102 protein-coding genes and 2 tRNA genes (1 of these 104 running past the window's edge) are annotated in these 115,343 nt (G+C 56.8%); 42 read left to right on the forward strand and 62 right to left on the reverse strand.

Annotated features, from left to right (window positions below; all coding sequences use genetic code 11):
• Window positions 1-356 precede the first annotated feature (356 nt).
• The 3 genes from katG to ACR0DE_RS19540 form a co-directional block, all read right to left on the reverse strand.
• Window positions 357-2,558 carry a catalase/peroxidase HPI gene (katG, locus tag ACR0DE_RS19530; protein WP_480754887.1) on the reverse strand — a complete coding sequence of 734 codons (2,202 nt, stop codon included), beginning with the start codon at window positions 2,556-2,558 and terminating at the stop codon, window positions 357-359.
• Window positions 2,559-2,981: 423 nt separating this feature from the next.
• Entirely contained in the window at window positions 2,982-3,965 is a 984-nt protein-coding gene (locus ACR0DE_RS19535) for a glycosyltransferase family 2 protein (RefSeq protein ID WP_480754889.1), read from the reverse strand.
• 46 nt (window positions 3,966-4,011) lie between these two features.
• Window positions 4,012-4,869, reverse strand: coding sequence for an SDR family oxidoreductase (locus ACR0DE_RS19540; RefSeq protein ID WP_480754891.1), 858 nt, complete (start codon window positions 4,867-4,869; stop codon window positions 4,012-4,014).
• 88 nt (window positions 4,870-4,957) lie between these two features.
• On the opposite strand from ACR0DE_RS19540, the gene ACR0DE_RS19545 reads away from it, so the two are divergent.
• Window positions 4,958-5,590 (forward strand): class I SAM-dependent DNA methyltransferase, encoded by a 633-nt coding sequence (locus ACR0DE_RS19545; RefSeq protein WP_480754893.1) that lies wholly within the window; start codon window positions 4,958-4,960, stop codon window positions 5,588-5,590.
• 66 nt (window positions 5,591-5,656) lie between these two features.
• Here ACR0DE_RS19545 and ACR0DE_RS19550 read toward each other — a convergent pair whose 3' ends face one another.
• On the reverse strand, window positions 5,657-6,643 hold the full coding sequence (locus ACR0DE_RS19550; RefSeq protein ID WP_170426230.1) for a sterol desaturase family protein: 987 nt from the start codon (window positions 6,641-6,643) through the stop codon (window positions 5,657-5,659).
• 24 nt (window positions 6,644-6,667) lie between these two features.
• A complete protein-coding gene (locus tag ACR0DE_RS19555; protein ID WP_170426232.1) occupies window positions 6,668-7,423 on the reverse strand; it encodes a class II aldolase and adducin N-terminal domain-containing protein in 756 nt (251 codons plus the stop codon).
• A gap of 117 nt (window positions 7,424-7,540) precedes the next feature.
• Between ACR0DE_RS19555 and ACR0DE_RS19560 the strand changes: the two genes are divergently transcribed.
• From ACR0DE_RS19560 to ACR0DE_RS19585, 6 genes are all read left to right on the forward strand, one after another.
• On the forward strand, window positions 7,541-8,416 hold the full coding sequence (locus tag ACR0DE_RS19560; RefSeq protein WP_170734101.1) for a LysR substrate-binding domain-containing protein: 876 nt from the start codon (window positions 7,541-7,543) through the stop codon (window positions 8,414-8,416).
• 157 nt (window positions 8,417-8,573) lie between these two features.
• On the forward strand, window positions 8,574-10,376 hold the full coding sequence (gene ade, locus ACR0DE_RS19565) for an adenine deaminase (protein ID WP_480754896.1): 1,803 nt from the start codon (window positions 8,574-8,576) through the stop codon (window positions 10,374-10,376).
• A complete protein-coding gene (locus ACR0DE_RS19570) occupies window positions 10,373-11,836 on the forward strand; it encodes an AMP nucleosidase (RefSeq protein WP_480754898.1) in 1,464 nt (487 codons plus the stop codon). Before ade ends, ACR0DE_RS19570 begins: the two co-directional genes overlap by 4 nt.
• 130 nt (window positions 11,837-11,966) lie before the next feature.
• A complete protein-coding gene (locus ACR0DE_RS19575) occupies window positions 11,967-12,254 on the forward strand; it encodes an HU family DNA-binding protein (RefSeq protein WP_010442901.1) in 288 nt (95 codons plus the stop codon).
• Between the two features lie 174 nt (window positions 12,255-12,428).
• Window positions 12,429-13,976: a hypothetical protein gene (locus ACR0DE_RS19580; RefSeq protein ID WP_480754900.1), complete on the forward strand. Its 1,548-nt coding sequence runs from the start codon at window positions 12,429-12,431 to the stop codon at window positions 13,974-13,976.
• A 182-nt stretch (window positions 13,977-14,158) separates the two neighbouring features.
• Window positions 14,159-15,046, forward strand: a complete 888-nt coding sequence (locus tag ACR0DE_RS19585; RefSeq protein WP_170399146.1) for a DMT family transporter — start codon at window positions 14,159-14,161, stop codon at window positions 15,044-15,046.
• Here the strand turns inward: ACR0DE_RS19585 and ACR0DE_RS19590 are convergent.
• Window positions 15,022-15,543, reverse strand: a complete 522-nt coding sequence (locus ACR0DE_RS19590; protein WP_170399148.1) for a glutathione peroxidase — start codon at window positions 15,541-15,543, stop codon at window positions 15,022-15,024. The genes ACR0DE_RS19585 and ACR0DE_RS19590 overlap by 25 nt on opposite strands.
• A 143-nt stretch (window positions 15,544-15,686) precedes the next feature.
• Between ACR0DE_RS19590 and msrB the strand changes: the two genes are divergently transcribed.
• Both msrB and msrA (ACR0DE_RS19600) read left to right on the forward strand, forming a co-directional pair.
• Entirely contained in the window at window positions 15,687-16,133 is a 447-nt protein-coding gene (msrB, locus tag ACR0DE_RS19595; protein ID WP_480754902.1) for a peptide-methionine (R)-S-oxide reductase MsrB, read from the forward strand.
• Window positions 16,133-16,645 (forward strand): peptide-methionine (S)-S-oxide reductase MsrA, encoded by a 513-nt coding sequence (msrA, locus tag ACR0DE_RS19600; protein ID WP_170408742.1) that lies wholly within the window; start codon window positions 16,133-16,135, stop codon window positions 16,643-16,645. The genes msrB and msrA (ACR0DE_RS19600) overlap by 1 nt, the downstream gene beginning before the upstream one ends.
• Window positions 16,646-16,671: 26 nt before the next feature.
• On the opposite strand, the gene ACR0DE_RS19605 is transcribed toward msrA (ACR0DE_RS19600), so the two are convergent.
• The 7 genes from ACR0DE_RS19605 to ACR0DE_RS19635 form a co-directional block, all read right to left on the reverse strand.
• Window positions 16,672-18,675: a hydantoinase/oxoprolinase family protein gene (locus ACR0DE_RS19605; protein ID WP_480755008.1), complete on the reverse strand. Its 2,004-nt coding sequence runs from the start codon at window positions 18,673-18,675 to the stop codon at window positions 16,672-16,674.
• Window positions 18,676-18,737: 62 nt separating this feature from the next.
• The gene (queG, locus tag ACR0DE_RS19610) at window positions 18,738-19,775 is read right to left on the reverse strand and encodes a tRNA epoxyqueuosine(34) reductase QueG (protein ID WP_170426247.1); all 1,038 of its coding nucleotides are present in this window, start codon (window positions 19,773-19,775) and stop codon (window positions 18,738-18,740) included.
• 76 nt (window positions 19,776-19,851) lie between these two features.
• On the reverse strand, window positions 19,852-20,517 hold the full coding sequence (gene fzlA / locus ACR0DE_RS19615) for an FtsZ-binding protein FzlA (RefSeq protein WP_170399162.1): 666 nt from the start codon (window positions 20,515-20,517) through the stop codon (window positions 19,852-19,854).
• 60 nt (window positions 20,518-20,577) lie between these two features.
• Window positions 20,578-21,318: a monofunctional biosynthetic peptidoglycan transglycosylase gene (mtgA, locus tag ACR0DE_RS19620; RefSeq protein WP_480754905.1), complete on the reverse strand. Its 741-nt coding sequence runs from the start codon at window positions 21,316-21,318 to the stop codon at window positions 20,578-20,580.
• A 38-nt stretch (window positions 21,319-21,356) separates the two neighbouring features.
• Window positions 21,357-22,307 carry a Hint domain-containing protein gene (locus ACR0DE_RS19625; protein WP_480754909.1) on the reverse strand — a complete coding sequence of 317 codons (951 nt, stop codon included), beginning with the start codon at window positions 22,305-22,307 and terminating at the stop codon, window positions 21,357-21,359.
• A gap of 185 nt (window positions 22,308-22,492) precedes the next feature.
• Window positions 22,493-27,025 (reverse strand): glutamate synthase large subunit, encoded by a 4,533-nt coding sequence (gltB, locus tag ACR0DE_RS19630; protein ID WP_480754914.1) that lies wholly within the window; start codon window positions 27,023-27,025, stop codon window positions 22,493-22,495.
• A gap of 109 nt (window positions 27,026-27,134) precedes the next feature.
• Entirely contained in the window at window positions 27,135-28,568 is a 1,434-nt protein-coding gene (locus tag ACR0DE_RS19635; protein WP_480754917.1) for an NAD(P)-dependent oxidoreductase, read from the reverse strand.
• A 228-nt stretch (window positions 28,569-28,796) separates the two neighbouring features.
• On the opposite strand from ACR0DE_RS19635, the gene ACR0DE_RS19640 reads away from it, so the two are divergent.
• Window positions 28,797-29,600 carry an undecaprenyl-diphosphate phosphatase gene (locus ACR0DE_RS19640; RefSeq protein ID WP_480707530.1) on the forward strand — a complete coding sequence of 268 codons (804 nt, stop codon included), beginning with the start codon at window positions 28,797-28,799 and terminating at the stop codon, window positions 29,598-29,600.
• Here ACR0DE_RS19640 and ACR0DE_RS19645 read toward each other — a convergent pair whose 3' ends face one another.
• Window positions 29,601-30,584 carry a complex I NDUFA9 subunit family protein gene (locus ACR0DE_RS19645; protein WP_170515229.1) on the reverse strand — a complete coding sequence of 328 codons (984 nt, stop codon included), beginning with the start codon at window positions 30,582-30,584 and terminating at the stop codon, window positions 29,601-29,603.
• A 198-nt stretch (window positions 30,585-30,782) separates the two neighbouring features.
• On the opposite strand from ACR0DE_RS19645, the gene ACR0DE_RS19650 reads away from it, so the two are divergent.
• Window positions 30,783-30,869, forward strand: a tRNA-Leu gene (locus ACR0DE_RS19650).
• 310 nt (window positions 30,870-31,179) lie between these two features.
• Entirely contained in the window at window positions 31,180-32,541 is a 1,362-nt protein-coding gene (hmgA, locus tag ACR0DE_RS19655) for a homogentisate 1,2-dioxygenase (RefSeq protein WP_480754920.1), read from the forward strand.
• 88 nt (window positions 32,542-32,629) lie between these two features.
• Here the strand turns inward: hmgA and ACR0DE_RS19660 are convergent.
• Window positions 32,630-32,706, reverse strand: a tRNA-Arg gene (locus tag ACR0DE_RS19660).
• A 114-nt stretch (window positions 32,707-32,820) separates the two neighbouring features.
• On the opposite strand from ACR0DE_RS19660, the gene ACR0DE_RS19665 reads away from it, so the two are divergent.
• Together ACR0DE_RS19665 and ACR0DE_RS19670 are read left to right on the forward strand one after the other, a co-directional pair.
• Window positions 32,821-33,846, forward strand: coding sequence for a LacI family DNA-binding transcriptional regulator (locus ACR0DE_RS19665; RefSeq protein WP_223117273.1), 1,026 nt, complete (start codon window positions 32,821-32,823; stop codon window positions 33,844-33,846).
• A 6-nt stretch (window positions 33,847-33,852) separates the two neighbouring features.
• Window positions 33,853-35,067 carry a winged helix-turn-helix domain-containing protein gene (locus ACR0DE_RS19670; RefSeq protein ID WP_480754921.1) on the forward strand — a complete coding sequence of 405 codons (1,215 nt, stop codon included), beginning with the start codon at window positions 33,853-33,855 and terminating at the stop codon, window positions 35,065-35,067.
• Here ACR0DE_RS19670 and ACR0DE_RS19675 read toward each other — a convergent pair.
• Window positions 35,060-36,025: a helix-turn-helix transcriptional regulator gene (locus ACR0DE_RS19675; RefSeq protein ID WP_480439470.1), complete on the reverse strand. Its 966-nt coding sequence runs from the start codon at window positions 36,023-36,025 to the stop codon at window positions 35,060-35,062. The genes ACR0DE_RS19670 and ACR0DE_RS19675 overlap by 8 nt on opposite strands.
• 112 nt (window positions 36,026-36,137) lie before the next feature.
• A complete protein-coding gene (hpaR, locus tag ACR0DE_RS19680) occupies window positions 36,138-36,572 on the reverse strand; it encodes a homoprotocatechuate degradation operon regulator HpaR (protein ID WP_170426263.1) in 435 nt (144 codons plus the stop codon).
• A gap of 127 nt (window positions 36,573-36,699) precedes the next feature.
• On the opposite strand from hpaR, the gene ACR0DE_RS19685 reads away from it, so the two are divergent.
• Window positions 36,700-38,109 carry a pyridoxal phosphate-dependent decarboxylase family protein gene (locus ACR0DE_RS19685; RefSeq protein WP_480754924.1) on the forward strand — a complete coding sequence of 470 codons (1,410 nt, stop codon included), beginning with the start codon at window positions 36,700-36,702 and terminating at the stop codon, window positions 38,107-38,109.
• Here the strand turns inward: ACR0DE_RS19685 and ACR0DE_RS19690 are convergent.
• Entirely contained in the window at window positions 38,106-39,248 is a 1,143-nt protein-coding gene (locus tag ACR0DE_RS19690; protein ID WP_480754926.1) for a DUF3095 domain-containing protein, read from the reverse strand. The genes ACR0DE_RS19685 and ACR0DE_RS19690 overlap by 4 nt on opposite strands.
• A 145-nt stretch (window positions 39,249-39,393) precedes the next feature.
• On the opposite strand from ACR0DE_RS19690, the gene ACR0DE_RS19695 reads away from it, so the two are divergent.
• From ACR0DE_RS19695 to ACR0DE_RS19705, 3 genes are all read left to right on the forward strand, one after another.
• Window positions 39,394-40,566 carry an MFS transporter gene (locus ACR0DE_RS19695; protein ID WP_480754928.1) on the forward strand — a complete coding sequence of 391 codons (1,173 nt, stop codon included), beginning with the start codon at window positions 39,394-39,396 and terminating at the stop codon, window positions 40,564-40,566.
• 15 nt (window positions 40,567-40,581) lie between these two features.
• Entirely contained in the window at window positions 40,582-41,616 is a 1,035-nt protein-coding gene (locus ACR0DE_RS19700; protein WP_480754930.1) for a glycosyltransferase family 4 protein, read from the forward strand.
• Between the two features lie 113 nt (window positions 41,617-41,729).
• On the forward strand, window positions 41,730-42,752 hold the full coding sequence (locus tag ACR0DE_RS19705) for an aspartate-semialdehyde dehydrogenase (protein ID WP_480754932.1): 1,023 nt from the start codon (window positions 41,730-41,732) through the stop codon (window positions 42,750-42,752).
• A gap of 143 nt (window positions 42,753-42,895) precedes the next feature.
• Here ACR0DE_RS19705 and ACR0DE_RS19710 read toward each other — a convergent pair whose 3' ends face one another.
• The 4 genes from ACR0DE_RS19710 to ACR0DE_RS19725 all read right to left on the reverse strand — a co-directional run bounded on the left by ACR0DE_RS19710 (window position 42,896) and on the right by ACR0DE_RS19725 (window position 45,092).
• Entirely contained in the window at window positions 42,896-43,588 is a 693-nt protein-coding gene (locus tag ACR0DE_RS19710) for a M48 family metalloprotease (protein ID WP_480754934.1), read from the reverse strand.
• 38 nt (window positions 43,589-43,626) lie between these two features.
• The gene (locus ACR0DE_RS19715; RefSeq protein WP_480754937.1) at window positions 43,627-43,884 is read right to left on the reverse strand and encodes a hypothetical protein; all 258 of its coding nucleotides are present in this window, start codon (window positions 43,882-43,884) and stop codon (window positions 43,627-43,629) included.
• A gap of 105 nt (window positions 43,885-43,989) precedes the next feature.
• Window positions 43,990-44,526, reverse strand: coding sequence for an SRPBCC family protein (locus tag ACR0DE_RS19720; RefSeq protein ID WP_170819244.1), 537 nt, complete (start codon window positions 44,524-44,526; stop codon window positions 43,990-43,992).
• A gap of 86 nt (window positions 44,527-44,612) precedes the next feature.
• On the reverse strand, window positions 44,613-45,092 hold the full coding sequence (locus ACR0DE_RS19725; RefSeq protein ID WP_170399250.1) for a phosphoribosyl-AMP cyclohydrolase: 480 nt from the start codon (window positions 45,090-45,092) through the stop codon (window positions 44,613-44,615).
• A gap of 213 nt (window positions 45,093-45,305) precedes the next feature.
• Between ACR0DE_RS19725 and ACR0DE_RS19730 the strand changes: the two genes are divergently transcribed.
• The 3 genes from ACR0DE_RS19730 (at window position 45,306) to ACR0DE_RS19740 (ending at window position 47,875) form a co-directional block, all read left to right on the forward strand.
• Window positions 45,306-45,695 carry a hypothetical protein gene (locus ACR0DE_RS19730; protein WP_170399254.1) on the forward strand — a complete coding sequence of 130 codons (390 nt, stop codon included), beginning with the start codon at window positions 45,306-45,308 and terminating at the stop codon, window positions 45,693-45,695.
• Between the two features lie 63 nt (window positions 45,696-45,758).
• The gene (locus ACR0DE_RS19735; protein WP_480755012.1) at window positions 45,759-47,141 is read left to right on the forward strand and encodes a leucyl aminopeptidase family protein; all 1,383 of its coding nucleotides are present in this window, start codon (window positions 45,759-45,761) and stop codon (window positions 47,139-47,141) included.
• Window positions 47,138-47,875 (forward strand): C40 family peptidase, encoded by a 738-nt coding sequence (locus ACR0DE_RS19740; protein WP_480754939.1) that lies wholly within the window; start codon window positions 47,138-47,140, stop codon window positions 47,873-47,875. The genes ACR0DE_RS19735 and ACR0DE_RS19740 overlap by 4 nt, the downstream gene beginning before the upstream one ends.
• Here ACR0DE_RS19740 and ACR0DE_RS19745 read toward each other — a convergent pair.
• The 14 genes from ACR0DE_RS19745 to ACR0DE_RS19810 all read right to left on the reverse strand — a co-directional run bounded on the left by ACR0DE_RS19745 (window position 47,872) and on the right by ACR0DE_RS19810 (window position 62,144).
• Window positions 47,872-48,222: a DUF2794 domain-containing protein gene (locus ACR0DE_RS19745; RefSeq protein WP_170399260.1), complete on the reverse strand. Its 351-nt coding sequence runs from the start codon at window positions 48,220-48,222 to the stop codon at window positions 47,872-47,874. The two genes, ACR0DE_RS19740 and ACR0DE_RS19745, sit on opposite strands and share 4 nt — an antisense overlap.
• A 78-nt stretch (window positions 48,223-48,300) precedes the next feature.
• Entirely contained in the window at window positions 48,301-49,965 is a 1,665-nt protein-coding gene (locus ACR0DE_RS19750; protein WP_170613512.1) for an ABC transporter permease, read from the reverse strand.
• Window positions 49,966-50,071: 106 nt separating this feature from the next.
• Window positions 50,072-51,289 carry a phenylacetate--CoA ligase family protein gene (locus tag ACR0DE_RS19755; protein WP_480754941.1) on the reverse strand — a complete coding sequence of 406 codons (1,218 nt, stop codon included), beginning with the start codon at window positions 51,287-51,289 and terminating at the stop codon, window positions 50,072-50,074.
• 19 nt (window positions 51,290-51,308) lie between these two features.
• Entirely contained in the window at window positions 51,309-52,142 is an 834-nt protein-coding gene (locus tag ACR0DE_RS19760) for an ABC transporter ATP-binding protein (protein WP_170399269.1), read from the reverse strand.
• A gap of 72 nt (window positions 52,143-52,214) precedes the next feature.
• A complete protein-coding gene (locus ACR0DE_RS19765; protein ID WP_170627002.1) occupies window positions 52,215-53,498 on the reverse strand; it encodes an ABC transporter substrate-binding protein in 1,284 nt (427 codons plus the stop codon).
• A 73-nt stretch (window positions 53,499-53,571) separates the two neighbouring features.
• Window positions 53,572-54,648, reverse strand: a complete 1,077-nt coding sequence (locus tag ACR0DE_RS19770; RefSeq protein ID WP_170408765.1) for a branched-chain amino acid ABC transporter permease — start codon at window positions 54,646-54,648, stop codon at window positions 53,572-53,574.
• Between the two features lie 3 nt (window positions 54,649-54,651).
• The gene (locus ACR0DE_RS19775; protein WP_170408766.1) at window positions 54,652-54,909 is read right to left on the reverse strand and encodes a hypothetical protein; all 258 of its coding nucleotides are present in this window, start codon (window positions 54,907-54,909) and stop codon (window positions 54,652-54,654) included.
• Between the two features lie 3 nt (window positions 54,910-54,912).
• Window positions 54,913-55,899, reverse strand: coding sequence for a branched-chain amino acid ABC transporter permease (locus ACR0DE_RS19780; RefSeq protein ID WP_170408767.1), 987 nt, complete (start codon window positions 55,897-55,899; stop codon window positions 54,913-54,915).
• 29 nt (window positions 55,900-55,928) lie between these two features.
• A complete protein-coding gene (locus tag ACR0DE_RS19785) occupies window positions 55,929-56,747 on the reverse strand; it encodes an ABC transporter ATP-binding protein (protein WP_170399285.1) in 819 nt (272 codons plus the stop codon).
• Between the two features lie 75 nt (window positions 56,748-56,822).
• A complete protein-coding gene (locus ACR0DE_RS19790; RefSeq protein WP_480755014.1) occupies window positions 56,823-58,766 on the reverse strand; it encodes an AMP-binding protein in 1,944 nt (647 codons plus the stop codon).
• Between the two features lie 332 nt (window positions 58,767-59,098).
• Window positions 59,099-59,641 carry a hypothetical protein gene (locus tag ACR0DE_RS19795; RefSeq protein WP_480754944.1) on the reverse strand — a complete coding sequence of 181 codons (543 nt, stop codon included), beginning with the start codon at window positions 59,639-59,641 and terminating at the stop codon, window positions 59,099-59,101.
• A gap of 28 nt (window positions 59,642-59,669) precedes the next feature.
• On the reverse strand, window positions 59,670-60,068 hold the full coding sequence (gene mutT / locus ACR0DE_RS19800; RefSeq protein ID WP_170334201.1) for an 8-oxo-dGTP diphosphatase MutT: 399 nt from the start codon (window positions 60,066-60,068) through the stop codon (window positions 59,670-59,672).
• Complete coding sequence (gene argJ / locus ACR0DE_RS19805; RefSeq protein ID WP_480754945.1) at window positions 60,065-61,291, reverse strand: bifunctional glutamate N-acetyltransferase/amino-acid acetyltransferase ArgJ; 1,227 nt, start codon at window positions 61,289-61,291, stop codon at window positions 60,065-60,067. Before argJ ends, mutT begins: the two co-directional genes overlap by 4 nt.
• A gap of 4 nt (window positions 61,292-61,295) precedes the next feature.
• Complete coding sequence (locus ACR0DE_RS19810; protein WP_170399297.1) at window positions 61,296-62,144, reverse strand: peptidylprolyl isomerase; 849 nt, start codon at window positions 62,142-62,144, stop codon at window positions 61,296-61,298.
• Between the two features lie 176 nt (window positions 62,145-62,320).
• Here ACR0DE_RS19810 and secA point away from each other — a divergent pair, with 176 nt between their 5' ends.
• The 3 genes from secA to ACR0DE_RS19825 all read left to right on the forward strand — a co-directional run bounded on the left by secA (window position 62,321) and on the right by ACR0DE_RS19825 (window position 67,638).
• On the forward strand, window positions 62,321-65,038 hold the full coding sequence (gene secA / locus ACR0DE_RS19815; RefSeq protein WP_170664223.1) for a preprotein translocase subunit SecA: 2,718 nt from the start codon (window positions 62,321-62,323) through the stop codon (window positions 65,036-65,038).
• 100 nt (window positions 65,039-65,138) lie between these two features.
• A complete protein-coding gene (locus tag ACR0DE_RS19820) occupies window positions 65,139-66,056 on the forward strand; it encodes a hypothetical protein (RefSeq protein ID WP_255611988.1) in 918 nt (305 codons plus the stop codon).
• 25 nt (window positions 66,057-66,081) lie between these two features.
• The gene (locus ACR0DE_RS19825) at window positions 66,082-67,638 is read left to right on the forward strand and encodes a phosphate ABC transporter substrate-binding/OmpA family protein (protein WP_480754948.1); all 1,557 of its coding nucleotides are present in this window, start codon (window positions 66,082-66,084) and stop codon (window positions 67,636-67,638) included.
• A 3-nt stretch (window positions 67,639-67,641) separates the two neighbouring features.
• Here ACR0DE_RS19825 and radC read toward each other — a convergent pair whose 3' ends face one another.
• The 3 genes from radC to dnaK form a co-directional block, all read right to left on the reverse strand.
• On the reverse strand, window positions 67,642-68,397 hold the full coding sequence (gene radC, locus ACR0DE_RS19830) for a RadC family protein (RefSeq protein WP_170399305.1): 756 nt from the start codon (window positions 68,395-68,397) through the stop codon (window positions 67,642-67,644).
• 159 nt (window positions 68,398-68,556) lie between these two features.
• Window positions 68,557-69,708, reverse strand: coding sequence for a molecular chaperone DnaJ (dnaJ, locus tag ACR0DE_RS19835; RefSeq protein ID WP_170399308.1), 1,152 nt, complete (start codon window positions 69,706-69,708; stop codon window positions 68,557-68,559).
• 74 nt (window positions 69,709-69,782) lie between these two features.
• Entirely contained in the window at window positions 69,783-71,690 is a 1,908-nt protein-coding gene (gene dnaK / locus ACR0DE_RS19840; RefSeq protein ID WP_170399312.1) for a molecular chaperone DnaK, read from the reverse strand.
• 212 nt (window positions 71,691-71,902) lie between these two features.
• Between dnaK and ACR0DE_RS19845 the strand changes: the two genes are divergently transcribed.
• Window positions 71,903-72,505, forward strand: a complete 603-nt coding sequence (locus ACR0DE_RS19845; protein WP_480754950.1) for an alpha-ketoglutarate-dependent dioxygenase AlkB family protein — start codon at window positions 71,903-71,905, stop codon at window positions 72,503-72,505.
• 55 nt (window positions 72,506-72,560) lie between these two features.
• On the opposite strand, the gene ACR0DE_RS19850 is transcribed toward ACR0DE_RS19845, so the two are convergent.
• On the reverse strand, window positions 72,561-73,388 hold the full coding sequence (locus ACR0DE_RS19850; protein ID WP_170567266.1) for an ABC transporter permease: 828 nt from the start codon (window positions 73,386-73,388) through the stop codon (window positions 72,561-72,563).
• Between the two features lie 122 nt (window positions 73,389-73,510).
• Here ACR0DE_RS19850 and cysQ point away from each other — a divergent pair, with 122 nt between their 5' ends.
• The 7 genes from cysQ (at window position 73,511) to ACR0DE_RS19885 (ending at window position 81,402) form a co-directional block, all read left to right on the forward strand.
• A complete protein-coding gene (cysQ, locus tag ACR0DE_RS19855; RefSeq protein WP_480754953.1) occupies window positions 73,511-74,308 on the forward strand; it encodes a 3'(2'),5'-bisphosphate nucleotidase CysQ in 798 nt (265 codons plus the stop codon).
• A complete protein-coding gene (locus tag ACR0DE_RS19860; RefSeq protein WP_480571673.1) occupies window positions 74,308-75,108 on the forward strand; it encodes a 3-deoxy-manno-octulosonate cytidylyltransferase family protein in 801 nt (266 codons plus the stop codon). The genes cysQ and ACR0DE_RS19860 overlap by 1 nt, the downstream gene beginning before the upstream one ends.
• Window positions 75,105-76,088: a UDP-glucose 4-epimerase GalE gene (gene galE / locus ACR0DE_RS19865; RefSeq protein WP_480615999.1), complete on the forward strand. Its 984-nt coding sequence runs from the start codon at window positions 75,105-75,107 to the stop codon at window positions 76,086-76,088. Before ACR0DE_RS19860 ends, galE begins: the two co-directional genes overlap by 4 nt.
• Complete coding sequence (locus ACR0DE_RS19870; RefSeq protein ID WP_480754956.1) at window positions 76,058-77,131, forward strand: glycosyltransferase family 2 protein; 1,074 nt, start codon at window positions 76,058-76,060, stop codon at window positions 77,129-77,131. Before galE ends, ACR0DE_RS19870 begins: the two co-directional genes overlap by 31 nt.
• A gap of 147 nt (window positions 77,132-77,278) precedes the next feature.
• Window positions 77,279-78,265: a glycosyltransferase family 2 protein gene (locus tag ACR0DE_RS19875; RefSeq protein WP_170408823.1), complete on the forward strand. Its 987-nt coding sequence runs from the start codon at window positions 77,279-77,281 to the stop codon at window positions 78,263-78,265.
• Window positions 78,262-79,962 (forward strand): DUF5927 domain-containing protein, encoded by a 1,701-nt coding sequence (locus ACR0DE_RS19880; RefSeq protein ID WP_480754958.1) that lies wholly within the window; start codon window positions 78,262-78,264, stop codon window positions 79,960-79,962. Before ACR0DE_RS19875 ends, ACR0DE_RS19880 begins: the two co-directional genes overlap by 4 nt.
• Before the next feature lie 6 nt (window positions 79,963-79,968).
• Window positions 79,969-81,402: a nodulation protein NodH gene (locus ACR0DE_RS19885; RefSeq protein WP_480754960.1), complete on the forward strand. Its 1,434-nt coding sequence runs from the start codon at window positions 79,969-79,971 to the stop codon at window positions 81,400-81,402.
• Between the two features lie 7 nt (window positions 81,403-81,409).
• Here ACR0DE_RS19885 and ACR0DE_RS19890 read toward each other — a convergent pair whose 3' ends face one another.
• From ACR0DE_RS19890 to hslO, 8 genes are all read right to left on the reverse strand, one after another.
• Window positions 81,410-81,928 (reverse strand): L,D-transpeptidase family protein, encoded by a 519-nt coding sequence (locus tag ACR0DE_RS19890; protein ID WP_170399336.1) that lies wholly within the window; start codon window positions 81,926-81,928, stop codon window positions 81,410-81,412.
• Window positions 81,929-81,990: 62 nt separating this feature from the next.
• Window positions 81,991-82,776 carry an ion transporter gene (locus ACR0DE_RS19895; protein WP_170664229.1) on the reverse strand — a complete coding sequence of 262 codons (786 nt, stop codon included), beginning with the start codon at window positions 82,774-82,776 and terminating at the stop codon, window positions 81,991-81,993.
• 22 nt (window positions 82,777-82,798) lie between these two features.
• On the reverse strand, window positions 82,799-84,022 hold the full coding sequence (locus tag ACR0DE_RS19900; protein ID WP_480754963.1) for a class I SAM-dependent RNA methyltransferase: 1,224 nt from the start codon (window positions 84,020-84,022) through the stop codon (window positions 82,799-82,801).
• Window positions 84,023-84,061: 39 nt separating this feature from the next.
• The gene (locus ACR0DE_RS19905) at window positions 84,062-85,894 is read right to left on the reverse strand and encodes an ABC transporter ATP-binding protein (RefSeq protein ID WP_480754965.1); all 1,833 of its coding nucleotides are present in this window, start codon (window positions 85,892-85,894) and stop codon (window positions 84,062-84,064) included.
• Complete coding sequence (locus ACR0DE_RS19910) at window positions 85,891-87,729, reverse strand: ABC transporter ATP-binding protein (protein ID WP_480754967.1); 1,839 nt, start codon at window positions 87,727-87,729, stop codon at window positions 85,891-85,893. Before ACR0DE_RS19910 ends, ACR0DE_RS19905 begins: the two co-directional genes overlap by 4 nt.
• 194 nt (window positions 87,730-87,923) lie before the next feature.
• A complete protein-coding gene (locus tag ACR0DE_RS19915) occupies window positions 87,924-89,078 on the reverse strand; it encodes a CCA tRNA nucleotidyltransferase (RefSeq protein WP_480754969.1) in 1,155 nt (384 codons plus the stop codon).
• A complete protein-coding gene (locus tag ACR0DE_RS19920) occupies window positions 89,075-89,674 on the reverse strand; it encodes a CoA pyrophosphatase (protein WP_170399354.1) in 600 nt (199 codons plus the stop codon). Before ACR0DE_RS19920 ends, ACR0DE_RS19915 begins: the two co-directional genes overlap by 4 nt.
• Complete coding sequence (gene hslO, locus ACR0DE_RS19925) at window positions 89,664-90,650, reverse strand: Hsp33 family molecular chaperone HslO (protein ID WP_170399357.1); 987 nt, start codon at window positions 90,648-90,650, stop codon at window positions 89,664-89,666. The genes ACR0DE_RS19920 and hslO overlap by 11 nt, the downstream gene beginning before the upstream one ends.
• Before the next feature lie 76 nt (window positions 90,651-90,726).
• On the opposite strand from hslO, the gene ACR0DE_RS19930 reads away from it, so the two are divergent.
• Window positions 90,727-91,170, forward strand: a complete 444-nt coding sequence (locus ACR0DE_RS19930; RefSeq protein WP_480754972.1) for an NUDIX hydrolase — start codon at window positions 90,727-90,729, stop codon at window positions 91,168-91,170.
• Here the strand turns inward: ACR0DE_RS19930 and ACR0DE_RS19935 are convergent.
• Complete coding sequence (locus ACR0DE_RS19935) at window positions 91,167-92,441, reverse strand: SpoIIE family protein phosphatase (RefSeq protein ID WP_170466766.1); 1,275 nt, start codon at window positions 92,439-92,441, stop codon at window positions 91,167-91,169. The genes ACR0DE_RS19930 and ACR0DE_RS19935 overlap by 4 nt on opposite strands.
• 142 nt (window positions 92,442-92,583) lie before the next feature.
• Here ACR0DE_RS19935 and ACR0DE_RS19940 point away from each other — a divergent pair, with 142 nt between their 5' ends.
• Window positions 92,584-92,913 carry an Hpt domain-containing protein gene (locus ACR0DE_RS19940; RefSeq protein WP_480754974.1) on the forward strand — a complete coding sequence of 110 codons (330 nt, stop codon included), beginning with the start codon at window positions 92,584-92,586 and terminating at the stop codon, window positions 92,911-92,913.
• Here the strand turns inward: ACR0DE_RS19940 and ilvA are convergent.
• On the reverse strand, window positions 92,910-94,136 hold the full coding sequence (ilvA, locus tag ACR0DE_RS19945) for a threonine ammonia-lyase IlvA (protein WP_170399362.1): 1,227 nt from the start codon (window positions 94,134-94,136) through the stop codon (window positions 92,910-92,912). The genes ACR0DE_RS19940 and ilvA overlap by 4 nt on opposite strands.
• Before the next feature lie 57 nt (window positions 94,137-94,193).
• Window positions 94,194-94,961 (reverse strand): hypothetical protein, encoded by a 768-nt coding sequence (locus tag ACR0DE_RS19950; RefSeq protein ID WP_480754976.1) that lies wholly within the window; start codon window positions 94,959-94,961, stop codon window positions 94,194-94,196.
• A gap of 138 nt (window positions 94,962-95,099) precedes the next feature.
• Between ACR0DE_RS19950 and ACR0DE_RS19955 the strand changes: the two genes are divergently transcribed.
• The 3 genes from ACR0DE_RS19955 to msrA (ACR0DE_RS19965) all read left to right on the forward strand — a co-directional run bounded on the left by ACR0DE_RS19955 (window position 95,100) and on the right by msrA (ACR0DE_RS19965) (window position 97,506).
• Entirely contained in the window at window positions 95,100-96,326 is a 1,227-nt protein-coding gene (locus ACR0DE_RS19955) for an argininosuccinate synthase (RefSeq protein WP_170802774.1), read from the forward strand.
• Between the two features lie 135 nt (window positions 96,327-96,461).
• On the forward strand, window positions 96,462-96,743 hold the full coding sequence (locus ACR0DE_RS19960; RefSeq protein WP_480737772.1) for an SCP2 sterol-binding domain-containing protein: 282 nt from the start codon (window positions 96,462-96,464) through the stop codon (window positions 96,741-96,743).
• A 91-nt stretch (window positions 96,744-96,834) separates the two neighbouring features.
• A complete protein-coding gene (msrA, locus tag ACR0DE_RS19965) occupies window positions 96,835-97,506 on the forward strand; it encodes a peptide-methionine (S)-S-oxide reductase MsrA (protein WP_170399396.1) in 672 nt (223 codons plus the stop codon).
• Here msrA (ACR0DE_RS19965) and ACR0DE_RS19970 read toward each other — a convergent pair.
• Complete coding sequence (locus ACR0DE_RS19970) at window positions 97,503-98,375, reverse strand: ribokinase (RefSeq protein WP_170598499.1); 873 nt, start codon at window positions 98,373-98,375, stop codon at window positions 97,503-97,505. The genes msrA (ACR0DE_RS19965) and ACR0DE_RS19970 overlap by 4 nt on opposite strands.
• Window positions 98,376-98,378: 3 nt before the next feature.
• On the reverse strand, window positions 98,379-100,634 hold the full coding sequence (locus tag ACR0DE_RS19975; RefSeq protein WP_480437672.1) for an NADP-dependent malic enzyme: 2,256 nt from the start codon (window positions 100,632-100,634) through the stop codon (window positions 98,379-98,381).
• Between the two features lie 161 nt (window positions 100,635-100,795).
• Between ACR0DE_RS19975 and mutS the strand changes: the two genes are divergently transcribed.
• Window positions 100,796-103,408, forward strand: coding sequence for a DNA mismatch repair protein MutS (gene mutS / locus ACR0DE_RS19980; protein ID WP_480755016.1), 2,613 nt, complete (start codon window positions 100,796-100,798; stop codon window positions 103,406-103,408).
• A 31-nt stretch (window positions 103,409-103,439) separates the two neighbouring features.
• On the opposite strand, the gene ACR0DE_RS19985 is transcribed toward mutS, so the two are convergent.
• Entirely contained in the window at window positions 103,440-104,003 is a 564-nt protein-coding gene (locus ACR0DE_RS19985) for a nucleotide exchange factor GrpE (RefSeq protein ID WP_170399405.1), read from the reverse strand.
• Window positions 104,004-104,013: 10 nt separating this feature from the next.
• Entirely contained in the window at window positions 104,014-105,078 is a 1,065-nt protein-coding gene (gene hrcA, locus ACR0DE_RS19990; protein WP_170515497.1) for a heat-inducible transcriptional repressor HrcA, read from the reverse strand.
• Window positions 105,079-105,190: 112 nt separating this feature from the next.
• Between hrcA and rph the strand changes: the two genes are divergently transcribed.
• Genes rph through ACR0DE_RS20010 form a run of 4 tightly spaced genes read left to right on the forward strand, consistent with a single transcriptional unit; the run spans window position 105,191 to window position 108,016 of the window.
• Window positions 105,191-105,904, forward strand: coding sequence for a ribonuclease PH (gene rph / locus ACR0DE_RS19995; RefSeq protein ID WP_170399411.1), 714 nt, complete (start codon window positions 105,191-105,193; stop codon window positions 105,902-105,904).
• Window positions 105,901-106,515 (forward strand): RdgB/HAM1 family non-canonical purine NTP pyrophosphatase, encoded by a 615-nt coding sequence (gene rdgB, locus ACR0DE_RS20000; protein WP_480754980.1) that lies wholly within the window; start codon window positions 105,901-105,903, stop codon window positions 106,513-106,515. Before rph ends, rdgB begins: the two co-directional genes overlap by 4 nt.
• On the forward strand, window positions 106,505-107,659 hold the full coding sequence (gene hemW / locus ACR0DE_RS20005; protein ID WP_480592856.1) for a radical SAM family heme chaperone HemW: 1,155 nt from the start codon (window positions 106,505-106,507) through the stop codon (window positions 107,657-107,659). Before rdgB ends, hemW begins: the two co-directional genes overlap by 11 nt.
• A gap of 3 nt (window positions 107,660-107,662) precedes the next feature.
• The gene (locus ACR0DE_RS20010) at window positions 107,663-108,016 is read left to right on the forward strand and encodes a YbaN family protein (RefSeq protein WP_170408799.1); all 354 of its coding nucleotides are present in this window, start codon (window positions 107,663-107,665) and stop codon (window positions 108,014-108,016) included.
• Here ACR0DE_RS20010 and ACR0DE_RS20015 read toward each other — a convergent pair.
• The 7 genes from ACR0DE_RS20015 to hemJ form a co-directional block, all read right to left on the reverse strand.
• Complete coding sequence (locus ACR0DE_RS20015) at window positions 108,006-108,899, reverse strand: ParB/RepB/Spo0J family partition protein (RefSeq protein WP_170399423.1); 894 nt, start codon at window positions 108,897-108,899, stop codon at window positions 108,006-108,008. The two genes, ACR0DE_RS20010 and ACR0DE_RS20015, sit on opposite strands and share 11 nt — an antisense overlap.
• 20 nt (window positions 108,900-108,919) lie before the next feature.
• Window positions 108,920-109,723: an AAA family ATPase gene (locus ACR0DE_RS20020; RefSeq protein ID WP_170408801.1), complete on the reverse strand. Its 804-nt coding sequence runs from the start codon at window positions 109,721-109,723 to the stop codon at window positions 108,920-108,922.
• Window positions 109,716-110,339 (reverse strand): 16S rRNA (guanine(527)-N(7))-methyltransferase RsmG, encoded by a 624-nt coding sequence (gene rsmG / locus ACR0DE_RS20025; protein WP_170408802.1) that lies wholly within the window; start codon window positions 110,337-110,339, stop codon window positions 109,716-109,718. Before rsmG ends, ACR0DE_RS20020 begins: the two co-directional genes overlap by 8 nt.
• A complete protein-coding gene (gene mnmG, locus ACR0DE_RS20030; RefSeq protein ID WP_480754984.1) occupies window positions 110,336-112,204 on the reverse strand; it encodes a tRNA uridine-5-carboxymethylaminomethyl(34) synthesis enzyme MnmG in 1,869 nt (622 codons plus the stop codon). Before mnmG ends, rsmG begins: the two co-directional genes overlap by 4 nt.
• Before the next feature lie 12 nt (window positions 112,205-112,216).
• The gene (mnmE, locus tag ACR0DE_RS20035; protein ID WP_480754986.1) at window positions 112,217-113,503 is read right to left on the reverse strand and encodes a tRNA uridine-5-carboxymethylaminomethyl(34) synthesis GTPase MnmE; all 1,287 of its coding nucleotides are present in this window, start codon (window positions 113,501-113,503) and stop codon (window positions 112,217-112,219) included.
• A 31-nt stretch (window positions 113,504-113,534) separates the two neighbouring features.
• A complete protein-coding gene (gene rho, locus ACR0DE_RS20040) occupies window positions 113,535-114,806 on the reverse strand; it encodes a transcription termination factor Rho (RefSeq protein ID WP_170399438.1) in 1,272 nt (423 codons plus the stop codon).
• 126 nt (window positions 114,807-114,932) lie between these two features.
• On the reverse strand, window positions 114,933-115,343 hold the 3' portion of the coding sequence (gene hemJ / locus ACR0DE_RS20045) for a protoporphyrinogen oxidase HemJ (RefSeq protein ID WP_170408805.1). 39 nt of this gene lie beyond the right edge of the window; the window shows 411 of its 450 coding nt (coding positions 40-450); its start codon lies off the right edge, out of view; the stop codon is at window positions 114,933-114,935.

The raw sequence follows: 115,343 nt of genomic DNA on the forward strand, positions 1-115,343 counted from the left end.
CCCAATCAAAAACCTCAGATGCCCCCAGTCTCTCCCGAGCGTCTCCGCAGCTTCCACCGCGTCCCAGCACCTCAGCAGCGCCGGTGAAGGGGTATTTACGGATTAGGTCTGGGACCTGCAACCCCCAATTTGAAAAAACTTCAAATTTCCGACCACCTTCTTCTTCACCTTAATAAAAACAACAGGTTAGCTTAACAAATCCTCCCGAGTACTCACAAAAAAGAGGTTTATAGAAAGAGAAAGAACAGTCTCTCGGCGGAATCGTACCCAATGCTTGGTACGCGCCCTGAGTCAGGCGCATGAAAACGCCGCCCGACTCTCCTCGGGCGGCGCAATTTACTGCGTTGGTTATAGGGTTACTTCAGATCAAAACGATCCGCGTTCATCACCTTGTTCCAGGCCGAGACGAAATCGCAGACAAATTTGCCACCTGCGTCGTCCTGACCATAGACCTCCGCCAGTGCCCGCAACTGCGAGTTCGACCCAAAGACCAAATCCACGCGGGTACCTGTCCACTTCACGTCACCACTTGCGCGGTCGCGGCCTTCATAGACGCCGTCACCGGATGGTTTCCATTCGGTGCCCATATCCAGCAGGTTCACGAAGAAATCGGTGCTGAGCGTGCCGACCCGTTCGGTCAGCACACCATGAGAAGTTCCGTCAAAGTTTGTGCCCAGCACACGCATCCCACCCACAAGCGCAGTCATCTCCGGTGCCGACAGCGTCAGCAGTTGCGCTTTGTCCACTAGCAGGGCCTCGGCCGGAACCGAGTATTCCTTGTGCAGGTAGTTGCGGAAACCGTCCGCAATCGGTTCCATCACCGCGAAAGACTCGACATCCGTCTGCTCTTGCGAAGCATCGGTGCGGCCGGGGCTAAAGGGAACATCAACGTCATGACCTGCGGCCTTGGCTGCCTTTTCGATGGCAGCACCACCACCCAAGACAATGAGATCGGCCAATGAGACCTTCTTGCCACCAGACTGTGCGTCATTGAACGCTTTCTGAACGCCTTCCAGCGCATCCAGCGCCTTGGACAGTTTCAACGGTTCGTTAACCTCCCAATCCTTCTGCGGGGCCAGACGAACGCGCGCACCGTTGGCACCGCCACGCATATCCGATCCCCGGAAGGTCGAGGCCGAAGCCCATGCGGTCGACACCAGATCTGAGATAGACAATCCCGTCGCGAGTATCTTGGCTTTCAGTTCGGCTACATCAGCGTCGTCAATAAGCGCGTGATCGACGGCCGGGACGTTGTCTTGCCAAATAAGCTCTTCGCTGGGAGCCTCGGCTCCAAGATAACGCGCACGCGGACCCATGTCGCGGTGGGTCAGTTTGAACCACGCGCGGGCAAAGGCATCGGCAAATTCGTCCGGGTTTTCGTGGAAGCGCTTCGAGATCGGGCCATAGATCGGATCCATGCGCATCGCCATGTCGGCGGTGGTCATCATAGTCTTGACCTTTTTCGATGGATCACCCGCTGCCGGGGCCATGTCCTCTTCCTTGACCCCAACAGGTTCCCAGATCCACGCGCCCGCTGGGCTCTTGGTCAGGTTCCAGTCGTAGCCAAACAGCAGGTCGAAGTAACCGTTGTCCCACTTGGTCGGGTTTGCGGTCCAGGCACCCTCGATGCCGCTGGTGGTGGTATCATCACCCTTGCCGCTGCCAAAATCGTTGATCCAGCCAAAGCCCATCGCCTCCATCGGGGCGGCCTCGGGTTCGGGACCGACAAGAACGGGATCACCGGCGCCGTGGGCCTTACCAAAGGTGTGGCCACCCGCAACCAAAGCAACGGTTTCTTCGTCATTCATCGCCATACGGCCAAAGGTGTCGCGAATATCGCGACCTGAAGCCAAGGCATCTGGCTGACCATCTGGACCTTCGGGATTCACATAGATCAGACCCATCTGAACAGCTGCCAACGGGTTTTCCAGATCACGTTCGCCCGAATAGCGGCTGTGCGGGTTCTCAGTTGGGGCCAGCCATTCGGTCTCGGCACCCCAATAAATGTCTTCTTCGGGTGCCCAGATGTCTTCACGACCACCGGAGAATCCAAATGTTGTACCGCCCATGGATTCGATCGCGCAGTTGCCCGCCAATATATAAAGGTCAGCCCACGAGATCTGGTTGCCGTACTTCTGCTTGATCGGCCAAAGCAGACGGCGCGCCTTGTCCAGGTTGCCATTATCCGGCCAGCTGTTCAGCGGAGCGAACCGCTGATTGCCGGTCGATGCGCCGCCGCGGCCATCTGCCGTGCGGTAGGTGCCCGCTGCGTGCCAGGCCATACGAATGAACAAACCGCCATAGTGCCCATAATCTGCGGGCCACCAATCTTGCGAATCCGTCATCAGCGCATAAAGGTCTTCCTTCAGTGCCTTCAGGTCGAGCTTCTTGAACTCTTCGGCATAGTCGAATATCTCGCCCATCGGGTTCGATGCAGGGCTATGCTGATGCAGAATCGACAGGTTCAGTTGGTTCGGCCACCAGTCCCGGTTGGACCGGGCCTCGGCGCCATGCATTACCGGGCATTTGCCCATGTTGGGGGTATCACTTCCGTCCATATCGATCTCCAGTCCTGGCTAGATGCGTGCGTCGCGCGGTTAACTTTGAAACGAGAAACAGGGGTCTTGAGTGTTTTTGCGCTCGTCCTTGGCATGGGCGTTACGCGGGATCGCGCAGATCGGCCCTGCCTTCATTGTAGGAAATAGCATTAACGACTCGTTCTTTCTGTTTGGATGTAGATTTAGCAAATCCAAGCCATTCACATAAGTTTTGTTTTTTGATGATATTGATAATCCAGAGCTATCACTTGAACATCTACGCGCAGCCGGACCCTGAAGCGCATGATTACGACTGCACCACCAAGCTTCACCGTGCCTCGCAAGTCGGGCGCGAGAGAGAGTGGACGCAAATAAGCTTACGATGATGGCCGCGCATGAAACGACTGAACTGAGTTAGCGCAAAACGGATTGACCGGCCCAGATTCAGTGGCCACTGACCTTCTTATAAAGGGCCGATTTATAGCCGAAGGGAATTCCCAATACCCCGACAAGCCACCCAACCGTTCGGGCGATCTGGATCAATCGCCGATCTGGTTGGAACGGAAACAGAAGGATTGCCCCTAACAGCGCCAACAAGCGAAAGGGGGTGCTCAGAAACCCCAAGATCGCCTTTGTTGGCTTCTGATCAAGCTTACGGCGCATATGGGTGTTGGACTGGTCCCTTCCACGGGCGGTCTGATACCAGAATGACAACCTTTCGGGAGGAATGGTCTCGTACACAAAAGCGTCGGGCACCCAGCCGACCGGTAAGCCTGCAGCAACGGTCTCGGCATAAAACTTTGCGTCCGTCCCGCCGGTCATCCGCATGGTTTCATCGAACCAAAGGCCGGTTTCGCTGAACAGGCGTGTCTCGCCCAGCCAGTTGTTTGTCACGATGGTCACGCCACCGGTACCGTTCAACGTGGCTTTCTTTGCAGCCGCGTTTTCCTTGTCGAGGTAACGATTGCTGATATTGCGCAACATCAGCCGCTGAATCGCGGTCTCCTGCCCCGTTGGCCCCGCCGCACGAAGCGGAGCGCCCATTAGCACGGCAGAGCTGTTGCGATACCCGGCGACCAACCGTTCAAGCCAATCGACCGCCACCACCTCGTCATCATCGACAAAACAGAGCAGATCCGAGCCATTCTCCAACGCTTCGCGCGCGGCTCGGTTGCGTCCGAACGGGATGCCGAGTTCGGTCTCAAGGACATAGTTCAGACTTGCTCCATTAGGCAGCTTCTCCCCTACTGCCTGCACGGTACCTTCGCTGAGCGCTGCGCTGTCGTTTTCCACCACCAAACATCGCACCGAGCAGTCGGGCGGCAGCTTCATCTCTCCCCAGCTTCGAATCAAAGCGGCCAGCATCTCGGGCCGCTGCCGGGTCAGGGTCGAAACGGTAATGTTCAGCGGGACAGAGCGGTCTTTCATCGAAATCCCATACAATCCGTGCCGGTTTCTTGGCAAGGCGCGGTGATCAAGTGGCATCCTTCTGATGCTGCATCAGTGCTTCCAACCCTACACGGTAGTTCGGATAGAGCAATGAGACGCCCAGTTCATCCTTGATCCGATCATTCCGAACGCGCTTGTTCTCATTATAGAAACTGCGCGCCATCGGAGTCAGATCAGCCTCATCAAACGGAACGGCAGGCGGCATCGGTAGACCTTGCAGCTCGGCTGCAAAGCCGATCACGTCTTGCGGCGGCACCGGTTCATCATCACAGACATTGTAGATCGCACCCGGATTGGGTTTGGCCATCGACGCGATCAAAACCTGTGCAATGTCGTCAACATGAATGCGCGAAAACACCTGGCCCGGCTTGATGATCCGCCGCAACCCACCGCGTTTCAGCTTTGAAAACGGCCCGCGACCCGGCCCGTAAATCCCTGCCAGTCGGAAGATATGCAAGGGCAGGCCCGGAATGCCGCCCCATTGCTCCTCGGCACGCACGCGCCAACGGCCACGTTCAGCCGTCGGTGTGGCGGGCGTCGTCTCATCCACCCAGCCTCCCTGGTGATCCCCGTAAACGGCTGTGGTCGACAGGTAGCCGACCCATTTGAACTGTCCGATCCGCGCGGCGATCTCATCCTTCAATTCCGCCAGCACCGGATCACCATCGGCTGTGGGTGCTGTAGAGACAAGCAGATGCGTCACCCCATCCAGATCAGGCCGATCCCCCGGCCAGACCCAAGGCTCGGCGCCCGAGTCGCGGATTGTCTCAAGTTGCTGGGAATCACGCGTGGTTCCGATGACCCGCCATGTGGTTGGATCCAGTTGCCTCGATATCGCTCGGGCAGAATAGCCGTGGCCGAAGGAGAATAGTGTCTGTGTCATGGTCCCTTTGATGATCTGCCCGGCACGTGGATGCAAGCGCCGGATGGACGCACTTGATTCGAATCCTCTGATGCGCATTCATTGAGAAATGACCAAAAAGACACCTGACTTGCACGCAGCCTACTCCCTGAAATCGCCCGAGGAGAACAAGCGCCTTTATGCGGAATGGGCAGGGGAATATGACGACAGTTTCGCAGCGCTTGAGGATTATCAACTCCACAACCACACGGCACGCGCCTTTGTGGGCGCAGGCGGACAAGGCCCGGTATTGGATGTAGGCGCGGGCACGGGGTTATGCGGAACTATTCTGGCCGGGTTGGGCGTGGGTCCGATCGACGCCACCGATATCAGCGCCGAAATGCTGGACGAGGCGATGCGCAAGGATATCTATCGCGACGCGATCGAAGCCGATCTCAATCAGGGCCTGCCGGTTCCACGCGGCAGCTATGCCGGTGTCGTCTCGTCCGGAACGTTCACCCATGGCCATCTTGGGCCAGAAGATTTGCCAGCGCTCTTGCGTGTCGCACGCCATGGTGCGCAGTTCGCCCTCTCGATCAACGCAAAACACTTTGAGGCGCTCGGATTCGCCGATACCTTCCGCCGCCTCGAGGCGGATCAGATCAGAGACTTATCGTTAACGCAGGTTCGGATTTATGGCGATCTTGCTGCCGGCCCTAACAAAGATGACGTCGCTTTGATCGCGTTGTTTGAGAAAACCTGACCAAAGCTCTGCGTAGGTCATATACGGACCTATGCAGAACTCGGCGGGGCAGAACGCCCTCGTGATCTAAGTATACATCTGCTTCTTGAAAGCCCGTGTCCGCGTTGTCGCCTCGGCTGAACCATCGTGATAAGTGCCGAACCACTTGTCGAACGGAATCTCGGATGTGCCGTAGTTACACTCGAAATACCGGTGATGAAGCTGGTGGAAGAAGTCCCCTGCCCGCGCGGCATCCGTTTCACCAGCCTTCAGCTTTTCGAAACCCGAGTGAGACAGTACCGGGCTGATCTGCTGGAAGTAGGCGTGAAACAGCAGATGCAGCGGATGCGAGGGTACAATCAGATGGATGAAGTAGGTGGTGAAATAGAGAAGGTTTTCATACCAGTGGTTCGATATTCCCGACCATGGTCCGATATTGACGTTACGATGGTGCACAGCATGAACGTGCTTGTAGAGTTTCGGGTGATGTTCCAATCGGTGCACCCAGTAGAAATGAAGCCCTGACCACATCGGGATGAAAAGCATCCAGATCACGAACCAAACGGGGGCCGCGGCCCAGGTTATCACTGGCGCATAGCCATTCGCCATCGCCCAGTAGATCAGCCACTGATAGACCGTCGCCACAGTCATCGCACTTCCCAGCGTCCACCAGATGTTATCCAAAACCTGATTTCGAAAGGTAAACGACCCATTGTCACGTGTCAGATCACGCCGGTCGAATTTCTTGTACATGCCCTGCCCTTTGCGCATGTAAAGCCACCAATGCAGACCTCCTGCTATCATGATCTGAGGCACCATGTTCAGCAGCCAGATACGGAACATCCAGCCGGGCGCGAAACTCTGCATGGTCTCTAATGGAGGTAAAAACACGAAATAGGCGGCAAAAGCCATCACCATGCAAAGCGTCAGCGACGTAAGGGGAAGCCAAGCCCCTTTGTACCAGTTCAGGATAGCCGCAGGACGCGGCGGCCAGTTGAACAAAGGGTTCAAACCGACGGGCCCTTCGGGGCGGTAATTCCATCGGGCGGCTTCTGCATCATGTATATCGGTCATGGCTGAAACTCCTAACAGTGCGCTTCAGGTTGCGTAATCCGAGCCTTCGGCATCCAGAACAGATTTGATTTCGCGTAAATGTGCTTCGGCCTGACCGGGATATTCATCAAGCTCTTGCGCGGTTTTCTCAGCAATCTCATCGGACAGAACGCGCAAAGGTTGCCCGGTTTGAAGAGCACGAATGTACGTTTCTGCGGCGCGTTCAAAATAATAGAGTCTGTTAAAGGCATCTGCCGGACTGTCGCCGATCACCAAAACCCCGTGGTTGCCCATGATCATGACTTTCTTTTTCGGGTCCGACAGCATCGCGGCACAGCGCTCACCTTCGCTTTCAAAAGCCAGACCTCCGAATTCTTCATCGATTACGTAGCGATTGAAGAAAGTTGCGGTGTTCTGATCGATCGGCGGCAAGCTGCTGTCTGCCAGCGAGGCAAGAACCGTCGCAAAAATCGAATGCACGTGCATCACGCAGCGCGCATGCGGGCAATGGCGGTGGATCGATCCGTGGAGCCCCCAAGCCGTCGGATCCGGTGCGCCGGGCTGGTCCATGACATCTTTGTCATTGGCATCAAGCAGCAGCAGATTTGACGCCTTGATACGCGCGAAATGCATCTGATTGGCATTCATCAGGAACTGCGTGCCGTCTTCGTTCACCGCAAGGCTGAAATGGTTCGCCACCCCTTCATGCATGTTCAACCGTTCGGTCCAGCGGAATGCGGCGGCCATGTCCACGCGTTCGGACCAATGATCGATGTTGGGACGCAGGTTTGTAACGCTCATGCCGGGCTCCTTCGCTTGTCAATTGACTTCTGGGAAATCGTGCCTTCACCGCAAACGTTTGACCAACGAAAAAAACATGCCTAGTTCATTAGTAAAACTACTGGCAGAGTTATGAGCATGCAGAAATCACTTCCACCGCTCGGCTGGCTACGCACATTTGAAGCGGCGGCCCGTCATTTGTCATTCACGGGGGCGGCGCGGGATTTGAACATGACGCAAAGCGCAGTCAGCCAGCAAATCAAATCACTAGAGGGCTATTTGGGTCAGCCATTATTCCTACGTCGTCCGCGTGCATTGGAGCTGACCGAAGCTGGTATCACCTATCTGCCGGTCGTGCGTGAAGCCTTTCGAACTCTGGTAAGGGGGACACAAGCCGTCACGGGCGCACAACAAAACGCGGTTCAGGTCCAGAGCAATATCACATTTGCCGTCAACTGGCTGGCTCCGCGCCTACCCCGGTTTCGGGAACTGCATCCGGATGTACATCTGAATATCTTCACCGAACTGTGGGAGCCTCGCGAAATGGCCGAAGGCGCGGCGGTGGAAATCCGCTATTCGCTGCGCCCAGCCGATACGGTGCGAACGGAATTGCTACGGACAGATCACTACTATCCTGTCTGTGCCCCCGACTTCCCGGTGACGCTGGAAACTCTGCAGGAACAGCCCCTGTTCGACTGTTCAAATTTGTTGTCGAATTGGGAGAGCTGGATCACAGATCAGGGCCTAACTTGGGGGAAACCTAAGGTAACCTATTCGACGACCTATCTGGTCAGCCTGTCGGTTGCGATGGCCGGAGGAGGCTTGTGTTTAGCCCACGACATGATCGCAAAACGGTTGATTGAAGAAGGCCGCCTGATCGCGCCGTTCAACCATCGCGCTACTATGCCCGAGGCCTATTATCTATTGCTATCGCCCCAAGCCGAGGAAACGCCGGGCGCGTTGGCGTTTGTCGACTGGCTGCGCGCGGAGATTGAAGCCGATCGCCACAACTAATCGCGGGTCGCTCCCGCCCATCTTTGATGCCCTTTGGGCATCTCCTCTGGTTGGGCGTGGCAGCGCTGGCGCGCTGCGGATGGCAGGTTTTGTGATGATTCCATGATACCTTAATAGTGGGGGTTGCACCTTGCGCCGCATTCGGGAAAGTTGGGCCATGGAATACACTCCCTTCCCAAGTTGGCCCGATACCGCCCCTCGTCTCATTGCTGTTGCTGCTGGCCGCGAGGCTGCCGATTTGGTGATCCGTGGCGGCGTCTGGGTCAATGTGCATAGCCGCGAAACCCTGCCTGACCATGACGTGGCGATCGCTGCGGGGCGCGTTGCTTTTGTGGGGCCGGACGCCGCGCATTGTATCGGTCCTGAGACTCAGATCATCGAGGCGCACGGTCGCTATTTGGTGCCGGGGTTATGCGACGCACATATGCATATCGAATCTGGTATGTTGACCCCGGCAGAATTTGCCCGCGCAGTCACTCCGCATGGGACGACTTCGATGTTCACCGACCCGCATGAGATCGCCAATGTGATGGGGTTGGAAGGCGTACGCCTGATGCATGACGAAGCGCTGATGCAGCCGGTGAACATCTTCACCCAGATGCCGTCCTGTGCACCCTCAGCACCGGGGCTTGAGACCACAGGGTATGAGATCACCGCCGAGGATGTGGTTGAGGCGATGTCTTGGCCCGGTATCATCGGACTGGGCGAGATGATGAACTTTCCCGGAGTCATTCATGGCGATCCGAAGATGTTGGCAGAGATCGCGGCCACACAACGCGCCGGTAAAACAGTTGGCGGGCACTATGCTTCGCCAGATTTAGGGCCTGAATTTGCCGCTTACGTCGCTGGTGGCCCTGCGGATGATCATGAAGGCACCTGCGAGGCCGACGCCATCGCACGTGTCCGTCAGGGAATGCGGTCAATGATGCGGTTGGGGTCGGCTTGGTATGATGTCGAAAGCCAGATTACTGCGGTGACTGAAAAAGGGCTGGACCCGCGCAACTTCATCTTGTGCACCGACGACTGCCATTCGGGAACGCTGGTAAATGACGGACACATGAACCGCGTAGTGCGACATGCGATTGCCTGTGGTTGCGATCCTCTGATTGCGCTGCAAATGGCGACGATCAACACGGCGACCCATTTTGGGTTGGAACGCGAGATCGGCTCGATTACACCCGGGCGGCGCGCTGACATTATCCTGAGTTCTGATCTGGTAGAGCTTCCGATCGAAACCGTGGTCGCGCGCGGTCAGATTGTGGCTGAAAACGGGACGGTAACGGTCGAATGCCCGCATCTGAACTGGCCCGCTAAGGCGCGAAATACCGTACACCTAGGGCATGCGTTGACCTCGACAGACTTTGAAATCGCAGCCCCTGCCGGAGCGAACCGTGTCATGGCCAACGTGATCGGGGTGGTTGAAAATCAGGCCCCAACGCAAGCGTTGAAATCCGAGCTGCCGATTATCGAAGGGCTTGTTGAAGGCGAAGGCGATGTGTGCCAAATCGCATTGGTCGAACGGCATCGCGCCACGGGGGGTGTGACCAACGCCTTTGTCTCGGGCTTTGGGTATCAAGGCAAAATGGCCATGGCCTCGACCGTTGCGCATGACAGCCACCATATGATTGTTGTCGGCACCGACCGTGAACAGATCGCACTGGCCGCGAACCGGCTGGCCGAAGTGGGCGGAGGCATCACAATCTTTCGCGATGGCGAGGAACTGGCCTTGGTGGAACTGCCGATCGCAGGCCTGATGTCCGACAACCCAGCGACTGACGTTGCCGCCAAAGCAGAACAAATGGTCGAGGCGATGAAGACCTGCGGCTGTCAGCTTAACAACGCCTATATGCAGCACTCTCTGCTGGCCCTGGTTGTGATTCCTGAACTGCGGATCTCGGACCTTGGGCTGGTGGATGTACGTACATTCGAAAAGATCGACCTTCTGGAACCCCTTGCATGACTACTATCCGAACACCTGACGTTCCCAACCCCGAGAAATTTAGCGATCCGCTTGCAGCTGTCGCACGTTTAGAAGAGCTCTATGAACAGGCGACAAAATTCCTGTGCGATAGGTTTGCAAATGCACTTAAGAACGGCGCTCCTACCGAGAGGTTTCGGGCGTTCTACCCCGAAATCCGGATCAGGACCTCGTCTTACGCGCAGGTCGACAGCCGGCTGAGCTTCGGTCACGTGTCCGAGCCGGGCACACACGCCACGACAGTGACGCGCCCCGATCTGTTCCGGTCCTACCTTACCCAGCAAATCGCGCTATTGATCAAGAACCACGATCAGCCGGTCACAATCGGAGCTTCGGAAACGCCGATCCCGGTCCATTTCGCTGTCGCCAATAACCCGGATCTGGTTGTCCCGCATCAGGGTGCAGCTGGGTTCACTCTGCGCGATGCGTTCGATGTACCGGACCTGAATACAACAAACGACGATATCGTGAATGGCGTGCACGAGCTGGAAAACGAAGCGGGACCCCTTGCGCTCTTCACAGCCCAGCGGGTGGACTATTCGCTTGCACGACTGTCGCATTATACGGCGACTGACCCCGGCCATTTCCAAAACCACGTGCTGTTCACCAACTATCAGTTCTATGTTTCGGAATTTGAGAGCTACGCACGGGCGCAACTCGCTGATCCCGACAGCGGCTATACCAGCTTTGTCTCGACCGGGAATGTTGAGATCACGGACGCCGAAGCCGTACTGGAACAGCCCCTTAAACTGCCGCAAATGCCAACCTACCACCTGAAACGCGCGGATGGGTCTGGGATCACGCTGGTCAATATCGGCGTCGGGCCATCGAATGCCAAAACGGCCACCGACCACATTGCGGTTCTGCGCCCGCACACCTGGTTGATGGTCGGCCACTGCGCCGGTCTGCGCAACACGCAGGCGCTTGGGGATTTCGTACTGGCACATGCCTACCTGCGCGAGGACAAAGTGCTGGACGACGACCTGCCCGTCTGGGTGCCGATCCCCCCGCTGGCCGAAGTCCAGGTCGCGCTGGAACAGGCTGTGGCCGAGGTAACCGAGTTGGAAGGCTACGAGCTGAAACGTATCATGCGAACAGGTACAGTCGCCTCGGTCGATAACCGCAATTGGGAGCTTCGCGATCAGTCCGGCCCGGTGCAACGGCTCAGCCAGTCCCGTGCGATTGCGCTGGATATGGAAAGTGCAACAATCGCAGCCAACGGTTATCGGTTCCGGGTTCCTTACGGCACCTTGCTGTGCGTCTCGGATAAGCCCTTGCATGGTGAATTAAAGCTTCCCGGCATGGCGTCGGCGTTCTATACCACTCAGGTCAGTCGTCATTTGGCGATCGGAATCCGGGCGATGGAGCACTTGCGCGGCATGCCGCTGGAACGGTTACACAGCCGGAAATTGCGTTCGTTTGACGAAACGGCCTTTCTCTGAAGCAAAAAAGCAACGAATTTCCCCTATTTTTGGGGTTTTTAGTGCTACTATTCGTTGTGTTCAGCCACAATATCCCGTTACAGTTACGCGGTGAGGCCCTATAGATCGGGCACGTTAAGGAGACCAAGAAATGGCAAAGCCTATGACAAAGACTCAGCTGGTGGCTGCTCTCGCTGAGGAAATGGGAACTGACAAGAAATCTGCAAATGCCGCGCTGGAGGCCATGACCGGCCTGATCACTCGCGAAGTTTCGGCCGGTGGTGCCGTCACCCTGCCCGGCGTTGGCAAAATCTACTGCCGCGAGCGCCCCGAGCGCATGGTGCGCAACCCCGCCACCGGCGAGCAGTTCAAGAAAGAAGCCGACAAAGTGGTCAAAATGACCATCGCGAAAGCTCTGAAAGACAGCGTCAACGGCTAATTCGCCGAAGACAGATCGCAAGATCGAAGGGGTCGCCACCGGGCGGCCCTTTTTTTGTCTGAATAAGTTATGTAAGCATCTGATTAATATCGAGTTTTTGCCGCTATCGCCATAGTTGTGTCATATTCCTCATCCACTCGCTTAATGGGAAGTATTATTGAGGAATCTCGATTTATGGCACGATATCAAACCACTGAATTCGATACAGAAAATCAATTCGACTGGGCAAGCATCCAATACACGATTGAAGACGATGTTGTCGTTGCAACGCGGACGACTTTTGATGCCGGATACGAGGTCTTCGGGACTTACGAAGACGGCGTTTTGCGTCAGGAATTTTATGTCGGAACAGATGAGGCACTGGGCTTTGATAATCGGTTCATTGACTATGACGCCAATGGAATAATGACCGAACGCGGAACGGTTTACCCAGACAGTATCCGCGTGACCGAGACCTTTCAAAATGGTGTTCCGAATGAGATTCTCATCCAAGATGGGTTTTTCGGAGACGGTGCAAGATCCTGGAACCAGATCGTTCTACGCTATGATGCGTCGGGCAATATCATAGGCCGCACGATAACAAACGATAATGGTACCCGGACGGTTGAAGCCTTCGCGCCCGGTCATTTCAGTACTGTTCAGGACTTTCTACAAACCAAATCCTGGGATCGGATCGACACGTTCTTCGATGTCAACGGAGAGACAACCGGACGGACGACCACCTATGACAATGGAATTATCAGACAGGAAACGTGGACAGACGGACAGCGTAGCAACGTAACGCAGACAGACGGAAGCGACATAAAGTCGTGGGAAACCATCAGCACCTCATTTGATGGCAGTGGAAAGAAATCTGAAAAGACAACGACATATGACAATGGAGTCGTGAAACATGAGATCTGGTCAAATGGCCAGCGCGTCAGCATCAGCCAGACTGATGAGCTGGATGCGAAATCCTGGGATTCGATCACGACCACCTATCAGGACGGACAAATCTCAGAACGTCGGCTGGAGAAAGATAATGGGGACGTAACCGTTACACTTTATGCGGATGGAAACCGTTCTGACGTGCTGCAACTGGACGGGGACGACAGTGCTTCTTGGGCATTGAAGGTCACCAGCTATCCAGACGCAGGCGGGAAAGAGATTTCTTTGTATGAAAAGGTCGAGGACATCCCTGAATCCTTGTTCCAATACTTCCCGGAACTGACCGCGCCTGACCCGCTTGAAGAGTTCGTGCTGGATTTCAATGACGGAACCCGCATCAATGACAGTGATCAGGTGCTGAATGGTGCATTTATTGCAAGTGTTAGCAAAGGGCAGAGCAACACTGATGGTATTCTAACCCCATACGAATACGGTGGCTCAAACCCCGACCCCGACCTGGAGGCGTTCAATTCCTGGGGGGCAACTGTCGGCTTCTCGAAAAGCGATGGCGAAGAATTCAACTTCAACAGCGTTTCCTTGGCCAATGCTTCCAGATCGGACACCACGTATATTCCTGAATCGAACTGGGCAAACCAAGTCACTATCAATGCCTATAATGGCGATGAGCTGGTGCACTCCGCAGAGGTCGATCTGACATTCGATCACGTCACACACGAGTTTGACTGGCGCGATATTGATCACGTCGAGTTCGTTGCATCGGGAGGTGAAATTACCAATGACCATGTCGAGAACGCGGGTTGGTTCTCGATGGACGATCTTAGCTTTTTCGCCTGAATCAAGCGACAAGCTGAATCATAATGATGAGCAGCGCTTTTCTACAAAAAGCTCTGCTCATTCTCATTGCGCGCAAGCTCATTGATGCCAACTATCGGGCGACCCCGCTATTCGACGCAATGGGTCCTTGCAGCTCATGTTAAAATCAGGAACAGTCGCCCGAATTTCATCAGGAGGCCGTAATGGACCTGCGCGCCATCGCCATGGGGCTTGTTTTCGCCCTCATCTGGTCTTCGGCCTTCAGCTCGGCGCGGATCATCGTTGCCGATGCCTCGCCTTTGTTCTCGTTGGCGCTGCGATTTCTGATTTCGGGACTAATTGGCGTGGCGATCGCACGCGCCATGGGGCAAAGCTGGCGCCTGACTCGCAACCAATGGCGCGCCACTATTCTGTTCGGAATCTGCCAAAATGCCCTTTATTTGGGTCTAAACTTCTATGCGATGCAGACAGTCGAGGCTTCGGTCGCGGCGATCATCGCCTCGACTATGCCCCTGCTGGTAGCCCTAGCCGGCTGGCTGCTATTGGGTGAGCGGATACGCCCGCTGGGCATCGTCGGCTTGCTGGCAGGTTTTGTCGGTGTCGCGCTAATCATGGGTAGCCGGATTAACGCTGGTGTCGATCTGTTCGGGGTTCTGCTCTGCGGAATCGGGGCGCTGGCGCTGACCTTTGCCACCTTGGCTGTTCGGGGGGCGACTTCGGGCGGTAACTTCATGATGGTGGTTGGGCTGCAGATGCTTATCGGATCGGCGGTGCTGTTTCTCGCCGCCCCGGTGTTCGAGTCTATTCATATCCACGCCACACTGCCTTTTATGCTGGCTTTTACCTACACCACGCTATTCCCGGGCCTTCTGGCAACTTTCATCTGGTTCCTGCTACTGGATCGCATCGGCCCGATCCGTGCAGCAACGTTCCATTTCCTCAACCCGGTATTCGGCGTGACCATCGCCGCCATTTTACTGGGTGAGAAGTTGGGCCCATTGGATGCGGTGGGGGTTCTGATCACAACGCTGGGAATTCTTGCCGTACAGCTGTCGCGCGAACCCGGTCAGCGCAGTAACGCCTCGACCTGATCTATCAATTTAGGCGCATTTGGCTTGGTGCTTGACCCATAGGTGGCAACGACCTCACCCTCGGGGCCAATAAGCACTTTGTTAAAGTTCCATTTCGGGACAAAGCCAGTCTGCGCAGCAACAGCTCGGTAAAACGGATGGGCATCCGAACCTTTCACTGGAGTGATATCCGTCATCGGAAGCGTAAGGTCATAATTTAGTTCGCAAAAATTCTTGACCTCTTTCGACGACGCCAGCTCTTGTTTGAACGAATTCGACGGGACCGCCAGTACCACCAGCCCGCGTTCTTCATATGTTTCGTGCAGCTCCTGCAACGCTGCGTATTGTCCGGTAAAGCCGCAAAGCGACGCCGTGTTGACCACAAGCACGGGCTGTCCGCGCCAGTCTTCCAGTGATAATGTCCCGCCATCGATTGATGAAAATTCGCCCGTCAGTGGTGCCGCCTGAAGGGCTTTGCCCAACAAGATCAGAGCAGTCAACAGAGCCATACGGAACATCACTTCACCTCCTGTTATAAATCATACGCGCTGTGCATTCGTTTGGATCAACTGCACAGACCCGCGAGCGCGCTGTAATATGGTTTTGATTCCAGCGCATCTATGCCCAAATAGGACATCATCATTCAAACACCGGAGGATCCATGTCCCGTTATACCAAAGACCCCGAGGTCATTGCGGCCCTCTCACCTGAAGAATTTCACGTCACCCAGCGCAGCGGCACCGAACGCCCGGGCACTGGCAAGCTGTTGAACAACAAGGAACCGGGCATCTACGTGGATATCGTCTCGGGCGAGCCGTTGTTCGCCTCGACCCACAAATACGAATCCGGCTGCGGCTGGCCCAGTTTCACCAAGCCAATCATACATGAACATGTCGAAGAGTTTCGCGACACCGCTCATGGCATGATCCGGACCGAGGTCCGCTCGAAACACGGCGACAGCCACCTGGGCCACGTGTTTCCCGATGGCCCCCGCGAACATGGCGGGCTACGCTATTGCATCAATTCCGCCTCGCTGCGGTTCATTCATCGCGACGAGATGGAGGCCGAAGGGTATGGCGAATTTCTGATCCATGTGGAGGATATCTGATGACCGATGAACGCGCCGTTCTGGCCGGAGGCTGCTTTTGGGGCATGCAGGACCTGATCCGCAAACTGCCCGGCGTCTCGCGCACCCGCGTCGGGTACACCGGCGGCGATGTGCCAAACGCAACTTATCGCAACCACGGCACCCATGCTGAAGGGATCGAAATCTGGTTCGACCCGACCCAGATCACCTATCGCGATCTGCTAGAGTTCTTTTTCCAGATCCACGACCCGACCACCCTGAATCGTCAGGGCAATGACCGCGGAATGAGTTATCGCTCGGCGATCTACTATGTGGACGATGCCCAGAAACAGGTGGCCGAAGATACAATTGCCGATGTCAACGCCAGTGGCATTTGGCCCGGCAATGTGGTGACCGAAGTCGAACCCGTCGGCGATTTCTGGGAAGCCGAGCCCGAGCATCAAGATTACCTAGAGCGCATCCCCAACGGATACACCTGCCATTTCCCGCGCCCGGACTGGGTGCTGCCAAAACGCTCCAGTGCGGCAGAATGATATGCGCGGTATAGCCCCTTGCGGGGCTATCCGACCGCCACCCGAGGTCGTCCACTGGCCTCGACCGTGATCAACGCTTCGACGAATACCTCTTGCGCTTCAATCTTGGCGGTGCGGATATCGCGGTCGACTGTCACGCGTATATCCTCGGCACCTGCTTGGCGCACCGCGCCCTCAGCCTCGTTGCGCAGCACCTCTTCAAGCAGCTGCAGAGCGGAATTCGAGTCCGAGAAATCCTGCGGCCCCTCTTCCAGATGTACCCGATAGCGGCCTTCGGCCGGGGACGTAACTGAACCGGCCCGCCGAAGGGTCAGCCGCCCGACAACCGCACCGATGGCATTTGCAACACCGGCATGCTCTGGCAGGACCATCTTGCAATGCAACCGCTCTCCGACTGCCGGGTAATAGCTGGGGGCCGAAGCCCCAAGACCCACTACATCCACATTCAGCGCGGTATCCAATGCCAACAACCCACGGTGTTTCGCCAACCCGCGCTGCGTCAGAACATGCCGGGCCAGATCTCTTGCAGGCTGGTCAAACCCATGGCTTTCCTCGGCAAAAGCAGTCTCTAATAAGGTCAATGAGGTTTGTTCCGTCAACTGATCGACAATGAGCTGAGCCAGCGCTTCAGGCGATACTGCCAGCCTGTCCCCTGATCCAACCCGCTTACGCGCCATCAGTTCCAGCGCCTTGAGCGCTGCCGAGCAGTCCCAATCCGCAAGCCGCCCCAGAGCATGGCTGGCATCCGAAGGGGTGACACCCGAGACCTGTACGATCCCGCGATCCACCAAACGACCCAGTGCCCCATGCTCCATCCGGGTTTGCAACAGACTGCTGAGCGGCACAACACGATCCTCCAACCGGTCCAGTAACACTGATTCACGCGGCCCGACCCCATCGGCGGGGATACCCGGCACACGACGGGCAAACCTCGTGTCATGTTCACCTACAGTCGTCGCCCGCAATTGCTCATCCAATGCCGCATGTACCACATCCGGGGCCTCAGCTGCGATCAGCGACACCGGCAGCACCCGACGCGGCCCAAGGAAGACACCGCCGCCTAGGCCTTCGGTCACCACATGCACCTGACTGTCACCGCCCAAACCATGAGTCCGCATCGCAACCGCTTCAACCATGGTCCTGAAACCGCCAACCTGCGCGCCTGCGGGGTCGATGGCAGGTTTGCCATCTCTGATCAGCGCGACGTCGGTCGTGGTCCCGCCGATATCGGACACCAGCGCGTTCTCAACATCGGTCAGCCAGCGCGCGCCAACGATAGAGGCCGCAGGGCCACTTAGGATCGTTTCAATCGGACGCTCCCGCGCCTGCTCGGCGCTCATCAAAGCGCCATCCCCGCGCACAACCATCATTGGGGCGGTGATGCCCTGCGCGCGCAACTGATCCTGCGCGCGCCCGATCAAGCGGTCGATCATCCCGATCAATCGTGCATTCAGCACGGCGGTCACCGCACGCTTTGGCCCATTCAGCTTGGCCGACAGGTGATGAGAGCACGTGACCGGCGCTCCCGTACGCTCGGAAATCACGCGCGCCACTTCCAGTTCATGCGCCGGATTCCTGGTCGCGAACTGTGCCGCAACCGCATAGCCGGAAATGCCTGAATGTGAGTCTAAAAAGGCCTCTAGCCCTGCAACATCCAATTCGGCGACCTGACCCCCGGCATGGTTGTGCCCCCCGGCCAGAACCAAAGCCGGATCGCCCTTCAACGCCTCTCTTAGACCGTGTTTCTCAAGGTCGCTTTCCCGAAACCCGACATAGATCAACGCCACGCGCCCGCCCTGGCCTTCGACCAACGCATTGGTGGCCAGCGTTGTCGATAACGATGCCATCCCAATCTGATCCGGAGACACATCAGCCGTCTCTAGCACAGCAGAAACCGCGCGGCCCACACCAATCGCTAGATCCGCTCGTGTGGTCAGCGATTTGGCCGACGCGATCACCTCGCGCTCATCCCGGATCAGCACCGCATCCGTATAGGTTCCGCCCGTATCCACCCCCAAAGCCAACGCCATCGGGTCCTCCATCTGTTCGCCAGAACCGGGTGTAGCGTTTTCCTGCGGCGCGTCCAGCCTGTTTACGACAACCGGGATGCCGCCCAGCGCGCGGCATCAGCCACGGTCGGATCCGGATCATCGGTCAGCGTCTGTGCAACCTGCAGTAACGCCGGCACCGCTGAGTTCCCAATCGCATAAAGCACGTTCCGCACGAACCGATTCCGGCCGATCCGCTTTATCGGCGAGCCCGAGAACATCGCGCGGAATGCTGTATCATCCAGCTGCGCCAGTTCCGCCAACGGAGGCGCCTTTAGCTCCTCCCGCGCCGCATAGCGAAGGTCACTGGCCGCGACCGCAAACTTGTTCCACGGGCAGGCCGCAAGACAATCATCGCAGCCATAGATTCGGTTGCCCAACAGCGCGCGCAACTCTTCCTCCACCGGCCCCTTATGCTCGATGGTCAGATACGAAATACAGCGCCGCGCATCCAACTGATACGGTGCCGGAAACGCGTCGGTCGGACAGGCCGTCAAACACGCGCGGCATGAGCCACAATGGTCGACCTCAGCGCCATCCACAGGCAAATCCAAAGTTGTGAAAACAGACCCTAAAAAGGCCCAATTTCCCCAATCTTGACTGACAAGATTGGTATGCTTGCCCTGCCACCCCAGCCCAGCGGCCTGCCCCAGCGCCTTCTCTGGCACCGGAGCAGTATCGACAAACACCTTCACTTCACCCCCACCCTCGGCAATCAGCCAGCGCGCCAATCGTTTGAGGCGCTTCTTAACCAGATCGTGATAATCCTTGTTCTGCGCATAAACCGAAATGGCGCCCAAGTTGGAATGCGCCAGCACCGCAGTCGGGTCATGCTCGGGCGTATAGCTCTCCGCAAGCATGATCACCGACCGCGCGTCAGGCCACAGCACAGACGGATCACCGCGCCAATGAGCCCGCTCAGCCATCCAGCCCATCTGGCCATGATATCCGGCTTGTAGAAAGGCATCCAACCGTTCGGGAACAAGGGGCACATCCCAAGGACGACAAACCCGACAGGCGACAAACCCCTCAGACAAGGCTTGCTCCACCAACCGCTGTTTCAACTCCGATCCGCTCTTCATCTGGCCAAAAATACCTTCGGGGGTGAATTGGCCCAATGGCCAAGAGGGGGCGGACAGCCCCCTACCCCTCAATCTATCAGAAATCCAGATCCGCGTAATGTGGCGGTGGTCGGAATCCCGGAACCTGATCCGCCAGAATCGAGCGGAACGCCGGGCGGGATTTGATCTTGGCGTACCAGTCCTTCACCGCAGAGCTTCGGTTCCAATCTACGTCCGAAATGTAATCCAGCGCCGACAGATGCGCCGCCGCGGCGAAATCGGCCAATGTCATCTGATCTCCGGCCAGCCAGCGACGGTGATCCAGCAGCCAGGCCATATAATCCAGATGATACTTGATCGCGCGCGCGCCTTCCTTGACGTTCTTGCTGTCCGGATAGCCTTGCCCCGTTACTTTCTTGTTCACCCGCTCATACAGTAGCTTTGAGGTCACCTCGTGGTGAAACTTGTCATCAAACCAGCCTACCAAACGCCGCACCTCATAACGTGCTTCGGCTTTTTTAGGCATCAAGGGTGGCTCGGGTCGGGTCTCTTCGATATATTCGCAGATCGCGGCGCTCTCGGCCATGATCTGACCATCCAGTCGCAGCACAGGAACCTTACCCGCCGGGTTGCGGCGCAAAAAATCCGGGTCCTGTTCCCAGTATCGTTCTTCGACCAGCTCAACCTCGATCTTCTTTTCGGCCAGAGACAGGCGAACCTTGCGGCAATAGGGCGAGAGGGGGACGTGAAACAGACGCGCCATGAACTTCCATTCGAAACAGTAGAGTACCCTTCAAGCTTTAGCCGCTGAGGGGTCTGGGTTTCAATCCTCGAAACACGCGGCGCGTCCATCTGCGCGGATGGTGGCCGCTCCATCCAGAATTGACGCGGCACGCCTGCGGGTCCGCACCGATGGATCCGTCACCGACCGGTTGCGCGGGGATGGCAGAATCGCCGCCACACGCGCCGCTTGTGTCGGAGACATTTTTGCCGCACTCACCCCATAATACTTCTGCGCCGCGGCCTCGACGCCAAAGATCCCATGTCCGGTTTCCGCGACGTTCAGATACACTTCGAGAATGCGCTGCTTGCTCCAGACGATTTCAACAACCGGTGTCATCGAGGTTTCAAGCGCCTTGCGGACCCAGCTGCGCCCCTGCCAGAGAAATACATTCTTGACCACCTGCTGCGTGATGGTCGATGCACCCCGGCTGCCGCCATCTTCCAGCGCATCGCGGATCGCTTCGACATCAAAGCCCCAATGCAGGCAGAAGTTGGCATCCTCGGCTGCTACGACCGACCGCGCCATGATCGGGGCAATCTCTTCGATCGGCACCCACTCGCGATCAACCTTCCCAAGCCGACGCCACTCGGACCAGATCGTATGCGTGACCGGCGGGTTCACGACTGAATAGATCAGAACCAAAGACACAAAAGCCACGACCATCGCCAGAACAACACGAAGGGCCCAGCGCCGTATCCGAGCGATGGGGCCTGTTGTTTTGTTTGATCTGGACGCCTTCTTTTTCTTACCGCGCGGTTTGCGGACTGCTTTTTTTGCCATGCCTTGCTATACGCCGCGAAGGGCGTATTTGAAACGGATTATTTCGACAACATCTGTCCGTCGCGCGGTCGCACAACCGGGCGTGCAGTTCTGACTGAGGCTGCTCCTCGCGCCGCCAACTCCGGGAACAAGGCCAATACTTCTGCTTGCGTCCGACGCTCGGCCTGGGTCAGTGCATGTCCCGGGTAGTAGCTTTCACTTTTGGCGCCATTGGCGAACACGATCTCATGTCGCCGGAACAGAATGTGGATATAATCCACCTCGCCCCCTTCGACACGCGTGACTGTTGTTCCGTTCACAAGACAATGGGCAGCGATCAGAACTTCTTCATGGCCAAACAGGTAGGGTGCACGCCAATCATCGATCAGCATCCTGTGCTGCGGCGAAACAAACAGAGGGCGCGTGATCCCGAACATCCCTGTCTCGAACCGAATGGGGGCCAGTTTACCCTCGGCTGCCACCTTGGTCCGACCAATCCAGAGCACAGGTTTAGCGCCGCTATCCGCGGTCGTAACCAGATCTCCAAGTTTCAGGTCCTCGACCGGCCGGGGCCCATCGGGGGTATCAATCAATGTGCCGGGCGTAAAGCAAGGCGGACCGAGATCACCGTTGGCGATATCGACCGAACCAAACGAAGCCCCATCATCGCTAAAATCGGTGACTGAAGAAGAAACAAACGTGCCTTGCTGCAGAACCGAGCCGTCTGTTGGGGTAAAAACCTCGCGCCCGTCAGCAAGGTAGAAGGTAACGCCGGTATATGTAACCTGCGCACCACCCGGCAACTCGATCGTCACCATATCATTGAAGTAAGACGCAGTGATGTCAGATCCGTCAACCGAGTCTCCATTCAGCCGGTTGACCAGATCATCGTCATTCTGATCGATGATATCAAAGAACTCGACGTTCAGCGTGGATCCAACAACGGTTCCGTTCGCACCCGGATTGGCCGGGTCGAGCACAAAAAACTGGTCTGTATACGTCGTGGGCACACCGATATTCCACTTCACTCACATCATTGGGATAGCAGCATGCCTGCATTTCCCGAATAAACTATGACTAAAGCTAGGCGTTAAGCACGGCATTACACAAGAATTGGAAACAATATGGCCAGACAAAAGAATACCCGGCGTGTTGGGAACGACACGCCGGGCCAAAGATTTAGATCTCTCAAGACCTATTCTGCAGGAACCGCCGCCACTTCGGTGGTCAGAGGATGACTGAGCTTGTTCAACATCTCTTTTGGGCAAACCTGCAGGAAGTTGGTCTTTTCCACATCCCAATGCTGTAAGATATCAATGGCTTTGCGGCTGTTGGTCTCCGCGACATGGCGCTCGATCATTGCTTTCAGCTGATCTTCCCAATGGTCCACTGTCACCGGACAGGTGACAAGCGTCTCCATATTCATCAGCGCCTCAGCTTTGCCTTCGGGGTCGTACAGATAAGCCATACCACCCGTCATCCCCGCACCAAAGTTGGCACCGATATCGCCGAGAATAACCGCAACGCCGCCGGTCATGTATTCACATCCGTTCGAGCCGCAGCCTTCGATCACCACTCTGGCACCTGAATTTCGCACCGCGAACCGCTCACCTGCGCGGCCTGCCGCAAATAGGTGGCCATCGGTGGCACCGTATAGGACGGTGTTGCCAATGATGGTGTTATATTCCGCCTTGAGCGGGCTCACCTGCGGCGGACGTACGACGATCATGCCGCCCGAAAGCCCCTTGCCGACATAGTCGTTGGCATCACCCGAGACCTCCAGCTTGAGACCCGGAGCGGCAAAAGCCCCCAGTGACTGGCCCGCCGAACCCTGCAGCTTCACATGCAAGTGATCGTCCTGGAACGTGTTCCGCATGCCGAAATTCTGGACGATGTGGCTTGAGACACGTGTACCCACGGTCCGATGCGTGTTCTGCACCGCGTAAGATAGTTGCATCTTCTCACCGTCTTTCAGGAAGCGCGCCGCATCGCGCACAATCTCGGCATCCAGCGTATCCGGCACTGCATTACGATCCTTGTCGCGGTTGTAGACGATATCATGTGCGCCATCGACGGTGATCAACAGCGGGTTGAGGTCCAGATCATCCAGATGCGCCGATCCGCGGCTGACCTGTGCTAGCAGATCAGCACGACCGATGATTTCGTCAATCGAGCGTGCGCCGAGGCTAGCCAGCAGTTCTCGCACTTCCTGTGCGTAGAAGGTGATCAGGTTCACCACCTTGTCCGCGTTACCAGTAAACTTGGCACGCAACGATTCGTCCTGCGTACACACGCCCACCGGACAGGTGTTCGACTGGCACTGACGCACCATGATACAGCCCATTGCGATCAGGGCGGCGGTACCGATGCCGTATTCCTCAGCGCCCATCATCGCGGCCATGACGATGTCGCGACCAGTGCGCAGGCCACCATCGGTCCGTAGAGTAACGCGGTCGCGAAGGTTGTTCATCGCCAGAACCTGATGCGCCTCGGTCAGGCCCATCTCCCACGGCAGTCCAGCGTATTTGATACTGGTTGCGGGCGACGCGCCCGTTCCGCCATTGTGACCCGAAATCAGGATAATATCCGCTTTCGCCTTGGCCACACCGGCGGCAATCGTTCCAACGCCCGAAGACGCCACCAGCTTTACCGTCACCTTACAGCGCGGGTTGATCTGTTTCAGGTCGTAGATCAACTGCGCCAAATCCTCGATCGAGTAGATGTCGTGGTGCGGCGGCGGTGAGATCAAGGTCACGCCCTTGGTAGAATGCCGCAGACGCGCGATCAGGTCTGTGACTTTCATACCCGGCAGCTGACCGCCCTCACCCGGTTTCGCGCCTTGGGCGACCTTAATCTCAAGCTCTTCGCACTGGTTCAGGTATTCGGCGGTCACGCCGAACCGGCCCGAGGCCACCTGTTTGATCTTGGCCGACGGGTTGTCACCGTTGGGTTCAGGCACAAAATGCGCCGGGTCTTCACCACCTTCGCCGGAATCCGACTTCGCGCCAATCCGGTTCATCGCCACGTTCAGTGTCTTGTGCGCCTCGGGGCTGAGGGCGCCCAGCGACATGCCTGGAGTGACAAAGCGTTTGCGGATTGAAGTGATCGATTCGACCTCTTCGATCGGCACCGGCTTGCCCAGCGGCTTGAAATCCATCAGATCGCGCAAGTGAATCGGAGGATTGGACTGCATCTTGGCCGAATACTGTTTCCACAGCTCATATGAGGCGCGGTTACAGGCCATTTGCATCATGTGCATTGAGGTTGCTTCCCACGCGTGGGTCTCACCCGATTTACGCGCTTTGTAGAAACCTCCGATGGGCAGAACATCCAGACCGCTGTCCCACGCCTTAGCATGAATTTCTTCGACTTTGGTCTGAATGCCGGTGACACCGATGCCGGAGATACGACTGGTCATACCGGGGAAATACTCGGCCACCATCGCGCGACTGAGACCCACGGCTTCGAAATTCAGACCACCGCGATAGGACGAGATCACCGAAATACCCATCTTGGCCATGATCTTCAGCAGACCCTGGTCGATGGCTTCGCGATAGCGCGCAACGTTTTCGGTCAGGGTGCCGTCCAGCAGACCGCGGTCAATGCGATCAGCCAGTGAATCTTCGGCCAGATAGGCGTTCACAACAGTCGCGCCACAGCCGATCAGAACCGCAAAGTAGTGAGGATCAACACATTCAGCAGACCGCACGTTCAGCGAACAAAAGGTCCGCAAACCCTGACGGGTCAAATGCGAATGCACAGCACTGGTGGCCAGGATCATCGGCATCGCCACACGACCTTGCTCTGAATTCATGTCAGACAGAACCAAGTGACCCGCGCCCGAGCGCACGGCTTCTTCTGCTTCGGCTCTAACACGTGCCAAGGCTGCGCTCAGAGCGCCTCGGCCGGGTTCAAAGCTACAATCGATCTCCGCAAGGGGTGAACCCAGTTGATTGACCAGGGTGTCCCATTGTGCATTGCCGACAAAGGGGCTTTCCAGAACGATGATCTCGGTTTGGCTGCTGTCTTCGTCCAGCACGTTCTTAAGGTTGCCGAACCGCGTCTTCAGCGACATCACACGGTATTCACGCAAACTGTCGATCGGAGGGTTCGTCACCTGGCTGAAGTTCTGCCGGAAAAAGTGGCTAAGCGGGCGGTATTGCTTGGACAGAACAGCCGAGGGCGTATCATCGCCCATCGAAGCCAGCGCCTCTTTGCCGTCCTCTGCCATCGGGGCAAGAATCTGTTCTAGGTCTTCTACAGAATACCCGGCCGCGATCTGACGCTTGCGCAGTTCTTCTCCGGTGAATTTCGGGTGTTCCGTAACGCCCGCAAGTGACTCGTCCAGATCGTTTATCTTGCCGACCCAGTCGCCAAACGGCAGTGCTCGGGCCAGTTTGTCCTTGATCTGCTTGTCGCGGAACAGCTTGCCCTTTTTCATATCGACAGCCAGCATCTGGCCCGGTCCCAGCGCGCCTTTTTCGGTCACGGTGGCCTCATCAATCGGCACCATACCCGCCTCGGACCCCGCGATGACCAGACCATCGCCGGTTACCACATAGCGCATCGGGCGCAGACCGTTCCGATCCAAACCGGCACACACCCAGCGGCCATCCGTCATTGCCAGCGCAGCAGGGCCATCCCAAGGTTCCATCACTGAGTTGCAGTAGGAATACATGTCGCGCCAGCTTTGCGGCAGCTCGATAGCTTGCTTGGACCAGCTTTCCGGAACCAGCATGGTTTTCGCCATCGGCGCCGAGCGCCCCGCACGCACCAAGACCTCGAATACCGAGTCTAATGCGGCGGAATCCGACGATCCGCCCGCTATGATCGGTTTGATATCCTCGGCATAGACGCCAAAGCTGTCCGAGGTCATGCGGATCTCGTGGCTTTTCATCCAGTTGATGTTGCCTTTCAGCGTGTTGATCTCACCGTTGTGGGCCAACATACGGAAGGGCTGAGCCAGCCACCATTGCGGGAACGTGTTGGTCGAATAGCGCTGGTGGTAAATGGCAAAAGCAGACTCGAACCGCTCATCCATCAGGTCGGGGTAGAAAACAGCGACCTGCTCGGCCAGCATCATGCCTTTGTAGATGATCGACCGGCAAGACAGCGATGCCAGATACAGCCCCGAGATTCCTGCGGCCAGCGCCGCTTTTTCAATACGGCGACGAATGACATAGAGCTCACGCTCGAATGTCTCTTCATCCACGCCTTTGGAGTTCGAGATCAGGATTTGCTCGATCTCGGGCCGGGTCGCGTTGGCCTTTTCGCCCAGACAGGTCACATCAACCGGCACATGTCGCCAGCCATAAATATAGTAACCCATGCGCAGAACTTCGGTTTCCACTATGGTCCGGCACTGTTCCTGCGCGCCAAAATCCGTGCGGGGCAGGAAAACCTGACCGACAGCAACCAGTTCATCCAAGTTTGGTTCATGACCCGTGCGACGAATCTGATCATAGAAGAATGGGACCGGGATCTGCACATGGATACCTGCGCCATCCCCGGTTTTACCGTCCGCATCCACCGCGCCGCGATGCCAGATTGCCTTTAGCGCATCGATCCCGGCATCCACCACCTTGCGTGACGGCTTACCATCGACGGACACAACAAGGCCCACACCGCACGAGGAATGTTCTTCTTCCTCTGAATAGAGACCGTTTTCTGCCATCCATTTGCGCTTGGCTTCTTCGGCCCGCACCCAATCGGCATCATATTTGGTCATTGGCTGTCTCCTTCTTCCCAAGGGGGCACACAGGCTTTTGTTCATCTGTCGGCGTTCGCTTTCGAACGCATACCCGCTGGGATTTTTCGAATTGCTTTTGCGTTTTGTTTCACTCGGCTGCGATGGCGGATTTGGCGTTAAAACGCTCAATTATGGCATCTGCGCAATCGCGCCCGTCACGGATCGCCCAGACCACCAGCGAAGCACCGCGCACGATGTCGCCGATGGCATAAACGCCCTCCATCTCGGTTGCACCGGTCTGGAACGCAGCTTTGATTGTACCCCAGCGGGTCACAGGCAGATCAGGTTGGCCGAATAAGGTGGGCAGGTCTTCGGGTTCGAAGCCAAGCGCCTTGATCACCAGATCGGCCTCTTCGACATAGTCTGCGCCCTCAATCACTTCGGGAGCCTGACGGCCCGAGGCATCGGGCTGTCCCAGACGCATCTTCTGCACCATGACACCGTTTACTTGCTCATCGCCGGTAAAGCCTTTGGGTGCGCTAAGCCATTCGAAGATCACGCCTTCTTCCTCGGCATTCTGGGTCTCGCGCTGCGAGCCCGGCATATTGGCGCGGTCGCGGCGATAGAGGCATTTGACCGACGTCGCACCCTGACGAATCGACGTGCGCACGCAATCCATCGCGGTATCACCCCCGCCGATGACGACCACTTTCTTACCTTCCGCGTTCAAGCGGCCATTGTCGAAGTCATCAACCGCATCGCCAAAACTTTTGCGATTCGAGGCTGTCAGAAAATCGATCGCCTTTTCAATCCCACCCAGACCGCTGCCGGGCATGGACAGATCACGGGATTTGTAGACGCCCGTTGCAATAATTACCGCATCATGTTTCGCGTGGATTTCCGCGAATTTCGCGGCGTCCACATCGCAGTTCAGCTCAAATGCAACACCACCGTCTGCCAGCAGGTCATTTCGGCGTTGGACGATATCCTTTTCCAGCTTGAAACCGGGAATGCCGTACATCAGCAGCCCCCCCGCACGGTCATAACGATCATAGACCGTGACCTGAATACCCGCCCGGCGCAGCATATCCGCCGCTGCCAATCCACCGGGTCCACCGCCAATGATACCCACGCTTTCGTCGCGCTCGGCACGGGGCTGAACGGGTTTAACCCAGCCTTTATCCCAGGCTGTATCGGTAATGTATTTCTCGATCGAGCCGATGGTGACCGTACCGTGGCCCGATTGCTCGATCACGCAATTGCCTTCGCACAGACGGTCCTGTGGGCAGATGCGGCCGCAGATTTCAGGGAAAGTGTTGGTAGCCTGGCTTATTTGATACGCCTCTTCCAACCGCCCGGTTGCCGTCAGGTTCAGCCAATCAGGGATATTGTTGTGCAGCGGACAATGGGACTGGCAATAGGGCACTCCGCACTGGCTGCATCGGCTGGCCTGTTCGGCCGCCTTCTCCGCGGCGTACTCGGCATAGATTTCATCGAAGTCCTCTTTGCGGTCACTGGCGGCACGCTTTTCAGGCATGACACGATCGATCTGCACAAATTTCAGCATCGGTTGCTTGGCCACGGGTCAGACTCCATGAATTGGCTTGGTCAGGGTTCTTTAAGTGAAGTCATTCTGGATGAAAAGTCAACTGTACTGACCTATATTGAGAAAACTGCATCGCTCGATGTTTTTTCAGAGAAATTTGTCGTGTTTTTAGTTCCGATTCGGACCTATCTGGACACTTCACTTTCCCGTTGCCCGCTTATACCCATTGTTCTCAACAAAACGAGCACGGTACCGGCAGAGCAGATGAGCCTTTTTCACTTGATTCTTGTGGCGATCATTCAGGGCGTCACCGAATTCTTGCCTGTATCTTCATCCGGGCACCTGATCCTGCTGCCCCGCCTGACTGGCGCGGATGATCAAGGCCTGGCAATCGATGTCGCCGTCCATGTAGGAACACTTGGCGCGGTTATTCTTTATTTCTGGTCAGATGTGAAACAAGCCCTAGCCGGGATACCCCAAATTATCCGAGGACGAATTGAGACGCCTCAGGCGCGGTTGGCACTGGGCTTGGTCATCGCCACGATTCCGACAGTCATTGCGGGCGGGATCGTGTACCTGACGGGGCTTGAGCAGGCTCTGCGTTCAGTCGCCGTCATCGGATGGGCGATGCTTGGCTTCGGGTTAGTGCTGTATTGGATGGATCAAAAGGGGGTACAAACCAAACGTAGTTCGGACTGGGGCTTAAAGGACGCAATGATCATGGGGCTGTGGCAGATGTTGGCCTTAATCCCGGGGACTTCACGCTCGGGGATTACGATCACAGGCGCTCGTCAGCTTGGCTATACACGCGAAGATGGTGCGCGGATTGCCATGCTGATGTCGATCCCAACGATTGTCGCTTCGGGCGTCCTGCTTTCGGTCGACGTCGTCCGTGAGGCGGACACACAGCTGGCCAAGGACGGCGCGATTGCCGCAGCCTTCGCCTTTGTTTCGGCTCTGCTCGCGCTTAACCTGATGATGCGGCTTCTGCGCAGCGTCAGTTTCACACCCTATGTGATCTACCGGGTCATCCTCGGAGCAATACTGCTAATGATCGCCTATAGCTGATCAGATGCGCAGGTTCTTGGCCGAGTTCTGAATATCGTCATACTGACCCGCGGGGCGGAATTTCCACAGATATTCTGGCAGAACCGACTCCAACGTTGCGGGCTCGATCCCGAGGTCCGAAAAACCTTTAGCGTCATCCGCCACCACATTATCGCGCCGCAGATTCTTAAGTTGGTCACGGGTCAGGATATTGTTCGGAAACAACTGAAAACTGACGAACTTCGCGATATCCAACACACCCGCCATGATTTTCGCCGCCCAGAAAGGCATCCCGATGATGATCCGGCGGCGATGAATTACGTCGAGCATCTGCTGCATCAAGGCGCGGAAACTCTTTACCTCTGGCCCGCCCAGTTCATAAACACCGGCAGACGCTTTGCCCAGAACGCCTTGAACTGCCGCTTGCGCAACATCATCGACATAGACAGGTTGAAATTTCGTTTCCGCCCCAACAAGCGGCAGGAACGGGCTCATCCGTGTCATTCCTGCGAAGCGGTTGAAAAACTGGTCTTCGGTGCCGAAAATGACTGATGGGCGCAGAATGACGGCACCCGGCATGTGTTGCAAAACGCCCGCCTCGCCCTGCGCTTTGGTGCGCGCATATTCGCTGTCGGATTCGGGGTCCGCACCAATGGCCGAGATATGGACCATGCGGTCAATACCCTGAGCGGCCGCCAGCCGGGCGATCCGTTCGGCACCTTCGGCCTGCACTGCGTCGAACGCATTCTTGCCCAGCTCATTCAATACGCCGACGCAATTCACCACGGCGTCCACACCATGCATCGCTGCAGCGACCGAGGCGTCATCACGGATATTGCACAAGATAGGCTCGACCTGACCAACCGCGCCATAGGGTCTGACGAACATCGCTTCATTGGGCCGCCGCACAGCGACGCGGACACGCCAGCCTTCTGCAGCCATACGCCGCGCGATATATCGGCCGACAAAGCCCGATCCACCGTAAATCGTGACGAGTTTCGACATGATGGCGCTCCTGCTGTCTTGGTCTGAATTGATCTAGCGCCCACGAGCCCGTCGAACAAGGCGCAATAACGCCGCGCTTCTCTGAAAATCCGTCGCGTGAACCAGAAGTTGGGGCACGCACCAAAAAACTTTCAAAAACACCCCCGAATCTGGTTGACGCCCCCTGCCAGTCAGCTTAAACGCCCCTCCACGACACCTGCCCAGGTGGCGGAATTGGTAGACGCGCTAGCTTCAGGTGCTAGTGTCCGTATGGACGTGGAGGTTCGAGTCCTCTCCTGGGCACCAAATTTTCCATAAAATTTGAACCCCTGGCACTTCCGGTCACTTGACCGATGTACAATTAGACTGGTTTGGCCTGTCTGAGACAATTTCTTTATTTGACCCCGAAAATTGACCCGCAGGTACCGGAATTAACAATCTCTGTTGCACTACCTTTTGCCAGTCGAAGAAGGACATGGTGCAAGGCTATGGCAATTTCCTGCAAATCAAACTCATCTTTTTTGAAGATACCTTCCCGTCACGCTTGTTAGTTACAAAGTCAACTATTACCACACCGATTAAATTCGATCGTATCTGTCCGGAAGGAACGTGCAAAATGAATGAGCCGACCAAGAATGAACGCATGACAGTTGCCCCATCCTTGAAAGGGCCGCACGAAGGGTACATGCCGGGCTTTGGCAACGATTACGAAACTGAAGCGCTTCCTGATGCTCTGCCCCAGGGTATGAACAGCCCGCAGAAATGCAATTACGGCCTCTATGGAGAGCAACTTTCAGGTACTGCGTTCACGGCACCCTCGCACCAGAACGAGCGCACCTGGTGCTATCGTATCCGCCCGTCAGTAAAGCATTCACATCGCTATGAAAAAATCGATGTTCCCTATTGGAAATCAGCGCCAAATGTCGATCCTGACGTTGTCAGCTTGGGACAGTACCGCTGGGATCCGGTGCCCCATACCGGTGAACAGACAACCTGGGTCACGGGCATGCACACCATGACCACTGCCGGGGATGTGAACACTCAGGTCGGGATGGCCAGCCATATCTATATGGTGAACACTTCGATGCAGGATGATTACTTCTTCTCGGCTGACTCCGAGCTGCTGGTGGTGCCGCAAGAGGGCGTTCTGCGATTCTACACCGAATTGGGGATCATCGACCTCGAACCCAAGGAAATTGCCATTCTCCCCCGCGGTCTTGTCTACCGGGTCGAAGTTGTGGAAGGCCCTGCGCGCGGGTTCGTGTGCGAAAACTACGGCCAGAAATTCGAACTGCCGGGCCGCGGTCCGATCGGTGCCAACTGCATGGCCAATCCGCGTGATTTCAAAGCCCCGGTAGCGGCGTTTGAGGACCGCGAGGTGCCCTCAACCGTGACCGTCAAATGGTGCGGCCAGTTTCACCAGACCAAGATCGGTCACAGCCCACTGGATGTAGTGGCGTGGCACGGCAACTATGCACCCGTTAAGTACGACCTGCGTACCTATTGCCCGGTCGGAGCCATCCTGTTCGATCATCCGGATCCGTCGATTTTCACCGTTCTAACCGCACCTTCAGGCCAGCCCGGCACCGCAAATATCGACTTTGTTCTGTTCCGCGAGCGCTGGATGGTCATGGAAGATACCTTCCGCCCGCCTTGGTACCACAAGAACATCATGTCCGAACTGATGGGCAATATTTACGGCCAATATGATGCTAAACCGCAGGGCTTTGTTCCCGGTGGTATGAGTCTGCACAACATGATGCTGCCCCATGGACCGGATCGCGAAGCCTTTGAAAAGGCGTCGAATTCAAACCTAGGGCCAGACAAGCTGGAAAACACCATGTCCTTCATGTTCGAAACCCGCTTTCCGCAGCATCTCACAGCGTTCGCCGCCAATGAGGCACCACTGCAGGACGATTACATCGACTGTTGGAGCGACATCAAAAAGAAATTCGACGGCACACCCGGCAAGAAGTGACGAGGGTATAATTCCTTCGTCTCCCAAAAGGCAGAGAATTAGAACGCTTGATCTGTAACGCATTTAATCGGGTACGTTCAGAAAAGCTTGGCGACCCCGGCAGGATTCGAACCTGCAACCTGCCCCTTAGGAGGGGGCTGCTCTATCCAGTTGAGCCACGGGGCCGCGCGTCGTTTTCTCTAGCGGGGTTTTTTCAGATTGTCATGGGCTTTGCACAACAGTTGAACAATTCGCCCTGTTCACGCTACCATCGGCCAAACAAACAATGCAGGTATCTCGGTGACAACAGAAACAAAACGCCCGCTTACCCTTCGTGATGTCTCGGAAGCGTCCGGAGTATCCGAAATGACCGTTAGCCGGGTGCTACGTAATCGCGGGGATGTGTCGGATGCCACCCGTACCCGTGTTTTAGCCGCCGCAAAAGAGCTGGGATATGTGCCCAACAAGATCGCGGGAGCATTGGCGTCAAGCCGGGTGAATCTGGTCGCTGTGATCATCCCGTCATTGTCAAATATGGTCTTCCCCGAAGTTCTAACCGGTATCAATCAGGTGCTGGAAGATACTGAACTGCAGCCGGTGGTTGGCGTCACGGACTATCTGCCAGAAAAAGAAGAAAAAGTGCTGTACGAGATGCTCTCGTGGCGGCCCTCAGGCGTGATCATTGCCGGGCTGGAGCATACCGAAGCCGCGCGCGCCATGCTGGATTCCGCCGGCATACCAGTGGTCGAGATCATGGATACCGATGGCAAGCCGGTGGATGCGATGGTGGGAATCTCACACCGCCGCGCCGGGCGCGAGATGGCGCAGGCAATCCTGAAGGCGGGTTATGAGCATATCGGGTTTATGGGCACCAAGATGCCTCTGGATCACCGTGCACGCAAACGGTTCGAAGGCTTCACCGAAGTGCTGGGCAAGCACGGGATCGAGATCGAGGACCGTGAATTTTATTCGGGTGGCTCGGCGCTGGCCAAGGGGCGCGAGATGACACAAGCGATGCTGGAACGATCGCCTGATTTGGATTTTCTGTATTATTCCAACGATATGATCGGTGCGGGTGGGCTGTTGTATTTGCTGGATCAAGGGATCGACGTGCCCGGTCAGATCGGTTTAGCCGGATTCAACAATGTAGAGCTGCTGCAGGGGCTGCCGCGCAAGCTGGCCACGATGGATGCCTGCCGGACCGAGATTGGGCGCACCGCGGCCGAGATCATTGCGGCGAAGTTGGCCGATCCGGAATCCGAGGTTGAAACCCGCGTTACCCTGACCCCCAAGATCAGCTATGGCGACACGCTGAAACGGCGATAACGCCAGATGGCGCTGCAACGTCTGGACAACCGCGCGGCGCGGGCGCTGTTCATGGATCGGCATGCGCTTCTGGAGCAGCCCGCTGGTGGCTCCAAAGGCGAAGACCTGTTGCAGCTGATCCATCGTTTGGGATTTGTCCAGCTCGACAGTATCAACACCGTCGCCCGCGCGCATGACATGATCCTTTATGCGCGCAAGCCAAGCTATCGTGCGCTCCACCTCAAACACCTCTATGAACGCGACCGCGCGCTGTTTGAGCATTGGACACATGACGCCGCGGTGATCCCGATGGAATTCTATCGCCATTGGCATCTGCGGTTCCTGCGGGATGCAGAGATGCTGAAAGCCCGCTGGAAGAACTGGCGGCGTGACGGGTTTGAGCAAAAGTTCGAAACCGTCCTGCAGCATATCCGCGACCATGGTCCGGTTGGCTCGTCCGATGTCGGAAAAGACGAGAAAAAGGGATCTGGCGGTTGGTGGGACTGGCATCCATCCAAGACCGCGCTGGAATATCTCTGGCGATCCGGCGCGCTGACCGTGGTTGGACGCGATGGGTTTCAGAAACGCTATGACCTGACAGAGCGGGTTATAGAAACTCAACTTTGCCCCGGCAATTTGCACTGCGACGCAAATGAAACTGTGGATTGGTTGTGTAACGCCGCACTCGACCGGCTGGGGTTCGCCACATCGGGAGAGCTTGCCGCGTTCTGGGATACGGTAAGCGCTGCCGAGGCAAAATCCTGGTGCCAACAGGCTCTAACACAGGGTGAAATCGAAGAGATCTGCGTCGAATGCGCAGACGGGCGGGAACGAAAAGTGTTCGCCCGCCCCGGTCTATGTGAACACGCTACAGAGCTGCCCGATGCGCCGGGCCGGATCAGAGTTCTCAGCCCTTTTGACCCTATGTTGCGTGACCGGAACCGGGCCGAGCGGTTGTTCGGATTCCACTATCGGATCGAGGTGTTCGTACCCGAACCCAAGCGTACCTACGGCTATTATGTCTTTCCGTTGCTTGAAGGGCACCGGTTGATCGGGCGCATCGACATGAAGGCCCAGCGAGACCGTGGACTGTTGCGAATCCGATCCGTATGGCCAGAAAGGTCGGTGCGTTGGTCTGATGCAAGAACCCGCCGCCTGCAGGCCGAATTGGACCGGGTAAGGCGATTTGCGGAACTGGACGGGGTGGAACTTGAAAAGGATTGGCTGAAAGATCCTAAATAGAACCCAATTTTTCGATCAGGAAACCTTGTTCCTCAATCAGTAGGCGCAGCTCGTTCAGCGAAACATGGGGCGCCCTGCCCGATGTATCCAGCTGCGCATTTGCCCGCCCATACAAAGCCTCGCGACTGGCCAATATGTTCTTGAGCTGTTCCATCGCCTTGGGATTTCCGGCCATCGGGCGTTCGTCGCCTTGGGCGCGCACGCGGTCCATATGCTCGGTCGGTGACGCGCGCAGCCAGATGGTGTGAAACCGGCCAAGCAGGGTAGCATAGGTCGAAGGCTCTGATACGATCCCGCCCGCGACTGCCAGCACGACCCGATCATGCTCTGCAATCACCCGATCCAGCGCCTGCGCTTCCAGATTGCGATACCCGTCTTGCCCGTAGAACGCCATCACTTCAGACATGGGCATGCCGGCCATCTCTTCAATCATGGCTGTGAGCTCAACAAACGGCAGTCTTTGTGCAGCGGCCAGCATAGCGCCAAGAGTTGACTTACCCGCTCCGCGTAATCCAATCAGACAAACCCGATGCGCACGTGCATCCTCATCTGGGTGAGGTTGCAATGCACGCCTGACGCTTTCTTTGACGTCGTCGCTGGCTTGTCGGAAAAGCTCAACTATCTGCAAAGCATCCGAATCCCACGGATCATCTTCACCAATCAACCATTCGGCTTTGTAATCCAGTGCCTGTGCGACACGGTGCAACACGCCGATCGAGATGTTGCCCTCACCCGCCTCAAGCTGCGCCAAATAGCGTGGGGAAACGCCCGAGTTCTCAGACAGGATCCGGCGCGGGATGCCTCGCATTTGACGCGCCCGGCGTACTCGCGCGCCCACTCGCTCGCTTAAATCCTGCTTTGCAATATGTGCAGGCGGTGCCGGTTCTGGCGGTTTGGGCCCATCCATCTGCATTGAACCGTTTGTTAAAGGTAAGGATGAGGCTACGACGCGAACCATCTACGGGCAACGAATATTACCTTCTCCGCCCACAATGCTTATAGTTTGGGGCCTTAAACGAGGTCTGAACGACGGCAAACAACTTGGTTAGAGCCTGTTCTGAGCATTGCGCTCAGCCTTCCAGCTGGTGAAGCTCTACCAGAAGGTCCAGCAACTTCTCGTGCTGCTCTGCCCCGAGCAAAGAGCGGGTGTGTTCCGCCAGCTCCAACATTTCCGCCAGATTTGCGTCGATAATTTGCAACCCGTTCTCGCTGATTTCGACAATCTGTCGGCGGCGGTCTTTGGTATCCGGCCGCCTCATAATCAGCTTGCTGTCTTCTAGCTTTTTCAGAATGCGCGTCAGGCTGGGCAACAAGAGGCAGGCGCGCTCGGCGATCTGAGTAGGCTCCTGAGGTCCTTCTTCCTGCAAAACGCGCAGAACGCGCCATTGTTGCTCGGTGACGCCAGCATCCGTTAGCACACCACGAATAGGCCCCATCACCCTTTCCCGAGCGCGCAACAGCGCTATCGGCAATGATCGGGACGTCTGTGGTAAGTTTCTTGACATATGGAATTTTCGCGCAATTCCAAATATTTCGCAATAGAACGTTGGTTGTGGTTGAGTTTCGTTTACTGGGCTTTACTTAACTTGTTTAGCATATGATACTGACAAAAAGGCTACCGAGGCGGATAAGATGAAATGGAATGAATTCTCCGATTGGGGCAAGAAGGTTGCCGAGTGGACGCAAGACTATCACCTGACGGTGGGCGACAAGCCCGTGCGCGCCTGGACCGAGCCGGGCGATATCCTGAACGCTCTGCCCGCGCATCCCCCTGAGCAGGGCGAGCCGATCGAGGACATCTTTCATGATTTCGAACAAATCGTGATGCCCGGCATTACCCATTGGCAACACCCTCGGTTCTTCGCCTACTTCAATTCGAACGCCTCGGCCCCGTCTGTTCTGGCCGAGTTCCTGGCCAGCGCCATCGCGCCGCAATGTATGCTGTGGCAGACCTCGCCCGCCGCAACCGAGATGGAAACACGAATGATGGACTGGCTGCGCGAAGCGCTGGACCTGCCCAAAGGGTTTGCCGGGGTTATTCAGGATTCGGCGTCATCTGCGACATTGGCGGCTGTGCTGACCATGCGCGAGAAGGCGATGAACTGGCAGGGCAACACGCTGGGGCTGTTCGGTCAAAAGCCACTGCGCATTTATTGCTCTTCCGAGGTTCATACCTCAATCGACCGCGCCATCTGGGTTGCGGGGATTGGACAGGACAATCTGGTGCGCATCCCCGTGCAAGGTGATTGGCGTGGAATGAACCCCGATGCGCTTGAAGCAGCGATTCAATCAGATTTAGAGACTGGTTTCCACCCGGCGGGCGTGATCCTTTGTGTTGGAGGGACCGGAACCGGGGCAACTGATCCAGTGGATCGCTGCCTTGCGATCGCACAGAAATACGGCCTTTATTCCCATGTCGATGCAGCCTGGGCGGGGTCGGCGATGATCTGCCCCGAATATCGTCACTACTGGCCGGGGATCGATCAGGCCGACAGCATTGTATTCAATCCCCATAAGTGGCTGGGCGTGCAATTCGATTGCTGTGCGCATTTCCTGAAAAACCCCGATGATCTGGTCCGCACGCTTGCGATCAGCCCGGAATATCTGAAAACCCACGGCAAGGACGGGATCATCAATTACTCGGAATGGTCGGTGCCATTGGGACGTCGGTTCCGCGCGCTGAAACTGTGGTTCGTCATCCGCACCTATGGGCTGGAGGGGCTGCGCGAACGGCTGCGGAATCACGTCAATTGGTCGCGCGCGCTGCATGACCGTCTAGCAGCAGAACCGGATTTTCGGATCGTGACGCCTCCAATGTGGTCTCTTTGGACCTTCCGATACGAGCCGGATGGGGCCGACGATCTGGATGATCTGAACCTGCGGCTGGTGAATGCAATCAATGATGATGGGCGGATCTACCTGACACAGACCCGCGTGGATGGCGATATGGTCATCCGCTTTCAGGCAGGTCAGTTTGAAACCAAAGAACAGGACGTGATGATGGCCTATGACGTGATCACTGAAATCGCTCGAGGGCTTTAGGCCCTCATTGACGCTGCAGCCTGCGCGTATCCCCCCGAGGCCCCGTCAACAAAATGCACATGGTCGTCGCGCATGGCCGAGGGAACAAAGCAGGTCATCATCGCCTCTTGCTGGGCGTGCATGCCATATCTGATTTTGCCTTTTGTTTGCGCGTCGTCCAGCATCTGAGTGAGCTGTTCCAACGTGCTCGAGTCACAATCCAGCGTCATTTTCAGACCGTCATCAAACTTTCGGAAATCAGCGTTGCTACTGACCATCTCCTTGTAATGCTTGGGTTCGAATTGACCCAGGCGCATCCCGGTTTTGAACAACAAGCCGATCAACATATTCCCGATCATCAAGCGTGTTTTCTGCATCAGAAGATTCCGACCCGCGCGTGAGACATGGGCATCGATATCGACGCCGGGCGGAGGGAAACTCATCGGAGGTCCTTTGGCGGGAACCGGGTGACCGGCGCGTTCTAGCCCTTCGGCGACGGACAGGATGGATTGAGTCAGGGCGGCGAATTCAGCCTCATTAGACTCTGATGTAGGCTGAATAACCAGTGAAACGATCTGACCAACCCTCGCTGGACTGTTGGACCAACGACAAGATAGGCCGGTCAGATCGGGCTGCGCGTCAGGTCCGGCTGGTTGCACAACAAGTTGCCCGGATTTCATCTGAGCCTCGGCCCAGGCCAGTCCCCCGCCGGTAAACATCGCATAGTCAACGCCGGTGGACGGCGCAAAGCGAGCAACACGCAGATCACGTCCAGCGGCGCGGATGTCGGCCACCGAAACCAGCGCTGCACGCAGAGTGATTGAGAATTCCGTTTCGGCCCAGCTTTGCAGTGTTGCCAGCGTATCCCGCGCGATCTCGGCATCCTCACCCGATACGGCGAATCCAGCACCATCACCACCGAAGACATACGGAAATATGCGCCCACCCAGCGCATTGATCATGCCTGAAATCACGGCCGCCCCCACCATGTTGACGGTCTTGTACCGGCCCCGCGCGATTTCACCGGTCGAATCTACGATATCGGCGACGCCCAGAACCCATGTCTCTGGCAAAGGTGTGAACTGCGCGGGGTCACTGAGGCTGAGGAAATTGTCCGAAATGGGGACGGAGTCATAAAATACAGAGTCTGAGGGGGTCATAACACACTCGGGAAATCCAAAATCTTCCGTGATGATAGCTCAATTGTGAAGAATGTCCGCCCCAATCGATTCAATCATGGCACTTGTGCCGATCAACGCGGCGTGCCAAGCATCGGGGCGAGGCAGCTAGACAATAGGTCAAGAAATGCAGGCAGGTTTGGTGATCTTGTGTCTGGCCTATGTACTCAGCCAGTTTTTCCGCGCTTTTCTGGCAGTTTTGAGCACCGATCTGGGACGCGATATCGGCGCAACACCCGAAGACCTCGCCTTTGCTTCAGGTCTTTGGTTTCTAATCTTTGCGGCGATGCAGATCCCGGTGGGCTGGGCACTGGACCGCGTCGGTCCTCGGCGCAGTTCTGCGGTGCTGCTGCTGATCGGCGGGGCTGGCGGGGCTGGCTTGTTCGCGGTCGCAACGACCCCGTTCCATGTGGCGCTCGCCATGGCGTTGATCGGGGTAGGATGCTCGCCGGTTCTGATGGCATCCTACTATATCTTTGCACGAGAGTTTCCACCTGCCAAATTCGCCACGCTCGCCGCCGTGATGCTGGGCGTGGGATCTGTCGGCAATCTGGTCGCCTCATACCCCACGGCGCTGGCGGTCGAGCTGATGGGCTGGCGCGCTACGCTGGCCGGTCTGGCGATTATCTCTGCTGCGGTGGCTGCGGGGATCTGGCTGACGGTGCATGACCCTGAAAAGGTAAAAACCGAGCAAAAAGGATCACTTCTGGACCTGCTGAAAGAACCTGCGCTGTGGACCATTCTGCCGCTCATGCTTGTGTCTTATGCGCCATCGGGTGCGATCCGAGGGCTTTGGGCCGGGCCGTATTTGAATGACGTGTTCGGGCTCAGCACCGCTCAGATCGGGACGGCAACGTTGATCATGGGGGCCGCGATGATCGCGGGAACCTTCGCCTATGGGCCGCTGGACCGTATGCTGGGCACCCGGAAATGGGTGATCCTGGGCGGTAACGTGTTGGGGGCCACGACGCTCGGCCTGTTGTGCCTGTGGGTCGACAGCGGCGTTTGGGTCTCGGTGCTGCTGTTGGCAGTGATCGGCTTTCTGGGCGCCAGTTTTCCGGTGATCATGGCCCATGGCCGGGCCTTCGTGCCGCCGCATCTGGTCGGGCGGGGCGTCACCCTGCTAAACCTTTTTGGCGTCGGCGGCGTCGGTCTGGCGCAATTTGCCACCGGGCGCATCCATGCAGCCAGCGCCGGGATCAGCCCCTCAGCACCTTATACGGCGATCTTCGGCTTTTTCGCGGTCACCCTTGCCATTGGCTGCGTGATCTATCTATTCAGTCGGGACAGCGTGGACTGAAACCGGAGACCGCCCGTGCAGGACATTGAGGTGATTGCACCCAATCTGAAGCATTCCCTGTCGGGCGTGACAACGACGGTGATCCGACTGCTGCCAATCCAGCAGAAAATGATCGGCATCCGTGCCACCGGTCCCGGCCTGCCGCCAGATTTGCCCCATATCAGACTCTGGAAACTTTTGTTTCTGTCCAATCGAAAACGCGTCTGGCATGCACGCCGGAATACCGAGATGTTGATGGGTCTGGTCTTGCGTTCGGTGCTTCGACGCAACTACAAACTGCTATTCACCTCAGCTGCGCAACGTGATCATTCCGGGTTCACCAAGCGGCTGATGTCGAAAATGGACGCGTTGATCGCGACGACGCCTCAGGCCGCTTCCTTTCTGGAGCATCCCGCTACTGTCATCATGCATGGCGTCAACACCAAGCTGTTTCACCCAGCCGAAGACAAAAGCGCCCTGCGCCAAAAACTTGGCCTGCCAGACGGGCTGCTGGTCGGCTGTTTTGGCCGTATCCGCCCTCAGAAAGGGGTCGACTTGTTGGTCGATGCCGCCCTGAAGGTGCTGCCTAATCACCCCGATGCGCATGTGATCTTCACCGGGCGTACCACCAACGAATTTGAGGCGTTTCAGGCTGAGCAGGAGCAAAAGCTGCAGGACGCCGGGCTGGGCGACCGCGTTCATTTTCTGGGTGAGCGTCCTTGGGATGAGATTGTCGAGACCTATCGCGCGCTCGATCTGTTCGTTGCGCCCGCACGGCACGAAGGTTTCGGCCTTACACCGCTTGAAGCGATGGCCTCGGGCGTTCCAGCCATAGCCAGTCACGGGGTCGGCGCGTTCAGTGCGCAAATCAAGGATGGTGAGACCGGAAGACTGGTCGAGAAAGACAATGCCCCTGCACTGGCCGACGCGCTGGAGGATATGGTGCAGGACCGCGCCGCGCTGGCCGCTGCGGGACTAGCCGCGCGCGCCCATGTCGAGCAGAATTTTCGAATCGAAGGCGAAGCGCAGGCGATTGTCGAGGTTTATCGATCCTTGCTGAAACAACCCTGAACGGTACTGAACTGTGTCAAATCGGTGTGACGGGGTGAAATAAGCCGAAACCCCTCTTTTTTCTTTGCCGCAACGCGGCTATGAACGCGCGTCCTTAACTTTGGAGACATGAAATGGGCTATCGCGTCGTAGTCGTCGGCGCCACGGGTAACGTGGGCCGCGAAATGCTGAACATCCTGGCGGAACGCCAGTTCCCTGTCGATGAACTTGCTGCTCTGGCAAGCCGTCGTTCGCTGGGTACTGAGGTGACATTTGGCGACAAGACGCTCACTACCAAAGATCTGGACACATTCGATTTCACTGGTTGGGACATGGCGCTGTTTGCCGTGGGTTCCGAGGCCACAAAGGTTTACGCCCCCAAGGCGGCAGCGGCTGGCTGCGTGGTGATCGATAACAGCTCGCTCTATCGCTATGACCCGGAGATTCCGCTGATCGTGCCGGAATGTAACCCCGAGGCGATCCACGGCTATAAAAACAAAAACATCATCGCCAATCCCAACTGCTCGACCGCGCAGATGGTCGTCGCGCTGAAGCCGCTGCATGACCGTGCACGCATTAAGCGAGTGGTCGTCTCGACCTATCAATCGGTGTCGGGAGCCGGCAAGGAAGGCATGGATGAGCTTTGGGATCAGACCAAGGCCATCTATAATCCCACGACCGAGGTTGAGCCGAAGAAGTTCCAGAAACAGATCGCTTTCAACGTCATCCCTCAAATCGACGTCTTCATGGAAGACGGCTCGACCAAGGAAGAGTGGAAGATGGTTGTCGAGACCAAAAAGATCGTCGATCCGTCGATCAAGGTCACCGCAACCTGCGTTCGCGTTCCGGTATTCGTTGGCCACTCCGAGGCGGTGAATATCGAGTTCGAAGAGTTCCTCGACGAAGACGAAGCCCGCGACATCCTGCGCGAAGCACCGGGCATCATGGTAATCGACAAGCGTGAAGCCGGTGGTTACGTCTCGCCCATCGAATGCGCGGGCGATTTCGCCACGTTCATCAGCCGCATCCGTCAGGATTCGACGGTTGAGAATGGCATCAACCTGTGGTGCGTTTCGGACAACCTGCGCAAAGGCGCGGCTTTGAACGCTGTTCAAATTGCAGAATTGCTGGGCCGTGAAGTTCTGAAGAAGGGGTAACCTTCGCCAGTTGGTTATGACTCTATTAAACCCCGCTGCACCGCCAGTGGGGTTTATTATTTTGTGGACGGGCAGAGATGGCAATATTGCGGGGCAAAGCCGCCCTGTGCATGCGTTGCCATTGCCTATCCAGCACCAGTTGGTCAGCCACCGATCTGGGACATTGTCGCTTTTACCGCATGGTATCTTTGAGAGTTTGGGGGATGCGTCCCCAGAAAGCGATCACCAGGATCAGGAACTCGTGCGAAGTACAGCGCACCCTTGAGTGGATCATAACCCGCTTTGTAGGCTATTACAGTGCCTAGTCGATCAGCTTCCAATTCAAAGTTCTTTGAATAGCTGCGGCCGCCAACAAAGGCTCCAATGTCTTGTGCTGCGGCAATGTCATTCGGCCCTGACCCCGCAATTGTTGCTAGACCGGCCAAAAGCACCGCACCAGCCGCCGCATTTTGGGCCTGTCGCGCCAAATGCCCTTGAATGTGGTGAGCGGCCTCATGCGCCATAACAAATGCAAGTTCATCAGTGTTGTTTACATTCCGTATCAGCGCTTGAGTCATTGTGATAACGGGGCGCCCCGACTTGCTTAAACTCTGATACGCGTTTGAGGGTGCTTTTTTGTCTGGATCAATGCGGATCAAAAAATCACAATTCACATTCTTAGTGCGGCGGCGGCATTCTCGTTCTGCCACAGGTTCTATTCGTGAGGCGACCTGACGGAACCTTATTTGTGCCTGTTGTGAACTGACGGGCACGCTCGCGCGACCGGGGTTTGGAATAGGTGCTGATGGAGGAGTGGTGGTTGAAGCGCATCCCGCTAATGCCAAAACAGCTAACATCAATACCGTTCGCCTCATAAACACACCTTTCCAAATGTTCAGAGCATCAAAATCGAATCTGTGGCTTTCGAGAAACCAACTTGCACATTCGAACCTACGGTCTTCACGATTTGATATTCAATAACAGACGGGTTGTCGGTGGTCGCCCCGATTAAGCTGTCGTCAAAATGGTAGGCACTACAAATGGCGTTGAAGCGAAGGACCAAACGATCCACGCCCCGTTCTGTATGGGCCTGAACCGAGTTGAACACCGCATCAGCGGCGGCTATTTGCGCTGCACGATGGCTTGAACTCAAACTCCTGCGCGGCAAATGGACTGCTATGAGCGCACGTACAGTTCATCAATCGTTTCTGGTATGGCCTCAAAGCAGTCATCAGAGAGATGCCTCCTGCCTGATCCTTCACCCCTGTCCCTCAACCAGCGTCTTCAAATTCTCCAACCCGCGCTCGTAATCTCCGCCGACCCAATTGTCCATCATTAGGCCCATCCAGCGGGACATGGGGTTCATACCAAGGTCGGATACGAATCCCCAGGTAACCTGTGTGCCTGATCCTTCTGGCCGCAAATGGAACGAGGCGGTGGCTGTCCCCATCGGGCCAAAATCCAGTGCAGTTTGCACAGACTGATCCGTGGTGCTCTCGGTGATTTCCTGCGAGCCGATTCCCACCTGCGGGTTGTCCGAGGCCCAGTTCAGCGTGTTTCCGACGCCCGCTTCCGGGCCACTATAGCTCAGCTTGGTTTCGGGGTCTCGGGACAGCCAGGGGGACCATTTCTCGGTCTCCTGCATCGAATTCACATAGGGAAAGATCGCCGAGGCTGGTGCGTCGATTGTGATGCTGCGGGACACTTCGGCTTTTCCGGGGAGCAGATAAGACACTCCGACAAGCGCCAGAATGATCACCAGTAGGGTGACGAGAATACGTTTGATCAATTTCATGAGTTCGATCCGATTCTGAAAACATCATCGGAAACATATCAAAAAATCGACGTAATTTCAGAGGCCCGATCGTATGACCCGCAGGATCAGGCCGGTGGCTGGTAAGGCAGCGACGAATGGTGCAGCACGATGCGAAGCACTCCGTCAGCGTCTTTTTTGTAGCCGAAGCTTTTGTCGACTTGCGTGATGTTACCTTGGCTATCCGTCAGAATGACCTTGCCCATCCACATGGCGACATCGCCTTCGACGAAGCTGGCCGATGTCTCACTTGCCATTTCGCGCCAACCCTTGATTCCGAAACCGCCATCAAGCGGAAATTCGGCATCGTGACCGACAAAATAGGCCAGTGCACCGTGGCGAGTCGGGCGAAAGGTTTGATCTCCGGACGCCATAGTTGGTTTGAACAGGACCGGACCCAGATTATAGCCGTATGCCGCATCCAGAACACCCTCGGCAACGGAACGGGCCGCATCGATCCCACCGTCTTCAAAAGCTTTGGAGATCGCAATCAACCCATCGCCCCAGGCGGTACGGGCAGCGGCCAGCTCGTCAGTGGTAATCGGCATGATCCTGTCCTTCTCTGTCCGGTTTCTATGGTACTGGCAGCAAGTGAGCGTCAACGCAAGAGGTGTGACCGGACTCTCGCCCGGTTTTGCCCACAGAACCGCGTGGAAGCCTGAATTCTCAGAAAATTCGACCCATTCTTTTGAACCGGTGCAAGGTTTTGCAAAGTATTTGCCGCCAATCTCTGACAGTGCCGTGGGGGCATTTCAATTGGGGTGAATGTGGTGGACAAGATTATCACACTGGAACAGAAAGAACCCGTGCGTCTGGACCCGGACCGCCTGAGCAGCCTGTACAATCAGCTTGGCGACACCAACGCGATGGACGTGCTGTGCCGCACGGTTGAAGAACTGGCGTTGCGGCTGTCGAATTGTGAACGGTTTTGGCGGCAACGCGATTGGGCCGGGCTGCGCAAATGCGCAAAATCTCTCGTGGCCATATCCGAGCAAATCGGCATGACAGCACTGGCACGTGTGGCAGGCGATGTAGCTTGTACTGTCGACGCTGGCGATGCGGTGGCGACAGGGGCGACTCTGAGCCGCCTAATCCGGGTGGGTGAGCGATCGCTGACCGCCGTCTGGGACCAGCAAGATCTATCCGTCTGAGGGGGGTTGCGAGTGCGCCGCAGACAGATAGTCTGGGCGAAAATCCAACCAGCCGAGACACGCATGACCCTGTCCTTCGCCCCTGCCTCCGACCCATCGCTGCCACTACATGTGTTAGAGCAATCAGATTTTGAAAGCTGGCTGACCGATCAGCCGGATCATATCCGAGCTTGGGTTACGGCCGATGGGTTTTCCGGAGCTCTGGGTCAAACACTTCTGCTGCCCGGCACAGATGGTAATCCGCAGTTTGCCTTGGCGGGATATGGCAGCGCGGCAAAACGGGTACGCAAGCGATTTCCGCTAGCCGCTGCCGCAGAATCGCTGCCCAAGGGCACCTATCATATCGCCTCGGGCGTTCCCGCAGATGTGCTTGAGGCTGAATGCCTGGGCTGGCTGATGACGGGATATGCCTTTGATCGCTATGCGGCGCAAAGCCCGGCCAACGCCACGCTTATTGCGCCCGATGGCATAGATGCCCGGCGGATCGAAATCATGGCCAATGCCGAGGCATTGACACGGGATCTGGTCAACACACCCGCTTCGGACATGGGCCCGGCGCAATTACAACACGCGGTTGAGGCACAGGCACGGGAACACGGCGCAGACATCTCGGTCATCACAGGCGATGCGTTGCTGGAACAGAATTTTCCGATGATCCACGCGGTGGGGCGTGCTGCCGAACAGGCCCCGCGTCTGATCGAGATGAACTGGGGCGATCAAGGGCCAAAACTAACATTAGTTGGGAAAGGGGTCTGTTTCGATACCGGCGGCCTGAATCTGAAACCCGGTGCGTCGATGGGGTTGATGAAAAAAGATATGGGCGGAGCGGCCAATGTGCTGGGTCTGGCCCGTATGATCATGGCGCTGGATCTGAAGGTGCAATTACGGGTCCTGATCCCGGCGGTCGAAAACGCAGTAGCGGGCAATGCTTTCCGCCCCGGCGACATCCTGACGGCGCGTAATGGGCTAACGGTTGAGATCAACAACACTGATGCCGAGGGTCGGTTGGTGCTGGCCGATGCCCTTGCTCTGGCGCATGAAGGGGCACCAAACCTGCTCATCTCGATGGCCACTTTGACTGGCGCGGCCCGGGTTGCATTGGGCGCTGATCTGGCCCCGTTTTATACCGATGACGACAAAGCCGCGGACGTGCTGGCGCGTGCTGGCCGGGCTGCCGCTGATCCGGTCTGGCGTATGCCTTTTCATGACCCCTATGAAGCGATGATCGAACCCGGCATCGCTAACCTCGACAATGCGCCTTCTGGTGGATTTGCAGGCTCTATCACCGCGGCACTGTTCCTGCGCCGGTTCGCTGCCGAAAGTCGCTATATGCATTTTGACATCTATTCGTGGCAACGCAGTAAGGAACCCGGTCGCAGCAAGGGTGGTTTGGGCCAAGGCCCGCGTGCCCTCCTGGGGGCTTTGCCAGAGATCCTTGGCCTATGACTCAGGCGCGCATCATTCAACCGGTCATAGACCTGCTGCGCCACCCTGACGGTCCGCGCGACCGACAATTGTTGTTTGGCGACACGGTCACTGTTTTGGACGACCAAAGCGGCTGGAGCGAGATCTCAGCCAGCAAGGACGGCTATACCGGATGGGTGGCGACAGACCATCTGGGACCAATTGAGCCACAGACTCACTGGATCGTCGCCGCTTCGACCCATGCCTATGAGAAGCCCGAAATTAAAAGCCGCGATCTGACCTCGCTGAGCTTTGGCAGTAAAATCAGGGCTCTGTCTGAGGAGGGCGGGTTTCTGGAAACGCCAATCGGGTTCATTCCGGGGGTGCATGCCGTGCCCGCCTATTCCCTGCTGACCGATCCCGTTTCCGCGGCCGAACTTTTTCTAGGCACCCCTTATCTTTGGGGTGGTAACAGTCGATTCGGGCTGGATTGCTCGGGCCTCGTACAGCTCGCACTGCTCGCCTGCGGCGTTCCTTGTCCCGGAGACAGCGGCGATCAGGAACGCGAAGTTGGTGGATCGGTGCTCGAGGGCGATCACGCACGGCGCGGAGACTTGCTGTTCTGGAAAGGCCATGTTGCCTGGGTTGCCGCCGAAAACCTTCTACTTCACGCCAACGCCTATCACATGGCCGTCGCGCTCGAACCGATGGATCAGGCGATTGCCCGGATCGCTGCCCAGGGTGACGGGCCGGTTACAGCGCACAAAAGGCTCTAATCCAGGTCAACCGCACGGATAAGCTTGCGTTCCAGAACCCTCAGAACCGCGCGCAGATCGTGCCCGCGCTTCAAAATACGCCCATCCATGCCGACCACGGAATACATGCCCTGACGTAGCCGCAGGCGCGGGTGCTTCTCGACCCTGTAAATGGGATGTTCCGCCGTGCGCCGAAAAATCGAAAATACCGCCATATCCCGCAGGTTCGAGATTCCGTAGTCGCGCCATTCACCGGCAGCGACCATTCGGCCATAAACAGACAGGATTTGAGACATCTCGCGCCGGTCAAACGCGACCGGCATCTGGGCAGAGCCGGACCCGAACCGGCTGGGAGGCTGCATGTTCATATGACAAGCCTTGCCGGAAATCGCCGTCGAATCAAGCCCACTGGCATCAAGGTGTTGTATTTTTGGATCGCCCGCCCGCTATCTGCGCCCAACCTGACGGCAAATTAGGATCACCGGCAGCAACCCGACAGCCAGAATAACCAGCGACGGAACCGCTGCACCTTCAAGCCTCTCATCCGAGGCCAGACGATAGGCCTGCACTGCTAGCGTGTCGAAGTTAAAAGGCCGCATGATCAGGGTCGCGGGCAGCTCTTTCATCACATCCACAAAGACAATCAACAGTGCCGTTAGCAGCGAAGGCGTAAGGATCGGCAGATGCACCCGGCGCAGCGTTCCTAACGGGGTTTGACCCAGTGACCGCGCCGCGGCATCCATATTGGCGTGAACGGTACTCTGCCCACCCTCATACGCGCTGAGCGCGGCGGCCAGAAAGCGCACCATATAAGCCGCGATCAACAACCAGATGGATCCAGTGACCAGTAGTCCGGTCGAGATACCAAAGGTTTGGCGCATCCACGCGTCCAGCGCGTTGTCGAAACCCGCAAAGGGGACGATCAGCCCCACGGCAATCACGCCACCCGGCACCGCATAGCCCAACCGCGCCACATAAGCCGCCATTGCGGCCCCGCGTCCGGGGCGCAGGCGTTGGAAGAATCCTATCGAAATCGCCGCGCTGACGGTGATAACCGCCGCAGTCCCCGCCAGTGTCAGCGAGTTCTGTATGAACCCGATATATCGGCGCGACAGCAGGTTCTGCTCGGATTCCAACCCCATCTGCACCAGGATAACCACAGGCAGAAGGAATCCGAACAGGACGGGAATTGCGCATAGCAGAAATGCCGCAAGTGATTGCCATCCCTTGAGTTGCGCCGCTGGCAGGCCTGCGTGGCGCTTGCCTGCCTGATAGTATTTGGCTTTGCCGCGCTGTGTCCGCTCGGCCACGGCCATGACAAGCGCAAAACCCAACAGACAAAGGGCGAGTTGCGCCGCAGCAGCGCGATCAGCCATGGAAAACCAGCTTGTGTAGATGCCAGTGGCAAAAGTCTGCACTCCGAAATAGGCGACTGTGCCGAAATCGGCGATGGTTTCCATAACCGCCAGCAAGACGCCCCCCGCAATCGCCGGGCGTGCCATCGGCAGGGATACGCGCCAAAAGGCATGCCAGGGGCCGTTGCCCAGCGCCCGGGCCGCCAGAAAGGCCGTGGCGCTTTGCTGCAGAAACGCCGCGCGCGCCAGCAAATAGACATAGGGATACAACACCAGGATCAACATCACCGCCGCACCCTCGGTCGAGCGAATCTCGGGGAACCAATAGTCGCGCGGGCCCCAGCCGGTCACATCCCGCAGCGTGGTCTGAACGATTCCAGGGTGATCCAGAATGAAAGTATAGGCATAGGCCAGCACATAAGCCGGAAAGGCCAGCGGCAGGACCAGAGCGATTTCCAGCCACCGCACTCCGGGAAAGCGGGTCATCGTGACCAGCCACGCAGCGCCGACGCCAATCGAAAACGTCCCTGCTGCGACCAGCACCACCAGGATCACCGTGGTCAGCGCATAGCCAGGCAAAACAGTCTCTAACAAATGGGAAATTGTGTCGGTGCCACCGGTCACCGCCGCCAGAACAACCGCCACCATTGGCAACAGACAGGCGGCTGCCACGACATAGGCAATGCCGCCCACAAAGCGTGTGCCTAGTGCGCCGCGATTATGCGTTCCGTGTTCTGAATATTCGACTTCGGCCATGGCGTCTGACTGAGAATCCCGTAGGGTCTGCCTTTAATCGACTAAAACTCTAAGAAACACCAGTGGGCGGACTAACAAAAACTGCGGCAATGTTCGCCGCAGATCCCTATTCATAAACGCGCTGATCCTCGATCACCAAGCCATCTTTTGGTAATGAGCCCGGCGCCACAACTTCAATCGCGCCTTTCAGTTTCAGGACTTCGACCACCGATTTTGCATAGGCACCATCGTTCTCGCAGGGGCTTTCGATCTGAACGGTCATGGTATCCATCTCGCCCTGTCGCGCCGCAATGACACGCGCCTTGACGATTTCATCATGCTTGTCGACCAGCGCGGCCACCTGTTCGGGGCGGACGAACATGCCCTTGATCTTGGTGGTCTGATCGGCGCGACCCATCCAGCCTTTGATACGCATATTTGTGCGCCCGCACGGAGACTCTCCGGGCATGATCGCCGACAGATCACCGGTGGCAAATCGGATCAACGGGTAATCGGGGTTCAGCGTAGTCACAACCACCTCACCTACTTCACCAGGTGCAACCGGGGTTCCTGTGCCGGGGGTGACGATCTCAACGATCACGTGTTCGTCGATGATCATACCCTCCATCGCAGGGCTTTCATAAGCTATGTTGCCCAGATCAGCGGTCGCGTAGCATTGCAGGCAGACGATGCCCCGATCGGCGTAATCTTGTCGTAGGCTTGGAAACAGCGCCCCGCCACCCACAACGGCCTTGGAAAATTTCAGCGCGACGCCCATGGCTTCGGCTTTATCCAGAATGACTTTCAGATAGTCAGGCGTACCTGCATATGCGGTGCAACCCACATCGCGCGCAGCTGTCACCTGCAACTCGGTCTGACCTGTACCTGCAGGCAGGACCGACGCGCCAACGGCCTGCGCGCCGCTTTCAAAGATCATGCCCGCGGGGGTGAGGTGATAGCCAAAACAGTTCTGAACGATATCGCCTGGACCAACCCCAGCAGCATTCAGGAACCGGCCCATGCGCCACCAGTCGTGATCAGTGCTGCCGGGCTCGTAAATCGGACCCGGAGATTGAAAGACATGCTGGAAATTCCGCGCTGGTTTGACGGTGAACCCTCCAAACGGAGGTCGGGTGCCCTGCGCCTTTGTCAGATCGGATTTTCGCAGAACCGGCAGTTGTGCCAGCGCCTGCATGTCTGTCACTGTGCTGGCGTCCACGTTGGACAGGATGCCGGCATATCCGGGCGCTTTTTGCGCGCGGGCAATCTGTTCTGGCAAGGCGCGCGCGTGATCAGCGGTGCGCTCGTCAGCGGATCGGGTTTCAAGCTTATCAAAATAGGTCATTGAAATATCCTCCACCCGCTTACAGCCATCTCTTGCGGCGGCGGTATGAGCGCACGTCTCGAAAGCTCTTGCGGCCTTCGTCAGACATGCCGAGATAAAATTCCTTTACGTCCGGGTTTTCGCGCAATTCAGCGGCGGGGCCGTCCATCACCACGCGGCCAGATTCCAGAATATAACCGTAATGAGCAAACCTTAGAGCCACATTTGTGTTCTGCTCGGCCAGCAGGAAGGACACGCCTTCCTTCTCGTTCAGGTCCCTTACGATGCCAAAAATCTCTTCGACAAGTTGCGGAGCCAGACCCATTGAGGGTTCATCAAGAAGGATGGTCTCGGGGCGCGACATCAGAGCCCTGCCCATCGCCACCATCTGCTGCTCACCGCCCGAAGTATAACCGGCCTGACTACGACGGCGTTCCTTCAAGCGTGGGAAGTAATTGTAAACCAATTCAAGGTCCTGCTGGATCGCGGCAGACCCGTCCTTCCGGGTATAGGCACCGGTCAGCAGATTTTCCTCGACTGTGAGGTGTTCGAAACAGTGGCGGCCTTCCATGACTTGAATGACGCCCTTCTCAACCAAGGCAGCCGGGTCGCTTTCATGTACGCCCTCGCCGCGATATTTAATCGAGCCTTTGGTGACCTCGCCCCGTTCCGAATGCAGCAAGTTCGACACGGCCTTCAATGTGGTTGTCTTGCCCGCACCATTGCCACCCAGTAGGGCTGTGATGCCGCCCTTGGGCACAGTCAGGCTGACGCCTTTCAAAACAAGGATCACATGGTTGTAGATCACCTCGATATTGTTGACCTCAAGCAGGGTTTCCGCCTGCACGTCAGTGGTTTGTGCCGCATCCAACATCAGCGCGTATCCTTGTGCGAGTGTGGGGTTCGGGGCGGCAGCGATCCGCCGCCCCGTTTGGTTCAGAGCACCTTATTCGCAGCGCTGAGAAATATTGTTCTCAGCAGCATATGCGCCCGAGTCTTCGTCGATCAGTGCGTTGATGACCTCAGCGTCAGTCGGTTCGAAGCCCTGAATCGAGTTCCAGGTACCCGCCGCTGCATCCCACTGAACAACGCCGACAAGGCCTGGGCCGCCGTGGTTTTCGCATGAGACCGCGAATTCAGGTCCGAAACCGGCCATACCCAGCGCTTCCATCTTGGCGTTGGTGATCTCCAGCGCCTCCATGCCATCGCGCATCATCGCTGCGTCGATCTCGGCAGTGCCGTGCATCTCTTGCGCGGTTTTCACTGCTTCTGCGGCCAGCATCGCAGCATAGAGGCCGCGGTTGTACTGCACCGTACCCAGTTGATCACCGGCGCCTGCAGCTTTGCCCGCATCGACGACATATTTCTTCAGGTCGTCATAGACAGGATAGTCGTCGCCCAGACCGGTGAAGGTCAGCGCTTTGTAACCGGTGGCCTTATCACCCGCAGGCTCAACATCAAACTCGGCCCCGGACCACCAGACACCGATGAAGTTCTCCATTGGGAAGCGGATATTGGCGGCTTCTTGCACGGCGACCTGGTTCATCACGCCCCAGCCCCACATGATCACATAGTCGGGCTTTTCCCGGCGGATTTGCAGCCACTGCGACTTCTGCTCCTGACCGGGGTGGTCGACCGGCAGCAGGGTCAGGTCATAGCCATGTTTTTCAGCCAGTGTTTCCAGCGTACGGATCGGTTCCTTGCCATAGGCCGAGTTGTGATAGACCAGCGCGATCTTTTTGCCGCTCAAGTCGCCACCGTTTTCGTCCAGCAGATAGTTGATCGCGCCCGACGCCCCGTTCCAGTAATTGGCAGGATAGTTGAACACGTTGCTGAACACCTTACCGTTCGCCGCCGAGGTGCGGCCATAACCCATCGTGTGCAGCGGAATGCCGTCTGCGGTCACTTTAGGGATCAACTGATAGGTGATGCCGGTGGACAGGGGCTGATAGACCAGAGCACCTTCGCCCTTGGTCGATTCATAACATTCCACGCCTTTTTCCGTGTTATATCCAGTCTCGCATTCGATCACGTTGGCCGCAACACCGCCGATACCGCCATCGCGTTCGTTCAGCAGTGTGAAGTAGTCGGCATATCCGTCCGCAAATGGGATACCGCCGGCCGCATAAGGCCCGGTCCGGTAACTGAGCGACGGGAATACGAGGTCGGCCATGACCGGACCTGCGGCCATCACGGCGCCCAGCGCCAGGGTTGCCAGTTTCTTTTTCATCGGGTGTCTCCTCCCTTGGTTGATCCGATGTTGGGTTTCGGGTTTCACACCCGTCTTTTCGTTGGGCCGGTCCTTAGTGCGGGAACGGCCAGAGTCTGAGTTTCTCTTTCGCCACACGCCAGAGCTGCGCCAGACCGTGCGGTTCGAGGATCAGGAACATGATGATCAGAGCACCGACGATGACGAGGTTCAGGTGCGCCACGATATCCGTGGGCCAGCCCAGCAGATCGACGCCAAGCAGTTTCAAAACGACTGGCAGCAACACGAGGAAGGCGGCACCGGCAAAGGATCCAAAAATAGACCCTAACCCGCCGATAATCACCATGAACAGCACCAGGAACGATTTTTGAATGCCGAACACTTCTCCAACCTCGACCGCGCCCAGATAGACCGCAAAGAACAGCGCGCCGGCCACGCCCACGAAGAACGAACTGACAGCAAAGGCGGTCAGCTTGGCCTTGAGCGGGTTCACCCCGATGATCTCGGCCGCGATGTCCATGTCGCGGATTGCCATCCAGGTACGACCAGTAGTGCCGCGGGTCAGGTTACGCGCGATGATTGCGCAGACGGTCAAGAAGATCAGGCAGAACAAATAAGTCGCCCATGCCGGAGCATTCGGGCCAGTGATAATGATACCGAACACATCGCGTTCCGGCGCATTGATCTGTCCCGAGGCCGAGTAGTTGTAGAACCACGGCACCCGGTTAAACAGCCACACAAGGAAGAACTGCGCCGCCAGCGTGGCCACCGCCAGATAGAATCCTTTGATCCGCAGAGAAGGTAAGCCGAAGAGGACACCCACGATCGCGGTGATGCCGCCGGCAAGGATCACATGGATGAACATGCTAACATCGGGAAACGCTGTCATCAGTTTGTAGCAGGCATAAGCCCCCACTGCCATGAACCCGCCGGTGCCCAGCGAGACCTGCCCGCAATAGCCCACCAAAATGTTCAGCCCGATCGCAGCGATGGCATAGATCAGGAATGGCAGAAGCAGCGCATTGGCCCAATAATCGTTGATGATGAACGGAATTATTCCGAACGCCACCGCCAGAACGACATAGTACCGATACCGGTCAAACTTGATCGGGAAAGTCTGGCTGTCGGCGATATATGAGGTTTTGAAATCCCCGGCCTCACGATAGAACATATCTTACTTTCCCCATTCTTCCTGCGCCCGATTGCGGGCAGCGGCGTCCAGTTGATTGGACCCTTTGGCATATCCGGTGGCCTCGGAAGCGCGCACCAGTTTCATGTAAGCCAGGATGCCCATGACCAGCCCGGCAAAGGCCAGAATTACAGCGATCACAAGTTGGCCCTCGGTCAGATCGCTCGATGTCAGGGCGATGTAGCCGAAAGCCCAAAACCCCGCCCATGCGATCACGTTGATGATGGCAATCAGCTTGGTCACGCCCTACACCCTCTCGATGATCTTCTCGCCGAACAGGCCTTGAGGTCGGAACACGAGGAATATCAGCGCCAATACATAGGCAAACCAGTTCTCAGTCGCACCGCCAACCATTGGGCCGATGGCGAACTCGAACAGTTTCTCACCCACACCGATGATCAGGCCACCGACAATGGCTCCGGGGATCGAGGTGAACCCGCCTAGCATCAGCACCGGCAGCGCCTTCAGCGCGATCAGCGACAGCGAGAACTGGACGCCCGATTTGGTGCCCCACATGATGCCCGCGACCAGCGCCACAAACCCGGCGACCGACCAGACCATGATCCAGATGAAGTTCAGCGAAATCCCGACCGATAGCGCCGCCTGATGGTCATCCGCCACCGCACGCATCGCCCGACCCTGCTTGGTGTACTGGCTGAACGCCACCAGAGCCGCCACCAGAAGTGCTGCGATGATCGTGGCCACGATGTCCAGATTGTCGATGAAGAAACCGTAGTCGAAGATATTAAAGGTCGTCTCGTCAATCCACAGGTTGATACCCTGCGGCAGACCCACATCCAGCGTCTTGATCTCGGACCCCCACATCAGGTCGGCGACGCCCTCAAGGAAATAGGCCAGACCAATGGTCGCCATGAACAGGATGATCGGCTCTTGCCCGACCAGATGGCGCATGACGAACCGTTGCACGCACCAGGCCAGCAACACCATCACGGCCATGGTCAGAATAATCGCAAGCAACGCGGGCACATTCCAACCAAAATTATAGACGTGCGTGCCGAAAGTCGCGTTGATCAGGTGCGCAAAAGGCACCTGCCCGTTCATGATTCCGACCAGCGTCATCGCCGCAAACAGGGCCATAACCCCTTGGGCATAATTGAAAATCCCCGACGCCTTGTAGATCAACACAAAGCCCAGCGCGACCAGCGCATACAGCACCCCAGCCATCAGACCGTTGAGGATGACCTCCATCGCGAAGATTAATTGTTCAGGCATGCCAGCCCCTCCCCAATTCTGCCCGGACCTCAGTCATGGCTGACCCCCAAATAGGCATCAATGACTTCTTGGTTGTTGCGCACCTCATCCGGGGTGCCGTCACCAATCTTTTTGCCGTAATCCATCACAACCACACGGTCGCTCAGATCCATTACCACGCCCATATCGTGCTCGATCAGCGCAATCGTGGTGCCAAACTCGTCATTCACGTCGAGGATAAAGCGGCTCATGTCCTCTTTCTCTTCGACGTTCATCCCGGCCATCGGCTCATCCAGCAGCAGCAGTTTCGGTTCCGCCGCCAGCGCGCGCGCCAGTTCGACGCGTTTCTTCAACCCGTAGGGCAGGCGGGACACTGGCGTTTTGCGGATGTGCTGAATCTCAAGGAAATCAATGATCTTCTCGACCGCCTCGCGGTTCTCGGTCTCTTCTGCCTCGGCCTTGCCCTTCCACAGCGCCTGCTGAAGAATATTGGTCTTCATAAAACCCAAACGCCCGGTCATGACGTTGTCTAGAACGCTCATCCCTTCAAACAAGGCAATGTTCTGGAACGTCCGCGCGATCCCCTGCTGCGCCACCTCAAACGGCCGCATCGGAGGGCGCTTGGAGCCGTGAAACCAGACCTCACCTTCTTGCGGGACATAGAACCCCGAGATCACATTCAACATCGAGGATTTGCCCGCGCCGTTTGGCCCGATGATCGCCCGGATCTCACCCTCGCGAATATCGAACGAGATATCCTTGATTGCCACCACGCCGCCAAAGCGCAGGGTGATGTTCTTCATCTCCATCACCACACCGCCGATCTTGCGGCCGTCTTCGGTGACATATCCTTCGGAGTTATCCAGCATCAGAACCTCCCTGACACAAAAACGGGATGGCGGGCGGGGCGATGACCGCAGGTCGAGCGGCGCGCTTCAGCCCACTCATTCCGCTGCCACCTTGTGCTGCGCGACCGGAACCACTGGCGCATCGACAATTTCCAACGTCGCAGAAATCGATCCCTTACGACCATCTTCATAGGTCACTTCAGTCGTGGTCGAAACGCTCGACGACCCGTCATACAACGCCGCAATAATGTCGCTGAATTTGTCCTCGACAAACCCACGCCGCACCTTGCGGGTCCGGGTCATCTCGCCATCATCGGCATCCAGTTCCTTGTGCAGAACCACAAAGCGATGCACCTGACAGCCCGATAGCATTTCATCGGCGGCAACCGACTTGTTTACCTCTTCCACATGCGCCTTAATCGTCTCTAACACACGCGGATGTCCCGCCAGTTCTTGGTATGATGCATAAGCAACGTTGTTGCGTTCCGCCCAGTTTCCAACCGCTGTTAAATCGATATTGATGAAAGCCACGCATCGATCCTTGCCATTCCCGAACAGCACGACTTCAAGAATATCGGGATAGAATTTCAGCTTGTTCTCGACATATTTCGGCGCGAACATCGAACCATCAGCCATCTTGCCCACGTCTTTGGCACGGTCAATGATCCGCAGATGGCCGGAATTCTCCTCGATGAATCCGGCATCCCCCGTCGCCACCCAACCTTCGGCATCCTTGGTCGAGGCCGTCGAATCCGGGTTGTTGTAATACTCGACGAACACGCCGGGTGAGCGGTAATGAATCTCGCCCTTATCATCGATCTTCAGCTCGACATCTGGGGCCGGAACACCAACCGTATCCGCCCGTACCTCGCCATCCGGCTGCACGGTGATGAACACGGTCGCTTCGGTCTGACCATAAAGCTGTTTTAGGTTGATGCCCAACGAGCGATAGAAATCAAAAATTTCCGGCCCGATCGCCTCACCCGCTGTATAACCCACGCGGAAACGGCCATAGCCCAGCGTATCCTTGAGCGGCCCATAGACCAGCAGATTGCCCAAAGCGTATTTCAACTTGTCGCCGAAACCCACCGGCTTGCCGTCCAGAAGCAGCCCCCCGACCTTTTTGGCATGGGCCATAAAGTGATGGAACATCCGCTGCTTCAGCTTGCCTGCGTCCTCCATCCGGATCATCACATTGGTCAGCTGGGTTTCGAACACGCGCGGCGGGGCGAAGAAATAGGTCGGCCCGATCTCGCGCAGGTCGGTCATCATCGTGTCGGCGCTTTCGGGGCAGTTCACGCAGAACCCGCACCAATAGGCCTGACCGATGGAGAATATGAAATCCCCAACCCACGCCATTGGCAGGTAGGACAGGATATCCTCATTTCGGGTCAGATGATCGAACTCTGCGGAATTCTTGGCGCTTTCAATAACATTCCGGTTCGACAGCACCACGCCTTTGGGCTTGCCCGTGGTGCCCGAGGTATAGAGCATCACGCAGGTATCGTCATAGGTGATCGCCGCAATGCGCTTGTCCAGTTCCGCATCAAACCGCGCGTGACCCGCACTGCCCTCGGCCATGATGTCCTCAAGCGCGTTCATCTGCGAGTGGTCATACTTCCGCATCCCCCGCTTGTCGGTATAAAGTATGTGTTTGACCTGATGCAGGTTTTCCTGAATTTCAATGACTTTGTCGACCTGCTCCTGATCACCGCAGACCACATATTTCGCGCCGCAATGTTCCAGCACATAGGCCATCTCTTCGGCGACCGAATCCTGATACAGAGGCACCGGCACCGCACCTACCATCTGAGCGGCAACCATCGACCAGTAATGGGCGGGACGGTTCCGACCAATCACAGCAATATGGTCACCCTTTTCAACGCCAAGTTCTAGAAACCCAAGCGCGATGGCACGGATTTCTTTGGCGGCTTCCGCCCAGGTCCAGCATTGCCAGATCCCGAATTCCTTTTCCCGATAGGCCGGGGCATCCCCGAACTGGGTCACATTGCGGTGTAATAGCGCCGGAAGAGAGTCCATCCCTTCAGCGCCCGACTGCGTCTGAGCCAATCTTTCTCTCCTCCCCATCCGACCCCTCCCCGGGCCGAAAATGGCGGGTTCGGGATGCTGCCCGAACGCCAATGCCCCGATAAGGGACGTCGTAACGATCAGCGTCAAGTTTTGCCTGATGTTTTCTCAATTCTTACGAATTGTAACAGGGGTGGAGGGTTGATCTTTCGAGTTGTACGAAACGCGCAAGAAGGCTTTCCAGCTGTCATGCGTTGGCGAAGAGTGGCCGTTTAACGGCATGAGTGACTTTGGTTCCAGTTACGTCAATTGATAATTCCTACGAGCTAAGAAATACAGGAATGTTAACTTGAGAAGGAGCAGTACTTGCTGACGTATGCGTCATAAGCCTCTGTAAACGTAATAGCTTTTGTTTCTACACCGGGCCCTGTCATCGAAATCACCATGCTAGCTCGCCACTCGTAGTAGTGGCTATTTCCGTCACCTCTAGGAGAAGGAGACGTATCCGACGAGGGCTCTCTTAACACCGATCGTTCTTGTCTAGTAAGTGTGCCATCTCGCATTGTGAATCCGTACAGCGCCAAACCTACCTCAGGTGTACCGTCGTAAAGCTTGCCATAGGCGTACTTCTTTCCAGGAAAACGATTGTCCTCATTGAGTTGAGCGTCAATCATATCGAATTGGAATGAAGTCCAGAGAACCCAGCCATGGTTGGGTATTTCGCGCCACCTAAAGGTGGTCATTTGACACCCATCAACCTGAACTTCACGGCGTTCATCTTCGAATTGATGGCTTCCCCCTTGCATCAGAGCCGCGACGAGTTCTTCCCTTTCGCCCGCGTACGCAGTCGTAGAAACAAAAATCAAAACTGCAGAAATATTCTTCACAACTTTTTCTCGAAATATATGGAAAACACTACAACCAATCCCGCAAAATCGGAATCAACGGGACATCCGCCGCGGGCATCGGATAGTTCCGCAGGTCATTTGCCCGCACCCATTTCAACGCCTGGCCTTCCTTGGACTGTGGGATGCCTTCCCACTTCCGGCAGGCAAATAGCGGCATAAGCAGATGGAAATCGTCATAGCTGTGGCTAGCAAAGGTCAGCGGGGCGAGGCACGAGGCCCAGGTGTCGATGCCCAGTTCCTCGTGCAACTCGCGGATCAGGGCGGCCTCGGGGGTTTCGCCGGGTTCGATTTTGCCGCCAGGGAATTCCCAGAGACCGGCCATGGATTTGCCCTCGGGACGTTGGGCCAGCAGGACGCGGCCCTCGATGTCGATCAGAGCGACAGCAGACACCAATACTGTCTTCACGAGCGATAATCCGCGTTGATTTCGATATAGCCGTGGGTCAGATCGCAGGTCCAGACGGTGGAAGCGCCCTGACCCAGTCCCAGATCGACTGCGATCAACAAATCCTGACCTTTCATATAGGCCGCAGCGTCTTCCTCGCGGTAGTCGGGGCTGACCCAGCCTTTTTCAGCCACAAGGATGTCTCCGAACGATATGCTCAAAAGGTCGCGGTCTGCAGCAGCACCGGATTTGCCGATGGCCATGACGATGCGGCCCCAATTCGGGTCCTCGCCCGCGATGGCGGTTTTGACCAGCGGGGAGTTGGCGATAGCCAGCCCGTGGGTTTTGGCATCAGCATCCGTGGCGGCGCCGGTCAGACGAATTTCGACGAATTTCGTGGCCCCTTCGCCGTCGCGGACCACTTGCTGCGCAAGGTCCAACATCACTGTTTCCAGCGCTTGCGCGAAAGCGGCATTGCCGGTGGCATCGACGCCCGATGCCCCGGTGGCGCAAAGCAAGAGGCTGTCGGATGTCGAGGTATCGCTATCCACGGTGATGCAGTTGAAGGTCCGGTCGGTCTGCGCGCCCAGCATCGCCTGCAGCGCTGTCTGCTCGATCTGAGCGTCGGTGAAGATATAAACCAGCATCGTCGCCATATCGGGCGCGATCATGCCGGAACCCTTCGCTATCCCCGCAATAGAGACTGTTTGGCCGCCAATATCGACCTGCGCCGACGACCCCTTCGGGAAGGTGTCGGTGGTCATGATCGCGCGCGCCGCGTCCTCGATCGCGTGACGGCTGAGGCCCGCCTTCAACGCCTCAAGCTGTGCAACGATGCGGTCATGGGGCAGCGGCTCGCCGATGACACCGGTCGACGAGGTAAAAACCCGATCTACCGCGACTCCGGTAGCTTTGGAAACGGCTTGTGTCACCTCGGCCACTGAGGTCTGCCCGTAATGGCCGGTAAACGCATTGGCGTTGCCCGAATTCACAAGGATCGCTGCAGGCCCGTCGCCGGGCCCGCCGATCTTGTCCTGACAATCCAGAACGGGGGCCGCACGGGTGGCCGAGCGGGTGAATACCCCGGCCACCGAGGTGCCCGGATCAAGAACGGCCAGCATCACATCGGTGCGGCCTTGATATCGGACACCAGCCTCGACAGTGGCGAAGCGCACACCGTCGATCGCGGGCAATTCGGGGAAGGCCGCCGGGGCCAGCGGTGAAACCTTGGTTATCGTGGCCACGGGGTTACTCCTGCAGCAGCTCCAGCTGGCGCATGACCTCGGGGCCGGCGCCCTCGAGCGCGGGACGCTCGATCTGCGCTTGCTGCGTCAACTCGTCAATCTTGGCCTGAATTGCTTCTTGCCGAATGGTCTGAGCCAATTCATCGCGCACGACCGCCAATTCGGGGGCCTCGGTCTTGCGCTTGTCGTTCAGCGTGACCACGTGCCAACCGAACTGGGTTTGCACCGGGTCCGAGACCTGACCCTTTTCAAGGCCAAGCACGGCACCTTCAAACTCGGGCACCATCTGGCCTTTGCCGAACCAGCCCAGCGCACCGCCATTGGGGCCAGAGGGTCCTGTGGATTTTTCTTTCGCTAGCTCAGCGAAATCTGCACCTTCTTCCAGTTGGGCTTTGACAGCTTTGGCTTCGTCTTCGGATTCGACCAGAATGTGGCTGGCATTGAACTCGTCTTCGCCCTGAAACTCGGCGAATTGCGTGTCATAGGCGGCCTGTATGGCCTCATCAGTGACACTGGCGGCTGTCAGCGCTTCGACGGTTTGCACGGCGCGCAGGGACCGGGTTTCGTTTTCCAGTCGAAGGGCGTTGAGTGTATTCAGCTCTTCCTGTTCAAGGCTCAGCAGGTGCTGCTGGACCAGTTGCTCGAGGATGAAATCATATAGCACCTCATCTTCAAGCTGCTGATACTGCGCCGGCAGCGCCGAGGCGGTGGCGATGACGTGACCCAATGTGATCTCGTCACCGTTCACGCGGGCAACCACGGTGTTGGCATCCGGTGCGTCCTGGGCGGCCAGCGGCAACGCCATCACGGCAGCAAGCGCAAGCGATGGCAGAAAAGTGAGGCCTTTGGGCATGGAATTATCCTATTTCTTTGCCGCGACAGGGCGCAGCGTTGACACTGTGGAACCTGCCCCTTACATCGCTTTGAAGCCTTGGACAGGGCCGCCTTTCACCCCCCGTATCTAGGGGCTGCGCGCAAGGTGGGCAAGCCTGTCGCAACCAAGAAAAAAACAGATCCGCTGGAGTGAACATGCTGGGACTCGGAACGCTCGCCAAAAAGGTGTTCGGAACACCGAACGACCGCAAGATCAAGGCGGCCCGCCCGCTGGTCGAAAAGATCAATGCGCTGGAGCCGGAGTTCGAGATCCTGACCGACGATGGCCTGATCGAGAAAACCGCTGAGCTGCGCAAACGAGCGCTGGACGGTGAAAAGCTGGATGACTTGCTGCCGGAAGCATTTGCCAATGTCCGCGAAGGGGCCAAGCGCGCCCTGGGTCTTCGGGCCTTTGATGTGCAGTTGATGGGTGGTTTGTTCCTGCACCAGGGCAACATCTCGGAAATGAAAACGGGTGAGGGCAAAACCCTGGTCGCCACCTTCCCCGCCTATCTGAATGCACTGACCGGCAAGGGCGTGCATGTGGTCACGGTGAACGAATACCTGGCCAAGCGCGACTCGGAATGGATGGGCAAGGTGTTTGCGTCCGTTGGCATGACGACCGGTGTGATCTGGTCGGGCCAACCGGATGCCGAGAAGATGGCGGCGTACAAGTGTGACATCACCTATGCCACAAATAATGAGTTGGGCTTCGACTATCTGCGCGACAACATGAAGGCCGATCTGGAACAGGTCTATCAGAAGCACCACAATTTCGCGATCGTCGACGAAGTCGACTCGATCCTGATTGATGAGGCGCGGACGCCGCTGATCATCTCGGGGCCGGCACAAGACCGATCGGACCTTTATACTGCCATCGATACCGTGATCCCGACGCTGCAGGACGATCATTACTCGCTCGATGAAAAAAGCCGCAGCGTGACGTTCACCGATGAAGGCAACGAGTTTTTGGAGCAGCAACTGCTTTCAGCGGGTCTGCTGCCCGAGGGGCATTCGCTGTACGACCCCGAAAGCACCACTGTGGTGCATCACGTCAATCAGGGCCTGCGCGCGCACAAACTGTTCCAACGGGACAAGGACTATATCGTTCGGGATGGCAATGTGGTGCTGATCGACGAATTCACCGGTCGGATGATGCCGGGCCGCCGCTTGTCGGAGGGTCTGCACCAAGCTATCGAAGCCAAGGAAGGCGTACAGATTCAGCCCGAGAATGTGACGCTGGCCAGCGTGACATTCCAGAACTATTTCCGCCTCTATGACAAGCTGTCCGGCATGACCGGCACTGCGCTGACCGAGGCGGAAGAATTTCAGGAAATCTATGGTCTGGGTGTGGTCGAGGTTCCGACCAACAAACCAATCGCGCGTGAGGACAAAGACGACCAGGTCTATCGCACGACAGCCGAAAAATACGGTGCCATTATTGAACAGGTTAAAAAGGCCGGTGAAAAAGGTCAGCCGGTTCTTGTCGGTACCACGTCGATCGAAAAGTCCGAAGTGATCAGCCAGATGCTGGACAAAGAGGGAATCGAGCACAACGTTCTGAACGCCCGCCAGCATGAACAGGAAGCGCAGATAGTGGCCGATGCAGGCCGTCTTGGCGCGGTGACCATCGCCACCAACATGGCGGGCCGCGGCACCGATATTCAGCTGGGCGGCAATGTCGAGATGAAGGTGCTGCAGGCGCTGGCCGAAAACCCCGAGGCTGACCCGGCCGAGTTGCGTGCGGCAGAAGAAGCCAAGCACGCGGAAGAAAAGGAAAAGGTGCTGCAGGCCGGTGGTCTTTACGTAATGGCGTCCGAACGTCATGAAAGCCGCCGGATCGACAACCAGCTGCGCGGGCGTTCGGGACGCCAAGGTGACCCGGGCCGCACCGTGTTCTACCTGAGCCTGGAAGATGACCTGATGCGCATCTTCGGTTCGGAACGTTTGGACAAGGTCCTGACCACGCTGGGCATGAAAGAGGGCGAGGCAATCATTCACCCCTGGGTGAACAAATCGCTGGAACGGGCGCAATCCAAGGTCGAAGGTCGCAACTTTGACATGCGCAAAAACGTTCTGAAATTCGACGACGTGATGAACGATCAGCGGAAAGTCGTGTTCAGCCAGCGGCGTGAAATCATGTCAGCAGATGATCTGTCGGATGTCGTGTCCGATATGCGTGAGCAGGTGATCGACGATATGATCGACGAATTCATGCCGCCAAAATCATATGCAGATCAATGGGATACAGAAGGTCTGCACGAAGCGGTCAAAGACAAGCTAACCATCGATGCGCCGGTTCAGGACTGGGCCGCCGAGGAAGGCGTAGATGACGAGCAAATCCGCGAACGTCTGATCAAGGCCGCCGATGAAATGATGGCGCAGAAGGCCGTGGCGTTTGGCCCGGAAAACATGCGCAACATCGAAAAGCAGGTTCTGCTGCAGACTATCGATGGCAAATGGCGCGAACATCTTTTGACGCTGGAACATCTGCGCTCGGTCGTGGGTTTCCGTGGCTATGCACAGCGCGATCCGCTGAACGAGTACAAGAACGAAAGCTTCCAGCTGTTCGAAGGGATGCTTGATTCCTTGCGCGAAACCGTCACTCAGCAATTGTCGCGCGTGCGCCCGCTGAGCGAAGAAGAACAGAAGGAAATGCTCGCGCAGATGGCAGCGCAACAGGCACAGGCGCAGAAAGCTGTGGATCAAGCTGCCGGGAATGCCGAGGCGATCGCCGAAGCCGAAGCGTCTGGTGACAGTCGTCCGGGTTTTGTTGAGGATGATCCTTCGACTTGGGGTAACCCGTCACGCAATGATCCTTGCCCCTGTGGCTCGGGGAAAAAATTCAAACATTGCCACGGCAGGTTGACTTAACGTCACCTGCTTTCCACCACAATGAGTCCGCCTCACGGCCACATATTGGCCTTGATTGGGAAGCAAATTGCGACTCGCTCCTTCAACTGGGGAGGGTGTCTTGTTTGTCATTAAGAACTACGTAACCACGGGCGGAACCGTTGCCTGCGCTCTGGCCATTGGATATTTGATGCAAAGCGGATCGGCGCAGCAACCCAATGCTGAGCCGAGCGGTGAACGCGTCGCTTCGATCTCGGAACAGGACTCGGACCTGACTGGACTGGAAAGCGTTGTCCTGACCTCTTCTTCCCCGACAGAAACGCGTCCCAAGGATCTATCTCAATCCATACGCTCAGCGCCAGAAACCAGCCGTTTGCCTTCGAATTGCGATATGAGCGCGCGCGCCATGGCTGTGCCCGGCGCCAACGTACGGCTGCGGGTCAAGGCCCCCTGCCACGCCAATGAGACCATTGAGGTTCATCACAACGGGCTGGTTTTCAGCACCGAGACCGATGCGCTTGGCGGCTTGAACCTGACCATCCCGGCGCTGTCGGAATACGCTATTTTCCTGATCTCGCTGCCGGATGAGAAAGGCACCGTTGCGACGACGCATGTGCCCGAGATCAACAGCTTCAACCGGGTTGCCTTGCAGTGGCAGGGCGAAACCGATCTGCAGCTTCATGCGCTGGAATTCGGCGCAGGTTACGGGGAAGAAGGCCACGTTTGGTCCGGGTCCCAGACCGGCGGCGCGGGCTCGGTGATCCATCTGGGTCAGGGCGGTTCGGACGTCGCGCGCAACATCGAGGTTTATTCATATCCCATTGAGACCGCAACCGAGGCCGGAAGTATCACTCTGTCGGTTGAAACTGAGGTCACTGAAGCAAATTGCGGCAAGCCCCTAAGCGTGCAATCATTGGAATGGCGCGCGGAACGGCTACGCTCACGTGACCTGTCGCTGGATATGCCCGGTTGTGAGGCAGCTGGCGATTTTCTGGTGTTGAATAATCTGTTCTCAGACCTGACAATCGCTGCCAAATAAGCAGCAGGCAGATCTACGGTTTCCAATGAGCATTCTTCGTGCGGCGTTCGCCGCGCTTTTTGCCTTATCCTTGGCACAAAGCGTATTCGCGCAGGACATCACTTTGACCTCGCATGACGGCAAGGTAGAAGTGGTCGGCACCCTTCTTGGTTACGACGGTGAATTCTACCGTGTCGATACGCAGTTCGGAGAGCTGACGGTCGATGGATCAGGGGTCACCTGCGACGGCCCAGCCTGCCCCAACCTGACGGATTTTGTGGCCGAAGTTCGTTTCTCTGGCTCATCAGTGATCGCCGAGACACTGCTGCCCGCGCTTGCACAGGGCTTTGCCATCGAGGAAGGGTTAACCCTGTCACAGCCCGAGGGCACCGGAGACCTGCGGATCTACGCCCTGAATCAGCCTGATCGGCAGGCGCCTTTGGCGAGGTTCATATTTCGTGCAAAGGATACGGCTGACGGCTTTATCGATCTGGTTGAGAACACCGCAGATGTCGTGTTGGCGCAGCGGGAAATTCGATCAGACGAACTGGAGTTGACCAAAGCCGCTGGGCTCGGAGATCTGACGCAAACCCGCCGGTCGCGCGTCTTGGCTCTGGATGCAATCGTGCCAATCGTGTCGGCCGACAATCCCGTGCGCCAGATATCGCTTGCTGATCTGGTGAAGGTTTTCACCGCCGAGGTCGCAAATTGGGGCGATCTCGGTGGGCCTGATGCGCCGATCTCTCTGCATCTGCCACAGGTCGGTTCCGGGCTGGATCAGGCGGTCGAGGATTTGCTGTTAGCACCTGCCAACGCACATATGACCGCTCAGATCACGCGCCACGATCGAAACAGAGATCTGGTGCGCACGGTCTCGAACGACCCGTTCGCGCTCGGCGTCGCCAGTCTTGCCGAGGCCGGGACTGTGCGCGCCCTGCCTCTGACCGGTGGGTGCGGACATGCCCTGTCGGCAACACGGCAATCGGTCAAGACCGAAGATTATCCGCTGACCTCACCCATGTTTTTCTATTTGCCACAAAGACGATTGCCCAAAGTCGCGCGACAGTTTTTGGCCTATACCCAAAGCAGCGCCGCACAGATGGTCATCCGGCAAGCCGGATTTGTCGATCAATCCCTTGAAACAATCCAGGTTGGGCTGCAAGGCGATCGGCTGGCCAATGCGATCAGCACCGGTGGAGCTGAGGTCGGGTTGCAAGAGTTGCAGCGCATGATCGAAACCCTCCGTCCACTTTCGCGGCTATCTTTGTCCTTTCGGTTCGAACCGGGGTCTTCGCGACCCGATGCTCAGTCCCGGTCAAACATCTTGAACCTTGCGCAAGCTTTGGAAAGCGGAACGTTGGAGGCGCGTCAATTGATCTTTGTTGGGTTTAGTGACGGCGAGGGCGCGGCGGTCGCCAATTCACGTATTGCCCTGCAGCGAGCCAAAACCGTCCGAAACGCAGTGCTGGCATCGGTCGAAACCAGCCTCCCCGACAGCATCGAAATCAGTGTCGAGGGCTTTGGCGAGGCCATGCCGATGGCCTGCGACGACACCGAATGGGGCCGCAAGGTGAATCGTCGGGTCGAAGTTTGGATCCGATAACCCTTACAAATAGCCTTGCGAGCGGAAACTCAGTTCAGCCGATTTCCCGATGATCAGGTGATCATGCAAAGTCAGCCCAAGGGCGGAACACGCATCCTGAATCCGGTTGGTCATATCGATATCCGACTGCGACGGCGTCGGATCACCGGATGGATGATTGTGGACCAGGATCAGAGCCGAGGCATTGAGTTCCAACGCCCGCTTCGCAACCTCTCGCGGATAGACCGGCACATGATCCACCGTGCCTTTGGCCTGCTCTTCATCCGCAATCAGCACATTCTTGCGATCTAGATAAAACACACGAAACTGCTCGATCTCGCGGTGCGCCATCGTGGTGTGACAATAGTCCAGAAGCGCATCCCATCCCGAGATCACATGCCGTTGCATCACCCGGGCACGCGCCATGCGATGGGCACAGGCCTCAAGGATTTTCAGATCGGTAATCACCGTGTCCCCAACGCCTTTGATCTGACGCAGCCGTTCCTCGGGTGCAGTCAACACACGATTGAAATCACCAAACTCTTCCATCAGTGCCCGAGCCAGCGGTTTCACATCCTGACGCGGGATGGATCGGAACAGAGCAAGTTCCAGCAGTTCATAATCCGGCATCGCTGCTGATCCGCCAGACATGAACCTTTCGCGCAGCCGCTTGCGATGGTCTTTGATGTAGGAGGGTAACCGACCAACGGGCAGCGGCTGCGCCGGTGCTTCATCCGTATCGAACAGCATGGGGGCTTCGGCAAAGGCGTCTTGGGTCATAACACCACTCTGACGCAGAATCGGTTTCCGAAAAGTTAACGCGCCTTATCCCTGCCCGCCGGATCGGCAACACACGGATCCCCTGCTTCATCTGGCCATAAATATCTCGGGGGGGTCGCCCAAAGGGCGATGGGGGGCAGAGCCCCCCTGCTTAACCGTTTAACCCTTCATGCCATCCCAGAAGGACTTTACAGAAGAGAAAAAGCTTTTAGATTCCGGATGGTTATCCTCACCCAAATCGTCAAACTCACGCAGAAGTTCTTTCTGACGACTGGTCAGATTGACCGGAGTTTCCACGGCAAGTTCGATGAACATATCCCCGATGCCTCCGCCACGCAGGGCGGGCATGCCTTTGCTACGCAGGCGCATCTGGCGACCCGACTGGCTGCCGGCAGGAATCTGTACACGACCGCGACCACCGTCGATGGTCGGCACCTCGATCGAACCGCCAAGTGCTGCCTTGGCCATGCTGACTGGCACACGGCAATAGAGGTTCACGCTGTCACGTTCGAACAGCTTGTGCTCGGAAACTTCGACAAAAATATAGAGGTCACCGGGAGGACCACCACGCATTCCGGCCTCACCCTCACCAGCCAGACGAATCCGGGTGCCGGTCTCGACACCGGCAGGGATGTTCACGGACAATGCGCGATCTTTTTCAACGCGCCCCGCACCTTGGCACGACTTACAAGGGTTCTTAATGATCTGACCCAAACCAGAGCAGGTCGGGCAAGTGCGCTCAACCGTGAAAAAGCCCTGTTGCGCGCGAACCTTGCCCATGCCGGAACAGGTCGGACATGCAGTGGGTTCAACACCACCTTCGGCACCAGTTCCCTCGCAAGAGGAACAGGCCACAGCCGTAGGAACGTTTATGGTTTTCTGCAGGCCTGCATAAGCCTCTTCCAGCGTGACCCGCAGGTTATAGCGCAGGTCTGAACCGCGTGCAGCGCGACGGCCCCCGCCTGCCCCACGCTGGCCACCCATGAAGTCGCCGAACAGGTCGTCGAACACGTCAGAGAACGCGCTGGAGAAATCGCCCTGACCGAAGCCGCCACCGGGACGGCCGCCGCCGCCGCCCATGCCGTTTTCGAAGGCGGCATGGCCAAAGCGGTCATAGGCAGCTTTCTTATCAGCATCGCGCAGAACATCGTAGGCCTCGTTGGCCTCTTTGAACTGCGCCTCGGCATCTGGGTTGTCCTTGTTGCGATCGGGATGCAGCTGTTTGGCTTTCGAGCGAAAGCCTTTCTTGATCTCATCCGCAGAAGCGCCCTTGGACACGCCGAGCACTTCGTAATAGTCGCGTTTGGACATCAGTATTTCCTTCTGCCTCAACGTAATCGGGCCGGCCCGGCAACCGGACCGGCCCAAATTGGCCCGGTTACCCGTTAGTTACGCTTGTCGTCGTCCAGATCTTCGAACTCGGCGTCGACAATGTCATCGTCACCCGGCGCGGCATCTGCGGCTGCGGGCTCATCTTCGCCCTCTTCCGCCTGTGCCTTATAGATCGCCTCACCCAGTTTCATGGCCGCTTCGGTCACGTTCTGGATGCCCGACTTGATCTTGTCGGCATTGTCCGTTTCCAGCTCATCCTTGAGCGCGGCAACGGCCAGCTCGATCGCTTCGACGGTCGACGGGTCGACCTTGTCGCCATGTTCCTCGATCGATTTCTCGGTCGCGTGAACAAGGCTTTCGGCCTGGTTTTTGGCTTCGACAAGCTCTTTGCGCGCCTTGTCTGCCTCGGCGTTTTCCTCGGCATCCTTGACCATCTTGTCGATATCTTCGTCCGACAGACCGCCCGAGGCCTGAATGGTGATCTTCTGCTCTTTGCCGGTGCCTTTGTCCTTGGCCGAAACCGAGACAATGCCGTTGGCGTCGATGTCAAAAGTCACCTCGATCTGAGGCATGCCGCGCGGTGCGGGCGGGATCTCTTCTAGATTGAACTGACCCAGGATCTTGTTGTCCGCAGCCATTTCGCGCTCACCCTGGAAACAGCGGATGGTCACGGCGTTTTGGTTGTCCTCGGCGGTCGAGAAGACCTGGGACTTTTTCGTCGGAATGGTCGTGTTGCGGTCGATCAGTCGGGTGAATACGCCACCCAGCGTCTCGATGCCCAAGCTGAGCGGGGTCACGTCCAGCAGAACCACGTCTTTGACGTCGCCCTGCAGAACACCGGCCTGAATGGCGGCACCCATAGCAACAACTTCGTCCGGGTTCACACCCTTGTGCGGCTCCTTACCGAAGAACTTGGTGACCTCTTCGATCACTTTCGGCATGCGAGTCATACCACCGACCAGAACAACCTCATCCACGTCGCCAGCCGACAGGCCCGCGTCTTTCAGGGCAGCCTGGCAAGGCTTCATCGACTTCTTAATCAGGTCGCCAACCAGCGATTCCAGCTTGGCACGGGTCAGTTTCATGACCATGTGCAGCGGTTGACCGTTCGAGCCCATCGAGATGAACGGCTGGTTAATCTCGGTCTGCGAGGTCGAGGACAGCTCGATCTTGGCTTTTTCAGCAGCTTCTTTCAGACGCTGCAGGGCCATCTTGTCGGCAGACAGATCGACACCGTGTTCCTTTTTGAACTCATCCGCCAGGTAATTAACGATGCGCATGTCAAAGTCTTCACCACCCAGGAAGGTATCGCCGTTGGTCGACTTCACCTCGAACAGGCCGTCGTCGATTTCCAGAATGGTTACGTCGAAAGTACCACCACCAAGGTCATAAACCGCGATGGTTTGGGTTTCTTCTTTGTCTAGACCGTAGGCCAGTGCGGCAGCTGTCGGTTCGTTGATGATCCGCAGCACTTCCAGACCGGCGATTTTACCGGCGTCTTTGGTGGCCTGACGCTGTGCGTCGTTGAAGTATGCCGGAACGGTGATAACCGCCTGCGTGACTTCCTCACCCAGATAGCTTTCTGCGGTTTCCTTCATCTTGCCCAGAGTGAAGGCCGAGATCTGGCTTGGGGAGTACTTTTCACCACGGGCTTCAACCCACGCGTCGCCATTGCCGCCATCAACGATGGCGTAGGGCACCATTTTCTTGTCTTTTTCGACTTCTGCATCATCCACACGACGACCGATCAGACGCTTGACGCCAAAGATCGTGTTGTCGGGGTTGGTGACCGCCTGACGTTTTGCAGGCTGACCGACCAGACGCTCATCTTCTGTAAAAGCGACGATCGAGGGCGTGGTCCGCGCCCCTTCGGCGTTTTCGATGACCTTCGGCTGCGAGCCGTCCATGATGGCCACACACGAGTTGGTGGTACCGAGGTCAATCCCGATTACTTTTCCCATATTTTCAATCCCTTTCCATTCAAGGCGATGTCCCGAGGGTTGGACCCGTTGCGGCATCCTGCCCCCGATTGATGTGCGCGACAGCACTACACCATCGCGCGTCGAGGCGTATATAAGGGCGAGAACAGGGGCCTGCAAGCGTTCAGAAACGCAGGTTTTCGGGAATCTGTGGCCTTTTTGGCAAGGTTTTGGCAAGGTTTGGGGATTCTGGAATGGCGCGGCTGTTATTGCGCGGATTTGATATTCGGAAAGGCTATTTGGATGCGGCGGCGCAGTCGCATCTAGTTGACCTGCTTAGGCCGATTCTGAAAGTGGCACCGCTTTATCGGCCCGTGACACCTTCGGGCAAGGAAATGTCAGTGCGCATGACCTCGGCCGGGGTGCTGGGATGGGTCACTGACCGGGCGGGCTATCGGTATCAGGACACGCACCCAAAGGGCATGACATGGCCCGCGATTCCAGATGAGATTTTGACCATCTGGCAGGATTTGACCGGCGCGGATCGGAGGCCCGATTGCTGTCTGATCAACTATTACGGTGAAGGCACCAAGATGGGCCTGCATCAGGACAAGGATGAGGCCGATTTCTCGTGGCCCGTGCTGTCGATCTCATTGGGCGATGACGCGCTGTTCCGTATCGGTAACACCACACGGGGCGGCAAGACCGAGTCGATCTGGCTGAGCTCGGGCGATGTGGCGATCATGGGCGGCCCGGCACGCTTGACCTATCACGGGGTGGATCGCATCCGGTTTGGATCATCCAAACTTTTGCCAAAGGGCGGACGCATCAACCTGACTTTGAGAGTCGCAATGTGAAGTGCGATCCAATATCCGGGAACAGGTTTTCAGAATACAGCACGCACAGCAAATATCAGCGTCGCGCATCCCAGCTTTTCGAGACCTGCCTGCGGGTATAGAACTCACCCAGCAGGCCGATCATTGTTAAAACTATTCCGACCCAAAGCGCGTACTCCCAACTGGTGTTCCGGGGAAAATAATTTCGGAACACAAAACCACGACATTGATCGATGATGTGAAACAGTGGGTTCCAGGCAAACAAGGTCAGCATGAACCCACCTAGCGCGTTGCCAACGAACATCTTGCCCGAAAATATCATGTTCAATCTACGGTACACATTTTTCAGGATGCTTACCGTATTGGGAAACCAGGGTTTCAGCGCCAACAACACTAAACCGACCGAGCATCCCGTGAACCAGGCCAGCAAAAGCATCCCAAATGCACCGCCGGGCTCTTGGATCACAAGAGGCGAGACGGCTACGCTGTAGACGAACAGGATGACAAGGATCGAGATAAGCTGCGTATAAAGTATACCGAAGGCAGATGCTGACAACATCACCATCATTGTCATTGGCGAGTGCAGAGTCATCGGATTGTTGCCGGATCCAGCCCCGGCGATTGCAGTGACAGACTTGATATGCGTCAGGAACAAAAAAACACCGGAGAGCAGGAACAAAACCATCTCGCCCCGGATTTTGGCCATGCCAGTCATTCGACCAATTAGCGTCATAAGTATATAAAACGCCGTCACCAGAAGGACGACCTGAACAATGTTGATCAGGATTGCCATCACCGCGTTGGAGTGCTGCGACCGGATATTGCGAACTACTGCATGGAATATCAGCTCGGCGGTGGTGAAAGCCCCGCCCAGCAATGACTGATTTCTCTTGAAGTGAAACACTCGACTACTCTTTCCTGCTGTGTCAGCCGCAAATTGGCACGAAATTCTTGCTGTTCCGTATCCATAGCATCATAAGTCCGTGAGATGCCCTGATCAACAAACCACAGGAACGGAGCTTTTTTGTGACTTATGACGCGCTTATTCCCGTCATCCGGCGGCTGGCCTTGCAGGCAGGCGACAAGATCATGCAGATCTACGAAGCGGATGATTTCGACGTCAAGGTCAAGTCAGACTCAAGCCCGGTAACCGAGGCGGACGAGGCGGCGGATGCTTTGATCTCGGCCGGATTGCGCGAGGCTTTTCCAGATATCCTGCTGGTGACCGAGGAGCAGGCAGCTTCGCATTCCGAAAAGGGCGAGACCTTTCTGATTGTTGATCCACTGGACGGCACCAAGGAATTCATAAATCGGCGCGGCGATTTTACCGTAAATATCGCTTTGGTCGAAAACGGCGTACCGACGCGTGGCGTGGTCTACGCCCCTGCACGGGGCCGGATGTTCTATACGCAAGCTGACGGGCAATCGGTTGAAGAAATCGGGGATCTGGACAAAGATCAGCCGGGCGCGCTAACGACAATATCAGTCTCTAAACCGAACAATTCGGCGCTGATGATCGTTGCATCCAAATCGCATCGGGATCAGGCGACCGAGGATTACATCAACAAATATCAGGTGCGCGACAGCAAAAGCGCCGGGTCGTCGCTGAAGTTCTGTTTGGTGGCGACGGGAGAGGCCGACCTCTACCCCCGTGTTGGACGCACCATGGAGTGGGACACCGCTGCGGGCCACGCGGTTTTGGCCGGTGCGGGCGGACAAGTGGTGCGCTTAGACGACCATTCGCCGTTGACCTATGGCAAAGACGGCTATGCCAATCCATTTTTCATCGCCTATGCTCCGGGCGTTGAGCTGAAGGAAGCCTGATGTCAGTATTGATTGCCATTCCCGCGCGCTACGCTTCGACCCGCTATCCAGGCAAACCTCTGGTTCCGCTGACCGGGGCAAACGGAACCAGCATGACTCTGATCGAACGATCCTGGCGCGCTGCGATTTCCGTGTCAGGCGTAGATCGCGTGGTTGTGGCAACCGACGATGACCGTATCCGCGAAGCCTCAGAGGGGTTCGGTGCCGAGGTGGTGATGACTTCAGACACCTGCCGCAACGGTACCGAACGTTGCGCCGAGGCGCACTCGGCTCTGGGTGGCGGTTATGACATCGTCGTCAACCTGCAAGGGGATGCGCCTTTGACCCCGCATTGGTTTGTTGAAGACCTGATCTCGGGTCTGCGCAACGCGCCAGATGCGGGTGTGGCCACCCCCGTGCTGCGCTGTGACGGGGACGCACTGAACGGATTACTGAACGATCGCAAGCAAGGCCGGGTCGGGGGCACTACAGCGGTGTTCGGCAATGACCACAGCGCGCTTTACTTCTCGAAAGAAGTGATCCCTTTCACAGCCGAGACCTATGCCAGCAGTGACCCGACACCGGTATTCCACCACGTCGGAGTTTATGCCTATCGGCCTGACGCTCTGACTGCTTATCCGGGCTGGACTAGCGGTCCGCTGGAGACACTGGAAGGGTTGGAACAGCTGCGCTTCATGGAAAACGGCCGCAAGGTTCTGTGTGTCGAAGTTGAAGCCAAAGGTCGTCAGTTCTGGGAGCTGAACAACCCGCAGGACGTGGCCAAGATCGAAGAAATGATGGCCGCTATGGGGCTTGAATGACAAATATTCTGGTTACAGGTGGTGCAGGTTATATCGGCTCTCATGCCTGCAAGGCACTGGCAAGGGCGGGGTATACGCCCGTAACCTATGACAATCTTGTCACCGGATGGCAGGACGCGGTGAAATTCGGCCCATTCGAGCAGGGCGACCTGCTGGACCGCGCCCGGCTGGACGAAGTGTTCGCCAAATACCAACCCGCCGCCGTGATACATTTCGCCGCCCTCAGTCAGGTCGGCGAAGCGATGGCTGAGCCCGGAACGTATTGGTCGAACAATGTCACCGGTTCGCTGACACTGATACAAGCGGCTGTGGATGCGGGATGTTTGAACTTTGTGTTCTCGTCGACCTGCGCCACCTATGGCGAACATGACAACGTTGTGCTGGACGAGAGCACTCAGCAGCAGCCATTGAATGCCTATGGTGCCTCGAAACGAGCGATCGAGGACATCTTACGTGATTTCCAAGCCGCATATGGCCTGAAGCACGTGATCTTCCGCTATTTCAACGTGGCCGGGGCCGACCCGGATGCCGAAGTTGGAGAGTTTCACCAACCAGAAACCCATCTGGTGCCGCTGATGCTGGACGCCATCGATAGCAAGCGGGGTGGCTTGACTGTATTCGGCACCGATTACGATACACCCGACGGCACCTGCATCCGCGATTATGTACACGTCTGTGATCTGGTCGATGCACATGTACTGGGTTTGAAATGGCTTGAGCAAGGCAAAGAAAGCCGCGTGTTCAATCTGGGCACCGGGTCGGGGTTTTCGGTGATGGAAGTCATCGAGCATTCCAAGGCCGTCACCAACCGTGCGGTACCCTACAGCATCGGCCCGCGCCGGGCCGGGGATTGCACACGTCTAGTTTCAGGCTCGGTCCGAGCCAAGGAAGAGCTGGGCTGGACACCAAAAAGATCAACGTTAGAGACGATGATCACGGATGCCTGGCGTTGGCATCAGAATGGCAGCTATACCAAGTGAACCTTGAGGATCAGCCGCTTACCTGGGTGCAGCGCTACAAGCTGCGCCTGAAACGCAAGCGGCTGTTGTGGCGATCCTTTCGCAGCCGTCATCAGCTAAAATCGCTGACTGGCAACACGCAAAAGATCACACCCGGGGCCATTCTGGCCTTTACCACGCTGCGGAATGAGATCACCCGTCTGCCGTGGTTCTTTCACCATTATCGCACGCTGGGCGTTGACCATTTTCTGATGGTGGATAATGGCAGCGACGACGGCTCGGTCCCGTATCTGCTTGAACAGCCGGATGTGTCGCTGTGGCAGACCACGGCAAGCTATCGCGCCTCTCGGTTCGGGTTGGATTGGCTGACTTGGCTGCAGTGGAAATTCGGGCCCGATCACTGGACGCTGATGGTCGACGCTGACGAGTTGCTGATCTACGCCCATCACGACACCCATACGCTGCACGATCTGACCGCATGGCTGGACGCACGCGGGCAAGCCGCGTTTGGGGCGCTGATGCTGGACCTCTATCCCAAAGGCCCCTTGGGCGCGCAAAGCCATGATCCGCAGTCCGATCCAACCGATTGCCTGAACTGGTTTGACCCCGGCCCCTATCGTGCCCAGCGCCAAATGCCGATGGGCAATCTGTGGGTTCAGGGAGGCGTACGCGAGCGGATGTTCTTCTCGGACCAGCCCCAAAAATCACCGACCCTGAACAAGATCCCTCTGGCGCGGTGGTCACGGCATATGGCCTATGTGAATTCGTGCCATTCCGCGCTGCCCCGGTTCCTGAATTTTGAATATGACGGTCCGAAAGGGCAGACCCCCTCGGGCGTGTTGCTGCACACGAAATTCCTGCCCGAGGTTGTCGAAAAATCGCGGATCGAAAAGCAAAGGCGGCAGCATTTTCACGACCCCGATCGGTTCGGCGCCTATTATGACGGCATCATCAGCGGGCCTGATCTTTGGACTTCTGCCTCGGTCAAACTAGGTGATTGGCAACAGTTACAAGACCTTGGGTTAATGAACGCGGGCGGATTTCCGGCCACAGGGGGGAAGTAAACCGGATTTAAACCCGTTGCCTCGCAAGGTGTTGAGATGTCATAAAACGGTAATGGTCCGGCACCACTCAGGCCTCAGGCGGCCCCGGGCAGACGCGCGTATCAAAAAAGGTTGGGCAGCCGCGTGAGCCTTTTGGATTCCTATCGCATGAGATTGCGGCGCAAGCGCCGCCTGCTGCGTTGCCTGCGTCGGCGTCGGGATCTGAAAGCGGTGCAAGATAACACCAACAAGATCAAAGAAAACGACATCTTGTTGATGAGCGTGATGCGGAACGAAAAGATCCGCCTTCCCTATTTCTTAGACTACTATCGAAAGCTTGGCATCAATCACTTCCTGTGCGTGGACAACAACAGCGATGACGGCACCCACGAATACCTGAGCAGCCAGCCGGACGTTTCGCTGTGGTGGACGGATGTAGGTTACAAGAATGCGACCTTTGGTCTGGATTGGTCCAACTACCTGCTGCGCCGCTATGCGCATAAGCACTGGGTTCTGACGGTCGATCCGGATGAATTCTTTATCTATCCTTTTTGCGATACCCGCCCGATCCGCGCCCTGACCGACTGGCTGGACGATACTGGTGTGCGCAGTTTCGGCACCATGCTGATCGACATGTATCCCGAAACCGGAATCATGGATGCGCCCTATCATGAGGGCCAGAACCCCTTTGAAGTCGCGCCTTGGTTCGATTCAGGCAACTTCATGATTACCCGCAACCCGACCTATGGGAATCTGTGGATTCAAGGCGGTGCACGCGCACGGGTTTTCTTTCAGAACAATCCCCTGAAGGCTCCGGCCCTGAACAAGATACCTCTTGTGAAATGGCACCGGCGCTACGCCTATGTCAGCTCAACCCACGCCTTGCTGCCGCGCGGGCTCAATCAGGTCTATGAAGAGCAGGGCGGTGAAAAAACCAGCGGAGCGCTGCTGCATGCAAAGCTGATCAATACGCTTGGGGAAAAAGCTAAAGAAGAGTTGCTGCGCGGACAGCACTATGCTGCGTCGGGCGAGTACAAGGCTTATGCCAAGCAGTTAGAGGATAATCCGGTTTTCTGGAACAAATGGTCCGAGAAATACATCAACTGGCGACAGATTGAGATCCTCGGCCTGATGTCCAAGGGGAACTGGGCATGAGCAGCTTGGGCATCGTAATGCTGGTGCACACCGCGCTGGATCGGGTTGAGCAGGTGGCACGCCATTGGGCCGCCTCGGGCTGTCCTGTGGTCATTCATGTAGATCAGAAAGTCGGCGATCCGGCTTATTCCGATTTTGTCGCCGCTTGTTCGGATGAACCGCTTATTCTGTTTTCCGAACGCCATGTCTGTGAATGGGGCGGCTGGGGTATTGTCGCCGCATCACAATCCGCCGCATCGCTGATGTTGGAGAAGTTTCCGAACGTCCGGCATGTATATCTGTCTTCGGGCGCGTGCCTGCCACTGCGTCCGGTCGCTGATCTGATCGACTATCTGGCCGACCGGCCCCGTGTCGATTTCATCGAAAGCGCAACCACGCGCGACGTCAGCTGGACGATCGGCGGCCTGGATCTGGAACGTTTCACCCTGAGTTTCCCCTTCTCATGGCGCAGGCAACGAAAACTGTTTGACAATTACGTGCGGTTGCAACGCGCCCTCGGTCTGCGCCGCAGAATTCCAGACGGTCTGGTGCCCCATATGGGCAGCCAGTGGTGGTGTCTGACCCGCCAAACCTTGTCGGCCATTCTTCAGGATCCCAAACGCGCCGAATATGATCGCTATTTTCGCCAGGTCTGGATTCCCGATGAAAGCTATTTTCAGACACTGGCACGGCTCTATTCCACCCATATCGAAAGCCGATCGCTGACCCTGTCGAAGTTCGACTATCAAGGTCGGCCGCACATGTTCTACGACGATCACCTGCAATTGCTGCGCCGGTCCGACTGTTTCGTGGCGCGCAAAGTCTGGCACAGCGCTAGCCGGTTGTATCAGACCTTCCTGACCGACCACGAAGGCGCACTGACCCCGGCCGAGCCCAACCCCGGCAAGATCGACCGGGTGTTTTCCAAAGCGGTCGAGCGGCGCGTTCGCGGACGGGATGGTCTTTATATGCAAAGCCGCTTCCCCCGCGCGGCTACGGAACGCAGCCTGACAGCCTTTCCCTATTCGGTGTTTCAAGGCTTTACCGAGTTGTTCGAGGATTTCGAACCTTGGCTGACAAACGCCATCGGCGGGCGGGTGCATGGGCATCTGTTCGGTCCCGAACGGGCGCAATTTGCCGAAGATGAGACGATCATCAACGGTGCGCTCAGCGATTGCGCAACGCTACGCGATTATAACCCCTCGGCCTTTCTGTCGAACCTCATCTGGAACACACGAGGCGAGCGTCAGTGCTTTCAATTCGGGCCAACGGATATTCAGAAAATCAATGAATTCCTGACGCAAGACCAGAATGCACATATTGCGGTCATCTCGGGGGCCTGGGCGGTTCCATTGTTCCGTTCGAACCTGAATTTTGCCGATATCCGGTGCGAAGCTGCCCGCCTACAACAGATCGAAAGCAAACAGCTCAAGCTGCTGGATGCCGCCCGCGCAAAGACGCGCATTCGAATATGGACAATGGCGGAGTTTGTGGAATCCCCGATGGAGCAACTGCAGACCGTTCTGGAAGACATGGGCGCGCCCAAACCCACGCATCTGACCGAGGCACCAACGATGGTCGATCTGACCGGGTTCGGAAAGTTCCTGCAAAACCTCAAGAACCAGGGGATGCATCCCTATCTGATGGGGGATTTCCCTGTGAATGACGTGTTTGGCGCACAGTCCAAATCGTTCAAGAAGCCCTATTTGGTGCAGTAACATAAAATGACCCGCCGCTTCGATTATTTCATCGTTCTGGCCGATATGCGGACCGGTTCGAACCTGCTTGAATTACAGCTGAACACGCTGGATGGCGTCACGTGTCACGGAGAAGCGTTTAACCCCTATTTCGTCGGCCTGCCAAAACTGGACAGCGTTCTGGGCTTTACCCTGGAAGATCGTGAACGCGACCCGATGGCGCTGATCGACGCCATCCGAAACGCGCCGGGCGAGATGAACGGCTTTCGCTTTTTCAGCGACCACGATGCGCGGGCGCTGCCACCGGCGCTGGATGATCCGCGCTGCGCCAAAATCATTCTGATGCGCAACCCTCTGGATAGCTACATATCGTGGAAAATCGCCTTGGAAACAAAGCAGTGGCGGTTAGTGAACATCAAGCAACGGCGGGAAGCTCAGATCACCTTCGATGCCGAAGAATTCGCCGAACAGCTCGACCAGCGGCAAGCATTTCAACAAACAGTGCTCAAACATCTGCAGACCACCGGGCAAACACCGTTTTACATCGACTATAACGATCTAACAGATTTGGACGTTCTGAACGGCCTTGCCGCGTGGCTTGGCGTCAGCGCACGTCTTAAGGAGCTGAACCAGCATCTCAAACGTCAAAACCCAGCGCCTGCCCTGTCGAAAGTGACCAATCCGGATGATATGGAGCTGGCCCTGTCGCAACGTGACCGCTTCAAGCTACACCATATCCCGAGTTACGAGCCGCACCGCGGGCCGGCTGTTTCGCGCTATGTGGGTGCTGCGCAAACTTCGCTGATGTACCTTCCGGTGCGCGGCGGCCCCGAGGCTGAAGTGGTGCAGTGGATTTCCGATCTGGACGGGGTGTCACAAGCCGACCTGATCACCGGCCGCAATCAAAAACAGACCCGTCAATGGATGCAGGATCATCCCGGTCACCGCAAATTCACGGTGCTACGCCATCCGCTGGCGCGCGCGCATGCGGTGTTCTGCGACCGTATTCTGCACACAGGCCCCGGCGCATATGTCAGCATTCGCAATATGCTGAGCCGACGGTACAAGGTGCCTCTGCCTGCCAAGGGTGATCTCAGCAATTATACCCGCGATCAGCACTCCGAGGCGTTCGCGGCCTTTCTGGGCATGCTACGCAGTATTCTGGCGGGTCAAACCCCGATCCGTGTGGATGGGGAATGGTGCGGACAGGCGCAGACGCTGGAAGGCATGGCCGGTTTCACCATGCCCGACCTGATCCTGCGCGAGGATGAGATGGAAACCGCCTTGCCCGACCTTGCCTACAAAGTTGGGCATACAGCCCCGCCAACCCCAAACAGGGCCAAGCCGGACGCGCCGTTTGCACTTGATCAGATTTACGACGCACAGCTTGAAGCGCTGGCGAAGGAAGCATACCAGCGCGACTATACAATATTTGGATTTGGTGACTGGAAACCGCTTTGAACCTTGCTTAGGGGCGCAGGGTAATCACGGTTCCTTCATTCACCATGGCGTAGATCTCTTCGATCTCATCATTCTTGACCGCAATACAACCTGCCGTCCAATCCGGGGTCTTCTTCGCCCGCTTGAACTCGGATCGCAGATTGGGTTGTCCGTGAATGAAGATGTCGCCGCCCGGATCAACACCTGCGGCCTTGGCTTTAGCCAAGTCTTCCGAATTGGGATACGATATACCCAACGATAGATGATACCTGCTGCGCGGATTGCGGCGGTCGATCAGATAGGTACCCTCGGGCGTACGACCATCGCCTTTTTTGTTTTTCGTGCCGGTGGGTGCAAATCCTAGATCGATATCGTACTCCCGCAAAATCTGCTCGTTATGGAGCAAATACAGCTTGCGTGCACCTTTGTTGATGACCATCGAGGTCACCTCGGGCCCGCGATAAGAAAGAAATCTGGGTTTGGCTGAGGCACATGCTGAAAGGCTCAGCGTTGCCATTGCGCCCATTCCGAATGCTCGACGATCCATTATTTTCACTGCCTGATGCTCTTTTTTGACAATTATTATGTCAGATTTTCGCGAAACTTAAATCACTTTTTGCTGTTCGACTGTTCCGCCAGGCGGCGTTCGATCGATTCCAGCCTTTCAAGAACCTCATCACGATAGGCATCGGTCTTGACCTCATCCTCGGCATGGTGCGCGTCCTGCATCGAGTTCACGATGAGACCGACCAGCAAGTTCACCACCGCAAAGGTGGTCACCATGATGAAGGGAACAAAGAAAAGCCAAGCGTAGGGATACACCTCCATCACAGGGCGGACAATGCCCATGGACCAGCTTTCCAGCGTCATGATCTGGAACAGCGTATAGGCCGACAGACCCAGATCACCGAACCAATCGGGGAACGTGCCCGAGAAAAGTTTGGTTGAGATCACAGCGCCGATGTAAAACAGGATCGCCATCAACAGGAACACGCTGGCCATGCCCGGCAGGGCTGAGATGAAGCCTTCGACCACTCGGCGCAGGCGCGGCGCGACCGAGATGACGCGCAGGACCCGGAGGATACGCAGTGCCCGCAGAACTGAAAGCGCCCCTGCACTGGGAACTAGGGCCACGCCCACGATCACGAAATCAAACACATTCCAGCCGCTGGTGAAGAACCGGCGCCCTGTGGCGATCAGTTTCATGACGATTTCGATGACGAATATGGTAAGGCACAGCTTGTCCAACGTCACGATCAGTGGACCCGCTGCGTCCATCAGCGTGGGCGATGTCTCCATCCCCAGCAGTACCGCGTTGAACAGGATCACACCGGTGATGAATTTCCCGAAAGCCGGTGCTTCGATGATGGGCAGCAGTCGTTGGGCGATCACCATGCGGGCGGTCCTTATCTCAGGGTTATTTGTTCAAAATGAACCGAGCGGCAAGTTCGGTGTGTGACGACCATCGAAATTGGTCAACCACCTGTACCCATTCAAGGGCATATCCGGCGTTAACCAGCATTTTTGCGTCACGGGCAAAGGTGATTGGGTTGCACGAGACATAAGCAACCACCGGACGCATGGCCTGCGCCAGCTCGGCCACCTGCGCCTCGGCCCCAGCGCGCGGCGGGTCAAGCACAACGGCGTCGAATTTCTTGAGTTCATCGGGCATGAGCGGGCGGCGGAACAGGTCTCGGGCCTCGACTGTGACCTGTTTCAAGCCTTGCGCCTTGCGCCAGCCCTGATCCAAGGCCTTCGTCATCTCGGCCTCACCTTCGACTGCATGAACTTCAGCTGTCTGTGCCAGCGGCAGCGAGAATGTCCCGCATCCGGCGAACAGATCGACAATCCGCTTTGCCCCCGACGTAGCATCAGAAACAGCCTGTAATAGAGCCTGTTCTCCGTCTTTTGTGGCTTGTAAAAACGCTCCGGGCGGTGGGGTGACGCCAGCGGTTCCAAAGCGTTGGATCGGAGGCTCACGCATGGCGATAACCTCATCATCCCAACTAAGCCGGGCAAGGCCGTGATGCTCGGTCGCTTGCGCGAGCGCCAGCTCCAACGGTCCATCAAGCGGTTTGCCGCCCTTGACCGCAACATCCAAACCGCCTTCGGACAGGGTCAGCGTTACGGCCAACACACCTTTCCGACTGCCACCCAACAACGCCAAGGCTTCGGCCACCGGGATGGCAGCAATCAAGGTTGGGTGCAGCAAATGGCAATCCGGGATTTCGGTAATCGTGTCAGAAGCGCGACCATGAAACCCGGCCAGCGTACCCTTCTTGGTGCGCCGCACGGCGATGGTGGCCCGACGGCGGGATCGATCAGGCGAAGTGTGAATGGGCCGCATCAGGGCATTGAGCCCCTGCGCGGCCAACGCGTTGCACACCACCTCAGTTTTCCACTCGGCGACAAAATTATCGGTCGCATGTTGCAACTGGCAGCCGCCGCAGGCCTTGTAATGACGGCAGGGTGCCTTGACCCGCTGATCCGAGGGTGTTTCGACGCGAATATGGTTCAGAAACTGACCCAGCAACGTACCGCTGACCACTTCACCCGGAAGAGTGCGTGGCGCATAGATCGGACCATCGGCGATTCCGTCGCCCTGATGTCCAAGGCGGTTTATTGTGTATTGCTGCGTCATGGAGGCCTGATAACTGGGGTTTGAGCGCAACAAAACCCCTTATTCTGCAGCCTCGGCCTGAATGAACCCGCCCGATTGGCGATGCCAGAACCGGGCGTACAACCCGCCACGCTCCAGCAGAGCCTCGTGCGTCCCGCTTTCAACGATATGACCGTGATCCAGAACAATAATCCGATCCATCTCGCTAAGCGTGGACAGGCGGTGGGCAATAGCCAGCACGGTCTTGCCTTGCATCACCCGGTGCAGTGCCGTCTGAATCGCTGCCTCGACCTCGGAATCCAATGCCGACGTCGCCTCGTCCAGAACCAATATCGGTGCGTCTTTCAGGATAGCGCGAGCCAGAGCGATCCGCTGTCGTTGCCCGCCGCTCAGCTTCACGCCGCGTTCGCCCAGATGCGCGTCATAGCCCTTGCGTCCTTGCGCATCCTCGAGACCGAGTATGAATTCATGCGCCTCGGCTTTGGTCGCGGCCTCTATCAGCTCATCTTCAGTCGCGTCAGGACGACCATAGAGGATGTTCTCGCGCGCCGAACGATTGAACATCGCGGTTTCCTGCGTGACCATCCCAATCTGTTGCCGCAGGCTGTCCTGAGTCACGTGAGAGACATTCTGCCCGTCGATGGCAATAACGCCATGTTCCCCGTCATAGAGCCTTAGCAAAAGTGAAACCAAAGTGGATTTCCCCGCACCTGAGGCCCCGACTATGCCCAGCTTTTCACCCGGTGCGGCAGTGAAATTAAGATTAGCAACACCACCGATATCGCGGCCATAGGCAAAGCTGACGCTGTCAAAGGCAATCTCGCCCTCTGAGACCACAAGTGTCGATGCGTTCGGAGCATCCTCGACCCGAACGCGCTTGGTCAGTGTGTGCATTCCGTTTTCAATCTCACCGACATTTGCGTAAAGGCCCATCAGTGTGAAACTGACCCAGCCGGTCATTTGCGAGATGCGGATCGCCACGGCCCCGGCCGCCACGATGTCCCCGGCCGTCGCGATGCCCGCCTGCCACAACCACAGTGTCGCGCCGATCAACAGGACCGGCAGCACCCCCGCCAGAGTCATCAGGATGAACCGGAAACTGGCCGATAGCTTGCCGAATTCCAGCGACCGTTCACGCAGGTCGACCATGGAATTTCGGGCGGTATGATCTTCGAACTCGGAATGGGCAAACAGCTTGACGGTCTTGATGTTGGTGATCGTATCGACCACCTGCCCCGACACCATTGCCCGCGCCCCCGCCCGCGCGGCAGAGCGTACGCGGATGCGTGGAAGATACCAGCGCACCAGCAGGAAATAGACAACAAGCCAGGCAACAAATGGCAGCATCACAAGCGGGTGAATAGACCCTAATAAAAGCAATGAGCCTGCAAGTGAGGCAATAGCGAAGACAATAGCGCTGATTGTTTCGGACACCACTTGCGTCATGGCGTTCGATGTCTGCATCTGTTTTTGGGCGATACGTCCGGCGAAATCGTCATCGAAATAGGTCACAGACTGGCCCAGCGTCCAGCGGTTCAGTTTTGCCAAAACCAACGGCGTGATGTTGGGCATGACGATGTAGTTGTTTGCCACCGATGACAGTCCGAACAGTGCGGGGCGTAGAAGCATGAAGAATGCGACAGCACTCAAAATGATCGCGAGATTGCCGCCGGTCAGAAACGCCTCGGGACTGCTGTTGGTGGTCAGATCAATGACGCGGCCCAGGACCCAGGCGGTGCCAGCCTCCATCGCACCCGCGATCGCCGAGAAGGCTGCTGCGACGAACAGCATTGGCCAGGCGCCGGACAAGCTCCAACGGATGAACGCCCCCAGCGTTTGCGGCGGGGGCGTTTCGGTGTCTTTGAACGGTTGGATGAGGTCGGCAATCCTCATTCAGCGGCCTCCGGGTTTAGGAAGCCTCCAGATTGCCGCGCCCAGAACTGAGCGTAAAGCCCTCCTTGCGCCAACAGATCGGAATGACCACCTTGTTCAACGATCCGGCCGCCATCCATCACAAGGATGCGATCCATCTGAGCAATCGTGCTGAGCCGGTGCGCGATGGCGATCACGGTCTTGCCTTGCATCATGCCGTAGAGTGTTTCCTGTATCGACGCTTCGACTTCGGAATCTAGGGCGGATGTGGCCTCATCCAACAGCAAAATCGGAGCATCTTTGAGGATCACCCGCGCAAGCGTCACCCGCTGTCGCTGACCACCCGAGAGTTTCACGCCCCGCTCGCCCACATGCGCATCGTAGCCGGTGCGGCCCTCCGGGTCCTGCAGGTCAAGGATGAAATCATGCGCCTCGGCCTGTTTCGCAGCGGCGACCATCTGTTCCTCGGTCGCATCAGGACGACCATAGAGGATGTTAGCCCGCACCGATCGATGCAGAAGAGCGCTGTCTTGTTGGACCATCCCGATATGGCTGCGCAAACTGTCCTGCGTGACCTTCGAGATATCCTGGCCATCGATCAGGATCGCACCCTTCTCGACGTCGTAAAACCGCAAAAGCAGCTTTACTAGGGTCGATTTTCCCGCACCTGAGCGACCGATCAGGCCGATCTTTTCGCCTGGCCGGATGGTCAAGTTGACGTGATCCAAACCACCGGTTTCCCGTCCATAGTGATGAGACAGATCGCGTATTTCGATCTGGCCATTACCAAGCCGCAAAGGTTTCGCATCGGGTTCGTCCAACAGATCGATGGGCTGCGCGATGGTCTGCATACCCTCGGCAACGATACCCAATTCGCGAAAGAAGCTGGTCAGCGCCCACATGATCCACCCGGTCATGGCATTCAGCCGCAACGTCAACGCCGTGGCGGCGGCCACCACTCCCACCGTTGCGCTACCTTGCGCCCAAAGCAGTATTGCCCAACCGACGACTCCCACGATCAGCACACCGTTCAGCGCAACTAGTGCTGCATCCATGATGGTGAAAATCCGCATCTCGATCTGGAAAGTGCGGCGGGTTTCCGCAATCGCCTCGCGCGCATAGTCCTGTTCCTGAGTGTCATGGGCAAACATCTTGATCGAGTGGATGTTGGTATAGCTGTCCACCACCCGGCCCGTCACGGTAGATCTTGCATCCGATGCCGCCTGAGATGCCGGGCCGACCCGCTTAACGGTCCAGCGCACCAACGCACCGTAAAACACCAGCCAGATCAGCAATGGCAGCAACAGCCGTGGATCAGCCGCCATCAGCAATATGGCCGCGCCGATCATGTAGGCGATCGAGAATGAAATCGCGTCAAAGACCTGAAACACCACCTCGCCCGCAGCGGGTGGGGTCTGAACAACCCGGTTGGCGATGCGGCCGGCAAAGTCATTTTCGAACCAGCCAACCGATTGACGCAACACATGTTTATGGGCCCGCCAACGGATCAGCGTGCCAAAGTTCGGCAGGATCGTGTTGTTGAGCAGTAAGACGTCAACCAGCTGCAGAATCGGACGAATGAACAGGATCAACGCGGCGACCACGATCAGCTCGGTCCCATGCGCCTGCCAGAATTCAGCAGGTGAACTTCCCAGCAGGTCCACAACGCGGCCCATATAGAAGATCAGTCCGACCTCGACCGCAGCAACGATCACGGACATCAGGGCGGCCAGTACGAAAACGCGTTTGAAAGGCTCCGAATAGCCCAGCATGAAAGGCCACAGCCGTGTCGGCGGCCTGTCTACCTGTTCATAGGCAACAAAAGGGTCAATAAGATTTTCGAAGTAGCGAAACATAGAGAGTGCTCCGATTGAGCAAAAAATAGGTCATGCGAAGAAAGATGGCGCCAGAACACCACCCCTACGGGTCAAAGTGTTCCGGGCTTTAGCCGAACCAGATCCCGTAATACATTCGCATTCCTCCCTCCATATGAGTCAGGCGCACCCTGCCAAATCAAATCGGGTTTGTCATCCCTTTTTGAGACTTCAAATCAGTCGGCAAGCAATTCTTCGCGGCTAAGCGCGAAATCCGACGCGATCCAACGCGCCTCAAGCTCGGCCAGTTTTGCGCCCAGCGCGGGGCCCGAGAAGGCGGGGATCAAATCCGCCGCCTTGATCGGGAAACTGGCCGTGGACCCTTTTTGCAAAGCTCGGTTCAGGTCTTCGGACCAAGGCTGTTCAAGAAATGCATGACGCAAAAGTGTCTCGTGCATTCCGCCTTCCGACCCATAGCGATAACCCAATTCTGCGACACTGGTCGTCGCCATCGCTTCGTCGCGCATCCGAGCCAGACGCTGCAGTTGCGCGCGGCTAAGACGCAGGGTTTTGACCACTTCGGGCGACGCAATCGCGGCCAAACGACGAATCGCTTCGGGCGCTGCAAGAGCGTCTTGTTCCAGCTGAATCAGGATCGGCAGTGCCCGGTCATCAGCCCCGGGTAAGAGCTGCGCCAAAACGCCAGTGACGCGCATGGCGGCAACCGACGGCGCGGGGTCAGGCGCAGCGAGCAGTTTAAGCATCTCTGCCCCGACCCGTTCGCGCGAAAGTGTCTCTAACCCGTCCAAATTTGCAGCTATTGCATCCAGTGCAGCGGGGTCAAAGCCACCATCCACATCCCCGTACCAAGCATGAAACCTGAAATATCTGAGCGACCTTAGGTAGTCTTCTTGGATGCGATCACTGGCCTCCCCGATGAACCGTACGCGACGCGCCTGTAGATCCGGCAGACCGTTCAGCGGGTCAAGGATTGTGCCGTCAGGTCTGGCATAAAGCGCGTTCATGGTGAAATCACGACGCGCGGCGTCTTCTTCGACCTTGTCGGAAAAAGCGACGACAGCACGCCGACCATCCGTTTCGACGTCACGGCGAAACGTCGTGACCTCGTGCGGGATACCTTTGCTGACAATCGTCACGGTGCCATGGTCTATCCCTGTTGGTATCGGCTTCAGCCCAGCTTTCTGCGCCAGCTCCACGACGTGTTCAGGCCTGGCGTCTGTGGCGATATCAATGTCAGAAACCGGCGCCTTAAGCAGAGCATTGCGCACACAGCCACCGACGAATAGCGCCTGCGCCCCGCCGTTGGTCAGGGCGGTGCATACATCCTGCGTGGCTTGGTCGGTTAACCAATCTTCTGTGATCCGCTTCATTCACTCATCCGCGCTGCCAATCCCCGCAGCATCCGTGCCGTCGCACCCCAGATATAATAGGGGCCATAGGGCACAGCATAGTAATACCGTCTTTGGCCACGCCAACGGCGCGACTCGACGACATAATTCTCTGGGTTCAGGACATGCGCAAGCGGAACGAAGAAGATCTCATCCACCTCGCCCGGTTCGGCGACTGGTTCAAAACTGGCTTCAAGGATCGCAACAACCGGCGTGACCGAAAAGGACGTCACGGTTTCATGAGTCGGCAGATGACCCAGAATACTGGGTAGTTCTGGCGGAAGACCAATTTCTTCCTGTGCTTCGCGCAAAGCTGTCGCAGTAACGTCGATGTCGCCCTCATCCTGTTTTCCACCCGGAAAGGCGATCTGGCCCGGATGGTGTTTCAACGCCGAAGAGCGTTTGGTCAGGATCAATCTGGGTGCGTCTCCCGTTACGGAAACAGGCACTAACACGCCTGCAGGGCGCAGTTTGCGCCCCGCCGGCAGCACCGTTTCCGGGTTCAGATCAAAGTCACTGGACCCGGACCCGTCACGGCTCAGCGCCTCGGTCAGGTCTGTGATCAGATCACGCGCCATCCGGGCCTTCGGCCTCGAACCCGACGGTCGCAGGGTCCAGCACATAGTGCGCACCGCAGAATTGGCAGTCTGCTGTGACGGTGCCTTCGTCCGTGGTCATTGTCGCAATATCCTGCGCCGAATAGATCGACAGGCTTTGGCGCACGCGATCTTCGGAACAAGTGCAACCGAATTTTACCTGCTGTGCATCATAGACGCGAGGCTGTTCCTCGTGAAACAGACGCACCAGAAGGTCGGTTGGCGCAACGGATGGCCCGATCATCTCCAGATCATCCACGGTGTCGAGCAGGATGTTGACGCGATCCCAGTTCTCGCCCTCTTCACCATCCACCAAATCCGAGGCAGACAGGATCTCTCCGCTGCCCTCCCCGGAAGCGGCAAAGGGCGAGGCTTTGGGCATGTGCTGCAGCATGATCCCGCCAGCGCGCCAGTGTTCACCGACACCGGGTTCGGTCGATTTGCCGAAGCTCAACGAAAATCGGGTCGGCAGCTGTTCGGACTGCGCGAAATAGGCTTCCGCACACGCGCTCAGTGATCCCCCCGCCAGTGGAGTGATGCCCTGATAAGGCTGTGTACCTTCACCTTGGTCGATCATGATGGCGAAGTACCCGTCACCCACCTGATCGAAAGGGGCTGCATCGGTCAGCCGGTCGCGGTCAAAGCTCGCATATGCGCGGATCTGCGCGGGTTCACCCTCGACCTGTGGCGCATAATAATCGGTTGCGATCATCCGCACCGCGCCCTTGGATTGCACCTGCAGAGACAGCTTCCAGCGCAGCGATACCGTTTGCCCTATCAATGCAGTCAGCAGGGCCATCTCGGCCACCAGCGCCTCGACCACCTCCGGGTAGTCGTGCTGTTTCAAGATGCCGCCCAACACGCCGTCCAGCCGGGCCACGCGGCCTCGCATGTCGGGTATATCGAGTTGAAAGGGCAGGACGGTATCGTCCCACGCGATTTTGGTTCCAATAGACATGGGGTTTCCTTAAGCGCCACAGGTTGGCATACCGCCACCATATAGGTTGAACAGTTTGGGTTGAAAGGGGCCTTACATGATCAGACGGTTCGGTGAAAGCCCCGAGGCAGAGCGAAAATACAACCGGCGGGTCGGCGTTTATGCCCTATTGCCACAAGGCAACCGATTGCTGCTGACCTGTCAGCTGGAACCCGGACCCGATCTGCAGCTGCCGGGCGGCGGCATCGATCCGGGGGAATCACCCATTACAGCGCTTCACCGTGAGGTTTACGAAGAAACCGGCTGGCTGATCGCCGCGCCCCGGAGAGTGGGTGCGTTTCGTCGATATACCTACATGCCGGAATACGATCTGTGGGCCGAGAAGGTCTGCCTGATTTACCGCGCCCACCCGGTCAGACGCCTAGGCCCTCCGACCGAAGACCTTCACGAGGCCATTTGGATGGAGACCGCAGATGCCGTTCATCTGTTGGGCAACGAGGGCGACGCCCATTTCGCCCAGCGCCACCTGCATGGGCTTTAAGGTCCGTTATATTCAAAAAACACTGCAGAGACATCATCCGCAATTCCGCTGTCCGGTGACATCACCTGTGTAAGACGCCAGAACATGTCATCCAGGAATTCCGGTCCACCGTGATCAGCGGCGCATTCAACAGCCATCGCCTTCAACCCGTCATCATCCAGCAGACTGCCGTCGGCGAGCTGGCATTCGGTGAACCCGTCCGAATGCAAGAGCAGCTTGTCGCCCGGTTGCATATAGGTTTCCGTCTGCTGAAACTGCGCCTCGGGCAGCAGACCAATGGGCAACCCGCCTTCGCCCAGAAATTCGGTATTACCATCACGGCGCAGCAACAGCGGATGCGGGTGTCCGGCCTGCACCATTTTCAGATGTCCGTTGCGCAGATCGATGATGGCATAGACCATGGTGAAATATTCTTCGATCCCGGCATCGGCGATCAGACGCGAGTTGAGCAACGACGCGACCTCTTCGGGTGGCAGAAGGGCGTAGAATTTATTGAAACGACGCTCCATCGCAATGTTCTGATCGAAATGCGTGCTGGACAGATACCCGCCCAGCCGTGCCGTCATCATCGCAGAGGTGATCCCGTGGCCGGAGACATCGATGCTGTAGAACCCCAGCCGATTGACACCGGGCGAGAACATCCCCACCAGATCACCGCCGATATGACCGCAAGGTTTCAGAAGCAGGCTGACCTGTGAGTTGCCAAAGGTTCCCTTCAATTCGGGCACCAGCGAGTCCTGAATCTTTCGGGCCTGCATCAGATCTTTATCGATCGCATCATGGGCAAGCTTCAGTTCGTTCAGCGCTGTTTCGATCAACTGGTTTTTTCGGGACAATTCGCGTTGCATGTCAAGAATACGCGCCCCGGCCGATATGCGAGCACGCAGCTCATCAGCCTCAAGCGGCTTGATCAGAAAATCGTCTGCCCCAGCATCCAGACCGCGCGCAACCTCCTGCTTTTCGCTTTTTGAGGTCAGAAGAATGAAATAGCTATATTGCTCACTGTCCAGCTCTCGGAAGGCCCGACAGAACTCAAGCCCGCCCATACCTGGCATGACCCAGTCGCTTAGAACAAGATCAGGTGGGTCCGAGGTGCAAAGCTCTATCGCGGCTTCACCACTGTCGGCTTCAAGAACCTCGAATCCCCACTTTTTTAGCGAGGCCACCAGAATGCGCCGCTGCAGACGGCTGTCGTCCACAACAAGAACCTTGCGGATCGCGCCAAAATCCAGCTCGACCCGGGCCTCTACTTGACTGGCATCCGGCACCATGAAGTCCCTGTACTTGCTCAACTCTCCAGTTGTCGCAACGCTATGCCTCTCAGCTTAACATCCGATGAAAAACCAAATGGCCGCGATTTAACCCCATCTTTACCCGTGACGGTCTAACAATATGCAACCGCAAGAGGATGGCATGATTCAGTGGTCCAGAGTCAGACAATTACGTGATGAAGTCGGCGCAGACGAGTTCACCGAGGTTGTCGAAATCTTTTTGGACGAGGTTCAGGAAGTTATCACTAAGCTACGCGATGACACTGCCCGCTCCGAGATCGAACAGAACCTGCATTTCCTGAAGGGCAGCGCGCTGAGTCTTGGCTTTGATAGTTTCTCGAAACTGTGCCAGGACGGTGAGCGACGCGCAGCCGCAGGTGAAAGCGCCGCCGTTGATTTGCTGGCGATTATCGCGGCCTACGACAAGTCGAAAAAACTGTTTCAGGCCGGTCTGGCCGAAAACCTGCGCTAGATCACAAACTGTGCCAGCGTCTCGTCTTCGGTGATATCCGTATAAGTGAACCCGGCTTCATCCAAATGCGCAAACAGGCGCATGAAATTCTCGGGCTTGCGGGTTTCGATTCCGATCAGGACCGAGCCAAAGTTGCGCGCCGATTTCTTCATGTATTCGAACCGTGCGATATCGTCTTCGGGCCCCAGAATACCCAGAAATTCTTTCAAAGCGCCAGGACGCTGCGGCAGGCGTAGGATGAAGTATTTCTTGACCCCGGAATAACGCTGCGCACGTTCTTTGACCTCTGGTAAACGCTCGAAATCGAAGTTCCCGCCCGAGGTGACACAGACCACCGTCTTGCCACGCACAAAGCTTTGCACGTCACCCACGGCCTCAACCGCCAATGCACCGGCAGGTTCCAGAACGATGCCCTCGACATTCAGCATCTCGATCATGGTGGTACAGATGCGGTCTTCGGACAAAGTCAGCACATCCGACAGATGCCGCGATTTCAGCAATTCAAACGGTTTCTCACCAATCCGGCCTACTGCTGCGCCATCGACAAATGTATCCACATGATCCAGCGCCACCGGGTGCCCCGCTGCCAGCGCCGCGCGCAAACACGCCCCGCCGGCCGGTTCCACGAACAGGCAATGCGCCCGGTCCCCGAACCAGGTCGCCACCCCCGAAGACATACCGCCGCCGCCAACCGGCAGAATTACATGATCGGGCACTCGGCCCAATTGCTCTTCGATCTCAACCGCCAATGAGGCCTGCCCCTCGATCACATCCGCATCATCGAACGGAGACAGGAAATATCCGCCCTGTTCTGCGCACCAGCTTTGCGCCGCAGCCAGCGTGTCATCGAAATAGTCACCGATCAGGTGAACCTCGATATTGTCGCCGCCGAAAATGCGCGTCTTCTGGATCTTCTGCTGCGGCGTGGTCACCGGCATGAAGATCACACCCCGCACACCCAGATGCTTACACATATAGGCCACGCCCTGCGCATGGTTGCCAGCGCTGGCGCAAACGAATAGGTCCTGCCCCTGCTGCTTGCGCATCGCATTGAACGCACCGCGGATTTTATACGACCGCACCGGGCTGAGGTCTTCGCGCTTGAGCCAGATATCCGCGCCGTAACGGTCGGACAGATGGGCGTTCCGCTGCAACGGAGTTGCCGGAAACACTGAGCGCATTGCCTTTTCGGCAGCGCGGGCGCGGGTCGTGAAATCAGTCATGTTGGATTCCCTGCCCCATCATCGTCGAAAGGGCAAGGAATACATATGTGTACGGGCTTAGGCCAGCTCGCGCTTTTCGATGAACACACCATAGATCGTCGTCAGGATACTGACATTGATCAAGGGGACGATCAGCATGCTCGCAAACAAGACAATCAAGACACCTATGATCGGGACGAAAAGCAGCAAAGACGCCAGTAGCTGAAGCAATATTTGGAAGAGAATGGACAAGACAACCAGAAGTGCGATGGCTCCGCTTGCGCCCGAGGTTGCTTGCCACGCTTCAGACAGCCTTATTGGTTTTCCGATCGCTGCGCCGGGTAAAATCGGGGAGGCCCGATAGAATCCGATCGTGAGAAAGATGATCAAACCCAGCCAAACCAGAACTCCCAGCGCCACAGAGGATTGCGCCATCATGCCCATGATCAGCGCTCCCGGTATCATGATGATAAGAGCGATTAGGCCGAGCATCAGAAGGCGTCCGAAATAGGCGAGCACACGGTCGAACCTGAAAGGCGGAACCAAGCCGCTTGGATATTCCTCAAGTAGAACGAAACGGTGCCACGACACGACAATCCACAGCATGACCCCAAAGACAACGGCCATAAGGCAGAGCAGAAATCCGGTGAAGGACGCGGCCGTTACGCCTTCAGGGAAGCCATTGGTTTCACTGTTGAATTCTTCGAAAGGGATGCCAAACAGGAAGAACAGGCCGATGGCTAAAAAGCCGCCAATGAGCGCCGGTACGACTGAAATCTGTAGCGCCTGCGTCAGGTTCCTCAAAACCATCTTCACCGAATGTACGAAAATCTCCAGCCCCAGCATGAAACCGCCCTCTCAACCAATCCTTGTTCTCTATCCGCCCGTTTCACCGCAATTCCCGCCCTGCGTCAATGCACGCCGCTTGCCCCCACGTCCAAAACCCGCTAGGGGCCAGTCGTTCTACGTACAAAGGGAAATCAGATGTCCGCGCCCAAGAAAGTTGTTCTGGCCTATTCCGGTGGCCTTGATACCTCGATCATTCTGAAATGGCTGCAGACCGAGTATGGCTGTGAGGTCGTGACCTTCACCGCCGATCTGGGTCAGGGCGAGGAGCTGGAACCCGCCCGCAAGAAAGCCGAGCTGCTGGGGATCAAACCCGAGAACATCTATATCGAAGATATCCGCGAGGAATTCGTCCGCGACTTTGTCTTCCCGATGTTCCGCGCCAATGCACAGTACGAAGGGCTGTACCTGCTGGGCACCTCGATCGCACGGCCTCTGATCTCGAAACGTCTGGTCGAGATCGCCGAAGCGACCGGTGCTGACGCTGTCGCCCATGGCGCAACAGGCAAGGGCAACGATCAGGTGCGGTTCGAACTGGCCGCTTACGCACTGAATCCCGAAATCAAGGTGATCGCGCCGTGGCGTGAGTGGGACCTGACCAGCCGTACCAAGCTGTTGGAATTTGCCGAGGCCAACCAGATCCCGATCGCCAAGGACAAGCGTGGTGAGGCCCCGTTCTCGGTCGATGCCAACCTGCTGCACACCTCGTCCGAGGGTAAGGTTCTGGAAGACCCCGCCGATATGGCACCCGACTATGTCTATCAGCGCACCGTCCACCCCGAGGAGGCGCCGAACGAGCCGGAGTTTATCGAGATCGGTTTTGAAAAAGGCGACGCGGTCAGCATCAATGGCGAGGCGATGAGCCCCGCGACCATCCTGACCAAGCTGAACGAATATGGCGGCAAGCACGGCATCGGTCGTTTGGACCTGGTTGAAGGCCGGTTCGTGGGCATGAAATCGCGCGGCATCTACGAAACTCCCGGCGGCACCATCCTGCTGGAAGCACATCGTGGCATCGAATCCATCACCATGGACCGGGGCGCGATGCACCTGAAAGACCAATTGATGCCGCAATATGCCGAGCTGATCTATAACGGCTTCTGGTACAGCCCCGAGCGTGAGATGCTGCAGGCGGCCATCGACAAATCGCAAGAGCATGTCACCGGCACCGTTCGCGTGAAACTGTACAAAGGTCTTGCCTCAACCGTGGGCCGCTGGTCGGATCATTCGCTGTACTCCGAGGCGCACGTGACCTTTGAGGAAGACGCTGGTGCATATGACCAGAAAGATGCGGCAGGCTTCATCCAGTTGAACGCACTGCGCCTGAAGCTTCTGGCCGCGCGTGACAAACGGCTGAGCAAGTAAGCGTTCAGAATTTTAGATCTGGCCCCGGTGTCTGATCAGGCACCGGGGTTTTTCTTTGCCGGGTTTCCGTCGGGTCGGGCTTGCCCGGATCAGGCGATTGTCTTTACGCATACGTCAATCAGGGAAGGACGAATAATGCTGCAAGACATCGCCGACGGAATTCAAAAGGGTTTGAACGGCAAAAACTTTGACGGATCGCTTAAGTTCGATTGTGGCGACGAGGGCGTGATCGTTCTGGCGGAGAATACTGCCTCAACCCAGGATCGGGACACAGAGTGCACCATCCGCATCTCGCGCGAGAACCTCTCTAAGTTGCTGACCGGTAAGCTGAACCCAATGACCGGGGTTGCGCTGGGCAAGCTGAAAATCTCGGGCAACATGGGTGTTGCGATGAAGCTGGGGCAGCTGCTGGGCTGATAAACTCGTCTCACCAGCGCGTGACAAATCATGTCAGCGCATTGCAAGCACAAAAATCTGCGGGCAGCTTGGTTTCGGAAGGAGACCTGCCATGACCCGGATCACTTACCTTGATTGCCTGAAACCTTCACTTCTGTTCGTGCTGATCTTGTTGGCAGCAATGCTGCGCGCCTTACCTGCTCCGGCCGCTGGCACTGAAACGCTAACAGTCGCCGGTGGCTGTTTCTGGTGCGTGGAATCCGATTTCGAGTCCGTGCCCGGCGTGATCGGCGCGGTCTCGGGCTATACCGGTGGCAAGACGGATAGTCCCACCTATGATCAGGTCTCGAAAGGCGGAACAGGGCATTACGAGGCGGTCCAGATCACCTTCGATCCCGCCCGCGTTTCCCGCGCAACCTTGCTGAACATGTTCTTCCGCTCAGTCGATCCCACGGATGCGGGTGGCCAGTTCTGCGATCGCGGCGACAGCTATCGCACAGCAATTTTCGTCTCTAACAAAGGGGAAAAGGCGCAGGCACAGCAAGCCAAGACCAGCGCACAAAACGCGCTGGGGCAGACTGTGGTCACGCCGATCCTGCAAGCCGGAACGTTTTATCCAGCCGAGGCGTATCACCAGGATTATTACAAGGGTAGCAAGCTGGTACTGACCCGCTTTGGCCCCAAGCGCCAAAAGAACGCCTATAAGGCCTACCGCGAAGCCTGCGGTCGCGATGCGCGGGTCAAACAATTGTGGGGCAACGAAGCGCCCTTTGCAGGGTCCTAGTCAAACTGCGCTTCGCGCACCTCTTTCAGATCAGGAATGACATCTGCAGTGCCGTGCCGCGTGACCATCAGGGCCGCGGCGCGGTTTGCTTGGGCAATCGCCTGCGCCATCGGCATACCCCGGTCCATTCCAGCCAACACATAGCCGGTGAATGTGTCACCTGCCCCGGTGGTATCCACAGCGTTGACCTTATGGGCCTGAAACGCTTGGGGTTGATGATCTTGCTGATAATAGCGCGCACCTTTTGAGCCAAAGGTGACGATCACATGTTCGACCGGCAGGTCTGAAGGGGCGAGACCCGTTGCATCCTGCAATTGCTCGGCCTCGACTTCGTTGAGGATCAGAAAATCCAAATACGGTAGAACCGCTTGAACTGCGTCTGCCTGAAATGGGGCGGCGGCGTAACAGACGGTCAGCCCCATTTCACAACCTAGTTTAGCGGCCTCAATCTGCGCATTGGTTTCGTTCTGCATCACCAGCAGATCACCTGAAACAGCCGAGGACAACGCCTGCCCAAGTTGGTCGTTCGAGATGGCATGGTTGGCGCCTTGATACAGAACGATCAGGTTTTCACCCTGCGCATCTACTGCGATGATGGCGTGACCGGTCGGCACATCCACCTCGGCAATATGCCGCGTGTCCACGCCATATTCGGTCAGCCGGTCCCGTGCCCAAAGGCCATCCGAGCCCACCGCGCCGATATGGGATACCCGCGATCCGGCTCGTGCAGACGCCACAGACATGTTGGCGCCCTTGCCACCCAGAAACCTCTGTAGCCCGCTGGCCGCCAGTGTCTCACCCGCTTCGGGCAAATGCGGCAGGGCATAGACCATATCCGCGTTGATTGAGCCAAGGTTCCAGATTGTCATGATTTACCCGATATCGCAGGAGGCCAGGATGGCCATGTTCAGAATGTCATTTGCGGTCGAGACCGTCGAACAGATCTGGATTGGCTTGTCGACGCCGGACAGGATCGGGCCGATCACGGTGGCGCCGCCCATTTCCTGCATCAGTTTGGTCGAAATCGAGGCCGAGTGTCGTGCAGGAACAATCAGGATATTGGCTGGTCCGGTCAGTCGTTGGAACGGATAGGCTTCCTGCTGATCAACATTCAGGGCGACATCAACCGTCATCTCGCCCTCGTACTCGAAATCGACGCCGCGCTCGTCCAGCACTGCCGGGGCACGGTGCATCTTCTCAGCACGTTCAGACACCGGGTAACCGAAGGTCGAGAAACTGACAAAGGCCGCCCGGGGCTCTAGCCCCATGTGGCGCGCCACGGCTGCGGCGCGTTCAGCGATATTGGCCAGATCGTTCTCGTCCGGCCATTCATGCACCAGCGTATCACCAATCAAGACAATCCGTCCTTTGTGCAGCAACGCGGTAACCCCAGCCGCGCCATGGGCGGCATCGGCGTCAAACACATGGTTGATACGGTCCAGCACGTGCGCCGACTTGCGTGTGGCCCCGGTCACCAGACCATCCGCATGACCATGCGCCAGCATCAGAGACGAAAACACATGCCGATCCCGTGCAGCGAGGCGGTGAATATCTTTGTGATCAAAGCCCTTACGCTGCAGGCGCTGATACAGAAAATCCTTATAGGCCTCGAGATGCGCGGTATTGGCGGCGTTCACCACATCAATTTCACGCACCGCGTCCCCAAGACCAGCGGCTTCGAGCTTTTCCTTTACGTCGTCTGACCGGCCCACAACCAGAGCCTTACCAAAGCCCGAGCGTTGGTACATAACGGCCGCGCGCAATACGCGCGGATCGTCACCCTCGGCAAAGATCATCCGGCTTTGCGCCTGACGCGCCCGCGCGTTCAAGCCGCGCAGGATGCTGGCCGTCGGGTCCATGCGGGATTTCAGGCTCAGCTCATAAGCGTCCATATCGATGATCGGACGTCGCGCCGCGCCGGTATCCATACCAGCCTTGGCAACCGCAGGCGGGATACGGTGGATCAGGCGCGGATCAAAAGGCGTTGGAATGATGTAGTCGCGCCCAAAAGTCAGCGACTTGCCATAGGCCATGGCAACCTCATCCGGAACATCTTCACGTGCCAATCGCGCCAGAGCATGAGCGCAGGCGATTTTCATCTCGTCATTGATCGCACGGGCATGAATATCCAGCGCACCGCGGAACAGGTAAGGAAAACCCAGAACGTTATTCACCTGATTCGGATAATCGCTACGGCCCGTCGCGACGATCGCATCAACGCGCACCTCGTGCGCCTCTTCCGGGGTGATTTCCGGGTCAGGGTTCGCCATGGCGAAAATCACCGGATTGTCAGCCATGCTGGCGACCATGTCTTGTGTCACCGCCCCTTTGACCGACACGCCCAGAAATACATCCGCATCCTTCATGGCCTCTTCCAAAGTGCGAAGATCAGTCGTGATGGCATGGGCCGACTTCCACTGGTTCATACCCTCGGTCCGGCCCTGATAAATCACGCCTTTGGTGTCGCAGACGATGCAATTCTCATGCCGTGCACCCATGGCCTTGAGCAGCTCGATACAGGCAATTCCTGCAGCGCCTGCCCCGTTCAGGACGATTTTTACATCTTCGATCTTTTTGCCCGAGATGTGCAATGCGTTAAGCAGGCCCGCCGCACAAATCACTGCTGTGCCATGCTGGTCATCGTGGAAGACCGGGATATCCATCTCTTCCTTCAGGCGTTGTTCGATGATGAAACACTCGGGCGCTTTGATGTCCTCAAGGTTAATTCCGCCAAAGGTCGGGCCCATCAGGCGCACAGCGCGACAGAACTCGTCCGGGTCTTCGGTATCCAGCTCGATATCGATCGAGTTCACATCAGCGAACCGCTTGAACAGGACCGATTTGCCTTCCATCACCGGTTTTGAGCCCAGCGCACCCAGATTTCCAAGGCCCAGAACGGCGGTACCGTTCGAGATCACGGCAACCAGATTGCCTTTGTTTGTATAGTCATACGCCGTCTCTGGTGCTTCAGCGATGGCTTCACAGGGAACCGCAACGCCAGGGCTGTAAGCTAGCGAAAGATCGCGCTGCGTGGTCATGGGTACGGTGGCCTGCACCTCCCACTTGCCGGGGGTCGGGTCTAGGTGAAAGGCCAGCGCCTCTTCTTTGGTGATCTTCGCTTTGGGCATCTTACAGGTCGTTTCCATGACTTTGGGGCTTTTGCCTCATAACGCAGGCGGGGCCGCGCCTCAACGAGAATGAGTTTTCACCTTTTACTGAAGATGCGGGATTTGTAAGGTCGCGCCCGGAACACGCCAGAAGGGGGCCGAATTTGTCCACAGTCACGCCGATGATGGCGCAGTACCTTGAGATCAAAGAGGCTCATGCAGATGCCCTGCTGTTTTATCGCATGGGTGACTTCTACGAGATGTTTTTCGAGGATGCGGTGAACGCGGCTGAGGCGTTGGATATCGCGCTGACCAAGCGCGGCAAACACAATGGCGACGATATCCCGATGTGCGGCGTGCCGGTGCATTCTGCCGAGGGCTACTTGCTGACCTTGATCCGCAAAGGATTCCGCGTCGCGGTCTGCGAGCAGATGGAAAGCCCGGCGGAAGCCAAGAAAAGAGGCTCTAAATCGGTGGTAAAGCGCGGTGTTGTGCGTCTGGTGACGCCCGGCACACTGACCGAAGATGCCCTGCTAGAGGCGCGGCGGCACAACTTTCTGGCTGCCTATGCCGAGGTTCGGGACGAAGCCGCACTGGCCTGGGCCGATATCTCAACCGGTGCGTTTCACGTGATGCCGCTGACGTCAATCCGGTTGAGCCCTGAACTCGCTCGGCTGGCCCCGTCCGAGCTGATCGTGGCCGATGGGTCCGAGGAAAAGCTGCATGAAACCGTCATGGACCTTGGCATATCGCTTACGCCTATCGGACGCGCCAGTTTTGACAGCGCTGCAGCCGAGAAACGCATCTGCAGGTTGTTTCACGTGGGCGCACTGGATGCATTCGGGAACTTCGGGCGCGCCGAGGTTTCGGCCATGGGCGCGCTGATCGATTATCTGGAGATCACGCAAAAGGGCAAACTGCCCCTGTTGCAAACACCCCTGAAGGAATCCGAAGATCGTGTGGTTCAGATCGATGCTGCCACGCGGCGCAATCTGGAACTGACCCGGTCGCTCTCGGGCGGGCGCGCCGGATCGTTGCTGTCGGTGGTCGATCGCACCGTTACGCCAGGTGGCGCGCGGCTGCTAGAACAGCGTCTATCAAGCCCATTACGCAATCTGGACGTGATCCACGCCAGGCTGGACGCGGTATCTTTCGCAGTCGAAGACAGCCTGATCGCCTCGGACCTGCGCGAAGCTTTGCGCAAAACACCTGATCTGGATCGTGCCCTGTCCCGGCTTTCGCTGGACCGGGGCGGCCCGCGTGATCTGGCCGCTATCCGCAATGGATTGGAACAAGCCGCAACAATCGCCGAAACCTGTGCCTCACAGGATCTGCCTGTTCTGCTGGCCACTGCCGTCCAGAACCTTGTCGGATTTGACGATCTGTTGGCTTTGCTGGACGAAGCATTGGTTGCCGATCCACCCTTGCTGGCCCGCGATGGCGGCTTTATCGCCCCCGGGTTTGATACCGAATTGGACGAAGCGCGCACCTTGCGTGACGAAGGCCGTTCGGTCATCGCAGGTTTCCAACAGAAATACGCCGAGCATACCGGCATCACGTCACTGAAGATCAAACACAACAATGTGCTTGGCTACTTCATCGAGACCACGGCAACCCATGCCGAGAAAATGTTGAACACGCCATTTAGCGAGACTTATATCCACCGCCAAACCACCGCCAATCAGGTGCGCTTCACCACGGTGGAGCTGTCCGAGATCGAAACAAGGATTCTGAATGCTGGAAATCTCGCGTTAGAGATCGAAAAACGGCTCTATCAAAGGCTTTCTGGGGCTATTCTGGATATTGCCGCACGGCTAAATCAGGCCGCGCGCGGACTGGCTGAGCTGGATTTAACCACTGCACTCGCCGATCTGGCTCGCGGCGAGAGCTGGTGCCGTCCAAACGTCGACGGGTCACGCGCATTCGACATCAAAGGAGGCCGTCACCCGGTGGTCGAGCATGCCCTGAGGCAGCAAAGCGGCGATGCTTTCATCGCCAACGACTGCGATCTGAGCGCCGATGCAGGCGCTGCAATTTGGTTGCTCACCGGTCCCAACATGGCCGGTAAATCAACCTTCCTGCGCCAGAATGCGCTGATCGCCCTACTGGCGCAGATGGGCAGCTATGTTCCGGCGGAACAGGCGCAAATCGGATTAGTCAGTCAATTGTTCAGCCGCGTCGGAGCGTCAGACGATCTGGCGCGCGGCCGCTCGACCTTTATGGTCGAAATGGTCGAAACCGCAGCTATTCTGAATCAGGCCGACGACCGCGCGCTCGTAATCCTTGATGAGATCGGCCGAGGCACCGCGACCTACGACGGCCTTTCCATTGCCTGGGCCACACTGGAACACCTACACGCGGCAAACCAATGCCGCGCATTGTTCGCCACCCACTACCACGAATTAACTGCACTCGCTGGAAGTCTGAACGGAGTAGAAAACGCGACCGTTGCAGTCAAAGAATGGGAGGGTGAAGTCATCTTTCTGCATGAAGTACATAAAGGCGCTGCCGATCGGTCTTACGGCGTCCAGGTTGCACAATTGGCTGGCTTGCCCGCCTCGGTCGTGGACCGCGCCCGTATCGTGTTGGATCAATTAGAAAAAACCGAACGTGAAGGCGGTAAGCAGAAAGCACTGATCGACGATCTGCCCCTGTTTTCAGCTGCGCCGCCGCCTCCCCCTGCGCCAAAAACCTCGCCCGTTGCTGATATGCTGGAAACCATCCTTCCAGATGAACTCAGCCCCCGCGAAGCCTTGGACTTGATCTACAAACTGAAAGAGGCGGCCAGATCCTGACCGCCTCGAACCCGGTTGACCCAGGAACTGTTCAGCTTGCGGGCGTTGACGACACCCCAACCTGCGCCGGACGCAACAACCTGTCGTGCAGCATGAAGCCTTCTGCCGACACCTGAATGATGTCGCCGGCTTTGGTTCCGGGCACCGGGGCCTCGAACATCGCCTCATGTACATTCGGGTCGAACCTGTCCCCGACCTGTGGCGTAATCACCTCGATCCCATGCTTCTGGAACACATCCTTTAGCGCGCGCATGGTCAACTCGACACCTTCCAGCAAGCCGGCGGCAACCTCTTTCTGCTCATCCGTCGCGGCCTCAAGCGCGCGTTTCATATTGTCGTAAACCGGAAGCATGTCGCGGGCCAGTTTTGACCCGCCATATTGTTCCGCATCCCGACGCGCCTTGTCGCCACGCTTGCGCGCATTTTCGGCATCGGCCAGCGCACGCATGAACTTGTCTTTGTAATCATCGCGCTCAGCACGCAGTTGATCGACCTCAAGCGCCTCATCGCTGATCTCAGCAAAATCTTCGGCAAACTCTTCCGCCTCGGCGGACATGATGTCGTCCAGAAAATCTTCGTTCTTGGGCTCTGCCATCTCTTACCCTCTAGCTCCGGTCGGAAATCAGCTTGCCGACCAGTTGCGCCGTATAATCCACGATTGGTACGATTCGCCCGTAATTCAGACGTGTGGGTCCAATGACCCCAACCGCACCGATTATCTTACGATCAGCGTTCATATATGGAGACACCACCAAAGAGGAACCCGAAAGTGAGAAAAGTTTGTTCTCAGAGCCAATAAAAATGCGCACACCTTCGCCTTCTTCGGTCAATTCAAGGAATTCGGCGATATCGCGTTTGCGTTCAAGGTCGTCAAACAGGGTGCGGATTCGATCAAGCTCTTCTGCCTGACCCGGCTCATTTAACAGATTCGCACGCCCGCGCACGATCAGCCGGGCCGAGTCGCCACCGTCCCCGTCCCATGCGGCAATGCCGCTCTCGACCATCTCACGCGCCAGAACATCGATTTCCTGTTTCCGCGCGTCGATCTGCGACAGCATCTGCCGCCGCACTTCGCCAAGCGTTCGACCTTCGATGAGTGCATTCAGAAAATTGGCTGCCTCGCGCATCGAACTGGGTGTTTGGCCAGGCGGAGGTGTAAACAGCCGGTTTTCCACCTGCCCGTCCGAAAACACTAAAACCACCAAGGCCCGGTCATGACCAAGCGAGACGAACTCGATATGCTTGATCTCGGCCTCATGCTTTGGCGTCAGAACCAGCGAAGCCCCTTGTGTCACGTGTGACAAAGCCGAGCCCACGCGATCGAGCATACCCCCTACATCGCCCGCGTTAGAGCCTAGTGTTTCGTCCAGCTTCTGCCGATCATCCGCACCCAGATCGCCCATTTCCAGCAATCCGTCCACGAACATGCGCAGCCCCTGCTGTGTTGGAATTCGACCAGCGCTGACATGCGGACTGTCGAGCAAACCCAGAAATTCAAGATCCTGCATCACATTGCGTACGGTCGCAGCACTGACTTTCTCGGACAATGTGCGCGTCAGAGTCCGGCTGCCCACGGGTTCACCGCTTTCCAGATAGCTTTCGACAATCAACCGGAACACCTCACGCGACCGGTCATTCATCTCGTCCAGAATTTTGCTTGCTTCGCTCATCGGCGGCCCTCTGCTGGATCGTCATTAAATCGCAGGCAAATGAAAGGTCAATCGGGCTTGCATCGTAACGCCGCAGGACGGTATCCCCAACCCAGCAGATAAAGGATTTCTCATGCGACCCTCAGGACGTGATCTAAACGAAATGCGCGCCGTTTCAATTGAAACGGGGTTCACCAAACATGCCGAAGGCTCTTGCCTGATCAAGATGGGCGACACGCATGTGCTGTGCACCGCCACAATTGAGGATCGGGTGCCGCCTTTTATAAAGGGCTCGGGCCTGGGCTGGGTCACCGCTGAATATGGCATGCTGCCCCGCGCGACCAATACGCGGATGCGGCGCGAGGCTGCCAGCGGCAAGCAAGGCGGACGCACCGTGGAAATCCAGCGCCTTATCGGCCGCGCCTTGCGCGCCGGTGTAGACCGGGTTGCCTTGGGAGAACGGCAGATCACTGTTGACTGCGATGTCATTCAAGCCGATGGCGGTACCCGCTGTGCTTCAATCACCGGCGGTTGGGTGGCACTGCGCCTTGCCGTAAACAAGCTGATGAAAACGGGCGATGTGATATCCGACCCTTTGTTAGACCCTGTCGCGGCCGTTTCCTGCGGAATTTATGCCGGCCAACCCGTGCTGGATCTGGACTATCCCGAAGACAGCGAAGCGGGCGTGGACGGTAACTTCATTATGACTGGCTCGGGCAAGCTGATCGAAGTGCAGATGAGCGCCGAAGGATCCGTTTTCAGCCGCGCGCAAATGGATCAACTGATGGATCTGGCCGAGAAAGGCGTGGGTGAACTTGCTGCTGCCCAGAAAGCTGCAACCGCATGACTCGCAGGTTCGAAGGTGATCGACTGCTGGTCGCCACCCATAACAAAGGCAAGCTCGAGGAGATGGCGCATCTGCTTGAGCCCTTTGGCGTAACGGTTGTCGGCGCGGGCGAAATGAACCTGCCAGAACCGGAAGAGACCGAGGACACTTTCGTCGGTAACGCCCGGATCAAGGCCCACGCAGCTGCAAAGGCGACCGGCCTACCTGCCTTGTCGGACGATTCCGGGATCACCATCGATGCATTGGATGGCGCACCTGGTGTTTACACCGCCGATTGGGCCGAAACCGGCAGTGGCCGCGATTTCCTGATGGCGATGACTCGCGCCTATAATGAGCTAGAGGCGAAAAACGCCCCCCACCCGCGTATGGCCCAGTTTCGCTGCACTCTGGTTCTGGCCTGGCCCGACGGGCATGACGAAGTGTTCGAGGGCGTCGTGCCCGGTCACCTGACTTGGCCGATCCGTGGCAAGGACGGGTTCGGCTATGACCCGATGTTTGTCCCTGAGGGGCACGACATTACCTTTGCCGAAATGGATCGCTGGGAAAAGAACAAGATCAGCCATCGCGGGCGCGCGGTGGAGATGTTCGTGAAAGGCTGCTTTGGCGGATGATTGGCGAAACGGGGGCTTTGGCCTTTATGTGCATTGGCCCTTTTGCGAGGCCAAGTGCCCCTATTGCGATTTCAACAGCCACGTTTCCAAGAATATTAATCAAAAACAATGGCTTGAGTGTTATCTCAGTGAATTGAGCCGCTCGGCCATCGAAACTCCTGACCGGGTTTTGAACACAATCTTCTTTGGCGGCGGAACTCCATCACTGATGGCCCCCGAGACCGTCGCCACCATCATCGACAAGGCCCGCGCCCTTTGGCGATCGGCCAACGATATGGAAATCACGCTTGAGGCCAATCCAGGCTCGGTCGAGGCCGGGCGGTTCGCGGCCTATCATGATGCGGGCGTGAACCGCATCTCGATGGGTGTTCAGGCCTTGAACGACGATGACCTGCGTCGTCTGGGGCGCATTCACACGGTTGCCGAGGCTCGCGCTGCCTTCGATATCGCGCGCTCTTGCTTTGACCGTGTGAGCTTTGATCTGATCTATGCCCGCCAGCATCAAACTCTGGACGCCTGGCGTGCTGAGCTGACCGAAGCCCTATCGATGGCAGTTGATCACCTGTCGCTATACCAACTGACCATTGAGGAAGGCACAGCCTTTGGTGATCGCTATGCCCTGGGCAAACTGCGCGGTTTGCCCGAGGATGACAACGCTGCGGATATGTATCTGGCGACGCAGGAAATCTGCGAAGCGCATGGGCTGCCTGCCTATGAGATTTCAAACCATGCCCGGCCCGGAGCGGAATCACGGCATAACCTCATCTATTGGCGCTATGGTGATTACATCGGTATTGGACCCGGCGCGCACGGGCGGATCACAAAGGGTGGCCAAAAATTCGCAACAGAAACTCACCTTTCACCAAACAAATGGCTGAAGGCTGCCTCCAACGGGCACGGCGAAAGCAATCGGTTCGAGCTTAGCCAACGTGAACAAGCCTCAGAATACCTTATGATGTGTCTGCGTTTGGTCGAGGGCCTTAATATAGACAGATATACTCGGCTTGCAGGTGAAGAACTTTCGCATGACAAACTTGATTCACTGATCGATCTGGGCATGCTAACCCTTGATCGCAATCAATTGCGCGCAACTTCAAACGGGCGCGCCGTGCTCAATGCGGTAATCCGAGAGCTGTTGGAGTAACAGATGCAATTTCTCTGGGCCGGATTGGGGTTGTTATGCGTTGCGCTTGCCATGATCGGAGTCGCTCTGCCGCTGCTGCCGACGGTGCCATTTCTTCTGTTGGCCGCGTTCTTTTTTGCCCGCTCATCGTCACGGCTACATAACTGGTTGCTGAGCCATCGAACCTTTGGCCCCATGATCGTCGATTGGCAAAGCTCTGGCGCGATCAGACCCGGCGCAAAAAAGGCGGCCACCCTTTCGGTTGCCGCCGTATTTGGTTTATCGGTTCTACTGTCGGTTCCTTCTCACGTCCTGATCATTCAGGCCATTGTGCTCAGCGCTGTGATGCTCTTTATCTGGACCCGACCTAACGGCTGAGCTTTGCGCACAGATCATCCAACTGATCCAGGTTCTCATAAGCCAACACAACCTGCCCGGATTCAGATCCGGCCTTATGGTTGATCGTCACCTTCATCGCCAGAATCGCAGACAAATCCTTTTCAAGCGCTCGGGTGTCTGCGTCCTTCCCAGCATTCAGGTTTCTGGATTTCGGAGCCGGCTTATCCGTCCCACCTTGCTGCTTTTTCACTAATGCCTCGGTCGCACGCACCGAAAGGCCCTCACGAACCACCTGTTTCGCCAGCTCCGATGGGTTCTCTGCCGTGATTAACGCCCTTGCATGACCAGCGGATAATTTTCCCTCTATTACAAGGGATTGTACGTCCAATGGCAGTGACAAAAGACGCAGCAGATTGGCGATATGGCTTCTGCTTTTACCAAGCGCTTCGGCCAGCTTTTCTTGCGTGTGACCAAAGCGATCCATCAATTGCTTAAAGCCTGCCGCCTCTTCCACCGCGTTCAGATCTGCGCGCTGAATGTTCTCGATAATCGCGACCTCAAGCACTTCGGTGTCATCAAATTCGCGAACAATAACTGGAATATCATGCAGTTGCGCCATCTGCGCAGCACGCCAGCGCCGTTCACCCGCAACGATTTCGTATTGGCCACCATCGATGCTGCGGACAATCAGCGGCTGGATAATACCCTTTTCCTTGACCGAGGCCGCAAGCTCATCCAATTGCTCTTGCGCGAAACGGCGGCGCGGCTGATCTGGGTTCGCCTGCAGTTTTTCGATCGGTACCGTGAGATCCGGACGGCGGGGTTCAGATACAATCCGACCGTCAGCTTCTGGTGCGACATCAGCCATCAACGCAGATAGCCCGCGACCTAGTCCTCGGGGTTTTCCTTTCCTGGCATTCATGTTGCCCTCCTCACGGCCACTTAAATGGCTACCTTGTTGTTCTTGTGCATAACCTCTCGGGCGAGATACCGGTACGCCATCGCCCCGAGCGAACCCGAATCATATTGCAGCACAGGAAGCGCGTAAGATGGTGCTTCGCTGACCCGCACATTTCTGGGTATCTTGGTTTTAAATACCATCTCACCCAGATTGTCACGCGCATCCTTTTCGACCTGACGGGACAAGTTGTTGCGGTTGTCATACATCGTTAACACAACACCTTCGATTCTGAGGTCAGGATTAGCGGTCTGACGAACCTCGCGAATGGTCAACATCAATTGTGACAGGCCTTCCAGCGCAAAGAACTCACTTTGCAATGGAACAAGGACGGAATGCGCTGCTACCATTGCGTTTACGGTGAGCAGGTTCAAGGACGGCGGACAATCAATCAGCACAAAGTCCAGATCGAAGGCATCAATTGCAGTCTGTCGAAGCGCGTCATGCAGCAAATAACTGCGCTTTTCATTCGAGATCAGCTCAATATCTGCTGAGCTGAGATCTACGGTCGCTGGAACCACAAAAAGATTACCGATCTCGGTCTCCTGCACCACAGCTTCCAATGGTGCATCGTCGAGAAGAAGATCATATGTCGTCCAGTCGCGATCTTCGACCCCTAGACCCGTAGAGGCATTTCCCTGAGGATCGAGATCGACCACAAGAACCTTGCATCCGGCCTCGGCCAATCCGGCTGCCAGATTGATCGCTGTAGTGGTTTTCCCGACCCCGCCCTTTTGATTGGCAACCGCGATAATCCGAGGCCCAGCTGGACGAGACAGATCAACCACGTGCAACTCCTTTGATTTTCAGGATAACGGCTTGGGGTTCTGTTGAACTCTTAATGGGTTCAGCCTCGAATTTCCATTCTTTGCGCGCATCTTCCAGCTCTTTTTTCCAGGTTGCGCCTTTTGGCAACAACGCTGTACCGTTTTTACTTAAATGCCTGTCACAAAATGACATTAGAGTGGTCAGATCAGCCAGAGCCCGAGCTGAAAGCACGTCCGCATGCAAGGGATCAATGGCTTCAATTCGACGAGAGATCACGGAACAATTGGCGCCACTCTCTCTGGTCACACTTCGAAGAAATGCGGATTTACGTTGGTCGCTTTCGACCAATGTGAAACGCGTTTCAGGCGCAGATTCAATTGCCATGATGGCGCAAACCATGCCTGGAAAGCCGCCTCCGCTGCCTAAATCCACCCAATGATCTACGCGATCTGCGTTCTGAAAAACTTGAATGGAATCCTTGATATGGCGGATCCAAATCTCTTCAAGACTATTTCTTGAAACCAGATTGATTTTTGGGTTCCATTTTTCAAGCAGAGATACATAGATCACCAGGCGTTCGAATGTTTCACGTGAAACATCCAGAGCCTCCGCAGAGACGGCGTTCTGATAACTCATGCTTTTCTGGCTTTCACATCGCGCCTGAGCTTCGCCAGGACGAGAGTTAAAGCCGCAGGCGTGACACCTTCTACCCGACTCGCCTGCGCAATATTCGCAGGCTTCGCCTGCGATAGCTTTTGCTTCATTTCATTCGACAGACCATCAAGCGCAAAATAATTGAAATCCCGAGGAATCTCATGCGCCTCATCGCGCTTCATTGCTTCGACATCCCGTTGTTGGCGCGCAATATAGTTTGCATACAACGCATCGCGCTCGACCTGACGGCGAATTTCATCGTCTGTATTCTGTAGTTCGGGTTCGAGTAAAACCATGTCTTCAAACGATACTTCTGGAAAAGCAAGAACCGCCATTCCATCGCGCCGGTTTCCGTCCTGATTTATGCTGATACCAGCTTCGCGAATTTGCTTTGGCGTATATGTGGTCTCTGTCAGTTTGTTCTTTGCCTTTACAAGTTTTTCTGATTTCTCAGCAAAAACCTTGCGGCGGAGTTCACCCACACAGCCCAACTGCTCACCAATCGGGGTCAGTCTTTGATCTGCGTTGTCAGCGCGAAGTGATAGGCGAAACTCTGCACGGGATGTGAACATCCGATAAGGCTCGGCAACGCCTCGTGTTGTCAAATCGTCAATCATTACGCCAATATAGCTGTCTGAGCGTGTAAAATGTATTGGCGCACGCCCCTGTGTTTCCAGAGCTGCATTCAAACCTGCAACGAGGCCTTGCGCGGCCGCTTCCTCATATCCTGTGGTCCCATTGATCTGTCCTGCAAGATATAGACCAGGAACATCGGGCACAGACAAAGACGCAGATAGAACGCGCGGGTCAACGTAGTCGTATTCAATCGCGTATCCGGGTTGTAGGATTACCGCGTTTTCCAATCCTACGATGGATTGGACATATTCGACTTGTACATCTTCGGGCAAAGACGTTGAAATCCCGTTTGGGTACACCGTATGATCCCGCACGCCTTCTGGTTCCAGAAATATCTGGTGTGACTCTTTTTCCGCAAATCGGACGATTTTGTCTTCGATTGAAGGGCAATATCTGGGACCAACACCATCAATATGACCTCCATACATTGCTGATCGCGATAGATTTTTCTCGATTATTCCGTGCGTCTGAGCATTGGTATGAGTTATTCCACAGGCGATTTGCGGCGCCGTCACCGCTTGGGACATGAATGAAAACAGTGTTGGCTCTGCATCGCCATCCTGTCGTTCAAGTATATCCCAATTTATGGTTCGTCCGTCCAACCTCGGTGGCGTACCTGTTTTCAGCCGTGCCGTCGGTAATTCAAAAGCGTCAAGGCGCTCAGCCAACCTAACCGATGGACGATCCCCCATGCGTCCACCTGGCCTTGTAACGTCTCCTATGTGAATTACACCGCGCAGAAATGTACCCGACGTCAGAACAACTGTCTGAGCTGGGACCTCGGAACCGTCGGCTAGTTTGACACCGATTACGTAGTCACCATCCATTAGGAAATCGACCACTTCCCCAGTGATCACCGACAAATTGTCTTGTTTTTTCGTTTCTTCCTTCATCGCGGTCCGATAAAGCGCACGGTCCGCTTGCGCCCTTGGGCCTTGAACAGCTGGTCCTTTACGTCGGTTCAATAGACGAAACTGAATGCCGGCACGATCCGCCACACGACCCATGACCCCGTCCATTGCATCGATTTCACGGACCAGATGACCTTTCCCTAGCCCTCCGATTGCAGGATTGCAGGACATGACACCAATGTCCTTTTCGGACAAAGTAACCAGCGCCGTGTTCGCACCCATCCGTGCTGCCGCATGGGCAGCTTCGGTACCGGCATGTCCAGCGCCAATGACTACAACATCAAATCTCGAATGTTTCACGTGAAACACTCCCTATTTTCCCAGACAGAAACTTGCGAAGATTTCATCCAAAAGGGTTTCGACATCAATCCTGCCAACCAAAGATTCAAGCGACCGAATTGCCGTTCTCAACTCTTCAGCAGCTATATCATACATGTCCGGACCTGATTCCAGAACATCTTGCGCAGCCGCAAGTGCGTCCGATGCTTTAGTCATCGCAATACGGTGACGTTCCCGCGTTGCAATACCATGGCTAGCTGTTCGAACAGTCAGTACACGCGATATGTTGTCTATCAACTGGTCAATCCCGTGCCCGGTTTTCCCCGATATACCGCCGGAAAAGGGCTCACGCAGGTCAGATTTTGGCAGAACATGAATGTCATCTGCCTGCATCGGTACACCTAGCTGATCAGGCTCATCCGACAGAAATACTCGTAGATCGGCCGCCTCTGCCCGTTTGCGCGCCAGTTCAATTCCCAGGTTTTCAACGTGATCATCGGTTTGCCTCAAACCGGCCGTGTCCAGCAGCGTGACAGGCAATCCGTCCAAGTCCATACGAACTTCAATCACATCGCGGGTTGTCCCGGCATATTCCGAGGTAATAGCGGCTTCCCGACCTGCCAACGCGTTCAGCAAGGTCGATTTCCCTGCGTTCGGAAGGCCAACAATGGCGACCTCAAAGCCGGTGCGAATGCGCTCGGCGATCCGAACACCTTTGGCTTCTTGGGTCAATTCGGCCATCACACCAGAGATCAACGTCCGAACCTCAGGTGATACATCTGTCGGCACCTCTTCATCAGCAAAATCAATCACGGCTTCCAACAAAGACGCCGCACGGATCAGATCACGCCGCCAACCTTCAGCCAGTGTGCCCAAGGCACCAGCCAAAATCGTCTGTGCTTGTTTCCGTTGTGCTTCGGTTTCTGCATCAATCAGATCAGCAAGACCTTCGACCTGCGCCAGATCCATCTTGCCGTTTTCCAGTGCACGACGCGTGAACTCACCAGGTTCGGCCAGCCGAAGATCGTCCATATCCGAAAGAGAGGTCAGCACAGCGTTGACTGACGCCATACTTCCGTGAATCTGAAGCTCGGCCACGTCTTCGCCGGTAAAGCTGGACGGGGCCTGAAACGTCAGAACCAAGCCCTCATCCAACCGCGATCCATCCGACGCGCTGAGTGTTCGTACTGTCATTCCACGCCTTGGCAGGCCCCCGCCAGACAACTCATTGGCGGAGGCATATGCCTGCGGACCAGAAAGCCTGATCACAGCCACGCCTGCTTTGCCCTGGGCGCTGGCCAGGGCGAATATCGTATCCATTGATAGCCCCCGCGTCAGTGCCAGAACCTTGTCAGGTGTTCATTGAATCGAAGAACTCGCCGTTCGTCTTGGTTTGTTTCAACTTCGACAACAGGAACTCGATTGCATCTGTTGTGCCCATCGGATTGAGGATGCGGCGCAGAACGAATGTCTTGGCCAGATCACCCTTGTCGACCAGCAGATCCTCTTTCCGGGTGCCGGATTTGAGGATGTCGATTGCCGGGAACACGCGTTTGTCTGCGATCTTACGATCCAGAACGATTTCCGAGTTACCGGTGCCTTTGAATTCTTCGAAGATCACTTCGTCCATCCGGCTGCCGGTGTCGATCAGGGCGGTGGCGATGATGGTCAGCGATCCACCTTCTTCGATGTTCCGCGCAGCACCAAAGAAGCGCTTGGGCCGTTGCAGAGCATTTGCATCCACACCACCGGTCAGAACTTTACCCGAAGATGGCACCACAGTGTTGAATGCCCTACCAAGTCTTGTTATCGAATCGAGTAGAATAACAACATCTCGTTTATGCTCGACCAGGCGCTTGGCCTTTTCGATGACCATTTCCGACACGGCCACGTGGCGAGTCGCGGGTTCATCAAAGGTCGAAGACACAACCTCACCCTTCACCGAGCGTTGCATGTCGGTCACCTCTTCCGGGCGTTCGTCGATCAGCAGGACGATCAGATAACATTCCGGGTGGTTCTGCTCGATGGAATGCGCGATGTTCTGCAGGATCACCGTCTTACCAGTCCGCGGAGGCGCCACGATCAGCGATCGCTGACCTTTACCAATCGGCGAAACCAAATCGATCACGCGAGCAGACTTGTCCTTGATGGTCGGATCTTCGATTTCCATCTTCAGACGCTCATCCGGATACAGAGGCGTCAGGTTGTCGAACAGAATCTTGTGTTTGGCCTTGTCCGGATTTTCAAAGTTGATCTTGGTGACATTTGTCAGCGCAAAGTAACGTTCATTCTCGTCAGGCGCTTTGATCTCACCTTCAACCGTATCTCCAGTGCGCAGCGAGTGCTTGCGGATCATGTCAGGCGAAACATAAATGTCATCCGGTCCGGGTAGATAGTTCGCCTCGGGCGAGCGCAGAAACCCGAACCCGTCTTGCAAAACCTCCAGCACGCCGTCGCCACCGATAGTCCAGCCCTCATCCGCACGTTCGCGCAGAATCTGAAACATCATCTCGCCCTTGCGCATGGTTGAGGCGTTTTCGACCTCAAGCTCCTCGGCCATGGCCAGAAGGTCTTTGGGGCTTTTGGCCTTCAGATCGGCCAGATTCAGGGATTCAGTTGTCATGATGATACGAACCTCGGCCGCTTGGATCGCGGCACCAGAGTGGAATTTCAGAACGGAAGATACCTCGCCCGGACGGGCGCGTTACGCGTTAGATAAGCGCTTACCTAAGAAGAGTCAAACAGGCCCTCAGAACTTCACAACGACCGCTAGAACGATAACAACCATTAAAACGGTCGGAACCTCATTCATCATGCGGTACTGCCGCCCAGTCAGCTTATTTCGCCCCTCAGCAAAGTCCTTGCGCCGAGCCATAAGCCAATGGTGAAACCATGTCATGCCGATCACTGCTGCGCCTTTGACCCAGGGCCAGCTCCAGTCCCATCCGACAATACCAGGCGTGAAAACCATGATCAGCCCGCAAATCCAGGCCACGACCATTGCGGGGCGCATGATCACACGCAGCAGCTTTTCTTCCATTTCAAAGAAAATCTGTTGCGCACCCTCTACGGCTTGCGCCTTTTCAACGTGATACACGAACAATCTGGGCAGATAGAACAAACCAGCCATCCATGAAATCACGGCCATGATGTGCAGCGA

The sequence above is a fragment of the Ruegeria sp. C10 genome (assembly GCF_056537805.1).

Excerpts from the sequence above, each read along its gene's own strand:
- fzlA (WP_170399162.1), bottom strand. The coding sequence starts at position 20,517 with ATGGCGCGTCTGTTTCACGTCCCCCTCTCGCCCTATTGCCGCAAGGTT.
- radC (WP_170399305.1), bottom strand. The coding sequence starts at position 68,397 with ATGACCCAAGACGCCTTTGCCGAAGCCCCCATGCTGTTCGATACGGAT.
- ACR0DE_RS19605 (WP_480755008.1), bottom strand. The coding sequence starts at position 18,675 with ATGGCGTTGGCTTTGGGGGTGGATACGGGCGGAACCTATACGGATGCG.
- ACR0DE_RS19780 (WP_170408767.1), bottom strand. The coding sequence starts at position 55,899 with ATGCCTGAACAATTAATCTTCGCGATGGAGGTCATCCTCAACGGTCTG.
- ACR0DE_RS19645 (WP_170515229.1), bottom strand. The coding sequence starts at position 30,584 with ATGTCGAAACTCGTCACGATTTACGGTGGATCGGGCTTTGTCGGCCGA.
- ACR0DE_RS19890 (WP_170399336.1), bottom strand. The coding sequence starts at position 81,928 with ATGGATCGTCGAGCATTCGGAATGGGCGCAATGGCAACGCTGAGCCTT.
- ACR0DE_RS19560 (WP_170734101.1), top strand. The coding sequence starts at position 7,541 with ATGCAGAAATCACTTCCACCGCTCGGCTGGCTACGCACATTTGAAGCG.
- rsmG (WP_170408802.1), bottom strand. The coding sequence starts at position 110,339 with ATGAGTTATCAGAACGCCGTCTCTGCGGAGGCTCTGGATGTTTCACGT.
- ACR0DE_RS19880 (WP_480754958.1), top strand. The coding sequence starts at position 78,262 with ATGAGCAGCTTGGGCATCGTAATGCTGGTGCACACCGCGCTGGATCGG.
- queG (WP_170426247.1), bottom strand. The coding sequence starts at position 19,775 with ATGAAGAGCGGATCGGAGTTGAAACAGCGGTTGGTGGAGCAAGCCTTG.
- ACR0DE_RS19705 (WP_480754932.1), top strand. The coding sequence starts at position 41,730 with ATGGGCTATCGCGTCGTAGTCGTCGGCGCCACGGGTAACGTGGGCCGC.
- hpaR (WP_170426263.1), bottom strand. The coding sequence starts at position 36,572 with ATGTCAAGAAACTTACCACAGACGTCCCGATCATTGCCGATAGCGCTG.
- ACR0DE_RS19675 (WP_480439470.1), bottom strand. The coding sequence starts at position 36,025 with ATGGTTCGCGTCGTAGCCTCATCCTTACCTTTAACAAACGGTTCAATG.
- ade (WP_480754896.1), top strand. The coding sequence starts at position 8,574 with ATGGAATACACTCCCTTCCCAAGTTGGCCCGATACCGCCCCTCGTCTC.
- gltB (WP_480754914.1), bottom strand. The coding sequence starts at position 27,025 with ATGACCAAATATGATGCCGATTGGGTGCGGGCCGAAGAAGCCAAGCGC.
- msrA (WP_170408742.1), top strand. The coding sequence starts at position 16,133 with ATGACCGATGAACGCGCCGTTCTGGCCGGAGGCTGCTTTTGGGGCATG.
- ACR0DE_RS19975 (WP_480437672.1), bottom strand. The coding sequence starts at position 100,634 with ATGCCCAAAGCGAAGATCACCAAAGAAGAGGCGCTGGCCTTTCACCTA.
- ACR0DE_RS19895 (WP_170664229.1), bottom strand. The coding sequence starts at position 82,776 with ATGGTGATCGCCCAACGACTGCTGCCCATCATCGAAGCACCGGCTTTC.
- galE (WP_480615999.1), top strand. The coding sequence starts at position 75,105 with ATGACAAATATTCTGGTTACAGGTGGTGCAGGTTATATCGGCTCTCAT.
- ACR0DE_RS19575 (WP_010442901.1), top strand. The coding sequence starts at position 11,967 with ATGGCAAAGCCTATGACAAAGACTCAGCTGGTGGCTGCTCTCGCTGAG.
- ACR0DE_RS19710 (WP_480754934.1), bottom strand. The coding sequence starts at position 43,588 with ATGTTAGCTGTTTTGGCATTAGCGGGATGCGCTTCAACCACCACTCCT.
- rdgB (WP_480754980.1), top strand. The coding sequence starts at position 105,901 with ATGACTCGCAGGTTCGAAGGTGATCGACTGCTGGTCGCCACCCATAAC.
- ACR0DE_RS19845 (WP_480754950.1), top strand. The coding sequence starts at position 71,903 with ATGGCGCGGCTGTTATTGCGCGGATTTGATATTCGGAAAGGCTATTTG.
- ACR0DE_RS19690 (WP_480754926.1), bottom strand. The coding sequence starts at position 39,248 with ATGACCCCCTCAGACTCTGTATTTTATGACTCCGTCCCCATTTCGGAC.
- ACR0DE_RS19640 (WP_480707530.1), top strand. The coding sequence starts at position 28,797 with ATGAGCCTTTTTCACTTGATTCTTGTGGCGATCATTCAGGGCGTCACC.
- ACR0DE_RS19755 (WP_480754941.1), bottom strand. The coding sequence starts at position 51,289 with ATGACCTATTTTGATAAGCTTGAAACCCGATCCGCTGACGAGCGCACC.
- ACR0DE_RS19970 (WP_170598499.1), bottom strand. The coding sequence starts at position 98,375 with ATGACAATCTGGAACCTTGGCTCAATCAACGCGGATATGGTCTATGCC.
- ACR0DE_RS19585 (WP_170399146.1), top strand. The coding sequence starts at position 14,159 with ATGGACCTGCGCGCCATCGCCATGGGGCTTGTTTTCGCCCTCATCTGG.
- ACR0DE_RS19790 (WP_480755014.1), bottom strand. The coding sequence starts at position 58,766 with ATGGACTCTCTTCCGGCGCTATTACACCGCAATGTGACCCAGTTCGGG.
- ACR0DE_RS19785 (WP_170399285.1), bottom strand. The coding sequence starts at position 56,747 with ATGCTGGATAACTCCGAAGGATATGTCACCGAAGACGGCCGCAAGATC.
- secA (WP_170664223.1), top strand. The coding sequence starts at position 62,321 with ATGCTGGGACTCGGAACGCTCGCCAAAAAGGTGTTCGGAACACCGAAC.
- ACR0DE_RS19740 (WP_480754939.1), top strand. The coding sequence starts at position 47,138 with ATGACTCAGGCGCGCATCATTCAACCGGTCATAGACCTGCTGCGCCAC.
- ACR0DE_RS19535 (WP_480754889.1), bottom strand. The coding sequence starts at position 3,965 with ATGAAAGACCGCTCTGTCCCGCTGAACATTACCGTTTCGACCCTGACC.
- msrA (WP_170399396.1), top strand. The coding sequence starts at position 96,835 with ATGACCCGGATCACTTACCTTGATTGCCTGAAACCTTCACTTCTGTTC.
- ACR0DE_RS19910 (WP_480754967.1), bottom strand. The coding sequence starts at position 87,729 with ATGTTTCGCTACTTCGAAAATCTTATTGACCCTTTTGTTGCCTATGAA.
- msrB (WP_480754902.1), top strand. The coding sequence starts at position 15,687 with ATGTCCCGTTATACCAAAGACCCCGAGGTCATTGCGGCCCTCTCACCT.
- ACR0DE_RS20010 (WP_170408799.1), top strand. The coding sequence starts at position 107,663 with ATGCAATTTCTCTGGGCCGGATTGGGGTTGTTATGCGTTGCGCTTGCC.
- ACR0DE_RS19725 (WP_170399250.1), bottom strand. The coding sequence starts at position 45,092 with ATGCCGATTACCACTGACGAGCTGGCCGCTGCCCGTACCGCCTGGGGC.
- ACR0DE_RS19825 (WP_480754948.1), top strand. The coding sequence starts at position 66,082 with ATGAGCATTCTTCGTGCGGCGTTCGCCGCGCTTTTTGCCTTATCCTTG.
- ACR0DE_RS19985 (WP_170399405.1), bottom strand. The coding sequence starts at position 104,003 with ATGGCAGAGCCCAAGAACGAAGATTTTCTGGACGACATCATGTCCGCC.
- ACR0DE_RS19875 (WP_170408823.1), top strand. The coding sequence starts at position 77,279 with ATGAGATTGCGGCGCAAGCGCCGCCTGCTGCGTTGCCTGCGTCGGCGT.
- ACR0DE_RS19860 (WP_480571673.1), top strand. The coding sequence starts at position 74,308 with ATGTCAGTATTGATTGCCATTCCCGCGCGCTACGCTTCGACCCGCTAT.
- mtgA (WP_480754905.1), bottom strand. The coding sequence starts at position 21,318 with ATGGCAAAAAAAGCAGTCCGCAAACCGCGCGGTAAGAAAAAGAAGGCG.
- ACR0DE_RS19570 (WP_480754898.1), top strand. The coding sequence starts at position 10,373 with ATGACTACTATCCGAACACCTGACGTTCCCAACCCCGAGAAATTTAGC.
- hmgA (WP_480754920.1), top strand. The coding sequence starts at position 31,180 with ATGAATGAGCCGACCAAGAATGAACGCATGACAGTTGCCCCATCCTTG.
- dnaJ (WP_170399308.1), bottom strand. The coding sequence starts at position 69,708 with ATGTCCAAACGCGACTATTACGAAGTGCTCGGCGTGTCCAAGGGCGCT.
- katG (WP_480754887.1), bottom strand. The coding sequence starts at position 2,558 with ATGGACGGAAGTGATACCCCCAACATGGGCAAATGCCCGGTAATGCAT.
- ilvA (WP_170399362.1), bottom strand. The coding sequence starts at position 94,136 with ATGACTGATTTCACGACCCGCGCCCGCGCTGCCGAAAAGGCAATGCGC.
- ACR0DE_RS19760 (WP_170399269.1), bottom strand. The coding sequence starts at position 52,142 with ATGTTGGATGCGGCACAAACCACTGACGTGCAGGCGGAAACCCTGCTT.
- ACR0DE_RS19930 (WP_480754972.1), top strand. The coding sequence starts at position 90,727 with ATGATCAGACGGTTCGGTGAAAGCCCCGAGGCAGAGCGAAAATACAAC.
- ACR0DE_RS19590 (WP_170399148.1), bottom strand. The coding sequence starts at position 15,543 with ATGTTCCGTATGGCTCTGTTGACTGCTCTGATCTTGTTGGGCAAAGCC.
- ACR0DE_RS19950 (WP_480754976.1), bottom strand. The coding sequence starts at position 94,961 with ATGCTGGGGCTGGAGATTTTCGTACATTCGGTGAAGATGGTTTTGAGG.
- ACR0DE_RS19770 (WP_170408765.1), bottom strand. The coding sequence starts at position 54,648 with ATGTTCTATCGTGAGGCCGGGGATTTCAAAACCTCATATATCGCCGAC.
- ACR0DE_RS19550 (WP_170426230.1), bottom strand. The coding sequence starts at position 6,643 with ATGACCGATATACATGATGCAGAAGCCGCCCGATGGAATTACCGCCCC.
- ACR0DE_RS19955 (WP_170802774.1), top strand. The coding sequence starts at position 95,100 with ATGTCCGCGCCCAAGAAAGTTGTTCTGGCCTATTCCGGTGGCCTTGAT.
- ACR0DE_RS19940 (WP_480754974.1), top strand. The coding sequence starts at position 92,584 with ATGATTCAGTGGTCCAGAGTCAGACAATTACGTGATGAAGTCGGCGCA.
- hslO (WP_170399357.1), bottom strand. The coding sequence starts at position 90,650 with ATGTCTATTGGAACCAAAATCGCGTGGGACGATACCGTCCTGCCCTTT.
- ACR0DE_RS19745 (WP_170399260.1), bottom strand. The coding sequence starts at position 48,222 with ATGAACATGCAGCCTCCCAGCCGGTTCGGGTCCGGCTCTGCCCAGATG.
- ACR0DE_RS19935 (WP_170466766.1), bottom strand. The coding sequence starts at position 92,441 with ATGGTGCCGGATGCCAGTCAAGTAGAGGCCCGGGTCGAGCTGGATTTT.
- ACR0DE_RS19750 (WP_170613512.1), bottom strand. The coding sequence starts at position 49,965 with ATGGCCGAAGTCGAATATTCAGAACACGGAACGCATAATCGCGGCGCA.
- mnmE (WP_480754986.1), bottom strand. The coding sequence starts at position 113,503 with ATGGATACGATATTCGCCCTGGCCAGCGCCCAGGGCAAAGCAGGCGTG.
- mutS (WP_480755016.1), top strand. The coding sequence starts at position 100,796 with ATGATGGCGCAGTACCTTGAGATCAAAGAGGCTCATGCAGATGCCCTG.
- ACR0DE_RS19545 (WP_480754893.1), top strand. The coding sequence starts at position 4,958 with ATGACCAAAAAGACACCTGACTTGCACGCAGCCTACTCCCTGAAATCG.
- rph (WP_170399411.1), top strand. The coding sequence starts at position 105,191 with ATGCGACCCTCAGGACGTGATCTAAACGAAATGCGCGCCGTTTCAATT.
- dnaK (WP_170399312.1), bottom strand. The coding sequence starts at position 71,690 with ATGGGAAAAGTAATCGGGATTGACCTCGGTACCACCAACTCGTGTGTG.
- ACR0DE_RS19735 (WP_480755012.1), top strand. The coding sequence starts at position 45,759 with ATGACCCTGTCCTTCGCCCCTGCCTCCGACCCATCGCTGCCACTACAT.
- ACR0DE_RS19670 (WP_480754921.1), top strand. The coding sequence starts at position 33,853 with ATGGCGCTGCAACGTCTGGACAACCGCGCGGCGCGGGCGCTGTTCATG.
- ACR0DE_RS19540 (WP_480754891.1), bottom strand. The coding sequence starts at position 4,869 with ATGACACAGACACTATTCTCCTTCGGCCACGGCTATTCTGCCCGAGCG.
- ACR0DE_RS19580 (WP_480754900.1), top strand. The coding sequence starts at position 12,429 with ATGGCACGATATCAAACCACTGAATTCGATACAGAAAATCAATTCGAC.
- ACR0DE_RS19685 (WP_480754924.1), top strand. The coding sequence starts at position 36,700 with ATGAAATGGAATGAATTCTCCGATTGGGGCAAGAAGGTTGCCGAGTGG.
- ACR0DE_RS19905 (WP_480754965.1), bottom strand. The coding sequence starts at position 85,894 with ATGAGGATTGCCGACCTCATCCAACCGTTCAAAGACACCGAAACGCCC.
- ACR0DE_RS19885 (WP_480754960.1), top strand. The coding sequence starts at position 79,969 with ATGACCCGCCGCTTCGATTATTTCATCGTTCTGGCCGATATGCGGACC.
- ACR0DE_RS19695 (WP_480754928.1), top strand. The coding sequence starts at position 39,394 with ATGCAGGCAGGTTTGGTGATCTTGTGTCTGGCCTATGTACTCAGCCAG.
- rho (WP_170399438.1), bottom strand. The coding sequence starts at position 114,806 with ATGACAACTGAATCCCTGAATCTGGCCGATCTGAAGGCCAAAAGCCCC.
- ACR0DE_RS19555 (WP_170426232.1), bottom strand. The coding sequence starts at position 7,423 with ATGAGCGTTACAAACCTGCGTCCCAACATCGATCATTGGTCCGAACGC.
- ACR0DE_RS20015 (WP_170399423.1), bottom strand. The coding sequence starts at position 108,899 with ATGAATGCCAGGAAAGGAAAACCCCGAGGACTAGGTCGCGGGCTATCT.
- ACR0DE_RS19810 (WP_170399297.1), bottom strand. The coding sequence starts at position 62,144 with ATGCCCAAAGGCCTCACTTTTCTGCCATCGCTTGCGCTTGCTGCCGTG.
- ACR0DE_RS19960 (WP_480737772.1), top strand. The coding sequence starts at position 96,462 with ATGCTGCAAGACATCGCCGACGGAATTCAAAAGGGTTTGAACGGCAAA.
- ACR0DE_RS19720 (WP_170819244.1), bottom strand. The coding sequence starts at position 44,526 with ATGAAATTGATCAAACGTATTCTCGTCACCCTACTGGTGATCATTCTG.
- ACR0DE_RS19765 (WP_170627002.1), bottom strand. The coding sequence starts at position 53,498 with ATGAAAAAGAAACTGGCAACCCTGGCGCTGGGCGCCGTGATGGCCGCA.
- hrcA (WP_170515497.1), bottom strand. The coding sequence starts at position 105,078 with ATGAGCGAAGCAAGCAAAATTCTGGACGAGATGAATGACCGGTCGCGT.
- ACR0DE_RS19900 (WP_480754963.1), bottom strand. The coding sequence starts at position 84,022 with ATGACGCAGCAATACACAATAAACCGCCTTGGACATCAGGGCGACGGA.
- ACR0DE_RS19915 (WP_480754969.1), bottom strand. The coding sequence starts at position 89,078 with ATGAAGCGGATCACAGAAGATTGGTTAACCGACCAAGCCACGCAGGAT.
- ACR0DE_RS19920 (WP_170399354.1), bottom strand. The coding sequence starts at position 89,674 with ATGGCGCGTGATCTGATCACAGACCTGACCGAGGCGCTGAGCCGTGAC.